Origin of the sequence: Pseudoalteromonas sp. 31A1 (assembly GCF_011378815.1) — a bacterium.
Lineage (GTDB): Bacteria > Pseudomonadota > Gammaproteobacteria > Enterobacterales > Alteromonadaceae > Pseudoalteromonas > Pseudoalteromonas arctica.
In genome coordinates this window covers 115,343-219,071 of sequence record NZ_WTKY01000006.1, presented here as the reverse complement: position 1 = coordinate 219,071, position 103,729 = coordinate 115,343, and the positions used below count along the sequence as shown (strand labels likewise).

At 37.7% G+C, this 103,729-nt stretch carries 81 protein-coding genes, 1 tRNA gene and 1 pseudogene (1 of these 83 only partly in view); 15 read left to right on the top strand and 68 right to left on the bottom strand.

Annotation, left to right across the window (positions count from 1 at the left end; translation table 11 throughout):
* Nucleotides 1-384: 384 nt before the first annotated feature.
* Together GQR52_RS08800 and GQR52_RS08795 are read left to right on the top strand one after the other, a co-directional pair.
* On the top strand, nucleotides 385-1,827 hold the full coding sequence (locus tag GQR52_RS08800; RefSeq protein ID WP_165728179.1) for a capsule assembly Wzi family protein: 1,443 nt from the start codon (nucleotides 385-387) through the stop codon (nucleotides 1,825-1,827).
* 708 nt (nucleotides 1,828-2,535) lie between these two features.
* A protein-coding gene (locus GQR52_RS08795; RefSeq protein WP_165728178.1) for an IS3 family transposase occupies nucleotides 2,536-3,716 on the top strand; the annotation gives its coding sequence in 2 pieces (ribosomal slippage) (nucleotides 2,536-2,794 and nucleotides 2,794-3,716; 1,182 coding nt in all).
* A 1-nt stretch (nucleotide 3,717) separates the two neighbouring features.
* Here the strand turns inward: GQR52_RS08795 and glmM are convergent.
* From glmM to GQR52_RS08730, 13 genes and pseudogenes are all read right to left on the bottom strand, one after another.
* Nucleotides 3,718-4,938: pseudogene (glmM, locus tag GQR52_RS08790) on the bottom strand (phosphoglucosamine mutase); the annotation flags it as partial.
* A 266-nt stretch (nucleotides 4,939-5,204) separates the two neighbouring features.
* Complete coding sequence (locus GQR52_RS08785) at nucleotides 5,205-7,151, bottom strand: nucleoside-diphosphate sugar epimerase/dehydratase (protein WP_165728177.1); 1,947 nt, start codon at nucleotides 7,149-7,151, stop codon at nucleotides 5,205-5,207.
* Between the two features lie 344 nt (nucleotides 7,152-7,495).
* Nucleotides 7,496-8,044: a sugar transferase gene (locus tag GQR52_RS08780; protein WP_165728176.1), complete on the bottom strand. Its 549-nt coding sequence runs from the start codon at nucleotides 8,042-8,044 to the stop codon at nucleotides 7,496-7,498.
* A 15-nt stretch (nucleotides 8,045-8,059) separates the two neighbouring features.
* On the bottom strand, nucleotides 8,060-8,983 hold the full coding sequence (locus GQR52_RS08775) for an NAD-dependent epimerase/dehydratase family protein (RefSeq protein ID WP_165728175.1): 924 nt from the start codon (nucleotides 8,981-8,983) through the stop codon (nucleotides 8,060-8,062).
* A complete protein-coding gene (locus GQR52_RS08770) occupies nucleotides 8,980-10,116 on the bottom strand; it encodes a glycosyltransferase family 4 protein (protein WP_165728174.1) in 1,137 nt (378 codons plus the stop codon). The genes GQR52_RS08775 and GQR52_RS08770 overlap by 4 nt, the downstream gene beginning before the upstream one ends.
* A gap of 263 nt (nucleotides 10,117-10,379) precedes the next feature.
* Nucleotides 10,380-11,468 carry a glycosyltransferase gene (locus GQR52_RS08765; protein ID WP_165728173.1) on the bottom strand — a complete coding sequence of 363 codons (1,089 nt, stop codon included), beginning with the start codon at nucleotides 11,466-11,468 and terminating at the stop codon, nucleotides 10,380-10,382.
* 17 nt (nucleotides 11,469-11,485) lie between these two features.
* Complete coding sequence (locus tag GQR52_RS08760) at nucleotides 11,486-12,700, bottom strand: hypothetical protein (RefSeq protein WP_165728172.1); 1,215 nt, start codon at nucleotides 12,698-12,700, stop codon at nucleotides 11,486-11,488.
* Nucleotides 12,697-13,887, bottom strand: a complete 1,191-nt coding sequence (locus GQR52_RS08755) for a hypothetical protein (RefSeq protein ID WP_165728171.1) — start codon at nucleotides 13,885-13,887, stop codon at nucleotides 12,697-12,699. The genes GQR52_RS08760 and GQR52_RS08755 overlap by 4 nt, the downstream gene beginning before the upstream one ends.
* 6 nt (nucleotides 13,888-13,893) lie before the next feature.
* Nucleotides 13,894-14,934: an NAD-dependent epimerase/dehydratase family protein gene (locus GQR52_RS08750; RefSeq protein WP_165728170.1), complete on the bottom strand. Its 1,041-nt coding sequence runs from the start codon at nucleotides 14,932-14,934 to the stop codon at nucleotides 13,894-13,896.
* A gap of 111 nt (nucleotides 14,935-15,045) precedes the next feature.
* Nucleotides 15,046-16,326 carry a Vi polysaccharide biosynthesis UDP-N-acetylglucosamine C-6 dehydrogenase TviB gene (gene tviB, locus GQR52_RS08745; protein WP_165728169.1) on the bottom strand — a complete coding sequence of 427 codons (1,281 nt, stop codon included), beginning with the start codon at nucleotides 16,324-16,326 and terminating at the stop codon, nucleotides 15,046-15,048.
* A 385-nt stretch (nucleotides 16,327-16,711) separates the two neighbouring features.
* Nucleotides 16,712-18,961, bottom strand: a complete 2,250-nt coding sequence (locus GQR52_RS08740; protein WP_165728168.1) for a polysaccharide biosynthesis tyrosine autokinase — start codon at nucleotides 18,959-18,961, stop codon at nucleotides 16,712-16,714.
* Nucleotides 18,962-18,976: 15 nt separating this feature from the next.
* Nucleotides 18,977-19,411, bottom strand: a complete 435-nt coding sequence (locus tag GQR52_RS08735; RefSeq protein ID WP_007582278.1) for a low molecular weight protein-tyrosine-phosphatase — start codon at nucleotides 19,409-19,411, stop codon at nucleotides 18,977-18,979.
* A 12-nt stretch (nucleotides 19,412-19,423) separates the two neighbouring features.
* Nucleotides 19,424-20,539: a polysaccharide export protein gene (locus GQR52_RS08730; RefSeq protein ID WP_165728167.1), complete on the bottom strand. Its 1,116-nt coding sequence runs from the start codon at nucleotides 20,537-20,539 to the stop codon at nucleotides 19,424-19,426.
* A gap of 258 nt (nucleotides 20,540-20,797) precedes the next feature.
* Between GQR52_RS08730 and GQR52_RS08725 the strand changes: the two genes are divergently transcribed.
* Both GQR52_RS08725 and GQR52_RS08720 read left to right on the top strand, forming a co-directional pair.
* The gene (locus GQR52_RS08725; protein ID WP_165728166.1) at nucleotides 20,798-20,998 is read left to right on the top strand and encodes a hypothetical protein; all 201 of its coding nucleotides are present in this window, start codon (nucleotides 20,798-20,800) and stop codon (nucleotides 20,996-20,998) included.
* A 50-nt stretch (nucleotides 20,999-21,048) separates the two neighbouring features.
* Nucleotides 21,049-21,243 carry a hypothetical protein gene (locus GQR52_RS08720; RefSeq protein ID WP_165728165.1) on the top strand — a complete coding sequence of 65 codons (195 nt, stop codon included), beginning with the start codon at nucleotides 21,049-21,051 and terminating at the stop codon, nucleotides 21,241-21,243.
* A gap of 573 nt (nucleotides 21,244-21,816) precedes the next feature.
* Here GQR52_RS08720 and rfaH read toward each other — a convergent pair.
* The gene (gene rfaH / locus GQR52_RS08715; RefSeq protein WP_165728164.1) at nucleotides 21,817-22,299 is read right to left on the bottom strand and encodes a transcription/translation regulatory transformer protein RfaH; all 483 of its coding nucleotides are present in this window, start codon (nucleotides 22,297-22,299) and stop codon (nucleotides 21,817-21,819) included.
* 348 nt (nucleotides 22,300-22,647) lie between these two features.
* Between rfaH and GQR52_RS08710 the strand changes: the two genes are divergently transcribed.
* The gene (locus GQR52_RS08710) at nucleotides 22,648-24,012 is read left to right on the top strand and encodes an MBL fold metallo-hydrolase (RefSeq protein WP_165728163.1); all 1,365 of its coding nucleotides are present in this window, start codon (nucleotides 22,648-22,650) and stop codon (nucleotides 24,010-24,012) included.
* Nucleotides 24,013-24,359: 347 nt separating this feature from the next.
* Here the strand turns inward: GQR52_RS08710 and GQR52_RS08705 are convergent, their stop codons facing one another.
* The 20 genes from GQR52_RS08705 to GQR52_RS08610 all read right to left on the bottom strand — a co-directional run bounded on the left by GQR52_RS08705 (nucleotide 24,360) and on the right by GQR52_RS08610 (nucleotide 45,749).
* On the bottom strand, nucleotides 24,360-25,172 hold the full coding sequence (locus GQR52_RS08705; RefSeq protein ID WP_165728162.1) for a glycosyltransferase: 813 nt from the start codon (nucleotides 25,170-25,172) through the stop codon (nucleotides 24,360-24,362).
* Complete coding sequence (locus GQR52_RS08700; protein ID WP_165728161.1) at nucleotides 25,169-26,038, bottom strand: glycosyltransferase family 2 protein; 870 nt, start codon at nucleotides 26,036-26,038, stop codon at nucleotides 25,169-25,171. The genes GQR52_RS08705 and GQR52_RS08700 overlap by 4 nt, the downstream gene beginning before the upstream one ends.
* Nucleotides 26,039-26,150: 112 nt before the next feature.
* Entirely contained in the window at nucleotides 26,151-26,993 is an 843-nt protein-coding gene (locus GQR52_RS08695; RefSeq protein WP_165728160.1) for a hypothetical protein, read from the bottom strand.
* 460 nt (nucleotides 26,994-27,453) lie between these two features.
* Nucleotides 27,454-28,413, bottom strand: coding sequence for a hypothetical protein (locus tag GQR52_RS08690; RefSeq protein WP_165728159.1), 960 nt, complete (start codon nucleotides 28,411-28,413; stop codon nucleotides 27,454-27,456).
* A gap of 19 nt (nucleotides 28,414-28,432) precedes the next feature.
* On the bottom strand, nucleotides 28,433-29,248 hold the full coding sequence (locus tag GQR52_RS08685; RefSeq protein ID WP_165728158.1) for an SDR family oxidoreductase: 816 nt from the start codon (nucleotides 29,246-29,248) through the stop codon (nucleotides 28,433-28,435).
* Nucleotides 29,249-29,291: 43 nt separating this feature from the next.
* On the bottom strand, nucleotides 29,292-29,942 hold the full coding sequence (locus tag GQR52_RS08680) for an acyltransferase (protein ID WP_165728157.1): 651 nt from the start codon (nucleotides 29,940-29,942) through the stop codon (nucleotides 29,292-29,294).
* Nucleotides 29,926-31,155 carry a hypothetical protein gene (locus GQR52_RS08675; RefSeq protein WP_165728156.1) on the bottom strand — a complete coding sequence of 410 codons (1,230 nt, stop codon included), beginning with the start codon at nucleotides 31,153-31,155 and terminating at the stop codon, nucleotides 29,926-29,928. Before GQR52_RS08675 ends, GQR52_RS08680 begins: the two co-directional genes overlap by 17 nt.
* The gene (locus tag GQR52_RS08670) at nucleotides 31,152-32,582 is read right to left on the bottom strand and encodes an oligosaccharide flippase family protein (protein ID WP_096792421.1); all 1,431 of its coding nucleotides are present in this window, start codon (nucleotides 32,580-32,582) and stop codon (nucleotides 31,152-31,154) included. The genes GQR52_RS08675 and GQR52_RS08670 overlap by 4 nt, the downstream gene beginning before the upstream one ends.
* A 9-nt stretch (nucleotides 32,583-32,591) precedes the next feature.
* Complete coding sequence (gene kdsB / locus GQR52_RS08665; protein ID WP_165728155.1) at nucleotides 32,592-33,335, bottom strand: 3-deoxy-manno-octulosonate cytidylyltransferase; 744 nt, start codon at nucleotides 33,333-33,335, stop codon at nucleotides 32,592-32,594.
* A 1-nt stretch (nucleotide 33,336) separates the two neighbouring features.
* A complete protein-coding gene (locus GQR52_RS08660) occupies nucleotides 33,337-33,990 on the bottom strand; it encodes an HAD-IA family hydrolase (RefSeq protein WP_096792419.1) in 654 nt (217 codons plus the stop codon).
* Complete coding sequence (locus GQR52_RS08655; protein WP_165728154.1) at nucleotides 33,977-35,587, bottom strand: aldolase catalytic domain-containing protein; 1,611 nt, start codon at nucleotides 35,585-35,587, stop codon at nucleotides 33,977-33,979. The genes GQR52_RS08660 and GQR52_RS08655 overlap by 14 nt, the downstream gene beginning before the upstream one ends.
* A 71-nt stretch (nucleotides 35,588-35,658) precedes the next feature.
* Nucleotides 35,659-36,195, bottom strand: coding sequence for a dTDP-4-dehydrorhamnose 3,5-epimerase (rfbC, locus tag GQR52_RS08650; protein WP_096792417.1), 537 nt, complete (start codon nucleotides 36,193-36,195; stop codon nucleotides 35,659-35,661).
* An 11-nt stretch (nucleotides 36,196-36,206) separates the two neighbouring features.
* Nucleotides 36,207-37,082 (bottom strand): dTDP-4-dehydrorhamnose reductase, encoded by an 876-nt coding sequence (gene rfbD, locus GQR52_RS08645; protein ID WP_165728153.1) that lies wholly within the window; start codon nucleotides 37,080-37,082, stop codon nucleotides 36,207-36,209.
* The gene (rfbA, locus tag GQR52_RS08640) at nucleotides 37,082-37,954 is read right to left on the bottom strand and encodes a glucose-1-phosphate thymidylyltransferase RfbA (protein ID WP_165728152.1); all 873 of its coding nucleotides are present in this window, start codon (nucleotides 37,952-37,954) and stop codon (nucleotides 37,082-37,084) included. Before rfbA ends, rfbD begins: the two co-directional genes overlap by 1 nt.
* A 13-nt stretch (nucleotides 37,955-37,967) precedes the next feature.
* Nucleotides 37,968-39,038, bottom strand: a complete 1,071-nt coding sequence (gene rfbB, locus GQR52_RS08635) for a dTDP-glucose 4,6-dehydratase (RefSeq protein ID WP_096792414.1) — start codon at nucleotides 39,036-39,038, stop codon at nucleotides 37,968-37,970.
* Nucleotides 39,039-39,063: 25 nt separating this feature from the next.
* Nucleotides 39,064-40,002 carry an exopolysaccharide biosynthesis polyprenyl glycosylphosphotransferase gene (locus GQR52_RS08630; RefSeq protein WP_165728151.1) on the bottom strand — a complete coding sequence of 313 codons (939 nt, stop codon included), beginning with the start codon at nucleotides 40,000-40,002 and terminating at the stop codon, nucleotides 39,064-39,066.
* Between the two features lie 90 nt (nucleotides 40,003-40,092).
* Nucleotides 40,093-41,061, bottom strand: a complete 969-nt coding sequence (locus GQR52_RS08625; RefSeq protein WP_165728150.1) for a Wzz/FepE/Etk N-terminal domain-containing protein — start codon at nucleotides 41,059-41,061, stop codon at nucleotides 40,093-40,095.
* A gap of 100 nt (nucleotides 41,062-41,161) precedes the next feature.
* Nucleotides 41,162-43,840 (bottom strand): SLBB domain-containing protein, encoded by a 2,679-nt coding sequence (locus GQR52_RS08620; RefSeq protein WP_165728149.1) that lies wholly within the window; start codon nucleotides 43,838-43,840, stop codon nucleotides 41,162-41,164.
* A gap of 122 nt (nucleotides 43,841-43,962) precedes the next feature.
* Entirely contained in the window at nucleotides 43,963-44,745 is a 783-nt protein-coding gene (locus GQR52_RS08615) for a DUF481 domain-containing protein (protein WP_101163220.1), read from the bottom strand.
* A 185-nt stretch (nucleotides 44,746-44,930) separates the two neighbouring features.
* Nucleotides 44,931-45,749 (bottom strand): mechanosensitive ion channel domain-containing protein, encoded by an 819-nt coding sequence (locus tag GQR52_RS08610; RefSeq protein ID WP_007582322.1) that lies wholly within the window; start codon nucleotides 45,747-45,749, stop codon nucleotides 44,931-44,933.
* A 285-nt stretch (nucleotides 45,750-46,034) separates the two neighbouring features.
* Between GQR52_RS08610 and GQR52_RS08605 the strand changes: the two genes are divergently transcribed.
* The 7 genes from GQR52_RS08605 (at nucleotide 46,035) to GQR52_RS08575 (ending at nucleotide 60,338) form a co-directional block, all read left to right on the top strand.
* Nucleotides 46,035-46,110 (top strand) — tRNA-His (locus GQR52_RS08605).
* 320 nt (nucleotides 46,111-46,430) lie between these two features.
* Nucleotides 46,431-47,756, top strand: coding sequence for a surface lipoprotein assembly modifier (locus tag GQR52_RS08600; protein WP_024593751.1), 1,326 nt, complete (start codon nucleotides 46,431-46,433; stop codon nucleotides 47,754-47,756).
* 12 nt (nucleotides 47,757-47,768) lie between these two features.
* Nucleotides 47,769-48,890, top strand: coding sequence for a FecR domain-containing protein (locus tag GQR52_RS08595; protein WP_165728148.1), 1,122 nt, complete (start codon nucleotides 47,769-47,771; stop codon nucleotides 48,888-48,890).
* A 39-nt stretch (nucleotides 48,891-48,929) separates the two neighbouring features.
* The gene (locus GQR52_RS08590; RefSeq protein WP_165728147.1) at nucleotides 48,930-55,622 is read left to right on the top strand and encodes an Ig-like domain-containing protein; all 6,693 of its coding nucleotides are present in this window, start codon (nucleotides 48,930-48,932) and stop codon (nucleotides 55,620-55,622) included.
* Nucleotides 55,623-55,631: 9 nt separating this feature from the next.
* Complete coding sequence (locus GQR52_RS08585) at nucleotides 55,632-56,465, top strand: MBL fold metallo-hydrolase (protein WP_165728146.1); 834 nt, start codon at nucleotides 55,632-55,634, stop codon at nucleotides 56,463-56,465.
* A 128-nt stretch (nucleotides 56,466-56,593) separates the two neighbouring features.
* Entirely contained in the window at nucleotides 56,594-58,705 is a 2,112-nt protein-coding gene (locus GQR52_RS20685) for an adenylate/guanylate cyclase domain-containing protein (RefSeq protein WP_346774281.1), read from the top strand.
* Entirely contained in the window at nucleotides 58,677-60,338 is a 1,662-nt protein-coding gene (locus GQR52_RS08575) for an HD domain-containing phosphohydrolase (protein ID WP_007586383.1), read from the top strand. Before GQR52_RS20685 ends, GQR52_RS08575 begins: the two co-directional genes overlap by 29 nt.
* Before the next feature lie 289 nt (nucleotides 60,339-60,627).
* On the opposite strand, the gene GQR52_RS08570 is transcribed toward GQR52_RS08575, so the two are convergent.
* From GQR52_RS08570 to GQR52_RS08500, 15 genes are all read right to left on the bottom strand, one after another.
* Nucleotides 60,628-62,055, bottom strand: coding sequence for an NAD-dependent succinate-semialdehyde dehydrogenase (locus tag GQR52_RS08570; RefSeq protein ID WP_165728145.1), 1,428 nt, complete (start codon nucleotides 62,053-62,055; stop codon nucleotides 60,628-60,630).
* A 249-nt stretch (nucleotides 62,056-62,304) separates the two neighbouring features.
* Nucleotides 62,305-62,643 (bottom strand): ISC system 2Fe-2S type ferredoxin, encoded by a 339-nt coding sequence (fdx, locus tag GQR52_RS08565; protein WP_007377671.1) that lies wholly within the window; start codon nucleotides 62,641-62,643, stop codon nucleotides 62,305-62,307.
* Between the two features lie 11 nt (nucleotides 62,644-62,654).
* The gene (gene hscA / locus GQR52_RS08560; protein ID WP_165728144.1) at nucleotides 62,655-64,517 is read right to left on the bottom strand and encodes a Fe-S protein assembly chaperone HscA; all 1,863 of its coding nucleotides are present in this window, start codon (nucleotides 64,515-64,517) and stop codon (nucleotides 62,655-62,657) included.
* Between the two features lie 41 nt (nucleotides 64,518-64,558).
* Entirely contained in the window at nucleotides 64,559-65,086 is a 528-nt protein-coding gene (hscB, locus tag GQR52_RS08555) for a co-chaperone HscB (protein WP_165728143.1), read from the bottom strand.
* A 95-nt stretch (nucleotides 65,087-65,181) separates the two neighbouring features.
* The gene (gene iscA, locus GQR52_RS08550) at nucleotides 65,182-65,505 is read right to left on the bottom strand and encodes an iron-sulfur cluster assembly protein IscA (protein WP_007377674.1); all 324 of its coding nucleotides are present in this window, start codon (nucleotides 65,503-65,505) and stop codon (nucleotides 65,182-65,184) included.
* A 12-nt stretch (nucleotides 65,506-65,517) separates the two neighbouring features.
* Nucleotides 65,518-65,901 (bottom strand): Fe-S cluster assembly scaffold IscU, encoded by a 384-nt coding sequence (iscU, locus tag GQR52_RS08545; protein ID WP_007377675.1) that lies wholly within the window; start codon nucleotides 65,899-65,901, stop codon nucleotides 65,518-65,520.
* A gap of 41 nt (nucleotides 65,902-65,942) precedes the next feature.
* Entirely contained in the window at nucleotides 65,943-67,160 is a 1,218-nt protein-coding gene (locus GQR52_RS08540; protein ID WP_002958425.1) for an IscS subfamily cysteine desulfurase, read from the bottom strand.
* A gap of 24 nt (nucleotides 67,161-67,184) precedes the next feature.
* Nucleotides 67,185-67,676: a Fe-S cluster assembly transcriptional regulator IscR gene (gene iscR, locus GQR52_RS08535; protein ID WP_165728142.1), complete on the bottom strand. Its 492-nt coding sequence runs from the start codon at nucleotides 67,674-67,676 to the stop codon at nucleotides 67,185-67,187.
* Nucleotides 67,677-67,912: 236 nt separating this feature from the next.
* Entirely contained in the window at nucleotides 67,913-68,638 is a 726-nt protein-coding gene (trmJ, locus tag GQR52_RS08530; protein ID WP_024589846.1) for a tRNA (cytosine(32)/uridine(32)-2'-O)-methyltransferase TrmJ, read from the bottom strand.
* Nucleotides 68,639-69,085: 447 nt separating this feature from the next.
* Complete coding sequence (locus GQR52_RS08525; protein ID WP_165728141.1) at nucleotides 69,086-69,811, bottom strand: class I SAM-dependent methyltransferase; 726 nt, start codon at nucleotides 69,809-69,811, stop codon at nucleotides 69,086-69,088.
* The gene (locus GQR52_RS08520) at nucleotides 69,811-71,190 is read right to left on the bottom strand and encodes a hypothetical protein (RefSeq protein ID WP_165728140.1); all 1,380 of its coding nucleotides are present in this window, start codon (nucleotides 71,188-71,190) and stop codon (nucleotides 69,811-69,813) included. Before GQR52_RS08520 ends, GQR52_RS08525 begins: the two co-directional genes overlap by 1 nt.
* A 262-nt stretch (nucleotides 71,191-71,452) precedes the next feature.
* Complete coding sequence (locus GQR52_RS08515; RefSeq protein ID WP_024605444.1) at nucleotides 71,453-72,208, bottom strand: class I SAM-dependent methyltransferase; 756 nt, start codon at nucleotides 72,206-72,208, stop codon at nucleotides 71,453-71,455.
* A gap of 57 nt (nucleotides 72,209-72,265) precedes the next feature.
* Nucleotides 72,266-73,444: a response regulator gene (locus GQR52_RS08510; RefSeq protein WP_165728139.1), complete on the bottom strand. Its 1,179-nt coding sequence runs from the start codon at nucleotides 73,442-73,444 to the stop codon at nucleotides 72,266-72,268.
* Between the two features lie 138 nt (nucleotides 73,445-73,582).
* The gene (gene prlC, locus GQR52_RS08505) at nucleotides 73,583-75,622 is read right to left on the bottom strand and encodes an oligopeptidase A (RefSeq protein ID WP_165728138.1); all 2,040 of its coding nucleotides are present in this window, start codon (nucleotides 75,620-75,622) and stop codon (nucleotides 73,583-73,585) included.
* 86 nt (nucleotides 75,623-75,708) lie between these two features.
* On the bottom strand, nucleotides 75,709-76,383 hold the full coding sequence (locus GQR52_RS08500; protein ID WP_165728137.1) for a DUF2461 domain-containing protein: 675 nt from the start codon (nucleotides 76,381-76,383) through the stop codon (nucleotides 75,709-75,711).
* Nucleotides 76,384-76,461: 78 nt separating this feature from the next.
* Here GQR52_RS08500 and gorA point away from each other — a divergent pair, with 78 nt between their 5' ends.
* The 3 genes from gorA to GQR52_RS08485 all read left to right on the top strand — a co-directional run bounded on the left by gorA (nucleotide 76,462) and on the right by GQR52_RS08485 (nucleotide 79,664).
* Nucleotides 76,462-77,823, top strand: coding sequence for a glutathione-disulfide reductase (gorA, locus tag GQR52_RS08495; protein ID WP_165728136.1), 1,362 nt, complete (start codon nucleotides 76,462-76,464; stop codon nucleotides 77,821-77,823).
* 264 nt (nucleotides 77,824-78,087) lie between these two features.
* A complete protein-coding gene (locus GQR52_RS08490) occupies nucleotides 78,088-78,720 on the top strand; it encodes a hypothetical protein (protein ID WP_010553761.1) in 633 nt (210 codons plus the stop codon).
* 107 nt (nucleotides 78,721-78,827) lie between these two features.
* Nucleotides 78,828-79,664 carry a mechanosensitive ion channel family protein gene (locus tag GQR52_RS08485; protein ID WP_165728135.1) on the top strand — a complete coding sequence of 279 codons (837 nt, stop codon included), beginning with the start codon at nucleotides 78,828-78,830 and terminating at the stop codon, nucleotides 79,662-79,664.
* Nucleotides 79,665-79,715: 51 nt separating this feature from the next.
* On the opposite strand, the gene tldD is transcribed toward GQR52_RS08485, so the two are convergent.
* From tldD to GQR52_RS08390, 19 genes are all read right to left on the bottom strand, one after another.
* Nucleotides 79,716-81,155 (bottom strand): metalloprotease TldD, encoded by a 1,440-nt coding sequence (tldD, locus tag GQR52_RS08480; protein ID WP_165728134.1) that lies wholly within the window; start codon nucleotides 81,153-81,155, stop codon nucleotides 79,716-79,718.
* Nucleotides 81,152-81,991 (bottom strand): carbon-nitrogen hydrolase family protein, encoded by an 840-nt coding sequence (locus GQR52_RS08475; RefSeq protein ID WP_165728133.1) that lies wholly within the window; start codon nucleotides 81,989-81,991, stop codon nucleotides 81,152-81,154. The genes tldD and GQR52_RS08475 overlap by 4 nt, the downstream gene beginning before the upstream one ends.
* Nucleotides 81,988-85,845 (bottom strand): YhdP family protein, encoded by a 3,858-nt coding sequence (locus tag GQR52_RS08470; RefSeq protein WP_165728132.1) that lies wholly within the window; start codon nucleotides 85,843-85,845, stop codon nucleotides 81,988-81,990. Before GQR52_RS08470 ends, GQR52_RS08475 begins: the two co-directional genes overlap by 4 nt.
* Entirely contained in the window at nucleotides 85,845-87,317 is a 1,473-nt protein-coding gene (rng, locus tag GQR52_RS08465) for a ribonuclease G (RefSeq protein WP_007586345.1), read from the bottom strand. The genes GQR52_RS08470 and rng overlap by 1 nt, the downstream gene beginning before the upstream one ends.
* Before the next feature lies 1 nt (nucleotide 87,318).
* Nucleotides 87,319-87,888, bottom strand: coding sequence for a Maf family protein (locus GQR52_RS08460; protein ID WP_165728131.1), 570 nt, complete (start codon nucleotides 87,886-87,888; stop codon nucleotides 87,319-87,321).
* Nucleotides 87,888-88,367: a rod shape-determining protein MreD gene (mreD, locus tag GQR52_RS08455; protein ID WP_007586341.1), complete on the bottom strand. Its 480-nt coding sequence runs from the start codon at nucleotides 88,365-88,367 to the stop codon at nucleotides 87,888-87,890. The genes GQR52_RS08460 and mreD overlap by 1 nt, the downstream gene beginning before the upstream one ends.
* Nucleotides 88,360-89,202, bottom strand: coding sequence for a rod shape-determining protein MreC (mreC, locus tag GQR52_RS08450; RefSeq protein WP_193371825.1), 843 nt, complete (start codon nucleotides 89,200-89,202; stop codon nucleotides 88,360-88,362). The genes mreD and mreC overlap by 8 nt, the downstream gene beginning before the upstream one ends.
* Entirely contained in the window at nucleotides 89,202-90,245 is a 1,044-nt protein-coding gene (locus GQR52_RS08445; protein ID WP_007586338.1) for a rod shape-determining protein, read from the bottom strand. The genes mreC and GQR52_RS08445 overlap by 1 nt, the downstream gene beginning before the upstream one ends.
* A 134-nt stretch (nucleotides 90,246-90,379) precedes the next feature.
* Nucleotides 90,380-92,428 carry a formylglycine-generating enzyme family protein gene (locus GQR52_RS08440; protein ID WP_007586336.1) on the bottom strand — a complete coding sequence of 683 codons (2,049 nt, stop codon included), beginning with the start codon at nucleotides 92,426-92,428 and terminating at the stop codon, nucleotides 90,380-90,382.
* 121 nt (nucleotides 92,429-92,549) lie between these two features.
* Nucleotides 92,550-96,290 carry an H-type lectin domain-containing protein gene (locus GQR52_RS08435; RefSeq protein WP_165728130.1) on the bottom strand — a complete coding sequence of 1,247 codons (3,741 nt, stop codon included), beginning with the start codon at nucleotides 96,288-96,290 and terminating at the stop codon, nucleotides 92,550-92,552.
* Nucleotides 96,287-96,778, bottom strand: coding sequence for an agglutinin biogenesis protein MshP (locus GQR52_RS08430; RefSeq protein WP_165728129.1), 492 nt, complete (start codon nucleotides 96,776-96,778; stop codon nucleotides 96,287-96,289). The genes GQR52_RS08435 and GQR52_RS08430 overlap by 4 nt, the downstream gene beginning before the upstream one ends.
* A complete protein-coding gene (locus GQR52_RS08425; RefSeq protein ID WP_165728128.1) occupies nucleotides 96,768-97,607 on the bottom strand; it encodes a type II secretion system protein in 840 nt (279 codons plus the stop codon). The genes GQR52_RS08430 and GQR52_RS08425 overlap by 11 nt, the downstream gene beginning before the upstream one ends.
* A complete protein-coding gene (locus GQR52_RS08420) occupies nucleotides 97,607-98,143 on the bottom strand; it encodes a type II secretion system protein (RefSeq protein ID WP_165728127.1) in 537 nt (178 codons plus the stop codon). Before GQR52_RS08420 ends, GQR52_RS08425 begins: the two co-directional genes overlap by 1 nt.
* On the bottom strand, nucleotides 98,130-98,621 hold the full coding sequence (locus GQR52_RS08415) for a type II secretion system protein (RefSeq protein WP_165728126.1): 492 nt from the start codon (nucleotides 98,619-98,621) through the stop codon (nucleotides 98,130-98,132). The genes GQR52_RS08420 and GQR52_RS08415 overlap by 14 nt, the downstream gene beginning before the upstream one ends.
* Nucleotides 98,622-98,631: 10 nt before the next feature.
* The gene (locus GQR52_RS08410; protein ID WP_010553772.1) at nucleotides 98,632-99,159 is read right to left on the bottom strand and encodes a prepilin-type N-terminal cleavage/methylation domain-containing protein; all 528 of its coding nucleotides are present in this window, start codon (nucleotides 99,157-99,159) and stop codon (nucleotides 98,632-98,634) included.
* A gap of 22 nt (nucleotides 99,160-99,181) precedes the next feature.
* Nucleotides 99,182-99,766, bottom strand: a complete 585-nt coding sequence (locus GQR52_RS08405) for a prepilin-type N-terminal cleavage/methylation domain-containing protein (RefSeq protein WP_165728125.1) — start codon at nucleotides 99,764-99,766, stop codon at nucleotides 99,182-99,184.
* Between the two features lies 1 nt (nucleotide 99,767).
* Nucleotides 99,768-100,988 carry a type II secretion system F family protein gene (locus GQR52_RS08400; RefSeq protein WP_165728124.1) on the bottom strand — a complete coding sequence of 407 codons (1,221 nt, stop codon included), beginning with the start codon at nucleotides 100,986-100,988 and terminating at the stop codon, nucleotides 99,768-99,770.
* The gene (locus tag GQR52_RS08395; protein WP_024589866.1) at nucleotides 100,975-102,702 is read right to left on the bottom strand and encodes a GspE/PulE family protein; all 1,728 of its coding nucleotides are present in this window, start codon (nucleotides 102,700-102,702) and stop codon (nucleotides 100,975-100,977) included. Before GQR52_RS08395 ends, GQR52_RS08400 begins: the two co-directional genes overlap by 14 nt.
* Nucleotides 102,699-103,729, bottom strand: partial view of a tetratricopeptide repeat protein gene (locus GQR52_RS08390; protein WP_165728123.1) — the 3' portion only. Its footprint extends 112 nt past the window's final position; the window shows 1,031 of its 1,143 coding nt (coding positions 113-1,143); the start codon falls outside the window, past its right edge; the stop codon is at nucleotides 102,699-102,701. Before GQR52_RS08390 ends, GQR52_RS08395 begins: the two co-directional genes overlap by 4 nt.

The following is a 103,729-nucleotide window of genomic DNA, read 5'->3' as shown; positions in this document are numbered from 1 at the left end:
ATGAAGTAAATTTAAATCCAGAGAAAAAAGAAGCAATGCGGGCGGCATAAAATTTAATTTGATGCGACAACTAACTTGAAAAACTCCGCTACCTACTTTTGCCTTCACTAAAGCGCAGCGCCCTCTTAACCTCTTTGTGAATAAATTACTTATAAATCTATTTTTTGTAGGTATAACTTATTAAATGCGTTCACCACCTGCTTTATAGCAAAACACTACATGCAAAAGCGCGCTCGAATTTAACGCAGCGTCAATCCCTGCGAATGATAGCTTACTCCTATATATCCCCACTAATATATCGCTTTTTTCTTCCTTACTTAGGCGTTTATTGCTAACCTCGCGTTAACGTTTTTACTTAAACAAATTTTTGCTAACGGAATAATTATGCTCAAAAAAATATCACTGTTTATCGGGATGGCAATCAGTGCAAATGCTGTTGCTAAAGGTGGCGTGTCACCTTATTTACCTTTAAATCAAGCCCCAGAACTTGAGCACCAAGTACAACGACTTTTAGCTGTAAGTAAAAATACACATATTATGAGCAAGCCTTATAAAGCGCACGACATTTATAGAGTGCTGCAAACAGTAAGGCATACTTACCCAGAACTATATCAAACACTTTCGTACCAACTTAGCCCTTATATTCAAAGTGATGCGGGTACATTTGCAAAAGTAACACTTGCTGCTGGCACAAAAGATAAAACATTGCCTAACCAACGCGGCCAAACCACTAAAACCAACTTAATTATTGAAGGTGGTGCTTACGCTAACTTCGGACGTTACTTTGGTGTAAGTGTTGCAGGCATTGCCAACGAAGACGAAATACTACCTACACAAAGCTTTTTTTACCTTGGTAATAAATACGCGCAGTTAGATGTAGGTTACCGAGAGCATTGGTACTCACCTTTTAACGATAGTGCCATGCTATTAAGTACACAAGCTAAAACAACGCCCTCTATAACACTTAGTAATGTAGAGCCAATAACCAGTTTTAATATTCGTTACGATATGTTTATTAGTAAAATGACAGAACAACGTGGGATCCGTAAAGGTAACTACGACCCTGTAAACGGTAATGAATTTACACCCGGTAAGCCTTATTTATTTGGTTTACATACCAGTTTTGCAGCAACCGATAATTTAACAATAGGCCTAAGCCGCTTAATGCAGTTTGGTGGTGGTCCGCGTAGTGTTAAGTTAAAAGACTTTGCAGAAGGCTTTTTTACCCCTGGCAGTAAAGATAATATAACGACCTCGGAGGCAGAAGAGGTTAATACAGATTTTGAGCTTGGGGATCAGTTAGGCTCAATTACTTTTGCGTATAACAATAGTATTTATACACTTCCTTATGAGCTATACGGTGAGGTAGCACTTGAAGACACCCTAGGTGGCTCTCGCAATAATGCATATAGCTTTGGTATTTATTTACCTTTTATTGCTAACAACCACAGTTTACGCTTCGAGCACAGTAACTTACAAAAGAGCTGGTATGCAAATAGTATATATAAAGATGGTAACCGTAATTCTGGCAATGTAATTGGCCACTGGGCGGGTGATGAACACGACTACACCGACTACACTCCGGCTAAATCTATGAGCGCAAACTGGCATTGGCAATTAAGTAAAATAGAAAGTTTAAATACCACCATTCGCATGCTTGAAAATAAACGCAGTGGCTATAAAACAAGTTACGAACTGCAAACAGCATATACTCGTAAGTTGAGTAAACCAATAATGGGTGCTAAAAGTTGGGGAGCTGAGCTGTATCAAGGAAAGGATGTATACGGGGAAACGTTTGCTAGATTAGGTGTATTTGCCAATTTTTAACACCCTGTAGGTGCGAATTTACTTCGCGCTCATCTAATCCAACTTTACCAAAGCGAGTTATAAAACCTCACCTACAATATATGCCACCTGTAGGTGCGAATTTACTTCGCGCTCTTCCAATTTAACTTTACCAAAGCGAGGTATAAAACCTCACCTACAATATATGCCACCTGTAGGTGCGAATTTACTTCGCGCTCATCTAACCTAACTTTACCAAAGCGAGGTATAAAACCTCACCTACAATATATGCTTCCTGTAGGTGCGAATTTACTTCGCGATCATCTAACCTAACGTTACCAAAAGCGAGGTAATAAAACCTCACCTACAATATACACACCCTATCGATGCGAATTCACTTCGCGCTTATGTAATTTAACTCTACAAAAAGCGAGGTATAAAACCTCACCTACGATATATGCACCTTGTAGGTGCGAATTTACTTCGCGCTCATGCAGCCTAACTTTACCAAAAGCGAGGTATAAAACCTCACCTATAATATATACACCCTATCGATGCGAATTTACTTCGCGCTCATCTAACCTAACGTTACCAAAAGCGAGGTATAAAACCTCACCTACAATATGCACACCCTATCGATGCGAATTTACTTCGCGCTAATGTGATTCATCCCTGTAGTGGTACAGTGATTTTGGCCACCCATTAAGAAAGAAATGTTATGCTAATAAGCATACAAATTTGGGTGAAAAAATGACGAAATTAAAACGCGCAACGTATTCTGCAGCAATAAAATTAGAAACAGCTCAGCTTGTAGTTGACCAAAGTTATACTCAAGAAGAAGCAGCCAAAGCGATGGGGGTGGGTAAATCAACCGTCAGTAAGTGGGTTACTCAATTAAAGCAAGAGCGGAATGGCCAGACACCATCTGCTTCGCCAATGACGCCCGAACAAATTGAAATCCGCGAACTTAAAAAGCAAATCCAACGCATCGAATTAGAAAAGGATATATTAAAAAAGGCTACCGCTCTCTTGATGTCCGACTCCCTGAACAATTCTCGTTAATCGAGAAACTAAATCAACGAGAGCGTTACCCAATTAGCGTGCTGTGTAACGTATTCAATGTGCATCGTAGCAGCTATAAATATTGGGCTATACGGGATACAACGCCGACGTCAGAGCAAGTAAGGCTAGAGGCTGAAGTTAAAGCAATACATGCAATGAGCGGTGGCTCAGCTGGGGCGCGGACAATCGCGGCAATAGCAACGAACAATGATTTTGAATTGAGTCGTTATCGTGCTGCTAAGCTAATGGTTAAATTAAAGCTTGAAAGCTGCCAAGTACCTCAACATTCATATAAACGCGGCGGTAATGAACACCTTGAAATTCCAAACCTGCTTGATAGACAATTTGATGTTGTTGAGCCAGATACCGTGTGGTGCGGTGATGTGACGTATATTTGGGTAGGTAATCGCTGGGCTTATTTAGCCGTTGTTATTGATTTATTTGCACGTAAAGTAGTTGGCTGGGCCATGTCGTTGTCGCCAGATACTAATTTAACGCTAAAAGCGCTTGAACTCGCGTATGAAAGCAGAGGAAAACCGACAGGACTGATGTTTCATTCAGACCAGGGTAGTCATTATACAAGTTTAAAATATCGCCAACGTTTATGGCGCTATAAAATCAAACAAAGTATGAGTAGGCGTGGAAACTGTTGGGATAATGCACCAATGGAGCGATTTTTTAGAAGCTTTAAAACGGAATGGATGCCAAAGGTTGGATATGGAAATTTTATAGATGCTAAATATAGCGTTAGTGATTATATCAACGGATATTACAACAACGTTAGGCCGCATCATTATAATGCCGGTTTAGCGCCAAATGAATCTGAGGTTAGATATCAAGATTCTAAAACTGTGGCCAAATTTTATTGACCACTACAGTTTCAGCTTCTACTACTGCTTGCTTAACTGAATCAGTATTTAAAATCTCATTCGCATTATTTTTTGTTAAACGCACATTAAGCAGCACCTGAGGTAATTTTTGCATACCTGCCGCGTAGTCTTTTAATGATTGCTTTTGCTGAATAAGCGCTGTTAATACCAATAAAGAGGCTACAATACCATCGCCTGTGGTTGCATAATCTAAGTGTAGAATATGGCCTGAACCTTCACCACCAAGTTTCCAACCAGTATTTTTAAGCTGCTCAACAACATAGCGATCACCTACTTTAGCGCGCTTGAACGGTATATCCATTTCCTTAAGCGCTAGTTCTAACCCCAGGTTAGACATCAGTGTACCAACAACACCACCTTGCATTTTGCCTTGCAGCTTTGCTGCTTTAGCTAAAATATAAAGGATTTGGTCACCATCAATCACAGCGCCACTGTCATCAACAAGCATTAATCTGTCAGCATCACCATCAAGCGCAATACCTAAGTCTGCTTTATGTTCAAGTACAGCTGCTTGAAGGCTATCTAAATGTGTGGCACCACATTGCTCATTTATATTTAAACCATTTGGTTTATCGTTAATGCTAATAACATCGGCACCTAACTCTGCATAAACATTAGGCGCTATGTGATATGCAGCCCCGTTAGCACTGTCGATAACAATTTTTAAACCTTCAAGTGTTAACTCTTTAGCAAATATGCCTTTGCAAAACTCAATGTATCGTCCTGCTGCATCGTTAATGCGCCTCGCTTTTCCTAAGCGCTCAGAGCTTACACACTGCATAGCGTTATTATTTAATGCTTGCTCAAGTAAGGCTTCAATTTCTAGCTCTTGCTCATCGTTTAACTTCGTACCAGAATTATTAAAAAATTTAATACCATTATCATAATATGGATTATGCGATGCACTAATAACAACACCGGCATCGGCTCTAAAGGTTGATGCTAAATAAGCAACAGCAGGTGTTGGCATAGGGCCAACAAATGCTACATTAACACCTGCAGCTGAAAGGCCTGCTTCAATAGCTGACTCAAACATATAACCACTGTTACGTGTATCTTTACCTATTAGAATCTCTTTTGTACCACTAGAGGCTAAAACAGTACCCGCGGCCCAGCCCAATTTCATTGCAAAATCAGGCGTAATAGGAAAAGTTCCTACTTTGCCCCTTACTCCATCGGTACCAAAATACTTACGTGGCATAATTATTCCTTTATAAATGTTAAATGCGCAGTGCACATATAATTAATATTTGTTAGCTCTATTATCTTAAAAACAGAGCTTTATTACAAAAAGCAAAAAGCGCGAGTTAAACTCACGCTTTAAATTTCATTAAATATAAAAGCTAAATACATAGCTTTAATTTGTCAGAATATTGAATAAATTGTTATCAACAACCCTACTCGGCCTGATCGTTATTTATTACTTTAAAATACAGTGTCTCTCAACTTAGAGTGTAAAATAATAACTTAATTAATATTTACAACCTTCTGCTTATTTCCCTTTATCAGATCCTTTTTTGCATTCCACACCAAATCGCATATGCCATCGGTTGGATTAAAGCCTGTTGGTGCATCTAATAATAATTGACGAATTGTTTCGTGATCAAAGTTATGACACGCAATATCTAACGCTTCTATAAACACATTAAGCTCAGCCAAAGGCAACATTACCTCATTGGCAGTCATGATTCGTTCATGAGAGGTCTCGCCAACATTATCGCCGATCAGCAGTTCTTCATAAAGCTTTTCACCTGGGCGTAAGCCCGTACACTTAATCTCGATATCACCATGTGGATTAGTATCACTTTTAACTTCAAAACCAGAAAGGCGAACCATTTTAGTCGCAAGATCTTTAATTTTAACTGGTTCGCCCATATCAAGCACAAACACATCGCCGCCTTTACCCATAGCGCCCGCTTGTATTACTAATTGAGCAGCTTCTGGGATCGTCATAAAAAAGCGTGTTATATCAGGGTGTGTGAGCGTTATTGGGCCGCCCTCTTTTATTTGCCTGCGAAATAGCGGCACTACAGAGCCACTCGACCCCAGTACATTACCAAAGCGCACCATACAAAAACGCGTTTTATGTTTAACACCTTGCTCTTGTGCTAACCCTTGCAGCGATAGCTCAGCCATACGCTTAGTTGCGCCCATTACATTAGTCGGGCGTACCGCTTTATCTGTTGATATAAGCACAAAGGTTTCTACTTTCGCATTTACTGCTGCTTTTGCCGCGTAATAAGTACCAAACACATTATTACGTACACCTTCAACAACGTTATGCTCAACTAACGGCACATGTTTATAAGCAGCTGCGTGATAAACAGTTTGCACACCAAATACTGTCATTACAGTTTCAATTCGGTTAATACGTTGCACTGAGCCCATTATAGGTATTAGCTCGATATCAAGGTTATTATTAGTAATGTACTCACTAAGCTCCTTTTCTATTGAATATAAACCAAACTCACTAAGCTCAAATAAAACAAGTTTTGTTGGTTTTTGTTTAACTATTTGCCTACACAGTTCAGAGCCGATAGAGCCACCGGCTCCTGTTACCATAACCACTTTATTAGCAATGTTAGCGGTCATTAAGTCAGTATTCGGTTCAACAGGGTCACGACCTAGTAAATCTTCAACACCCACTTCGGCTATTTCTGCAAGCTTTGCTTTGCCCTCTACTACATCAGCCATACCGGGTATTGAAAGCACATTAATAGCTAAAGGTTCTAACTGGGCGAGTATTTCTTTACGGCGGGCACGAGTTTCGCTTGGAAGTGCTAATAAGACTTTACTTACTTTGCGTTTATTTATTAGCTCGTAAATACCTTTAAAACATAAAACGGGTATACCCTGAATAATTGAACCGTGCTTAGTTACATCATCATCAATGAACGCTCTAACAAAATATTCTGGGCCAGCACCTAATGCCGTCGCTAATTGGCGTCCGGCAGAACCCGCTCCATAAATAATTACAGGTTCTTTTTTGCTTGTCGTCATTCTGCCAATCATCGCGCGTACCAATACGCGAGAACCACCCACAGTTAATAAACACAACCAAGCAAATATAAATGGCATCGTTCGCGGTATATCTATACCTATAAAAAAGGCGATTAAAACCAAACTGATCGTTGTTATTACAGTGCCTAGTACAATTGCCCAAATAGCTTGTGAGTTCATGTATCTAAGTACAGCACGATACAAGCCTAAACTTATAAATGTATATAAGCTAACCGGTATTAACACTGCTAATAAAAGCCAATTATCTAAACGCTGCAGCGACTCAAAGCTATCAAGCCTTACAATAAGCGCTAACCAAAAAGCCAACATAATAAATAACGAATCAATGCACAATGTAATAATGCGTTTTTTGGCACGCGATGCGTTAAAAATAGAGCGAATGAAACTATCCAAGACACGTTCCTTTGTGATGTAAATACAGGGCCAACCCAGTATCGCATTTAAAATTAACAATATGGTAACTATAACAAAAAATAGGCTAATGTAATTAGCTTTTGATGTAGTTTATTGCTCAGTAAATAGTAATAAATTACAATATTAGAGCCCGATAGGGGCGGTTGATAATTTCAGATATGTCACTATTGTTGTAATAAATGATGGTGAAATGTGTCTCAGAAATATTTCATCTTGAGACACATTTCAAAATAACTGCTTTTAGATTAGTGAGTTAAAGAATCGAAAAAAACATCCCCAATAAATATACGATTGAGCCTAGGTACTATTATAAACATTAAGCACTATTTAACCCTATCACCACTACCACTACCAGTAACCGTCATTAGTATATATTTAAAATAGTTACCAATTGTTAGTGTATCAATCATTTCACGGTCTGTTTTAGCAAGTAGTTCAGGGGTAGACATATCAATTTCGTTAACTTGCGCTAAACCAGTAATCCCAGGGCGAACTGCAAACACATTTTTAGTTTCACGTGCTTGAGTCAACTCTTCTTGGTTAAACAAACCAGGGCGAGGGCCAACTAAGCTCATTTCACCTTTTAATACATTCCATAGTTGCGGTAGCTCATCTAACTTTGTTTTACGTAAAAAACCACCAAAGGGTGTTATTGATGCAGTACTTGCTAAATGACTTGCGACCGATGCTGTATCAACAGTCATGGTTCTAAACTTAACTAAGGTGAATGGTTTTTTATTACGACCAACACGCTCCTGAATAAATATAGGTGAGCCAGTATCAAATAAGCCAATAATGTATAAAATCACTAAAAATGGCATTGCAAATAACAATCCACAAAGTGAAAACAAAAAATCGAGTAAACGTATCATTTATAAATCCATTAATTACTTTATTGAAGGCTTTTTAGCTGCTAATTTAAAACCATGCTCAACGGAGTATGGAGGCACCCAGTTAAGTGTATTTTTTGTATGAGTAATATCTAGCTGAAGTGAGCCTATAAGCCTATCTACCACATCATTTTTATTAAGTAATTTCCCTGCTAATTTAAAACACCACACAGGTACTGGTAAAGCTAAGTTTTTTTTATGCTGTACTTTAGCCATTAACGCCACCATTTCAGACGTTGATAAATCATTATCGTCACTTGCTAAAAACACCTGATTAGCTGCTTTTGGATGCTCAATACATACCTTTATTAAATCAACCAAATTATAAACAGAAATTAAACTACGCTTATTTTTTTTTATACATCTAAAAGGTAAAGGCAATCCTTTGGCAACAAATCTCATCAATGATGCAAAATTTGCTTTAACGTTTTCACCATATATCAAAGGACTTCTGATTATTACAGAATCAATAAAACCTTTATCAGATTTAGACATAATATAATTTTCCGCCAACAACTTATTATAATTAGTATTCAGTAAATTACTACTAACGTCGCTCGTAATATGAATTATACTTACTTGTTCTTGATAAATATTTGCAGTGCTAAGAAAAATAAATTTAGGTATTTTAAGATTTATACACTTATCGATAACTTTTTTTGTTAAAATAAAATTTGTATTTCTTGCTTCTTCATCTGAAAAAGTACGATGAGCTGCACCTGCTAAATGAATTACGACATCAAAGTTATTATTAAACGCCGGTGAAAAAAATTGTTCGAAAGTGAATTTTTTATCTTGATTAAAATAGTCAGTTGAGTTGGAAATACGATAAACTGTAACACCGTTACTAATGAGTTCATTAAATAAATGCTGACCAACGAAGCCGTCGCTCCCTGTTATTAAAACTTTTAAATGATTCAAAACTGACCTATCACGTCCAAAATTACACCATTAACTTTATTAACATCGTACTTTGCAACTGCCAATGTCCTACTTTCGACCCCCATACTTGTAATTAGCTCTCTATTTTCAATAAATTTTATCATTGCATTACCCAATGCAAAATAATTACCTTTTTCAACTAAAAAACCATTCAAACCATCTACTACTGTTTCCCTACAGCCCGGTGCATCAGTGGTAATGATCGGCATAGACATAGACATGGCTTCTAAAGTTGAACGAGGTGTACCTTCTCTATAGGATGGCAAAACAAAAACATCAGATTCTTCATAAGCCTCTAGAATATCACTTACATTCCCTAAATAATTTATTAGACCACTTTTAATGTACTCATCCATGTCTGAACTTTTAATAGATGCAGGATTCGAATCATAGGGACCTGCAATGTAAAAAACGGCTTCTTTTGGATACATTTCTGAAATAGATTTTGCAGCTTCTATAAATTCAAATATTCCTTTATCTCTCAGTAAACGGCCTACGAATAAAAATTTAATTGGCCCTTCCACATACTCTTTACTTGAACTAAATTTAACTGTATTGACACCAGAGCCATTAATCAATACAGTTTTAGATCTTTGAAGTAGCTTGTATTTTTCAAATATAGATAAATCATCTGTATTTTGAAAGAAAATTTTCTTATTATACTTTAAGGCAATTTTATATTGGAAGCGAACTAGTACAGATAGGATTTTTGCTTTAAAAGTGGTACCAGTAAAAATAAACCCCAAGCCAGTTATATTCGAGTAAACATGCTCAATACCTAGCCAACCGGCTGCTATAGAAGCATATATTGTGGGCTTGATAGTGTAATTTAAAACTGCATCAGGAGAGATAGCACTAATTAAACGATAGATACTCAGAAACAGGAGTAATTCTGAGAAAGGATTCAAACTTGATCTACCCAACACAATATTATGAAATAAAACTCCTTTAGATTTTAGGTAACTTAAGTAGTTACTATCTTCAACTAAATTACAGCTACTTGGACAAATAACGTGAACTTCGTGACCAAGAGCTAAAAGCTCTAAGATAAGCTCTTTTCTAAAATTCACAACTGTAAAAGGGGAATTCGCAACTATTAAAAAACGTTTCAACTACTGCTCCTCAGAAAAAATGGTTGTTTGTCATACGAACCTTCAAATATAAAAAATTGCTTTTAAATAAACATACACTTTAATACTAGAAACACAGCCAGTGCAGCTTCACTTTTTATATACTCAGTATTGTTATGATTCTCAAAACTCATATAAACCTACCTGGCTCAATTAATATAACAATAATACGAAACATCCTTTATTATTGGCGGCTTTCCTGTGTATTAAAAAAACAGTATCTCTATGTTAATTTATTATAATAATTATTTTATTTCATTTAGAAAGCTTGAATTTATTTCACTCCAATAACTTGCAATATCTCTAGATTTAGAAAACTCTTTATAGCTTTGAGAGTAACATTCTGGTTTCTTAAGCTTTCTACTAATAATATTTTGCATTTCTTTAATTGAAAACCCTTCTAAAACAGTGATGTCTGGAATTAACTCTAAATCTCCCGTACATGGAGTTATTATTATATCTTTCGTACCTGAAACCATCATTTCAATAAGTACATTGGGAAAGCCTTCTGAAAAAGAAGAAATGATCCCTAAATCTGCATTTGCCATATATTTATATGGATTTTTAACATTTCCAACAAAACGAATTTCTTCTAACAAATTACTTGTTCTGCATAATTCATACAACTCGTTTTTGAGCTCTCCATCTCCAACAATGTAAAGCCTAAATTTGTGTTTAATTTGTGAAAGTGCTTGAATAACAAGTTTATGATTCTTGATTTGAACAAGCCTACCCACCATAACTATATTAAAGGCTGTACCTGAATTCATATTAACTTCTAATTCAGATAATGGTTTGATTAATTTTAAATTTATGGGGTTATGAATTACTTTAGAGTTAGTAGAAATTCTCAGCCCTCTGTAAGATATTAACTTTTCTTTCATCAGGTTAGTTTGACATATTAGCAAATCCTGATTTCCATAGGGCTGATACATTATATTTATTAAAAAACCTTTTAACCCATTAAAGCGTGAACTTAATATTGAAGATTCTCTCAAAATTAAAAATCTGCATGAGAGTATTCTTAATCTTCTAAAAAGGCAAAGCATAGAGTTAGTATGAGCTTGGGTAGAGTAAACATAATCAAAGCTCCTTCCATATAAAAAAGTTGAAAGTTTAAATATAGACTTAGCAACCCGAGTAGAGTTTTGATGAATTATATCAACATTGTCTAATTCATTAAAAAATGCCCATGAATTAGAATTATTTTTTGTTAGAAAATAAATAGTTACATGTATATGATTCTTACCAGTTAGATATTCAACAAGGTTCATTGCTACTCTCTCAGCTCCACCTATTCTATCTGTTGGTAATACAACAAGCATGTTAATCATTAAGTAAATCCTATAACTTATTTCTTAAAAAATTTATAAAAGGCTTTGATTATATATGCCATTATGATAATTAAAATTGCAGTGATTATGACTCTTTTTTCTAAATTTATTTGATAAGATAGATCATTCCGATGAATATAAAAACCCCAGTAGGTAGCTATAACTGTCAAGATTATCAAATAAGTACCATCTAGTTTCTTGTATAAACTTGAGAACGCATATAATGTAAAACAATAAATAAAACAAAAAGTAAATAACCCAATCCAACCAGTTAATGCAAAGACATTAGCCCAGACACTACTTCCTGCTCCCCAATGCACGCCAGGAAAATAACGGGGTTGAATAATATCATTAAAAGTATCGAGATCAGGAAAAAGGGAGCCAAATAAACCAAAAGATAAAAAGATATTGTAAATTTGTTCTTTTGGAGCCTGTAGCTCCTCACTCAGTACCTCCGACATGATATAACTAATAATTGAAGGCTCAGCGTCTAGAAAGGAGTCAATGTAATACTGATAATCACTTAATCTTGTAAAAACAAGCTCATAGTTATCGAATTTTATGGCAGTATAAATTCCTTTATATATAAAGAAAAAGCAAACAACAAATAAAAATAAAAATACATGTTGTAACTTTATTTTATTTATTGATAATTTATACTCTTTAGACATTAATAAAAATATAGATATAATAGCAATCGCGGCCGTACTTCTGAATCCTATGTAAATCGTTATACAAATAAATGAAAATGATAATAAAGTAAAAAATTTATTCTTTATTGAGTAAAATCCCAAAAAAGCTAAAATAGAAGAAAAAGACCATATAATAAAGCCATACCCTAAATATCCTGACATTTCAGACTTAGAGTCTAAAAATATCTTTCCAGAACTACTATATATAATGTAAAGAAATGACAGGGAAGCTAGTAATAGAGCTGCTATTGAAAAAAACTTAATATCAACAACCGGCTTTATTTCAATCCTTTTATCATTCAATTTTAAAAAGGAAAAAAACACCATACATATCATTAGAAAAATTGAAATATATACTATTTCTTCCTTTAAGCACCCATAAGGTGTGCACTGCCCAAAAAGCTGAAATAATATAGGCATAAAGTATATTTGTAGCGATAAAAAACCGAGAGATATAAAATCAAAAACACGACCTTTTCTAAATATAGCAAAGGAAGAAAAGAACGTTATAACTGCATATATAAAAAGGATTATAGTCATTTCTTACACCTAGTATTAAATAATGCAATATGAAGAAAAAATGTAATCAAACCGGAAAGCAAAATAGCATAAACAATAGTATTTAGATCACCAACAAGGAATACACTTATAAATATTAATATTATTTTTATAAATAAAGAAAAAACATCAAGTTTCGCCACTTTAACCATTTCTATAAAGTGCATATTATAAGACTGATAAGATAATGTGGTAAAATTTAAAACTATAAATAATAGATATATTTTAATTACTACTAAAGCCTCTTCCCATTTCGTATTAACTATATTGTCATTAAAATAATCTATAAAAGTATAACCTAATAAAAATATAAATAATGACAATATAAAAAGTATAATAGATGACTTATAAATTAACTTTATATCGTTTCTCTTTTTATATTCAGAAGCAATTATACTTCTAAGGTTATTTGATACCACGTTTATGGGTGCTCTTATAACTTTTTCAGCAAGGAAAAAAATACCAGCCTCCTTTACTCCGATGAAGCTGGATATTAAAATTATAGGTAGTGCATTTGAGACGGTACTACCTAACGCTTGAACCCCGCCGGCAATAGCTTCATGACGATTAGAAGCATTTCTAAAGTAGTTTAGAATACTTATTTTGGTCCCAGTACTTATAGGTTTCACTTTTAAATAAAGGTAAGTAATAACCATCCCACCAATACTACCAATTACAACCGCATAATCTCCGTCAATTATAAAAAAAAATGAAATTTGGAAGACGAATACGATTATGACTCGAAATATCGAGGCTAGACTAATGATTTTATAGCTTATTAAGTAACTTTGAAAAACGGTATTAACAGTTATATAACAGCTAAATATACCACCGATAAATATTAGTGGCAAAAAACATAAGTCTAAAGTTACATATTTAAAAAACATAAGAAAGGCAATTAGTATGCATATTACAATCGCAATTATAGGAACTGTTTTATTAACTATCGATTGAATAACACCAAACTCACTCCCATTTAAGAATACTTTACGTTCAATTCTCAATGAGGATACTCCGGCGACTATACTTACTAATGAAGTAAAAACCCCCAAAACCCCAATATTTTCAGGGGAATAAAAATAAAGCAAAATAGGAAAGAGACTAATTGAAATTAATTGAGATATAGCCGATGCAATAACGACAGTAGAGGCCCCTTTAAAAAGTGACATATTAACTTAGTTTTTCATTGATAAGTTTATGTACCAAGGCATCGCTTTGCTTATTCCTTCTAATATTCTGAATTCTGGAGCGTAACCTAAGCTATTAACCGCTTTCTTTACATCAGCTTGAGAGTGACGCACATCACCAGCTCTGAAATCACGGTATATTGGCTCTTGTGTAACTTCAACATTACATTCTTTTAAAGCTAATTGAATTGATTTGTACAGATCGTTAAGTGTAGTCCGGTCGCCCACAGCTACGTTATATACGGTGTCTTTCGCATTATCTTCCGCCGTTGCTGCAAGTATATTCATTTGAACTGTGTTTTCGATAAAACAAAAATCTCGACTTGTTTCCCCATCACCATTTATAAATATATCATCGCCTTTGATCATATCGGCAGTCCACTTAGGAATTACTGCAGCATAAGCACCATTAGGATCTTGACGTTGACCAAATACATTAAAGTAGCGTAAGCCAATCGATTTGAATCCATACGTTTTTGCGTAAACGCCTGCGTAAAGTTCATTTACGTATTTAGTTACAGCATAAGGGGAAAGTGGATTACCAATGTTTTCTTCTACTTTAGGTAGCGCTGGGTGGTCGCCATAAGTAGAGCTACTTGCAGCATAGGTAAAACTTTTAACGCTTGCCTCTTTCGCCGCTTGTAACATATTTAAAAAACCAGTGATATTAGCTGAATTGGTTGTTACCGGATCAGCGATTGAGCGTGGTACTGAACCTAACGCTGCTTGGTGTAATACATAATCCACACCTCCACCGTTATTAGCTAATGCTGTTTCGCAATCTTGATAATTGCGAATATCACCTTCTATAAAGTTAAAGCATTGCCACTGCTCTGCAGTTACTAATCCTTTCACTTCATCAAGATTATGCTGATGGCCCGTTGCAAAATTATCGAGCCCTACTACTTTTTGATTTAGTTTTAATAAATGCTCTAAAAGGTTTGAGCCAATAAAACCAGCAACACCTGTCACTAACCAAGTTTTAGGCGATGAAAGTAGCTCGTTTTTAATTTGTTCGTAGCGCGTCATGAGTGTCTCTATAAAATCTTTGGATATTGAACTAACAACGTTTAAGTTATTAATTGTGGGTGGTGTATGCTATCTAATTTAAAAGCGCGGGGTAAACCCGCGCCTACAACGTTATAAACGCATATCTACACTCTGTTTTGGTAGTACGTACTTTAAGTCGTAAAGTACATGTTCTGCTTTACCTAGTTCACGAATTTGCTCTGCGCCCATTTCTTTAAATTCGTTATGGCCTACTGCAAGAATAATTGCATCGTAATTATTTTGTTTATGCTCTGCTGTTAGAGTTAATCCGTACTCGTGTTGTGCTTCTTCGTTAGAGCACCATGGGTCTACTATATCAACATTAATGTTATATTCTTTAAGCTCACTAACTATATCGACCACTTTTGTATTACGTAGGTCTGGGCAGTTTTCTTTAAAGGTTAAACCCATTATCAGCACATTTGCGCCATCTACATGGATGCGCTTTTTAAGCATATTTTTAACTAGTTCAGATACTACATGTTTGCCCATACCATCGTTTAAACGACGGCCGGCTAAAATCATCTCAGGGTGGTAACCTACGCTTTGTGCTTTGTGCGTTAAATAATACGGATCAACACCAATACAGTGCCCACCAACTAATCCTGGACGAAATGGCAGGAAGTTCCATTTAGTTCCGGCTGCTTCTAACACTTCAAGCGTGTCGATACCTAATTTATTAAAAATAATAGATAGCTCATTAATTAGTGCAATATTTACATCACGCTGCGTATTCTCAATTACCTTTGCAGCTTCGGCTACTCTAATAGAACTCGCTTTATGTGTACCGGCTGTAATTATTGATTTATAAAGTTGATCAACTTTTTCAGCTATTTCAGGGTTTGAGCCTGACGTTACTTTTAATATGTTAGTTACGCGGTGCTCTTTATCACCTGGATTTATACGCTCTGGTGAGTAGCCGGCAAAAAAGTCTTTGTTAAATACTAGGCCTGATACACGCTCAACTACTGGCAAACATGCCTCTTCAGTAGCACCTGGGTATACTGTTGACTCATAAATTATTATGTCGCCTTTTTTAACTACTTTACCTAGCATTTCACTGGCTTTAATAAGCGGGGTTAAATCAGGTTGCTTATGCTCATCAATAGGAGTTGGAACGGTAACAATATATATATTACAGCTTTCAAGATCTGACACTGTATAAGAAAAATTAAGTTGTGGAGACTCTTTAAGCTCTTCATCACTTACTTCAAGTGTAGAGTCGTGGCCGGCTTGTAACTGCGCAATTCGACCTTGGTTAATATCGAAACCTGTTACTGGGAATTTTTTACCAAACTCAACTGCTAATGGGAGGCCTACATAGCCTAAACCTATAATGCCAATTTTTAGGTCCGTTAATGAATCGTGCATAGTTGTACTCTCTTTGCTTGGTTATTGAGCTTCGAGCTTTAGGCTTCGAGCTTCGTAAAGTTAAAGTTAAATTTAAAAACTTTTTTCAAGTTAAAACGTGCAATAAAAACGAATATTCAAGGGTATACTCGTGGGTGAAGCGCATGTTTTATAATCTTTTTTGGGTGGGTAACCATTCATTTTTAACAACGAAAACATTCTGCATTTACTAAATCAGTACGCAATGGCTCACCACTAAACTGCATTTTAGCAATTTGGTATCTCAGTAATTATTTAACCTACTGAGACACTTTTTTCTAAATTGAGACAGTCAATTTAGACTATCTCTTTGTAATTACTTGATTTCATGGTTTTTCTAAAAAGTGCCCAATAGGCCCTTTATAAATTATTTATCACTTTTGTATTCGTAGTTGTAATATCCATAATACCCATACGCATTACTCGCTTTTTTAACTACACCGTTAAATACAACGCCTTTTACGTCTATGCCATTTTGCTCAAAACGATTTCGAGTTAGCTCTATTTCACGTACATGGTTTTGACCAAAACGGGTGACAAGTAATGTAGTGCCTGTATGCGCACTTACAATTGCGGGGTCAGTTACTGCAAGTATTGGAGGAGTATCGATAATTATAATGTCGTAAGCGGCACTTACCTCTTCAACCAACTTACTAAAGTTTGAGTGCATTAATAGCTCAGAAGGATTTGGCGGTATTTGTCCGCGCGTAATAACACTTAAGCCTTCAACCTTGGTTGGTTTAGTAACTTGCTCTAAGTTTAAACGGCCCGATAGATAATCACTTAAGCCATCGTCCCACTTTAAACCAAACTGGGTTTGTAAGTAGCCTTTACGCATATCGGCATCAATAATCAGTACTTTTTTACCGCTTTGAGCGAGTACAGAGGCTAAGTTAACCGATATAAACGATTTACCTACGCTTGGGCTTGGGCCCGATATAGCAATAATATTGTTTTTAGCTTCCATCATCGCAAAGTGCAGGCTAGTACGTAAGCTACGTAGTGCTTCTATTGCTAGGTCGGCTGGGTTATCTAGCGCTAATATACTTTTAGGTTTATTAACTTTGTTTTTGCGGGCTCGCTCAGCAAAGCCACTTAGTTTATCCTGATAATCTGAGTGCGGTACACTTGCGTATACAGGCAGGCCTAGTGCTTCAATTTCTGCTGGGTCTTCAACCCCTTTGTGCATTGCCTTTTGTATAAGCACAATAGCCACGGCTAACATGCCACCAAGCATAGTGGCCATTACCACGATTAATGCTTTTTTAGGTTTAACTGGCTTGCTGGTATTTACCTCAGCGTAATCAATAATACGTACATTACCTACAGTACCTGCGCGTACTATATCAAGCTCTTGTGTTTTACTAAGTAACAATGTGTAAATTTGGTTACTTACTTCAACATCGCGTTTTAAGCGTAGTAGCTCTTGTTGAGTTTCTGGCAGGTTACCTACCTCACCTACAAGCTCTTGTTTTTGTTTATTTACAGCTTCTATTTGCTCAAGCATACCTTGGTATGTTGGGTGGTCTTTTTTAAATTTACGGCCAAGCTCTAAACGTTTTAGGTTTAGCTCTTGTAACTTGGTTTCAAGCTTTACAACTTGCTCAAGCACGCCTTGTGTTTCTAGCGTTATGTTTATTGACTGGCGTTTTATTTGGTAGTCGTTAAAGCGTTGCTCTGCGTATTCAAGCTGTTTTTTAATTTCAGGTAATTGTACTTCTAAAAATTCAAGCGACTTTTGCGCCTCTGCGCTGTTGCGCTCAACGTTACGGCGTACATAAATAGCGGCCACTTTATCAAGCACTTTTTCAGCGTAACTCGGTTTAGTACTTTGTAAGCTTAAGTTAATTATGCCTGAGTCTTTACCTTTTTCGCTTGCGCCAATTGCAGTTTGCAAATCTAAAATAGTATTTAAGCGATCTTTGCGGGTAATTGTAAACTCTGTACCAGGGCGTGCATTTAAAGTACGAATGGTTAAGTTAAACTTACCGTTTGTAAGCTCCTCGCCTACTTTACCCGATAATATTTTCTCGCCGTCACCATTTAAAAGTGTAAGGCTATTATTAGCCTGTGCAACCAATGTAAATGCTTGATTTACTGCAGTGCGTGGTACATCAAACCTAAATACATTTATGCTTTCACCACCCCATGCGTAGCTATTAGCGCCAAAGCTTGGCTCGGCTAAGTCGCCATCTTCCATTGGGGTAAAAGTGCGGTAAGCTCGGCTACCTATAAACGGAAATAGCTTAGGCTCTGCTATTACATCAAGCTTTAAAGTGTCTACTGCCTCGCCTATTATACTGCGCGACTTTAGTAGCTCTATTTCGGTTACCGCAGCCGATGTACTTTCGAACATGCCTGCCATATCGTCAAAACCAGGGACTGATGCGCCGCCGTCTTCAACTTGTATCATGGCTGTTGCTTGGTAAACAGGGGTACTTAATACTGCATAAATAACACCTACAAACATAAACAGTGCGGTTACCGCTACTATAAAATATTTGCGATCGAGCAATGCGCCTAATAACGCCATTAAATCAATTTCTTGCGTTGGTTGTGTATTATTAGTGTTTTTATTATTAGCGCTACTTGAGCTGTTGTTCGGCTGGGTATTCATTAAATTAGCCATTCCTTATAAATACTTTTGCCAAGCGCTACACGCGCTGTCGATTAATGTGTAAACGTGTTCAAAAGCCTCTTGGCTTTGACGGTACGGATCGGGTATTTCAGCGTTATTAATCCATTTACCGAGTAAAAACGTTTTACCGCGCGCCTCTGGGTAACGAGCATGTACGTCGTTTAAATGGCGTTCTTCCATTACTAGTATTACGCTGTTTTGCGCTACTAAGCTTGATGTAAGCTGCTGGCCTTGGTGAGCATCCATATTAACACCATGTGCGAGTGCTATTTGTTTTGCTTTTGCATCTGCTGGTTTGCCTTCAAGTGCTGTTAAGCCAGCAGACGATACTTTAATATTTTTGCCTTCAAGCTTTTGCTTTAAAACATACTCACCTGTTGGGCTGCGGCAAATATTGCCAGCACACACCACTAAAACTGAATCAAACATTTTTAAAAACCCTTAGTTTGATGAAATATCGTCTAGGCTATCAACCGATGCTACCGACGGTAATAATAAGCTAATTACACGGTTCCAACGGGCAAGTGGTGCCGATGTTACATATACAATGTCGCGCGGTTGTAGCTCAAACTGCTCAGCTAATACCATTGCTGCTATATTTTTAGCGTGTAACTGGTATACGTTTGCAATAACGCCGGTTTGCTCCAGGTCACTTTTACGCAGTACAAATACGCCGTTAGCGTCTGCTGTTGCTTCGTTTAAGCCGCCCGAGTCGCTTAGCGCTTCGGCTAAGTTTAAACCATAACGGTTAAGCGTTACTGAACCTGCTTTTTTAACATCACCTAATACAAATATTTTTTGTGCATCGTTACGATTTACATGCACTATGTCGCCATGTTGTAATAAACGGTTTTGCGAAATGTCACCATGGGCATAAAAGTCATCAAGTTTAATAACTTCTGTTTTATCGCCACGGGTAAATGTAACTGTGCGCCAATCGGCAGCTTCTGTTAAGCCGCCTGCTTGGTTTAAGGCATCAATTAAGGTAAGTGGGATTTCGGTAACTGGGTATACACCAGGTTGTTTTACTTCACCGGTAACGTAGGTTTTTTGGCTTCTAAAGCCAACTACTTTTACATCTACTTGTGGGTCTTCTATTACTCGGCTTAGGCGTTTTACAAGCTCATTACGTACTTGGCTTATTGTTTTACCTGCGGCGGGTATATTTGGTGCGTAAGCGTAAGTAATGGTGCCGTCTCGTTGTACTCTAAAGCCGTCAAATTCTGCGGTACGTTGTACTGCTGCAGGTATTGTTAGCTCTGGGTGATCCCATACGCCTATTGTTAGTACGTCGCCAACACCTAGTTTGTATTCGTAGTTACTTACGTTTAAACCATCGGTGCTTGAAATTGGTTTAGCTGCTATACGCGCTTGATTTTGTTTATTTATTAGTAGCGAGTCGATTATTTGAATGTTTACTTTTTCGAGATCTTGTTCGAGGTTTTGTGTTTGCTCGCCTGAGTCTATACCTTCAAAGTGGCTGCCTGGTACTATTGTACAGCCGGTCATGCTTAGTATTGCGAGTATTGATGCGAGTGATTTACAGCTTAACGCCATTGTAGAATCCCAAAATTATTTTAATATTGCACTTACTCACCAACCTTGGTGAGCACTTGTATTTTAGCCGACTAATTAAAGCATGTGCACTATTGTGAAGCAATAGCCTTTGCTTTGTAAAAGCTTTGTTACTAAGTTTTTAATTAGCACTGAAATTATATCAGTATTTTCATAAGGTCTTTATGAATAAATTTAATTGATAGCCGTTTTTAGCAAAACACTTAACGCGTTCATCACCAATTGCACAAAGAGAAGTGAATGAGGAGCCATTTAAACAAGTACTTTATGGCTGCTTACTTCTTTAAAGCGCAGTGTGCTCTTAACCTCTTTGTGAATAGACCTTATTACGAGCTTTGCTCGTCACGCCAACAAGCTGCGCGTCTACAAGTGAACTTAGCCACGGTGTTAAACTTTGCCGTTGGGCTTTCACTTAAAAGCGCAGCGCCCTCGACCTCTTAAGATTAACCACTTAAAGCTTTATTGCACAAAGAGAAGCGAATGAGGAGTAAATGAGAAGACATTTAAACAAGTACTTTATGGCTGCTTACTTCTCTAAAGCTCAGTGTGCTCTTAACCTCTTTGTGAATAGACCTTATTACGAGCTTTGCTCGTCACGCCAGCAAGCTGTGCGTCTACAAGTGAACTTAACCACGGTGTTAAACTTTGCCGCTGGGCTTTCACTTAAAAGCGCAGCGCCCTCTTAACCTCTTTGTGCATAAATCACTTAAAGCCTTATTGCACAAAGAGAAGCGAATGAGGAGTAAATGAGAAGCCATTTAAACAAGTACTTTATGGCTGACAAGTGAACTTAACCACGGTGTTAAACTTTGCCGTTGGGCTTTCACGTAAAAGTGCAGCGCCCTCTTAACCTCTTTGTGCATAAATCACTTAAAGCCTTATTGCACAAAGAGAAGCGAATGAGGAGTAAAGAGAAACCATTTAAACAAGTACTTTATGGCTGTTTACTTCTCTAAAGCGCAGCGCCCTCTTAACCTCTTTGTGAATAGACCTTATTACGAGCTTTGCTCGTCACGCCAGCAAGCTGCGCGTCTACAAGTGAACTTAACCGCGTAGCTTTAAGTGCTTTAGGCACGCTTCCGCCCTTAGGTCACAGTTCCTACTTACTGATATAGAGCTATTTTTTCGCGGCATAAAGCCGCTGCTACGTTTTTAATTTACGCGGCATAAAGCCGCTGCTACGTTTTAATTTACGCGGCATAAAACCACTGCTACGATTTAATTTACGCAGCTTAAAGCCGCGGCTACGCTTTTAGTTATTATTGCTTAATATCTTTATTATCTACACTTACTTCAATTTTTTGATTAAGTAAGTTAATTAGTAGAATGCTGCGCAAGTCGCCATCGGGCTCTTTGTATATTGCTTGTATATTACTAAATGAATCGTTATTCACACTTACTACATCACCTGTTTTTGGTATTTGTGATTCAGTAGTGTGTGAACGTTCATTTTTTAACTGGTCAATTATGTGCTTTGAAACCAACTGATAATTTGCTCCATAAGAAACAAAACCGCCTATTCCACGGGTGTTTTTTACAGCAGAAAAATTACCATTTTTTGATTCAAGGCATACAAATAAATAATTAGGGAATAAAGCAGTGTGTTTGACGGTCCGACGACCTTTAACCAGCATCTCGGTGGTTAATTGGGGGTAAAACGCTTCAATCCCTTGATTTTGCAAGTTAGTTTTGGCTCTCTCTTCTTGCTTAGGTTTACATACGACTAAATACCAACATTCCATAGTAGCCCTTAATACATAACTAAATTGCAAAAAATACAATTCCAAACTAAACAGCGGCGACATTATAGCCAACATAGAGTGCCTATGTAAATACGCCTTAGTGGTTAATAGCCACTCACTTTAATAAATATTGTTATTGAGTTTAAAGGGAGTAAAGGCTTTAACGCTAGTTTAGTACCTATAAAGCTATGTTTAGATTGGGCTAAACAAAAGTTTAGCCGCGAAAATTTATTAAAAAATTTAATTAATATTTTTTAATAAATATACAAGTAAGAGCGCGAAGTAAATTCGCACCTACAGGTGATATGTTGAAGGTGAGGTTATTAATTTAGCTCAAGCGTTAGAACCTTGAATAATTATGGCGTTACTGGTTCGTGCCACGAGCTGGTAGTTAATGAGCAAACAAGTGTGCTTATTGATTGCGGATTATTTCAAGGCGAAGACTCTAAAGCCGATTTATCAATTGAGTTTAATATTACCCATGTTACTGCCCTTATTGTTACCCATTGCCATATTGACCATGTTGGCCGAATTCCTTACTTATTAGCAGCTGGTTTTAAAGGCCCTATTTTTACAAGTATTGCATCGGCCAGTTTATTACCTTTGGTAATTGAAGATGCTTTAAAAGTAGGTGTAACCCGCGACCCTAAAATTATAGCTGCCTGCTTAAGCTTATTAAATAAACGTATAGTTGCTGTAGATTATAAAACGTGGTTTGAACTACCTTGCAAAGGGCTCAATAAAGCTAAAGCGAGATTTCAGCGTGCGGGCCATATATTAGGTTCTGCATACGTAGAAATTGATGTTACAAATAATGATAACAACAAGCATCGTGTTGTGTTTTCAGGAGACTTAGGCGCACCGTATACCCCGCTACTCCCTTCGCCTAAGCCGCCCTATAAAGCCGATACCCTAGTTATTGAATCAACCTACGGTGATAAAAACCATCAAGGCCGTAAAGAGCGTACAAAAACGCTAAAAAGCATTATTGAACGCGCCGTAGCCGACAATGGCGTTGTTTTAGTACCTGCTTTTAGTATTGGCCGCACACAAGAGCTGCTATATGAGCTTGAGCAACTCATACATAGTTCATCTAAAAAGTCTAAGTGGCGAGACATTCACGTAATACTCGACTCCCCTATGGCAGCCAATTTTACTGAGCAATACAAAAAGTTTAAGCACTTATGGGATAGCGAGGCCAAACGCAAAGTTGCAAATGGTAGGCACCCGCTCGATTTTAAAAATCTAACTACGGTTGATTCACACAAAGAGCACATGGCTATTATTAACTATTTAAGTTCGCGGCAAACACCCGCCATAATATTAGCAGCAAGCGGTATGTGCACTGGTGGCCGAATAGTTAATTATCTTGAGCGGTTTTTAAGTGACAAAACCACCGATGTATTGTTTGTAGGTTACCAAGGGCGAGGCACACTAGGGCGCGATATTCAAAAATATGGCCCACGTAATGGGTATGTTTTTATAAATGATGCTCGCATTACTATAAACGCAAAAGTACATACAATTAGCGGGTACAGCGCCCATGCCGATCAAAACGGATTAATTAAGTTTGTAACGGGTATGCATAAAAAGCCAAGCCATATAAAAATTGTACATGGCGATGATGATGCAAAAAACGCGTTAGCCGCAAAGTACAAAGAGGTTTTAGACGAACAGGTATTTATAGAAATCGGAAATAATACTTATAAATAAAAAAGTTAATGCCGTATTTATCACAACTTAGTCTATAGAATACAAACTAGAATATATTTATTTTCCCAAGTTAGGATACAACAGAACATTCAACTTCGAGGCTAAACGATTTCTAACAATGATGTAACAAACGGATAAATACAAAGCATTTAATGCCCTTAGATTCTTTTATTAAGGGCAATTCAATTATTCTACCTAAGCTGATGAGCTTAACGAGCGTGAGTAATAAGCTGAAGTTTATTCTATTTTTAATTACTTACTTTTCCTGTAACACAGTAATTAAACTAACATAGAAGCCTCGACAAAACTCAATATGCTACAAAGCTTACTTAAAAAAGGGATTACTCCTAGGTTTTTCTATTTCTAATCAATGTATAAATTTTCGCGATAATAACCTTAGGTAGAAGCCTTATAGGCATTCTTAATGCTAAGCTTTTTAGTATATGACCTGCAGGTAATAATTTATTTTTATAGCAACACTTATAAAAATACAGCTCTCTCTTGAAGTATAAATAACCACTTCGCCTAGATAATTGATTAAAACCAGCTCTCATATGCACTAACGCTGCAGGTATATTGTAAAAAACAAACCCCGCTTTAATTAAATTCAACCATAAGAAATAATCTTCAAAATACAACACATTCTGATAGCCACCACTTTGCTCTACCACCCTTTTTTTGAACATAACTGATGGATGATTGATTGGATTTTTTGACTTAGAGAATTTAACTATATCGCAATGTTTTTCGGGAACCTCTCTTATTGATAAGATGATACTTGGATCATCGTCAAATTCGCTGATCCACGAGCCACAAACATCAACGTTTAAAGATGTCAAAATAGAAAGCTGCTGCTCAAAGCGTTCTTCAAGGGCAATATCGTCCGTATCCATTCTGGCTACAAAATCGTAACGACAATATTTCAAACCTTCATTTAGAGCCGCCCCCAAACCAACATTATCTTTCATTAAAACATCGACTATGTTTAATTTAGATTTCCAGCTCTCAATAACAGCATATAGCTCTCTGGAGAGAGGTCCGTCTTGAACGAGTACAACCTCAGTAGGTTTTATAGTTTGATTGTAAATACTTCTTAGCGCTTCATCCAAGAATAGTGCACTTTCTTTGCAATATACTGACATTAGTACAGAAAAATTCATGTAACTATACCTACTCGCCCCATCAAACTATCTTTAATCCCCTTTAACATGTATTTAAAACGTACATACCCGTTTGGCAATGTAAATGGATAAATAAATAGTTTAAAAAGTAGCTTTGCTAAACTAGATATTTTCCAATAGATAGGTACGTAACCACGTTTCATCAAAAGTAGAGTATTTCTAAATTGGTAATAATGTCGAATAGGACTACAAACACCTACATTAATAAAAAGCAGTATTTTCTTATTTCCATCGCCTAATTTATGAGCAAGCTTTGCTTTGTTATTTTTTATAACTAAATAGCCGGCAGCTTTGATTCTCCAGCAGTATTCAAAATCAACTGCATCGATAAATAAATCGTCATCCATCCCTCCAACCTGCAAATATACTTCTTTTGGTATTAGGCTACCTGAGCTTAAAACACTAGACACGGAGATATACTCTGAACAATAAACACTTTGCCCTTTAGAAACCTTGGCCTCATTAACTTCTAACGTATCTTTATCATAATCCTGACAACCGACTAAACCTACAGAATAATTATTTTGTGTTAATTCATGATAGCACTCTAGTAATTTACTAGGTAGATTTCTATCAGGCTCACTGTCTTGATCCATCTGCAATACAAAGTCAGCACCATTATTAAAAGCCCAATCCATTCCTAATGACTGAGCTTTTGCAATTCCTAAATTTTCCCTAAAATTAAATACTTTTACACAATCGCTTATATTTATTTCAACATCATATTTTGAATTATTACAGACAACCACTTGTGTACCCAACTCAACCAATCTATTAACAGCGACTTCAGCTTCAGTTTGGGTTGCATTATATAAGACTAATACAGAAAAAACTTTTTCATTCATAATTATAACTCAATCACATTTATATAAATAAACACTTGCCTTAGTAAACATCTAAGAAAAAACCAGTTAATTTCCCACTTTAATTTTTTCTATTTATAAACACTAAAACTACTTAATATACATTCCTACTGAATTTTCCAGTCACTAACATATTGGCTCTGATTAACCTACTTAATAAACAGAGTGTTATAATTACAATTATATGATTAGTATCCAAAATGTACGGATTTGATATAGCATAACCAACATAGGATAAATAAATTAAACCTAAATGGTTAAAATATATAAATTTACTATAGAGATAAAACAAAGCTAATATATATAATGCTAAAAAGATAAAGCCTAATTGATTTAAAAAATAGACGCCTTGTAGTTCAAAATAAATATTACCAGTATAATCTCTCGCACTTGTCGTAACATCGAGCGTGTTGCCCAGCCCCTTACCAGCTAGTACAGTAAATACATCATCGCTCATATCAGAAAGCAATACTTCAGCCTGATCTATACGGGTGCCTATAGATGAGACTTGTCCTGTGGACTTTTTTTCAATCACATTCGCAGCAGAGGTAACCGCTATCGGTATAATTAAAATAGATGCAAACAATAACGTTATATTCTTCAACCCCCTAACCTTACTTAAATAGTTAGTTTGCATCAAGAAAGTACAAATGTAATAAAAGCCGCAACCAATTAGGTACATAAAGTTGCCAGCAAAGAGTGTTGCAAGCAATAGGAAGGCTTCACTAAATCGATACTTTTTTTGTTGTGTTTTCAAATATAAAAAATTAGATACCATGGCAAAAAAAGGAATAAGAGCATTCCCTTTAATTTGAACTCGGAAGAAGCCGTTTCCATATGTATACACATCACCAAAACCGTTATTTAAAAACCAATGCCTAATTGGTAAATAACTTGATACTTCCCAAGTCGAATAAAGGTACAAAGATATAGCCATAATAACAATACCTTGAAGAATATGCAGTCCAATCACGATATTTAATGATTTTAAGCTATTAAATGGAATGAAATGTACACATAGTAAAGACAGTAAAATTATATAAAACCGCATAATAAGTAACGGATCATTTTCTAAAAAAAATAAGCTATATGAAGCGAGAAATGTAATCAGTAAAAAAGCTAAACCGATATATTTGTCTCTTTTTTTGAACCAATGAAGAAAGCCAATTATGACAAGGCACAAGACGCAAAAGTTAGCGATAGGTGCAAGGGTAGAAAAAGGTAGATTTCTAGTGACGACAAAGGTGATGATTACAAAAAGGAAAGAATTTATCACTGGTAGCTACTTATAAATTATTTTAATAGAAAAAAGATGAATTTTTTAAAACCCACCTTTTGTATGGCATGGCTCTCAGCGACAGAGCCCACCCTACAACATTAGATCCAACAGCGACGTGCTAAAAGGAAAATATTTTATCAAGCCATGCATCCATCGAGTATTGATATAAAATAGACTCAGGAACAGGCGAGAAATCCTCATTAATAAAGTTAATAAGGCTCTGTATTTCTACATCATCATCTAAAATAAATACATTTTTAAATTCATAAAAATCGTAATGCCTGATATCTGAATTCGTCGTAATAATTTTTCTATTTGCACCTAATGCTTCAATTGTTCGCATTGTAAGTCCATCTTGCTTTGGATGATGGAAATCTAAAATCGCATTAGAATTACTCACAATTTCCGAATATTCACTATAAGCTAATGTTTTCCTGTGGATAAATGTTATTCTTTTTAGAATATTTAACCTAAACCAGTTTATTGGATTCGTAAACAAGTAAAACTTATAGCTCTTGTTTACAACATCCATTTTTAATGCAATATCTTTTAGCAAGTCTAAACGGTTAAAGTGCAACCAGCCCACAAAAGAAATGTCATATTTATAAGTAGCTTTCCGTTCAATTCTATTTCTATAGAAAAGGGGTATAAAATCAAATGAATATTTATTGCAGTCCAAACGATCAAAGCTACATACTCTATCAAATAAGCTCGCAATTTTTGCCCCCCCTTCAACCCTTCTGATACTATCCCAATGATATAAGATAAAAGTAGCACTTGGGTTGTTTTTTTTCAACATATCAATATGTTGGGAGCAAAGCCTATCCCCTTTAATTACGAAGATATAATCATAGTTTGTTTGATTATCTAGCTGAAGAAATAGATGCTTTTCTGAGTGTTTTTTTTCTATATGGCTCGCAGATTTAAACTTAGCAAATTGGTTCATTACTCTATTACGATGAGATTGGCAGATATAATTAACTACCGCTCCTTTGTTCTTTAATTTTTCAACAATTAATTTGTCATAATCATAAAAGCCAATACCTATAAATAATATTTTGCGACCTTGAAAATCCATTTTAATACCTTCGAAATACCTAAATTAATTTATCTTTAAAATCATCAATCATAATTTTCATATCATCTAATACATTTCGAGGATTAAATGTTATTTCTTTTTTTAGGCGAGAGATATCATTAACTGGAAAATACTCATCTACACAGCCATTTATCCAATTGATATTGCAACCAGTTTCACTTTCCAGAACGTTAGCTATATCTTTAGCTTTTGTATTTATACCCGACGCAATATTATAAACTGTTTCACTTAGATTATCTTTTTCAGCAAGTTGATAAATAGCATCAACAAGATCAGTGATAGAAATATAATCTTTTGCATATTCTGGTGTAACGTACATATCAACATGTTTATTATTTATTGCGTTACGAGTAATTGCAGGTAAGAAAAGAGGGCTATTTAATGCCAAGCCATAAACATTTGAGGGACGAATAATAACAACCTTTTTAGAGCTTAACAAACAGAGCTCTTCAGAAATTAACTTAGATAAATTAAATAAACGCCTTTCATCTCCATGAGAAACAACTAAATTTGCATTTTCTTGGGTATTGTCCTGCCCCATATAAAGGCGAGTAGATGAAATATAAATCAGTTTATCGAATGACGCTTTCTCTAATATTTCAGCTAACAATAATGAATTTGACTTAAAAACCTGCAAGGGTGCATTTTTACAATCACCAGCCCCTGCACAAAAAATTACAGTGCCTAATGGCTTAGAAAACAAATCAATATCGTTTCTTTCTGGAATATATATAGAATGGTTATTTTCAAGTAACTTTTTTGAGACTTCATTACCAATAAAGCCACGCCCACCAATAACTGTATAATTTAACACCACACCACCATTTACCTTTAAGTATTTTGTTTCAACCGAGGACCTAAACAAAGTCCCCTAAAGAGTTTGTTTTTTGCCACGCTTGCGTAGCTAAATTATATCTTTTTACAATCTTTGCAGGTATTCCAACAATAACGCAATAGTCAGGGAAATCACCACGAACCACCGCATTAGCACCCACAACACAATGTTTTCCAAGTGTAGTCCCTGCACTTATTTTCGCACCACTGCCAATAAAACAACTCTCACCAATTATAGTTTTGTTCACTATCAGAGGCTGCTGACTAACCGGGAGTTCAATATTTTGATACTCATGATCGGTATCTTGAATCATAACATCGAATGATATTAACGAGTTTTTGCCAATAACTAGCTGGCCTGCAGCGGTAATATGACAGCGCTGCTCAATGCGTACACCGCTTTCAATTAAAATAGAAGGAGTATATTTTCTTTCGAGCCAGCTATCTATTGCTTCTATTCGGGCATGCTCTCCTATTGATACGTTTTCACCAAGTTTTACTGCCTCATAGCTTATAAACAAAGGTTTGTATACAATACTTCCTTTACCATAATGACTAAATATAAAGCGATAAATTAACGCACCTTTGGCCAATAGCCACAAATGCGCTATATAACTCTTTTTAAGAGACACAGGCAACAATAACAACTTTTTAAATTTAAGAAAAACTTTCATAATTGTTGATCCTATAGCCTAATATATATGTAAGGTTTTTTTCAATTTCCGTCCAAACCTTTTCGTCACTTTGTGCAGTAAGCACTAAGTTAATTTTACTTTCAAATTCAGAGACTGAAGTAAAGCTATCATCAAGCACGCTAATAGCATTATCTGCATCAGCATCTCGATACCTTAAGCAGATACAGTTATTTATGTAACTATCATAGTAAGCTGTAGAATTATAAGAAATAGAACAGTCATAGCGGTTTAAATTTAATAACTCTTGTACTGTACCTGTAGGCGCAAAATTAAAGCTTTCAGACTTAAGTTGATCTGAATACTTCTCTACTATCAATGCTGGATGAAGCTTAAATTCAAACTCTATATTCAAGGTCGACTGAGAAAGCAAGGAGATTAAGTTGAGATTATTTTCATCAAATTGACTCCTAGCCAGCAACACGAGCACTCTTAATTTTTTTTGGCTTTTTTTAGGTAAAATCAATGGAGTTGTTTTTTTTGGGTAACCTGCAACTACAAGCCTGCGCTCGTCCATACCATATTTTATAAATTCATCACGGGTATACTCTCCCCAACAAAGTAACTTATCAGCAACAACATTCTCATAAGCAATAGCGTCTATCGGCGGGATATCGTAAATAAACCACAACCCATGCTGTAAAGAATAGGTAGGTATATTGTTTTTTTGGAAAAAGTAATTGAGTACAGCTTCTTCATTAAGGTTACTGCAAAATGCACAAAAAAGCTTAATGTTAGTCGGTGTTTGTTTTTCTAAAAAATCAATATTATTAAGGTTATGCGTTATTGAAGCTGCCAAGGTTATTTTCGATAAAAAATTTAACTCAAGCTTTCTGAAAAAGACAATCCTAAATGCTGTAAATATATTAGACAGCGAGAATGTAAGACTTCGTTTAGAATTCGATAAATCAACAAGCTCACTTTCATTTTGGTAGCTTGTCATAACATGCCTTAAAAGCTCATAATAATCTTTGCGATTATAATCACCTATTGAAAAAAGTGTTTCTTTCTCCGTCGGTATTTTAATTTTACGAACCGCAAAAAAATAAACCAAACTTCGACGAATATTGAACTTTTCTCTTTTATAAATCAAAGAAATCAATTCAAGTGATACTATATTCTCAATTGGATAACCTTTATGGTCATAGGCCAATTGTTTTTTCACTGTTTTATACTTATCAAATAGCTTCTTCAAATCATTTCCTTTAACTGAAGTAATGACACTTTTTTATAAAAAACTTTCATTTGGATAATAATCATTAATATATAAAAAACAATCGCGATAATACCTAGAGAAAATATATTAACTTCAAAAAGTAAATTATAAGATTTTAATAAGAATGCCAATCCAACAGACAATAAAGTTGAAGTTATATATATTTTGGTTGGGAAATAAGAGGAAAATTTAACCTTAAGCCTTTTATTTATTGGTTTTATAAGTAAGTAAGCACCAAAAAAGTTTAGAAATGTTGTCGCGAAAGCGGCCCCAATAACGCCATATTTTGAAATTAAAAAATAATTCAATACCACATTTAATGTAGTTGTTACTAGCGTATTTTTAAACAGTGCTTTTTCTAACCCTATAGCTCCCATTACACCACCAAAAATAACAACAGCCCTCAACCATTGAAACATATAGACCTGAAAAACAATAACTGAGTTTTCGTACTTTTCGCCAAATAAAGTTAAAATTATTTCATTACTGTAAATTAAACAAAATATAACGATGGGCACCAGCAATACTGTCGCTTTTTCTATCGACTCCTTCCACACAGCAATAACGCCGTTAGTGTCATTTGAGCGTATTAATTTAGAAATAACAGGTATCATCGCAGTCAATAATGAGCCTGTAATAATACTAATAAATGGGATTTGAAAAGCTCCTACTTTTAAAGTAGCAAAGCTACTCGCGTCCATCAAAAAAGACACCATTAGTTGGTCAATATAACCATTTAAAACAGCAACTAGAGAGACGGATCCCATCGCTATTATATATTTAATCTCAACAGAAGAAACGAACCCCCTGTTAACCCTCAATAAAAAACTATTTTTATTTACATATAGTAAAAATAAAAATAAAAGTAGATTACTAAAAGCCGAAAAAAATAGTACATAAGCTAAATTATCTAAGAATATAACAATAAATATATTTATAAGTACGGTAATTAGCTGTATTGATGTTGTTAAATATAAATACCCTTTTAAACCTCCTGTTATTACACTCAAATTTTTAAAATATTCAAATGTCGCTGTAGTCACAAAAAGTACTAATATAATGACGATGAATTTTTCAATCAAAGGATTATTAATAAGTTCAGCTAAAGGTTTTGCAAATAAAGCTAATAAAATAGCGCCCAAGCAGAGCAAAAGGAGTTGGAAAATAAAAAAACGTTTAAATATTTGCTGTCGCTGCGAGTACTTAGCGTATTGCCCATAAAAGTAAGTTAATGATACTGGTACACCTGCACTAAATAAAATAGAAGCTAAACTAACAACCAATAATACTTGTTGGTAAGTACCGAACTCCTCTTCTGAAAAGTTTCTCACTAAGAAAATAAACAAGACAATAGTTAATACTTTTTTTAAAGCATCTTGTAGCATAAGATATTTTGTATTTTTCATCTCTGTAAATTAGCCTAGTTTTTTATTGGCTTTAATTTTGGAAATGACCTTATTTACATCTTCTGGGATATCTACAGCAATACTTGAACTGGCTACTTCAACCATTTGTACGCTTATATCACTCTCTATAAACCTTAGTATTTCAATATCCTCTACTTCCTCTACTTTAGACTTTTCAGCATGAGCCATAAAAAACCTTAAGTGCTCTTTAGAAAAAGCATAAATACACACCTGTTTATAGCCAAAAGCAAACCCACCTGTCTTTGTTATAGGTACTGGTGAGCGACTCATATACATTAATCTATTTGAGCTACTCACAACTACTTTAGGGATGTTAGGTGATCTAAATTCATCCTCATCCTCAATTAATGACATAGCATTAATGACTCTATTTGGCAGTCTGGTGTATTCATTTATTACTGTTACTATGTCTTTAGGATCGATTAAAGGCTCGTCTCCTTGTACATTAATTATGAAATCACAATTTAGTACTTCATTAGCCTCTGCAAGTCGATCTGTGCCCGTTAAACACTGTGAGGAAGTCATGATAAACTTGCCTCCAAACTCTGTTACTGCATTGGCAATTTTAATATTATCAGTAGCTATGTACACTAATTCTTTGTCAACAGCACGACAACAGCGCTCCCATACATGTTGTATCATCGGTTTGCCATCAATAATAGTTAATGGTTTACCCGGGAAGCGGCTAGACTCGTAGCGAGCTGGAATAACGATTGCGTAACTAAGTGACATGTTAACCCTTAAAACTATGTATAACTTTAAAGTCATGTTTTTGACTTAACTCAAGCATACTTTGTTTAACATTTGATAATGGTGCATAGAAGATAAAATCTATATTGTTTTTCTTAGCCGCTTCATAGTCAGCAAGAGCATCACCGACCATCACAGCACTAATATGGCTCACACTATTTAAAATATTTTTAATATTCTGAGACTTTGATACTGGACTGCCTAGAACTTCAATAAAATAATTAGAAAAATTCCTTTTTTCTAACACTGTTCTTAGCTGCTCCTGTTCCGACCCTGAAGCCACGTACATAAGCTTACCTTTTAGCGAGGAAAGTGTACTTTTTATTCCTAAAGCTTCAGGTACTTCTAAATAGAATTTATCAACTTGCTCTGCATACGCTAATAAAAGCATCTCTTCTAACTTTTGTTTTTCGGCGCCATCAATATCTAATGTTTCTGTAAAACTAGCAACATGATGGTAACGACTCATGCCAAAGTTCTCTTTGAATTGTGACGTTAATGCTTCCACTTGTGTGTCTGAAAAGTAATTTGAAAGAGACAAGGCCGCTCTCATAGCAGCCACTTTCATATTATTAGAATCAAGAAGAACACCATCACAGTCAAATATAATTAGATCGTATGGCTCAAATATAAGCATATACGCTTCCCTTTTTAATAGGGTAAGTTGTTGGAGTTATTGATATAAACCCAAGGTGATCTTGTAGATCATTTTCAATAGTATCGAAGAACTCAATCATCTCTAAGTGTCTTGAATCATTTGAATTATAACCATCAACTCCAGCAAAGGTAACTTTATTAGCACCTGCGGCTATCGAAAATGCTAAGCCATAAGCTATTGTTAGTTCAGACGGGATTAGGCAAGATGTTTTTTCAACTTTAAAGGTATTATCAGCGATATCAACACCGTAATTGATGTTTCCATTATCGGCTAAAAGCTTAACATCTTGGGCTGGGAAACGATGAGCAGGATAAATAATTGGCTTACTTAAATTAGAGTAATTCTCTTTTTCAGTTAAAAATTTAAGGTTATGTGTGATTGCAATATAATCTACAAAACTATCATCTAGCACTTTGTTTATGTTCAATGAGATCACAATTGGTTTATTATTTTTAATGTACAACTCAAGAGCTTTTTTATGCTTAGCTACAGAATTCGCATTAGTGATTAATAGAACTTCTCTACCATCAAGTAAGCCACTGACATCATCTCCTGTAACTTCTGAAGTATTCTTGTTAAGACTCAACGCAGCTTCTAATACAGAACCGTCATACTTACTAGTGCCGTTTAGTTGGAGTAAGTATTGTAAAGCACCAACAACTTCATCTTTCCCTATATGTGTGTTTGATAACAGGTTTTGTATATAGGTGGGGTGAACACTCTGCTGTGCACCTAAAAAATATAATAAGTTAGTTCCCCAGCCATATTGTTTTTGCATTGACTCAAAATAACGAATGACTAACTCATAGATCTTATTTGGCTTCAGTTCTACATATTTTTCAGCTAATACGGCCATTAAATTTTCTGTTTGAGTATTACCTGCACCTCGTCCCATACCTGTAACAGTAGAGTCAAGCCATTCAACTCCAGCTTCAAGTGCGGTTAAGCTATTTGCAAGACCACGCCCCATGTTATCATGAGTATGTATTCCCATTTCACCAAGCCAATGCTTTTGGATTAGCCTAACGATTCGTTGAACTTCGTTGGCATCCATATTCCCTAGTGAATCAGCAAAATAAAGAGCATCCACACTTCCCCATTGGCTAATTTCTTTAGCTTTTTCTTCTATTTCTAAATCAGGCTTTCCACCCGCTTGCATAAGGTTGTAACCAACGATATAGCCTTTACTTTTTAGTTGGTTTGCTATTTCTTTAGATTCTTCGACTTCATGAAAGTGAGCAGCTATTCGCACAAGACTAACGCAGCTATTTTTCTCTTCGCAAAATAGTTCATTTACAGCAGCTTCTATACTCAATTGACTAGATAAAATAGTTTTTGCGTCAACCATTACTCCATAAGTTACCCCATCAGGTAATTCTAAAGTCTTTAAGTAATTTTCAGAGCTATATGCAAATGGACCTAAAAATTCATTTTTTGGGAAGTTACGCAAGCCAAGTTCGACATATGAGATTCCGCTTAATGCGACTGCCTCTAAGTAGCTTTGAACTAACTCTGGCTCAAAATCCCAATTATTGTAATATCCACCATCTCTTAATGTACAGTCAAGAATTTTCATTTGGGTCCTTTATATCCTAATCATATAAGTCTGTTCTTTACTTATACTTACTAATAAAAACAATTATTTAATTACAGAGAATTTATTTCTATCCCATTACTATCTTTTTCTGATAGTAATGGAGTCCCCGATATTGGCCACTTAATATCTAGAACTTTATCATTCCAAGCAATTGATACCTCTGACTCCGGGTGATAATAATTTGTGCACTTGTATACAAATTCAGCTTCTTCACTCGTAACATAAAAACCATGAGCAAACCCTTCTGGAACCCAAAGCTGGCGATTATTTTCAGCGCTTAAATAAATACCAACCCATTTCCCGAATGTCGCAGAGTCTTTACGTATATCTACTGCAACATCAAAAACTTCCCCTGAGATCACACGTACTAATTTACCTTGTGTGTTCTTTCTTTGAAAATGTAGACCTCTAAGTATGCCTTGTTTTGATTTAGAGTGATTATCTTGCACAAATTGTGTCGGTTTTTTTGTCACTAGACTTTCAAATTGCTTTTGATTCCAAGTTTCCATAAAAAAACCGCGATCATCTCCAAACTTCGTTGGTTCAATAATTTTTACATCCGCTATTTCTGTATCTATTACTTTCATAAAAAACCTATCTATTGATATTTTTTGAGTGCTTTCAATGCTGCATGCCAATCGCTTTGAATAATACTAAAGTCAGAGGCTATTTTAGAACAATCAAGTTTTGAGTTGGCAGGACGTTTGGCTGGTGTTGGGTACTCTGCAGTTGTAATCGCGTTTACTGCGATAGGAGAATTAATCATCTTATTAGCTAAAGCACTCTCGAATATCTGCACTGCAAACTCTTGCCAGCTAACATATGGATACCCTGTGTAATTATATACCCCGTAATGATGACTACCCTTTTGTAGTTGCTCGGCGATATTAATAATTGCAGCAGCTATATCACCTGCATAAGTTGGCCCGCCAAACTGGTCACCAACTACACCTAATGTTAAACGCGTTTGAGTTAAACGAAGCATTGTTTTCACAAAGTTACTGCCGTACTCACTAAAAACCCATGCAGTACGTAATATAATGTGCTCATCGCAGGCTTCTGCTACTGCTTGCTCTCCTGCAAGTTTAGTTTGCCCATAAACGCATTGCGGTTTTACTGTATCACTCTCAGTATATAAACCTTCTTTATCACCGGAAAAAACGTAATCAGTTGAAATATGAATAATTACAGCATTAATCTCTTTAGCAATTACAGCTAGGTTTTTAGGCCCTTGGCAGTTGATCGCATGAGCTATACTTTGCTCAGACTCAGCTTTATCTACTGCTGTATAGGCCGCAGCATTAATAATAACATTTGGTCTAAACTCAGTTACAATCCGATTAACCTCTTCAGAATTAGTTATATCTAACTCTTTACGGCCTAATGCTAAAAAGTCCATTGCAGGCATAGCGGTTAGTTGTGCAATCAAACTACTCCCCACCTGGCCATTTTTACCAGTAATAAGTACTTTCATTACTTTTTCTCTTTGGCCAAACGATTTAGGTATTGCCCATACTCATTTTTCAACATTGGTTTAGCTATTTTAAGTAACTGCTCTGTACTTAACCAGTTATTGCGCCATGCAATTTCTTCAAGGCATGCAACTTTTAAGCCTTGTACATTTTCGATAGTTTGTACGAATGAAGAGGCTTCATGAAGGCTCTCATGTGTGCCAGTATCTAGCCACGCAAAACCACGCCCTAATAATTCAACATTGAGCGTCCCATCATTTAAATACATTTCGTTTAGTGTTGTTATTTCAAGCTCACCACGGTGAGAAGGTTTCACTTGCTTTGCTAATTCAACTACACGATTATCGTAAAAGTATAGGCCTGTAACGGCATAGTTAGACTTTGGCTTTTCAGGCTTTTCTTCTATAGAAATAGCTTTCATATTTTCGTCAAATTCAACTACACCAAAGCGTTCAGGGTCTTTTACTTGGTAGCCAAATACAGTTGCCCCTGTATCTCGACTTGCAGCGTTTTTAAGCGTTTTACTAAAAGATTGACCATAGAAAATATTATCGCCAAGTACTAAACATACGCTATCGTCACCGATAAACTCTTTACCAATTAAAAATGCTTGAGCTAATCCGTCTGGTGACGCCTGTACTGCGTAACTTAGATTTATACCATAATCACTACCGTCACCTAATAAGCGCTTGAAGCTTTCATTATCTTCCGGCGTGGTAATTATTAATATATCGCGAATGCCTGCTAACATTAATGTTGATATTGGGTAGTAAACCATAGGCTTGTCATAGACTGGTAATAGCTGTTTTGAAACGCCACGCGTTAATGGATAAAGGCGTGTACCAGAACCCCCAGCTAAGATAATTCCTTTCATGTGTGTCTCCTAATTATTCTATTGTACCAAGGCGTTGGCGCTGGTATGAACCATCTTGCACATTTTCACACCACGAACTATTATCTAAATACCATTGGACCGTTTTACGTAAACCAGTTTCAAAGGTTTCTTCTGGCGTCCAAGCTAATTCATTTTGCATTTTTGATGAGTCGATTGCATAACGCCTATCGTGGCCAGGGCGGTCACCTACAAAAGTAATTTGTTCTGCGTATTTTGTTTTCTTAGGTACTAGATTATCTAAAATACTACAAATAGTTTGTACTACCTCAATATTTTGTTTTTCATTATGCCCGCCAATGTTATAGGTTTCGCCTATTTTACCTTCGGTTACTACTTTATAAAGAGCCCGTGCATGATCTTCTACATATAACCAATCACGAATTTGATCACCTTTACCATATATAGGCAATTTTTTACCTTCAAGAGCATTTAAAATAACTAAAGGTATTAGCTTCTCAGGAAAATGAAAGGGGCCGTAGTTATTTGAGCAATTTGTAATTATAGTAGGAAAGCCATAGGTGCGAAGCCAAGCACGCACTAAGTGGTCGCTAGATGCTTTACTCGCTGAATACGGGCTACTTGGTGAATAAGCCGTTTGCTCGGTAAATAATGGCAGCTCTCCTTCCTGCTCATCTGGATGAGGCAAATCTCCATAAACTTCATCCGTTGAAATATGGTGGAATCTAAATACTTCTTTCGCATCAATTTCTAAATTATTCCAGTAATTACGCGCGGCTTCTAATAAATTATAAGTACCTACGATATTTGTTTGGACGAACTCAGCTGGACCAGTTATAGAGCGATCCACATGGCTTTCGGCCGCTAAATGCATCACAACATTTGGCTTATACATTTTAAAAATTCGATCTAGCTCTACACGGTCACATATATCAACTTGTTCAAAAATATTACGCTTGCTATCTTTTACGGACTCAAGTGACTCTAAGTTGCCTGCGTAAGTCAATTTATCGATGTTAATAACTTCATCTTGCGTATTGTTTATAATGTGGCGAATTACCGCTGAGCCAATAAAGCCAGCTCCGCCTGTTACTAAAATTTTCATACTACCTACTTTTTTCCGTTAAAACTTAACGACCCATCCCAAACATCACGGTCTTAATTGTCAACAATAAGATTTTTATATCTAACATACTGGAATGATGCTTAATATAATGTATGTCGTACTTGTGTTTCCAAATTGCATCTTCAACCGATGCACCATACGGATAACTTACTTGTGCAAGCCCTGTAACACCGGGCTTAACTGCATGGCGAAAACGGTAGTAAGGTATTGCTTTCTCTAAATCTTTTATAAATACTTCACGCTCTGGTCTTGGCCCAACTATAGACATAGTCCCTTGCAGCACATTTATAAGTTGTGGTATTTCATCTATTCTTGTTTTGCGAATGAACTTTCCAACCTTTGTCACGCGTGCATCATTTTCACTAGCCCACTGAGCGCCATTTTTTTCAGCATCATTACGCATTGATCTAAATTTATAAACTTTAAATTCTTTGTTGTATTGACCTGTTCGCTTTTGCCTATATAAAATATCTCCAGGACTTTCTAACTTTATAAATAAGGCTGCTACAACAGAAAGTGGTAACGTTATTATTAGTAGCAATATAGCACTCATTATATCGATAGTACGCTTTGTTATTTGTGTACGTTTATTCGATAAAATGGAAAATGCCTTTTGGTGCAAGAAGTAACTACTATGTAATAATCGTACTTCAGTATACTTTAGTCTATCATCCAAATAGCTCACTAATGGTTCTACCCAGGCACCACACTCTGTCGCATTTACTAAATATTCACGTTGCTCTTTTGTCAAATGTGCTCCTCTATAATGACAAATTACTTTTTCAGTAAAATCAATTATAGAGTAGTCATTAATTACTAAATCAAATGAATGCTCATTAATTATTTCAGTAATATTACTAACACATTCATCTGGACAAAATACATAGATTATATTTTGTTTCAACGCTTCTTTTTTTGATTTAAAACTTTTCGTTAACAACATAAATTCCAATTAATCTAATCAATAACATGTATGTTATTTAAAATTTACTTTTCAGACATGCAATTAATTACATGTATAAATTCAGAGGCACTATGTTAACTTTCTTCTAGAAAAGTATATTAATAGTGTAAATACTATAGACAGTATGCCACCCAAAAACATGCCTAAGATACAAATTAAGGCTCGTTTAGGCCCTGACTTTTCTTCTGGCACTAATGCTGGATCTATAGTTTTAAATACATATTCGTCACGAACATTTGCAAACATAATAGTTTTCGTTTGCTCTTCAATTAGTTTAAATAACATTGCACGTATATCGACTATTTTTGTTTTTTCTAATTGTTTCGTTAAAAATTCAGTGCTTTTATTTGCCTCAGCAACATCACGCTTTTTCATCTCCGAATTAATATCATTTATTAACCAATTTACCCATTGCTGAGCAATGACCGGTGACTTATGCTGTATTGAGAGTCTTAGCATACCTGTCTCTTTATCTGTATTTAATGTGATGATTTCCCTAAACTCTTTATAAGCTTCTTGCATTGAGGGCTCTGGTTTTTTTGGTGCTTTTACATCACGTACCCATGTATTCGTATCAGGGTTATAAATTTCAGTATTAAAATTTAACGTATTACTTTCTAACTCCCATGAATCTACAGCGAGTAAATAAGGCAATAAATTATGTTTTTTAATAAATTCACTAGTAAACTGACGAGATTTTAATATTTCGATAGCCAGTTCACTTTTATTACTTGATATGCCACCTAAATTAACTCCAGCTAAGCTAGCTAATCCACCAAATTGACCAGCCAGCCCACCTAAACCGCCATTTTTCTCTTGCTCTGCAGGAGCCAGTAGAGCTTCAGATTTATAAATATTTGGTTGATTGATTGCATAAAATACCGATACGACAGTAAATAGGAAAGTGATAATAATAATAATCCACTTCCCTTGCCAGATCGCACTGAATAGCTCTCGTAAATCAATCTGTTCATCAGCATTTTGATAAGCGTGTCCTCGCTCATTTTTCTGCATATAATTATTTAAGTCATTTTCCATATCAATCTCATAAAATTAGCTATTCGCTGATCATAATTCTAAAAACAGCTCAAACTATTTATTCTTAAAGTTTATCTAATAAATGGAAGCCTGAATTCCACTAAAGACTACCAATCGCTGCAACTGCTACACCAAGCTGATAAAGAATCTGCGTTGCAGTACTCCAAAGCGTTAGCTTATCCATATGTCCTGCATCCATTGGTATCACTATTGTATCACCTGGCTCTAACTGATCAGCATTATTTGCTGCAAACCAGCCACCTGTGTTTGGTATTTTCACTGAACCATTGGCTTTAATAATGTAAATCCTGTCTTCAGCTGCACGCTCTTTAAGGCCACCACTCAAAGCAAGATAATCATCAACACTCACCCCAGTTTTGTATAGGTGCGATGTTGAGTAATTAACTTCACCAATTACACTAATTGAATCACGCTTGCTTGGTACATAAAGTGTATCACCATCTTGTAATACTAAGTTTTGTTGGTTATTTACAATTAAAGGTAAATCAATTACTAAACGTCCTACGGCTTCAACACTCGCGAGGTCGTTTAACAGCTTGTTCATTTCTTCATATGAAAGTGTGCTACTGCTTACAGAGTTTTGGAAGCTCTTAGAAGCTATATCACGGCGAAGCTCTGTAGATAAACGTGCTAACTGCTTTTCCTCTTGCTCTTTAATCGACGTACGGGTAAATACAGCTGCTTTTTGCTCTGCAAATTTTGAAAAACCACCCGCGCGTTCAAGTAATTCAGTTAGCGTTTCACCTCGGCGTATCGTGTAAGTACCCGGAAATTTAAGCTCACCTTTTAATTCTACTTTTACATTTTCTTGCCAATTTGGAATAGCAAAAACGTTGATGCTGTCTTTACTTTGTAATGTAATATTACTTTGAAGATCGCCCTTCATGGCGCTTTCAAGATCAAATCGTAAGTGTTCTATTTTAGAACCATCACTCGCTACTATTCGCGTAATTTCAGCTTGTTTTATGTATGCAGACTCCAGCAAGCCACCTGCTGCTGTTATTAAATCACTTACCTCACCACCAATCATTAGTGGATAAATACCAGGGAAAGTAACGTTTCCGCTAATCTCAACTAATTGCATTGCTTGCTGCACTGATGCTTGCTGCTTAAATTTAGCAATAATTGGCGCTAATAAATTATGGCGGCTAAATAACGCGTAATCTTCAGGTTTGAGTTCTTGGTCTTCTTCTTCTTTTGCTTTGCGCTTAGAAATTTCAGCAATAGTGAGTATTTTATTGTCTTCAAGAACAAGTTCTTCGTCTTCTTGATTAACGCCAATGTATTTTTCGAACTCTTTTTGCTCAAACTTATGCCACTGCTCTGCTTTTAGTTGCTGCTCTTGTTGCTCTTGACTAAGGGCCATATTTGCTAGTGCAGACAGCTCGGCTTCTTTTTCTTCAAAACGGCTAAATACAACAATTTTGTCATTAGCTTGAAGTTGTAAGTTATTTTCAGGATTTTTAATAATCGCTTGAGCAACGTCGAATTGGTGTGCTTCTATATCGCCGTTTATGTTTATTTCGCGGATTACGAGTCCGTAGCTTAAATCGGCTTGCGGTAATAAATCACCACGTACTGATTTAAGTACATCTGAAATGCGCTTGCCTTGGTGCCACTGATAATTACCTGGGCGCGCTACTGCACCAATTAAGCTAACTGAATTTTGATATTGCGAGCTAACTGAATTAAAGCGAATACGGTCGCCATCTTGTGGAATATAGTTAATTTGTGGTTTTGAAAAGTCTACCGAGAGTACTTCTTTACGATCGAAGTTAAAGCGCTCTACAATTGCGCTTTTGGCATATGCATTTGGTTTAAGGCCTCCGGCCATTGCTAATAACTGCTTAGCAGACTCACCTATTTTAAGTTCAAAGATAGCTGGGCGTTTAACCGCACCTTCAACTCTTACTTGAGCGCCAACTGATGGAATAAATACAGCATCGCCCGGCTTTAATACGATATCGTTACTGCTATCACCATTAATAAGTAAGTCGTAAAGGTCAAAATTTGCAACTACGTTGCCTGCGCGTTTAACTTGAATATTACGAAGAGAGGCAATGTCAGACACACCACCACTTACAAATAATGCGTGCGAAACAGTTGTTAATGAAGAAACACTGTAGCTACCCGGCTTATACGCTTCTCCTAGCACTAAAATACGCATGCTACGAAGTTGACCAAGCGATATAAAGGCTTTTACACCAATAACTTCCTGCTCTACTTTTACTTTTATTAGTTCTTTAATTTCAGCAAAGGTTAAACCAGCCACTTCTACAGGGCTCAGGTCAGGAATACTAATACGTCCTTCACGGTCAACTATGACTTCAAAACTGTCACTTTCTTTACCATAAAAGTTAATTTTTAATTGATCGCCGGGGCCTACAATATAAGTATCGGGTACTGCGGCATTTTCGCTTGGCATAAATGTAGTGGGCTCACCTGCAAACAACTCATAACCATATGGTTTTAATTCGTCTGCTTTTGGTTTGAAGCGTTCTTCATCTGTTAGCTTTTCTTTTTCTGGCTCTGCGCGCTCGCCAATACTGTTTTGTTGCTCTGTATTATTTTGATTATTGGATTGGTTTGTCCCGGTGATTGTTGAAACATCAACACCATACTGTTTTGCTAGGGCTTCTTGCTGAGCTTTTGGCAGCTTTTTAAATTGCTCAATTTGAGATGCTGTTGGCGTAAAAGCCAAAGTACTAAAACTACAAAGTAGAATAAAAGCACTAATAAATTGTGTAAAAACTTTCACGAGTAGGTATATCCCTAGGTCTACAACCAAAATTGGTGGCTATAATACATTAATTTTGAGCAAATAAAAAAGGGACTTTCGTCCCTTTTGTCACTTTAGTGTCATTAACTTAGTTACATCGGTTAAAAACTGTAAACAAGAGTAAATGATGTTTCTGTGTCAGTGCTTTCTTTGTCGTCAGCAACATCTGAGTTGTTAGTGACATTAAAAGCGACTTTCATTTGTAATGAGCCGTTTATTTTTGCAAGTAATGCAGTTTCTGAACGAGTTTTAGTGTTTGTATCACCGTACTCTACAGCAACTAATTGAGTAAAACGTGCACTCTCAGAAATTTGCCAGTTGTAATCTAATTTACCTAAGGCAATTACTTCGCCTTCAAACTCACCAGCAAGAGAGTTACCGTTATCATCTATTTCAGTGCTGTCATCTGGGTATTCAAAATATTTATAACCAGGACCAACTTCGGCACTTAACCACATGGTTTTTTCGTTTAATAAACGTAAACCGTAACCTGCAGAAATTACTGACTCACTTCTATATGCTCCAAAATAATCTGAAACGTGTGAACCATAAATGAATAGATGAGAATGATCTTCATTTAATTTGTAATTACCTTGCGCTGAAATCGAGTACTTTTCATTAGTGCGCTGCTTATTTTTGTCGCCATTAGCATCTTCAACTTCATCTTCTTTATAGATGCCGTCTAGTTTGTATTCGTTGTTCCAGTTTTCAAGGTTGTGCTGTACTTTAATACCACCTTTGAGTGTGGTCGTTTCTGTATTACCACTTGTGATAATAGCACCAAGTTCACTGGTAACTTCCCACGTTTTTTGATCTGCGTCTGCAGCGAATGCATTTGTTGCAGCAGATGCTGCAACTAAAACTGATAAAAGCTTTAATTTCATTAAAAAATAACCTTTGTATAAATGTATATCTATTTTATTAAAGCGTTACTTGTTAGAGCAAGCAAAACAGCTAAGTAATAATGTAAAAAATTTCATGCAGCAAATACTGCATGAAATTTTATTTCTAATAGCCGCTTTATCACTACAACAATTAAAGATAACTTTAATTAAATAACTATTTAAAATTAGTCTTGCTTGTGTAAATGAACATCCATTTGTGGAAATGGGATTGCAATATTTGCATCATCTAATGCAATTTTAATATTTTCCATTAATGACCAGTAAGTAGGCCAGTAATCAGCAGCGTTAACCCAAGGGCGAACAACAAAGTTTACGCTAGAATCACCTAGCTCAGATACAGCTACTGTATAAGCTGGGTCTTTAAGTATGCGTGTTTCTGCATCTAACACAGATTTTAATACTTCTTTTGCTTGACGTAAATCAGCATCGTAACTAACACCAATAACTAAATCGATACGGCGAGTAGACTCACGCGAGAAGTTAGTAATAGCGCCTGACATTATTTGAGAGTTTGGTACGATGATTACTTTATTATCTGGAGTACGTAGTTCAGTTGAGAATATTTCGATTTTCTTAACAGTACCCATTTTATTACCTGCTTCAACAAAGTCACCAGACTTGAATGGGCGAAGTAAAATAATAAGTACGCCTGATGCGAAGTTAGATAATGAACCTTGTAATGCTAAGCCAACAGCTAAGCCTGCAGCACCTAAAATAGCAATGAACGAAGTTGTTTCAATACCAATTTGCGAAAGTGCCATTAAAATAGTAACAGCAAATACAAGTGTGTACACAATGCTTGAAACAAACGACCCTACAGCTTTATCTACTTTCTTTTTAGCAAAACCTTTTTCAGTTAAGTTAGAACAAAACTTAGCGATACGACTACCAAGTAAAAAGATAACAAGCGCAACAACAGCTTGTATACCGTAGTGTAAGATTAGGCCTGAGTTATCGTTAAGCCAATTAAGTACTGAATCCATATTTACTCCAAATGTTTTTTATTAAGCGTTTTCCGAGCATTATTATACATTAATTTACAATTTATTCTCATAGAATAATGAATTAATACTATTAAATGTAAGTACATTCGATTTTTTAGAGGCAATTATGCGATAAAATGAAGCCTACTTTGGAAAGTTATTAACGACCAAATACTAATTATATTTGCCTGAAATAAATTATTTTAATTTATTTCACTTTTAGGCTTCACAACATTTATTATTTTATGTATTATGCGCGCCACACCAAACAAGGTGTGTGTAGTGGCGGTTGTAGCTCAGTTGGTAGAGCCCCGGATTGTGATTCCGGTTGTCGCGGGTTCAAGCCCCGTCAATCGCCCCACTTTTTCTCCTAGTAATACCCTTTATTTATATTTTAATAATCTCCCTAAATTATCTTTTTATATCCTATACAGCATATTTAACCTTTGTTATCCAAATTAATTACTATTTTAAGCTAAAGCAGTTTATCAGCAACCTCTTCTGTTTTAATAAGTTTAATTTGAAGATTTATTAAACAATTGTTTAGCCTAAATTAAATAACATTTATTTAACCAATGTGATTACATTGGCTGTACTTAAGTACAAAAAGTGCTAAATTTCTAGTACATACATCTCTTTTTATACAAAACATCAAACTTCTACTGGGATATAAAATTAAGCATGATTAAACAGGTTTTAAGAAATTTACTGTGTAGTTGTTTAGCTGTAATGAGCTTTAACTCATTGGCTCAAAGCAATGATGAATATAATAAGCTACTGATTGAACTTCAAAAATTAGTTTCTGAAAAAAAATATACTCAGGCTTATCAAAAAAGTAATAGTGAATACCAGTACCTGGGTGAACCCGTATACGATTTTTTACTAGGGGTCTCTGCGCTTAAAACAGGAAATGCGGCGCCAGCTGTATTTGCCTTTGAACGCGTGGTTGAAAACAACCCTAGATGGTATGAAGCTCGCTTGTACTTAGTTCGTGCTTATTTAACCGTTAATAATTTACCTGCTGCCGATACTCAAGCTTTAATACTGATTAACTCACCTAACACACCTAATAACATAAAGTCTTCAGCACAGTCGTTACTTGATACAACCACACTTAAAAAGCAAGAAGCGGGGCGTTCTTATAAGCAAAATATTGAGCTTGCCCTTGGCGTTGATGGCAACGTAAATGCGGGTACGGCAGAAAATACGATTATAATTCCTAATATTGGTGAGTTTTTGTTATCGCCAGAAAGTAAAAGTACGCAAGACAACTATGCGCGTCTAAATTACAGAGGAAAGTACTCTCACCCTATAGATCAAAAAAGTTTAATAACTTTGAGTGTTAATACCGGGTGGTACAAGTTTGCAGAACTCAGCCAATACGATCGTATAAATGCGCATATTAATGCTGCCTATCAATATAAACAAAATGACATAAGTTGGTTTGCACAAGTATCGACGACTCCATTAATGCTTGATGGCGATCTTTATCGTACTGAATCAGCTTTAACGGCCGGAGCTAGTTATAAGCTGAATAAACAAGTTAATTTATTTAGCTCTGCGACTGCGGGTGTTTTAAACAATAGATTTGATGAAAAGCTCGATAACTCATTTTATGCGATAAATGCGGGTGCTAGCTACGCAACTCGAAATTGGTTTCAAAGCTTAAGCATTAACGCTAAAAATGAAGAAGCCGATATTACTGAAGGTGAATTTAATAGCCGTAATATTACGAGTTTTTACTACCAAGTGAACACTCAACTAGCTCAACATTGGCAGTTGTTATCTCTTGCTGGATACCAATGGATTAATTATAAAGATGATCACCCTTTATTTTTACAAGAACGTGCCGATAACCTCTTTATGTTCTCAACTTCTGTTCGCTACTTAGTTAATCGTGATTTAGCAATACAGTTGGCTGCCAACTATCAAGATAAATCCAGTAATATTTCTTTATTCGAATATGACCGTTTAGATATCAATTTAAGCGCTTCTTACTCATTTTAATTTAAGGTATTTATGAAACATTTACTCCCTGTAATTACCACTTTACTTTGTGTAAGTTTTTATACACAAGCAAATGATCCCGCTGGTAAAACTATTTTAGCGCGAGGCTCTGTACTAGCGGTTGATGGAAGCTCTGAACAACAACGGCAGTTGCAGCGCAGAGATACCGTTTTTGGTGTAGATCGCATTACGACTGGAGAGAAAAGCAAAGCGCAATTTTCAATGTCGGATGGTGGTTTAATCGCTTTAAAAGAAAATTCAGAATTAAATATTGCTAACTACGAATTTGATGATAATACCCAACAAGGTTCTGCTTCTATTGAGTTACTTAAAGGTGGCTTACGCTCTATTTCGGGTGTGATTAAAAAAAATGGCGGCTCTTATAGTGTAAAAACCCCCGTTGGCTCTATTGGTATACGTGGAACACATTTTGAAGTTCAGCTCGTTGAAGGCAATGTGTTTTTAGCTGTATGGGATGGCGCAATAGATCTAACACTCGAAAATAATAGTGTGGTTTCTTTGGGTGATAACGAGGCATTTTCGTTTGCACAAATTACAGCCTCTGGTGAAGTATTAAAAACGACGCGTGCGGCACGTGTGTTTGATCAAAATATAGTAACGATCGACCCTAAAGATGACAACGAAGAAGAGACTGAACAAGCATCTGTAACTGAAGTTGAAGTAAATGCTTTTGAAGCAGATACAGATACTATGGATATATATTCTGAACAACAATTTCAAACAGTTAGTAGCGCATCTTTAGTCGATCAAATAGCTCAGCGCCAAGGTGTATTTAACTATGAAGCATCAAGCTTTAATGTAAATTCGAGTGTGGGTGCTGTTACTGACTTTGCTATGACTATGGCTGTTGATTTTGATAATGGCACGGTACCTGATGGCGAAATTAGTTTTAATGACGCGGGCGGAAATTGGTATGCGGCTTACAGCGGTTTAATAAATTTAAGCGAACTTGACTTAGCCGTTACATTTGCATCCCATGGCAACAATAAAGCCGAGGGCGATGTTGATGCAATATTTTTGAATGACTTAGACAATATTACTGGCAACTTTAATCTTAACGAAATAAATAATCCTGATGTAAATGCTAGCGGTTCTTTTAAATTAGAACCATAAACACATTGGATACAAAGCTTTTATTATGGAGTATTTAAAATGACAGCAAAAAATATATTTTTGCTTGGTTCTATGGTGTTTTTGTTAAGTGCCTGTGGAGGCTCAGAAGAAAGCCCTGCTCAAGAGACAATACAATCACCTACGGCTGAAGTAGTACCGCCAACGGTGACTAGCTATATAAATTTGGCTGGTGTTATAGCGAGCAATCAAACCAAGAATACAAAAGTTTTAGGTGCTGTCACTTCAAGTAGAGGAGTAGTTGGATCAAGCATAGCTAATACACGCGCTAATATTGTTTTTTCACAAACAAACGAAACTGTGCAAGGCAACGTTTCTTTTTTACTTGAAGCTTCGGATACTGATGGCATTGCTGAAGTTAATTTAGTGCTCCCTAGTGTTAATAAAAGCATATCACTGTGTTCTTCTGATTGTGGTTTTGACTACGAAAAATCAATTATAGGCCTCAGCCCTGCACTTTATGGTGTAACTCCAGGAGAGATACGCCTAGAAATATGGATAACTGACACTTTAAATAATCAAGTCCTTGCTGATGCAATTACTTTTAACTGGCAACCATATCAAATTGAAGGTGTTACAGCTCAGCGAGACGAAGATAATATAAATCTTTCGTGGCAAGCTAACCCCGAACTTAATCGTTATAACGTTTATATTGCAACTCAAGCTGGAGTTTCATCTACTAATATTAATGAATTAGAAAACGGGCAACAATTTTTAAGTATTCAAGATACTGCATTAAGCATTACCGAGTCACTTACAGATAAAAGTTATCAAGTACTTATTACCGGTATTGATGGCAGTGGTGAAAGTGGCTTTGCTAATATAATAAACATAGCACCAGTGGGTGGAGAGCTTGCATTTGCACCAGAAGCTAATGCCGATCAGTTTCAGATAAATGAAGATCAAACTCTGCAAGGCAACGTTCTAACAAATGATACGAATCAATACAGTGGCGATTTGCGTGTAAATGCAGATGCATTAATTCTACCGCAGCATGGCACCATTGATATAAATGAAAATGGGGATTTTACTTATATCCCTATTGCAAACTTTAATGGTGAAGATGCCTTTAGCTATCAAGTTGCTAACGAGCTAGGTATGACAGATACCGCAGTTGTAGAGATAACCATTTTAGCTGTTAACGACGCCCCTATTGCGCTTGATAATACTTATAACATTACAAACAATGGAACCTTAGTTGTCCTATCGCCTGGCTTACTTATTAACGATAGCGATATTGATTTAGATAACTTAACTGTTGATACAACGCCTGTTAGCGAACCGACAAGAGGACAATTAACCCTTTTTGATAATGGTAGCTTTGAATACCAAGGCGAGCAGAACATGCAAGGCCAAGACAGCTTTCAGTATAGAGTTGTTGATGCACAAGGTGCTCAGGCTATTGCAAATGTAACTATTGTAAGCTCAAACACTAACGTAGCCCCTGTAACAAAAAATGATAGCTATAGTTTAAGCGAAGATGAAACACTTGTGGTTACAGCAGCCAATGGTGTGCTTAGTAACGATACTGACCCAAATAATGACAGTTTTTCAGTTGATGAAACATTTATTGTGGCACCAACACATGGCCAACTATTATTAGCAATTGATGGCAGCTTTAGTTATGTGCCGGATGCTAATTTTAATGGTGTTGATCAATTTCGATATCAAGCTATAGACTCATTAGGTGCAACCTCTACAGCCACAGTAACTTTAGTAATAAACAGCGAACCCGATAGCCCTGTCGCACAAAATGATGCCTATCAATTTAGCAAAAATAAACTATTTGAAGTAACAGTACAAAATGGCTTATTAATTAACGATTTTAATATTGAGGCTGGCGATTTATCAGTTAACACCACGGCAATCAATGCAACTCAAAATGGCGAGCTTACATTAAAAGTTGATGGCTCATTTACCTACCAGCCAGACTTAGGTTTTATTGGTGTAGATAGCTTTACTTATTCAATTTCAAATGAGCAAGGCTTAACTGCAACAGCTCAAGTAACATTAAGTGAAAGCGGCGTTAATACTTTTCCAGAAGCCAATAACGATCAATTTACGTTAGACGAAGACAGCTCTGCATCTTTATTAGACGTGCTAGCTAACGACACTGATGCAGATGGCGATACGATTAGTATTTCGAACATAGAAGATATTGCTGGAGAAGCGACTATTGTCGCCGGAAAAATACAGTTTACTCCACCAGCAAACTTTTCAGGTGAGATAGTACTAACTTACACCATTACGGATGGCTATAGTACTGGTAATGAAGGTATAAACGACAGAACAGCAAGTGTGACGATTACCGTGACACCCGTTAATGATGCCCCTACTGCAACTACTGATTCAGCAACGATGAACGAAGATGCTCCTGCGTTATTAGTTAACGTACTAGCTAACGACTCCGACATTGATGGCGATACTCTTACAATAACAGCTGCTACTGCAGATATAGGTTCTGCATCTGTTGTTGATAATAAAATCCAATACACGCCTGCTGCTAATACAAATGGAACAGCAATTATTAACTACACAATAAGTGATGGGAACGGCGGTACTGCAACTACAAACTTATCAATAATTATTGCTCCCGTAAACGATACTCCTATTGCAAACGCAGACTCAGCGACAGTAGATGAAGATGCAGCGCCAATACTAATAAACGTATTGGCAAATGACTCTGACGTGGATGGTGATAGCCTCACTATCAGTGCTGCCTCGGCAAATACTGGTTCAGTCGCAGTGGTTGGCAATCAAATTCAATATACACCGGCAGCCAACGACAACGGCGTAGCAACAGTTACTTATACTGTAAGCGATAGCAGCGGTGGTGCCAGTACAACAACGTTAACTATCACTATTACCTCCGTAAACGATGCTCCAATAGCAAACGCCGATTCAGCTACCATGGCTGAAGATGCAGCGCCAATACTAATAAACGTATTAGCCAATGACTCAGATGTAGATGGCGACAGCCTCACAATTAGTGCAACCTCAGCTGATATTGGCTCGGTCTCAGTAGTTGGCAATCAAATTCAATATACACCGGAGGCCGACAGCAATGGCTTAGCAACAGTTACTTATACCGTTAGTGATAATAATGGCGGAACAGGTAATACCACGGTCACTATTACTATAACTGCAGTGAACGATACACCTGTTGCCAATAACGATACTGCTACTATGGCTGAAGATGCAGCGCCAATACTGATAAACGTATTAGCCAATGACTCAGATGAAGACGGCGACAGCCTGGTGATCAGTGCAGTCTCAGCTGATATTGGCTCAGCCTCAGTAGTTGGTAATCAAATTCAATACACACCGGCAGCTGATAGCAATGGCTTAGCAACAGTTACTTATACCGTTAGTGATAATAATGGTGGAACAAATACTGCCACGGTCGCTATTACGATAACTGCCGTGAATGATGTACCTGTTGCCAATAACGATACCGCTACTATGGCTGAAAATGCAGCGCCAATACTGATAAACGTATTAGAAAATGACTCAGATGTAGATGGCGACAGCCTGGCGATCAGTGCAGCATCAGCTGATATTGGCTCAGTCTCAGTAGTTGGCAATCAAATTCAATACACACCAGCAGCCGATAGCAACGGCTTAGCAACAGTTACCTATACTGTTAGTGATAATAATGGTGGAACGAATACTGCCACGCTAGCTATTACGATAACTGCCGTGAATGATGCGCCTGTTGCCAATAACGATACCGCGACCATGGCTGAAGATGCAGCACCAATACTGATAAACGTATTAGCAAATGATACTGACTCTGATGGAGACAGCTTGGTAATCTCTTCAGCCTCAGCTGATATTGGCTCGGTCTCAGTAGTTGGCAATCAAATTCAATATACGCCTGAAGCCAATACCAATGGACTTGCCACGATAACTTATACGATTAGTGATAATAATGGCGGAACCAATACAGCCACAGTGGCCATTACCGTAACTGGTGTTAACGATGCACCTGTAGCATCGGTTCAAAGTTTTAGTATTAATGAAAATGCTACCGATGGCGACATCATAGGGACTGTTAGCGCGTCAGATATTGAGAACCAGACTTTAACTTATAGTTTAACTGGCGGTAACACTGCTTTATTTAAAATTAATAGTAGCTCTGGTGTTTTATCAACCGCAGGTGAAAGCCCATTTGATTTTGAAACAACTAATCAATATATCTTAAATGTCACTATAACTGATGATGGCACACCTAATGAAAGTTCAAACGTTAACATAACCGTTAATATTACTGATGAAATTGAGCTTCTTATTCCAACTGAAGATGTGACATTTGGCCGCCCGATTACAGGTGAGCTTGATCTTTCAAACATTTTTTCTGGAGGTGAGTTTAAAGACAGTATTGAGCTTAATGGCAACCTTTATTTTGTTGGTTTTGTTGATGGCGACGATAAAGATATTATTGTTGTGTCTTACACCAACGCTGGCATAACAAATAATGCTTTTAATAGTAATGGAATAAAAATATTAGATTTAGATGATGATGAAGAAGCCACAGCTATTATTTCTGACGGTACAGATCTCTTTATTGCTTATTCTAGTTTTGACGGCACAAATACTGAAGCCTGCTTATTGGAAATGAATACTGCTGGCGTTGTAAGTACTGACTCTGGTGAGAATGATTCAGGAGTTCGCTGTACTTCACAAGCGAGTACTCTTGTTATTAATGACCTTGAAATTGATGACGATAAGATACTGGCTGTAGGTAAACGCTTTGATGGCACTCAAAACGATAGTTTATGGATACATTATAAAAAATCAGATCTAGATTTTGAGAACTCTACTCCAGCTATTGTCGATGTTAGCGGCGCTAATCGAGATGATGAAGGCTTTGCAATTAAGAACTTTGATGATTCCGATTACTTAGTGGTTGGGAGTGTTACCAATGCAGAGGGAACAAAAGACTCTCTACTTCGTTATTTAAAATCTGATGGCGATAATGACAATAACTTCAATGGTGGCGCAGCACTAACAATTGATATATCTGATAATGATAAAGACGACGAACTTTTTGCTGTAGGCGGAGTTGTTGATTCTGAATTTACTGCTTTTGCAGGTGGTTACATAACTCGTAACAGTGGTGAAAAAGAAGCCGTGGTTTTGGCTATTGATAAAACGGGTACTCTTATAACGAGTTTTGGTGATGCTGGTATAGCAATTTATGATATTGATGGTAATGGTGGAAATGGTAATGGCGGCGCTAAAATTACAGGTATTAAACACGAGCCTAGTAACAATGGCATTAGTTTGTCGGGGACGACTGGCGTATCAGCCTCAGAAAAATTATTTTCAGCACGGATTAATAATGAAGGTACTTTAGATAGTGCCTATGGCACCTCCGGCATTAATATAATTGATGGTATAAGTGGTAAGCAATTTGCCAACACTTTAGCTATCGACTCTAATGACACTCTTTGGGTAGCTGGTGTTAATGATAATTCAAATACAAAACCGTTTATTGCAGCAATAGACAGTCAAGCCACATTATTTAGTAACTTTGAAACGAATGGTTACTTTACCCTTAATAATTTAGTAGATGCGACAAACGACGAATCAATGCACGTTTTACAACTTAGCAATGACCCTCATGCCGGTAAGTATATTCTTGCATCAACGGCTAAATCGGACTCAATTACTAAGTTAGTACTAACACGCTTTACGAGTGCGGGTGATATCGATACTAGCTTTAGCGAAAGTGGCCATAAAGAAATTGCCATAGATTTGAGTAAGTCGCGCGTCGCTTTAACCGAGCAAAGCGACGGCAATTTAGTTATTACAGGCTCTAAAAATAGTGAAAATGGTGAAGCGGGCTTTGTAGCTAAAGTTGATCAGTCTGGTAATTTAGACACTTCATTTGCAACAGACGGTGTATACACAACCTCTGTCAGTGGCGCAGAATTGGTAAACCTGATAGGTATTGCACTTGATAATAGCGGTAACATTATTACCGTTGGGTCAATCGTAATAAGTGGCACTCCTAGCACAATCGTTATAATGTTGACGCCAGAAGGTACCCTTGAGCCTAACTTTGGCACTGGCGGAAGTATCATAGGCTCAGCTTTTGAGTACTATAACCGTGTACATACCGACAATGCAGATATTTTCATTGGTGGTAAGGCACTATTAAGTGGCACTTCAAAGCTAATCGCATTGAAGTTAAGCTCAAACGGTACTGAAGTCTTTAAATATGTAGGTGAACGAACCACAGATACCGACAATAAAATAGCGCAGATTTTGACTGACACAACGGGTAAGCTATATTTAATAGCAAACCTTATTGATTCGCCAAATAAAGCCAATGTTATTAGGTTGCTCGTTACGGGTGCGCTTGATACTAGCTTTGCCGTAAATGGTGTCGGTGAATATACTTTGGCGTCAAGCGGTAACACTGAGCTAAGTGGTGCAGCGATCGATAGTAGCAACCGACTTATTTTAGCCGGCAAGGCTAACAATAAAGGAATGTTAGCGCGTATCTTAACTGACGGTACTTTAGACAATACGTTTGGACCCAGTGGTGCCGGATTTTACGAAGCAAGCCAATGTATCAGTACACATATATTTACTTCAATCATCTTACAAAATGATACCCAAGTTGTTGTAAGCAGCACCTGTAATGACACTAACTCTAACAATGTTAGTATTTCTAAATTCAATTTTGTAGAAGATGGAGCTTAGCCTTAAATTATGAAAGTTGAATTTTTTGGTGTTAGAGGCTCAATGGCTTCAGCAGGAAGTAATACATACATTTTTGGGGGAAATACCTCATGTGTGTACATCGAACAAAGTAACGGTAAAGATCTTATTTTAGACTCTGGTACCGGTATTGTAGAGCTCGGTACACGTTTACTAGAAACACAAAGTCCTATCAATATTTTGCTAACACATAATCATTGGGATCATATTCAAGGGTTTCCTTTTTTTAAACCTATTTACCAACCTAACCGCGATATAACTATTACTGTGGGTAACGTTGATGATAAAAAAAGCCAAGATGCCATATTAAAGCAAATGAGTGGTTCGTACTTTCCGGTGTGTTATCAAGATTTACCTGCCAGCATTACGCTTAATACTGATTTATCGTCTCAAAAGCAATTTACACTTAATGGTTTTTTGGTTTCGACTGCTCCACTAAATCACCCTGGTGGTGGTACTGCTTATTGTATTAAAGCAGATGAAAAAAAGGTGGCTTACGTTACCGATAATGAGCTAAATCCGCCAGAAAAAGCAAACACAAGTATTAGCGAATGGGTCAACTTTATTGAAGGCGCTGATTTACTAATTCATGATGCTCAATTTATAGATGCAGACTTGCCTCTTAAACATGGTTGGGGGCATAGCACCATAGATCAGGTGGCTGAGCTTGCTATAAAAGCGAGTATTAAAAATGTGGTTATTATTAGCCACGATCCATCAAGAACCGATGAACAGTTATTGGCTATAGAAAAATATTTACACACGCAGTACGCTCAACAGGTAAAAATAGAGTGCGGCCGAGAAGGACGAGTTTTTGATTTTTAGTCTATCAAGGAGCGTTACTCATTAGCTCCTTAAAACCAATTACTTCAAAGCACTTTTTCATTGGCGCTGTTATTACATTATTAATTGCATCAATAGAGCTATTTTCAACTGGGTCGCTTGCAAAGTTAGTGAACCGCGTAGAAGGTATAATATACGACTCTCGGTTGTTACTAACACTTTCAGAGACGCCTAGGCGTATTGATGAAACCGTTGTAATAATTGATATCGATGAAAAGAGCATGCAAGAACAAGGACGCTTTCCTTGGAGTCGCTCAAAAGTAGCCGACCTTGTTACAAAGCTTACTGATGCAGGTGTTATTGTTATTGCATTCGATATATTTTTTTCTGAACAGGAAGAAAACCCTGTTACAAAAATTATGTCTGAAATTCCTGATTTATCAAAAAAGTACACCATCCCCTTTGCTGAAATTACTAAACAAGTCGATGCAGACACAAAACTAGCAAGCGCATTATCTAAAAATGATACTGTTCTTGGTTTTTTATTAATTGATGAACAACTCACTAATCAAAACCTGCCAGCTAAAAGCAGTGTTGTGTGGGCAAATGCGGATCATACTAATTCACAGATAAACCAGTTTCCTGGTGCTATTGTAAATATCCCTCAGTTACAAAATGCTACAACGGGTACCGGTTTTATCAATGCACATAGCGATGAAGATGGTTTTATACGTAAAGCAGCTCTTATAAATCGAGTTGGCAATAAGCTCTACCCTTCTTTAGCACTTGAAGTTGCTCGACTTTATACTCTTGCTGAAAACATAGAAACCCGTTCCAATATATTAGATGGTATAACATTATTCGAAGGTATAAAGTTTCAAGATAAGTGGATTCAAACTGATGAATATGGGCAAATATTAATTCCTTACAAAGGGCGTGCGCATAGCTTCCCTTATTATTCGGCTACCGATATTTTGACCAAAAAAATTGGTTTAGAGGAATTAGAAGGCACAGTAGCCTTTATTGGCACATCGGCAATTGGACTCGCTGATTTAAGATCAACACCTGTTGGTTTGCAATACCCTGGTGTGGAGGTTCATGCCAATATATTTGAAGGATTAATGCACCCAGAGCTACTGCCATCTAAACCTAATTGGTCACTGGGAGCAAGCTTACTCATCATTACATTAACGGGTAGCGTACTGTCGTTTTTTAGCCACGGTAAGAGCGCACGTTTTATTATTGTTTTGTCTCTTACAGTCACAAGTGTCGTTATATTTTTAAACGTTTATTTATGGTCAGTGCAAAAAATTAGTTTACCTTTATTAATGCCTCTTTTACTCATCATTATATTAGCGGGTTATTACATCATTGTTGGTTCTATCGCTGAAATGAAACATAGCCGAAAAATAAAATCTATGTTTGACCAATATATGCCTCCTGAGCGTATAAATCAGATGATATTACAGGGTAAAAGTTTATCTCAAAAAAGTGAGCGAAAAAATATGACGGTGTTGTTTGCCGACATTCGTAGTTTCACTTCAGTATCAGAAAGTATGTCGCCCCATCAGTTAAGTGAATACTTAAACGAATATCTTACGGCTATTACCAAAATCATATTTGATCATAACGGAACTATTGATAAGTACGTAGGCGATATGGTGATGGCATTTTGGAATGCTCCACTAATAGATGAAAACCACGCTCGCCATGGTGTTGAAGCCGCTATGGGTATGATTAACGGGTTAACGCAAGTAAATCAGTTATTTGCAGAAAACAATCAGCCTGCAATAAAAATTGGTATCGGTTTAAGTACTGGCGATATGAATGTAGGTGATATGGGTTCGGTTTACCGTAAAGCCTATACAGTTCTTGGTGATACTGTTAATTTAGGTGCTAGAGTAGAAAGCTTGACCAAATTTTATGGCGTAGCTATTCTTGTTACAGAAGAAACGATGAACGAATGCCCTCATATTTCATTTCGTTTAATAGATAAAGTACAAGTTGTCGGAAAAACAACGGCTATACAGTTGTTTGAGCCTATAAATTTTACAGATAAGCTCGATGAAGAACAGTTAAATGAAGTTAAAAAATCACAGCAGGCCATGACGCTTTTTTATAATAAAAACTGGCCACAAGCGCTTAGCTTATTTAAAGAACTACACAGCACGACCGTATTTAGCTCTGACGTTTATACCATTTTTATCGAACGTATTAAGGGCACTGATTTGCAAACACTAGCTAAGGATTGGAATGGTGCCTTCAAACATACTAAAAAGTAGTAAACATATGCGACAGCACATTAAAGACAAAACAAACCTTCAGCATTTTATCGATATTAGTATTAGGCTAACAACAGAAAAAAACTCGTCTAAGTTACTTGATGAAATACTGCAAGTTGTGATGTCGATAGCAAATTCTGATGCTGGCAGCATTTACTCTATTACCCCAAACAAACAACTCAAGTTTGAAACGGTAATAAATAAGTCATTAAATCTTTATTTAGGTGGCACTTTAGGGAGCCCTGTAGATTTTCCTAATATAGATCTTTTTATTGATGGCAAACCAAACGAAACAGCTATTGTTGCCCACTCTGCAAATTCTGGCGAAGTGATTAACATTCCTGACGTGTATGATGCCCTGCCCTTTGATATGAGCGCAGCTCGCAAAATGGACGCACGCACGGGTTATCGTTCTGAGTCCATGCTAACAATTCCTTTAAAAGATCATGAAGATGACATTATTGGTGTAATCCAGCTTATAAATGTAAAAGATGCGCAAAATAAAAACATTCCTTTTAGTGAAGAGCTTGTCACTCTAATTCGATCTTTTGCCTCTTTAGGCGCTATTTCACTAACTAACTCAACACTAATTAAGGGAATGGAAGATCTTTTTTCAACCTTTGCTGAAACAATTGCGATGGCAATAGATGAAAAGTCTCCTCATACCGGTGGCCATTGTAAACGAGTGCCAGCACTCACGTTAATGCTAGCTGATGCCGTACATGATATAAATAAAGGCCCTTTGGCTTCATTTTCGATGAGTGAGGCCGACCGGCATGAACTTGATATAGCAGGCTGGTTACATGACTGTGGGAAAATCGCGACTCCCGATCACATTATGGAAAAGTCGACAAAACTAGAAACTATTTTTGATCGAATAAAATATGTAGATGCTAAATTTGAAATAATTAGCCGAGATTTAAAAATAGCGTATCAGCAAAAAATCATCTGTGCGATGAAGCTGCAAAAACCTATCGAGGTTCAACAATTTGAACGCCTACTTGATACCGAGCTTAAACAGTTGGCATTAGACCGTGCATTATTACAGCGTGTGAATGTAGGGGGCGAGTTTTTAGGTGATGCAGAACTTGAGCACATTGAACGCATTGCAAACAAATACCAACTCGTTATAAATGATATTAATACACCATTGCTCTCAGCTGATGAAGTTGAAAACTTAACAATACGAAGAGGCACGTTAACCGAAGCCGAACGTGAAGTAATGAAACGTCATATGGATGTAACTAAAAATATTTTAGATGCCCTGCCGTTCCCTAAACACTTAAGCAATGTGACTGAATATGCTTTAGGTCATCATGAAAAACTTGACGGTACTGGTTACCCAAGAGGTTTAACCAAAGAGCAAATGTCGGTGCCTGCAAGGTTAATGGCTATTACGGATATTTTTGAAGCGCTATCTGCAGTAGACAGGCCCTACAAAAAAGCAAAACCGGTCAGTGAGTGTTTATTTATTTTAGGGTCAATGGTTGCTAAAAACCATCTTGATGCTGACATTTTTGCTATTTTTATTGAGTCGCAAGTCTATAAAAATTATATCAATGAATATGCTAACCCAGAGCAGCTAGATGAGGTAGATTTTGATAACTTACCCGGTTACACACCTATAAGTTAGCACCTATAAAGCCATGCCTTTATTCAAAATACGCTTATTACAGCCTATACCTATCCAAACAAAAAAATGCCACCTTACGGTGGCATTTACACACGGGGTTATTTCTACTTATAGAAATCCTTTTACTTTTTATTTGTTTTTTTATGTTGTTTTATTAACAAAAAATATGTTCCCAAAGGTAGCATTTAGCGCTTTGGGTAGCAACAGTAAAAGGTAAAGTTCATATATCTGCCATATTAACGTCATAAAAAAGCGCGAAGTAAATTCGCGCTCGTATACTTAACTGCCGTTATATTTTAATACACACGTATTTTTCTTCTAGGTACTCATCCAGCCCTTGATGCCCACCTTCTCGGCCCAAACCGGATTGTTTAACGCCACCGAAAGGCGCTACTGGGTTCGATATAACACCTTCGTTTACACCTACCATACCAAATTCAAGCCCTTCACTAATTCGGTAAATTTGCTTAATATTTTGGCTGTAAAAATAAGCTGCTAGACCAAATGGTACGTCGTTAGCAAGCGCAAGCACTTCACTTTCTTCATCAAAAGGAATAACCGTTAATACGGGACCAAATACCTCTTCGTGGTAAATATCCATTTCAGTGGTTACGTTATTTACAATTAACGGATTTTGAAAACTACCACCTAGGTCACTATTATCGCCAATCAACGTAGCGCCTTTATCAAGTGCGTCTTTTACTAACTGTTGTACTTTCTCTTTAGCTTTAGGATAAATGAGTGGGCCAATATCAACATCGTCCTCAAAGCCATTCGCCACTTTTAATGCTGTAACTTTGGGCGTAATTTTTGATAGTACTTCATCGAGAACATTACGCTGAATAAAAATACGGTTTGCAGCAACACATGCCTGCCCGCTGTTTCTAAATTTAGCCGCCATTAGCCCTTCAATAGCTTCATCTAAGTCTGCATTATCAAAAATGATAAAAGGCGCATTACCACCAAGTTCCATTGAGGTGCGTTTAATTGTGTCTGCACATTGCGAAAGTAACTGCTTACCTACACCGGTAGAGCCGGTAAATGTAAACTTACGCACGACTTCTGAGTCAGTCAGCATTTTACCTACTGTTTTGGCATCTTGCGAAACCAGTACATTAAATGCACCTTTAACAAAACCAGCTTGATCGGCCAGGTAGGCAAGTGCAATAGCACAAAGTGGTGTATGTTCAGAAGGTTTTAGTATAAAGCTACAGCCCGCTGCGTAAGCTGGAGCTACTTTTCGAGTAACCATAGCAACGGGGAAGTTCCAAGGTGTTATACCAGCTACAACACCGACAGGTTGCTTAAAGCTAGTTAAACGATGTGAGTTATCAGTTGGCGGAATCACGTCACCGTAACTACGCTTGGCTTCCTCAGCAAACCATTTGATAAAACCTGCACCGTAATCAATTTCGCCAAGGGATTCTTTAAGTGGCTTGCCTTGCTCTTTAGTCATCAGCTCTGCAAGTGTTTGCTTGTGCTTTATTACTAGCTCATACCAGCGCATCAAGGTTTCGCTTCGCTCAGTGGCATTCGTCGTTTTTAACTTAACAAAAGCACCCTGTGCGGCATTTATGGCGCTATTTACGCCTTGCTCGTCTATGTCACTTACATCTACAATACTTTTTTCGGTCGCGGGATCGTTAACGCTAAAGCGCGTATCCGTTTTATAAAATTCGCCGTTAATAAATGAGTCAGAAAAAATAAGATTACTCAAAATACACCTCCGAAATAGATTTTAGGGGTTAGGTTCAACCCGTAGCAGCGGGTTTATCCCGCGTTTATATAATCTGAAAATACGTGCTCATTTTTAATGCTCAGGTCTGAGATTAATAAGATTTAACTTAAAACGTTTGAGATTTAAAAAACGCGACATAAAGTCGCTGCTACATGTTTATGAATGGTTTTTTGAAACAAAAAAGCCGCTGTATCAAACAGCGGCTTTTAATATATACATCGTTAAAAACTAGTGCTCTTCATTAACGATATTGAGATTGTACTTAGGTATTTCAACCACCAAGTCTTCATCTCTTATAATTGCTTGGCAACCAAGGCGTGACTCTGGCTCTAAACCCCATGCTTTATCTAGCATGTCATCTTCTAGCTCATCACTTTCGTCAAGTGAATCAAATCCTTCACGAATCACTAAGTGACACGTGGTACACGCACACGACTTTTCGCAGGCATGCGCAATGCTAATACCATTTTTAAGCGCAGCGTCGAGTACCGTTTGGCCTGTTGGTGCTTCAATTGCAGCGCCGTCAGGACATAATTCAGGATGTGGAAGAAAAACAATTTGTGGCATTCTAATCTCTCTTAAATGTTGTCTACTGACTGCCCTGTAAGGGCCTTTTTAATTGATGCATCCATTCTGCGCGATGCAAAGTCGCTACTCGCATTATCGACTTTTTCGATAGCTGCTTTTATTTCGTTTGGCTCTTGAGCATTTTCGCGTACTTTTACCAGTTCTGCAATTTCAGCGCGTAAGTTAGCAAGTTGCATATCGTCAAGTAATGCAGCATCGGCTGCAAGTGATGCATTAAGCGCTTCTATTACGCGTAACGCTTCTACTTGTTGCTCTTTAAGCATACGTGCTTGCATGTCGCCTTTAGCGTTGCTCATTGACTCTTTTAGCATGTTAGCTACTTGGTCGTCAGATAAACCAAACGAAGGCTTAACTTGAATTTCAGCTTGTACGCCTGTTGATTTTTCCATAGCTGAAACACTTAATAGGCCATCAGCATCAACTTTAAAGGTTACACGAATATGCGCAGCACCTGCCGCCATTGGTGGAATACCTTTTAAGCTAAACTTAGCAAGCGATCGACAATCATCAACAAGCTCACGCTCACCTTGCAGCACATGTAATGACATAGCTGTTTGGCCGTCTTTAAACGTCGTAAATTCTTGTGCGCGTGCTACCGGAATCGTTGTATTGCGCGGAATGATTTTTTCAACCAAACCACCCATAGTTTCAAGGCCTAGCGATAACGGTAATACATCTAGTAATAACATGTCAGAATCTGGCTTATTGCCAATTAACACGTCAGCTTGAAGCGCGGCACCTAGAGCTACAACACGATCGGGGTCGATTGAAGTTAGTGGTTCTTTATCAAAAAAGCTTTGTACTTGGCTGCGTACCAGTGGCATACGGGTTGAACCGCCAACCATAATAACTTGCAGTACTTCGTCGTTTTCTATGCCAGCATCTTTTACAGCACGACGACACGAGCGCAGCGTTTTTTTAACGAGGGGCATAGCCATTTCGTCAAACGTTTCGCGTGTTACTTCTACGGTGTATTTTTGATCGTCAAACTCAAGACCCACGTTTACTTTAGCGTATTGGCTTAATGCTTCTTTACACGCTTTTGCTTTATTGATGAATAAACGTAAAACTGAAGGTGACAACGCTGACACACCTGTTTGCTGCTTAAAGTAATCAACAAGTAGTGAGTCAAAGTCATCGCCACCTAGGCTTGAGTCGCCACCCGTTGCCATAACTTCAAACACACCTTGGTGTAATCTAAGTACTGATATATCAAATGTACCACCGCCTAAATCGTAAACAGCAATAATACCTTCTTGCCCAGAATCTAAACCATAAGCAACGGCTGCTGCTGTTGGCTCATTTAATAAACGTAGTACGTTAATACCAGCAAGTTCTGCGGCATCTTTAGTACTTTGGCGCTGTGCGTCATCAAAGTACGCTGGTACTGTGATTACAGCCCCTAAAATTTCTTGATTGCCAAAACTTTGCTCAGCTCGTGCTTTTAATGCAGCTAAAATATGGCTTGATGCTTTAATTGGACTGATTTTACCTGCCGCAGTTTCTATTGCTAGCGCACCATTGTGCTCACAGAAGTCATAAGGTAGTTGGCCATAACTTTGCTCTATTTCAGCCTGAGTTTTACCTAAAAAACGCTTAACCGAAATAAGTGTATTAGCAGGGTCTTGCGTTGCAGCTTGTGCAGCCTCTGCGCCAACAGTAATACCGCCTGCTTGATAACGAACAACCGACGGTAACATAGCCGCGCCGAGATCATCAGTTAACGTGCGAGCTTCGCCGCTTTGTACTGTTGCAACCAATGAATTAGTTGTACCAAGGTCAATACCAATAGCTAGTTTATGTTCGTGTGGTGCCGCGCTCTGCCCCGGCTCAGCAATTTGCAATAATGCCATAATGCTCTTTAAACTCGTGTTGCTCGCTTTGCAGCAAGTAATTAATCGTCAAATAAACTGTCTTCAATGCGCTCTAGTTCGTCACGTAACTTATAAACAAATTTCAGTTTACGAATATTGTCTGCGGCAAGTTGATATTGCTGCTCATCGTTACTTGCTAGTTGTTCTGCAAGTTGTTCACTGTACTGCGCGTTTAGTTGCTTAATTTGTTTTTCAAAATTTGCAATCGCAGCATCAGGATCGCTCGACGATGTTAACTCTTCAAGCTCTTCGCGAAGTTCCATTTGTTGCATTAAGAACATTGGATCTTGCAAGGTTTGCTGCTCGGCACGAATATCAACGCCTAGCTCACTTAACATATATTCAGCACGCTTTACTGGGTGCTTTAATGTTTGTAGCGCATCGTTAATTTCGGCGGCGCTTTGCACAGCCATCAATTTATCGCGGCTGCTCGCATTGGCGTGGCGATCGGGATGCACAGTACGTTGTAATTCCAAGTAGTGCTTGTTAACTGTTACTAAATCAATATTGTAGTCAACTGGTATTGCAAATAACTCAAAATAGCGCATAACTTCAACCAATAAAATTCAGAAATTAATTTCAAAAATAACAAAGCCCTACATTTACTGGCAGGGCTTATTTATACTACAAAGATCTTTAAAGCTTAAACGGTAAAGCTTTCGCCACAACCACACTCATCTGCTTGATTAGGGTTTCTAAATTTAAACCCTTCATTTAAGCCTTCTTTAGTGTAGTCGAGCTCTGTGCCATCGATGTAAACTAAGCTTTTAGCGTCAACAATTAATGTGACGCCTTTAGCCGCAAAAGTTTCATCGTCTTCGTTTAAATCGTCAACAAACTCAAGTACATAAGCAAGACCTGAACAGCCCGTCGTTTTAATGCCAACGCGCAGGCCTAAACCTTTACCGCGGTTTGCTAAAAATGATTGTACGCGGTTTGCTGCCGCATCTGTCAATGTCACTGCCATGAGTTTCTCTTCTTACTTCGCTTGTTTGCTTTTGTAGTCTGCAATTGCTGCTTGAATTGCATCTTCGGCTAAAATTGAACAGTGAATTTTCACTGGTGGTAATTCTAGCTCTGCACTGATATCAGTGTTTTTAATTGTCGCTGCTTCGTCTAGCGTTTTGCCTTTAACCCACTCTGTTACAAGTGAAGATGAAGCAATTGCGCTACCACAACCGTAGGTTTTGAATTTTGCATCTTCAATAACGCCTTCGGCAGATACTTTAATTTGCAATTTCATTACGTCACCACATGCTGGTGCGCCTACCATACCCGTTGCCACTGACGGATCGTTCTTATCTAGAGTACCTACGTTACGTGGGTTTTCTACGTGGTCGATTACTTTATCACTATAAGCCATTATTCTATCCTCATTACCTGCTAGGGTATGTGCTCACACTATTAGTGGTGAGCCCATTCAACTGAATCTAAATCAATACCTTCTTGATGCATTTCCCATAAAGGAGACATCTCACGTAGGCGACCGATAGAGTTTTTCATTAATTCGACGGTGTAATCAATCTCTTCTTCGGTAGTAAAGCGACCAATACTAAAACGAATTGAGCTGTGTGCTAATTCGTCGTTACGGCCAAGTGCACGTAATACATAAGAAGGCTCTAAGCTTGCAGATGTACAGGCTGAACCTGACGATACTGCAATGTCTTTTACTGCCATAAGTAACGACTCACCTTCAACAAAGTTAAAGCTGATGTTTACAATGCCAGGTACTGATTGGTCTTGTGTGCCGTTAAAGTATACTTCGTCCATATCAGCCATAATGCCGTCAATTAAACGATTACGTAATGCGCTGATGTGTGCATGATCTTTTTCAAAGTCTTGCTTAGCAATTTTAAACGCAGTACCCATACCCACTAATTGGTGAGTAGCTAGAGTACCTGAACGCATACCGCGTTCATGTCCGCCACCGTGCATTTGCGCTTCAAGGCGGGCACGTGGTTTACGACGAACGTAAAGTGCACCAACACCTTTAGGGCCATACACTTTATGTGCAGAGAACGACATAAAATCAACTTTAAGCTGTTGCACGTCGATTAATACTTTACCCGCGCTTTGCGCTGCATCTACGTGGAACATAATTTTACGTTCGCGACACATTTCGCCAATAGTCGCGATATCTTGAATTACACCTAGCTCGTTATTAACGTGCATGATGCTTACAAGTACTGTGTCGTCACGCATTGTGTCGGCAAGTTTTTGCAGATCAAGTAGGCCGTTTTCTTCAACGTCCATATAAGTTACTTCAAAACCTTGGCGCTCAAGCTCACGACATGTGTCGATTACAGCTTTATGCTCAGTTTTAGCGGTAATAACGTGCTTACCTTTTTTCTTGTAAAACTGTGCTGCACCTTTAATAGCAAGGTTATTTGATTCTGTTGCACCCGATGTGAAAACAATTTCACGTGGGTCTGCATTAATTAAATCAGCAATATCTGTACGCGCTTGGTCAACAGCTTCTTCTGCTTGCCAACCAAAACGATGTGAGCGTGACGCAGGATTACCAAACTTACCGTCCATTGTTAGGCATTGCATCATTTCTTTAGCAACACGTTCGTCAACAGGCGTGGTCGCTGCGTAATCTAAATAAATCGGTAACTTCATTTCTCTCTCCGCTGCAGGTCAACCTTAAAGTTGACAGCTTACTTGAATGTTTTCCAACTGCTTAATTGCATTATTAATACTGTTATCTTGGCGCGATGCTATTTCTTTCACATCTGATTTTTTCACCAATTCAGCAAGGGTAATATTATTCAAAAATTCTTCTATGCGTGCGCTTAAGTCTGACCACAAATTATGTGTTAAACAACGCATACCACTCTGACAGCCGGTATCGGCACCTTGGCAACGTGTTGCATCGACCGATTCGTCTACGGCGCTAATAATATCGCCAACAGAGATAACGCTCGCTTCACGCCCTAGTAAATAACCACCACCAGGTCCACGAACAGAACTTACTAGGCCATTTTTACGTAAACGAGCAAATAATTGTTCAAGGTAAGACAAAGAAATTTCTTGTCTTTGTGAAATATCAGCAAGGGCTACAGGACCTACACCTGTGTGTAGTGCAACATCCAGCATAGCTGTAACGGCATATCTGCCTTTTGATGTTAACTTCATAACGCCCCCTGCACAAAAGAGTGCAAATTTTAATTACCAGAGTAAATTAGTCAAGTATTATCACTTGATAAAAATTTGATTTAGAAACTCTTACTTTTAAATTGTAGAGTTAACAAATTTTCAATACTTGACCTCTTTGGTCAAGTATTACAGCCATTGTAATTACCTGAGTAATTTAGTCAAGTATTAGCGCGTTAATTAGTCTAGGTCTTTTATAACTAATAGCTATACCTAAGTTACTTAGGGATAGCCTTATTAATTGAGGTGAGAATACCGCGTAAAATATTCATTTCAGCATCTTCAGGGTGAGCTCGGTTGAACAAACGGCGCAATTTAGTCATAACTAAACCAGGGTGTTGCTTGATGATAAAGCCTGTTTTAAACAACGTGTCTTCAAGGTGATCATAAAACAGCTCAGTTTGCTTTGAGCTCGGGTAAACTGCATCGTCTTCTTCAACCTTTTTAGGTTGTTGATTTAAAAATGCCATGCGAGTTTCGTAGCTAAGTGTTTGTACGGCCATAGCTAAATTAAGCGAGCTGTACTCTGGATTAGCAGGAATACATACATGGTAATTACAAAGCTGTAATTCTTCATTAGTTAAACCACTGTTTTCACGACCAAATACTAGCGCTACAGGACCATTTACGGCTTCAGCAACGAGCTTTTCACCACATTCACGTGGTTCAACCATTGGCCACGAAAGCGTACGAGAACGCGCACTTGTGCCAATCGTTAATGTACAGTCAGCGATAGCTTCTTCAACGGTACCTACAATAACTGCATTGCCTAAAACATCAGTTGCGCCTGCAGCTAATGCACTTGCTTGGCTGTCTATTTCGCAAGCAGGATCAACTAAATAAAGTTTTGATAAACCCATGGTTTTCATGGCGCGAGCCGCCGAACCAATATTGCCCGAATGTGACGTGTTAACTAAAACAATGCGAATATCATCTAAGATCATTACTGTGCTACTTTGCTATGCCAAAAAATTGCGCAAATTCTAACATGAAAATGTAATAAGATCCTAGATTCAAAAGGCTAGATCCAAAACTCCACTAGCTAATACAGTAAAATAAAAAGCTTCTTTGATGTGGAGGACTGCTTGAATTAGCGAAGTTATTATAAACCAGCACAACTAAATGCACACCCAGGTAGATTGCGTTATTACTAGAGAAAAACGTAAGCTACTTAGCATTATAAATTAATTAGATGACTCTGTTTTCGAAAGATGTTTAAAACACAACCCTCTAAAGTAGTATTTCACAGTTAACACTAATTTTTGAAACTTTAGGAAAAGTTAAATATATATTTACAAGCTCAGAAGTATAATATCTTTAATAGCAGCGAAAACCCCAAAAACGGATTGGGGCTTAATACACCTAAACAAAAAACTTACTATTAAGTTCAGTTATTTTGTGGCCTTGATAATTCTATGTAACTTCAAATCTTTTGTATCCGGATGTTGAAAATCAATCGTTTCTTCGTATACATTAAAGCCTATATCTTTCAATTTATTGATTATCTTTTTCGTATGAAAAGGATATTTATTATATACGTAATCATTATATATAAAGCTTCCACCATTTCTAAGCACTCGATATAGTTCTTCGAGCTGGTTATCATAAATGGTAAAATGCATTACAAAACTAGAAAGTATTGCATCAATAGAGTTACTTGGAACAGGCAATGGTTCAGAACCATCGAATACAAATGCAAAATGCTCAAACTCCTTATACTTTTTCTTAGCCGAAGCTACAGCAAAGCTTGAAATATCGAGACTAACAATTTTTTTCACTTTATTTCTGTAATCTGCAACTTCAAGAACTTCAGACAGAATTCCTCCCCCACACCCAAAATCAATGATGCTATTTATAGGTAAACCATCGACTTTATTTATCAAAGTATTAATTAGCTCTTTCGTATAAGAATAATCAATTACCTGATCATTTAACTTAATTCTAATCTCAGAAAGTGCGGCAACATCTTCCATGCTCAATTTTGAAGGTGTATTAGGTATATAAATCGTATCCATGTATCGATAATAGGTCCTATTATCGTAAGTTAGCTCTTCCGCTAAAGTGTGCTCTCCTCCAACAGGAGTTTTTACATAAATTAAGTTTTTATAAATTTCCATTACAACTCCCCTTTGAGTACTTTGATAATTTTTTTAAATTTAATTTTAAAATTACTAAGTATTTTTATTTTTTCGGATAATTTTATAGATACACCCCCAATAAGCAAAATACTAGCTATTACAATATTGGATTTATACAAAAAATGAGAAAAGGCAAGTCCAATATTGCTTACAAGTATTTCATTACCCCAAATACTCCCATTTAAAATTAAATAACTAAAAAACCATAAGGAAATTGGTGAAATAGCAATAATTTTAAACCTCAAACGCCATGTGAAATTCTTGAGAGAATAATAAAAAATCAATATACCAATGCATACTATCAGCCAATTAACATCTATAGATAGATAGTTTGAAAATGGAAAAATGTCTTTAAACCCTACATCACCTTGCCTGGTTCGATCAAATCCAAAAGACGCAAAAAGAGAAAAAATAATACTAAAAATTAATAAATTTATTTCTCTACGACGAGGAAGCTCTAAATCTTCAAGTTCAGCAGTAACAGATATAGACTTTAACCCACTCTCTTTAATTGCTTTTTCTGCAGTTGTACCAGGGCTTGCTTTAAATAAGGATGAACTATAAATGCCATGTTCAGCCCACTCTGTAAAGTATTTAATTTTGGACTGAGAGAAAACTTTAACCACTTCACCGAAGTAATCAGTTTTCTGGCCAACTACAGTAATTTTACTACTTCTTAAGTCGTATTTTTTTCCTGTTTGAATATATATTTTAAAGTCAGGCGATTTGAATTTTGATTTATTAGAAAACTCTAATCTCGATTCAATATTAAATCCACTAGGCCCCGTATTTAAATCAAGTTCAAACTCAGCTTTAAACCAATAGCCATTAGAGAGTAATTTAGGACTATCTTCTTGTTTACTTGGAAAATGACACGGTAGCTTTACTTGGCCCGTTGAAAACTCAGCTGTCGATGGATTAATTATAAAGTTTTCTATAGAATCTTTATTTTCTGAAACACCAAATACACCACTAGAACAACAAGCACTTAAAGCCTCCTGTATCTTAGTTCTTTCTTCAGATTCTAAATCTTTAGCAAAATTGTTAATTGTAGCTGAAATGTTAGCAGAGTATTCTGAACTTTTCCCCCAGAATTGCTTGAGGATATTAGTTTCTTCATAAAACTTTTTGTAGTCCATAAATTTCACGCTGGAAATTTGATCATTTTTTTGATCAAAAAATTCTATGACTAATTTACTATGATCGCCATCATTACTAAATGAAATTGCATTATATATAGACACTTTACAACGATTTCCATCCAATTTATCAATAATAATAAATTGGAAGAATTTATCTAAAGTAGTTGTAGTATCGTTATTCTGAGAGTCGAATTTTATTTTTGTTGTAAGTATCATTTTTATTTTTAAGGACTTTTAGTTAGTTTCTAATACGTAGAAGCGTAGATCATTACATCGTTAATAAAGCTAAAAACATCGTATGATTAATAGTATTCTGATGATTTAAAAGCTAATATTTTGATATCCTATTTTAGCGAATTAAGAAAAATCATTTTTTAAAATAGGTTTCTTATTTCCAAGAGTATTTATTGCAATTTTGCACTAAGTTTATATATTTTAAATAACATTTTCGCATACAAATACCAATCTATTTTAGTGTTTAAACCATTGCCGCCTTTACATAGACATCAAAACGGTTCTTTTTGGTTTTGATCTGCATACTTGGGGTTTTATCGTTTAAGAATGGGGCGTAATCAGGGCGTTTTACAACGACACGCTTACTGGCAAGTGGATAGGCAAAATCAAGTAGGTCGTCAGCGTCGTTGTCTGCACCAACAAGCTCTTGGAATACGCGCATTTCTTTTTTAACTAATGCTGATTTTTCGCGATGCGGGAACATGGGATCTAAATAAACAACATCAGGCATGCTTTCGCATTGAGAGAGCAAAGTATGGCTTGAGCCAAATATTAGGCTCATGTTTTCTTTCATCCACAAACCAATTTCAATATCGCTATAGGCTCGCTTTAAACCATCGTATAAAAGTGCAGCTACAACCGGGTGACGTTCATGTAATATAACTTTGCACCCTAGCGAGGCAAGTACAAAACCATCTCGCCCTAAACCAGCGGTAGCATCAAGTACAACAGGCGTTGCGCCTTTATTTAAACCCACCGCTTTGGCAATTGCTTGCCCTTTACCACCGCCAAACTTACGCCTATGGGCGGCAGCACCGGTTACAAAATCAACGTTAATTGCACCTAGTTTTGGCTCGTCGGTTTTAAATAGACTTAACCCTTTATCATCGTAATGTAAGCTAAAGCCACTGCAATTTTGCGCCCATTGGGCTAAACCAAAGCGTGTTTCTAATTCATTTAAATAAGGGCGTAACTCTTTAAAAGCACACTGAATAACCACAATAAACTCCGACGATAAAATACGCCTGTAGTATATCAACCGCTTTACTTTAAAGCACTAAAATAGCTCTATATCACTATGATGATTCGTATTGACCTTTGCGGCTTCCGCTTTAGTACGTAAATTGGATATAAGTTCATTGCGGCTTTCGGCAACTTGTTTAAGCTGATATTTGATAAAGGCTAAATCACTATTAGCCGATACAAATAACTGCATTGTTTGATCCAATTGAGATATATATAAAGTGAGATCCGCAGGATTTGCTTGTGTTTGTTGTAGCTTAATAGCGCAGTCAAGCTCATGTAGCTGCTCTATAAACTCTTTAGTACTTTTGTTTTGCTCTACATTTTGAGTAGTTAACTGCTTAACAATATCTTGAAGGGCTGTACTTATTTGAGCTGCCTGCTCATAACTGCTTTCGCTTCTTTCCATGGTAACAACCTTCTCGTTGGTTACTTCTAATATATGCGGGAACAGATCTTTGTAGCGCCCATACAAAGCATCGTTATCAACTGGCATATTTTTTATCAAAAGGGACACTTTGGGATAATTGATGATAGTGCTGCTACCAATATCAACAAATCGTTGAGCATTTCGATGTTGCTCAAGCAGCTCTTGCTCTAATGGGCAAACACCACTTTGCTGGCTGTAAAAAATACCTTTTCCTTGATACCAAAACACCACCACAACATCTAAATTTAAAGGAGCAAAAAAGGTAAAAAAGTATTCACTCAACGATTGAAAGTTATTAGCGTGATAACTTTGTCCAACGTAGCGCATTATTCGGCCCATATCGCCCGACTCTGTCATTGCTATTTCCGCTGTTTTATTCGCTTTTACTATATCTAGTTTTAGTTTTGCGCATTTTTGCCTATATTCGTAAAGTACCTTTATTCGCGCTATTAACTCTTCTGCGTTAAAAGGTTTAGTGATGTAATCAGATGCGCCAACACTGTAACCTTTTACCCGATCGCTTAACTCTATTTTAGATGAGAGAAACATAACGGGAATATCTTGGGTGTTTTCATTCTGTTTTATTGTTTTACATACCTCATAGCCTGACATACCTGGCATTTCAATATCGAGTAAAATAATATCTGGGTTGTATTTATTGGTTAGCCTTAATCCTTCATCGCCATCTTTTGCATGAATTATTTTACAAAATCCTGCCAAAGACTCTTCAATTATATGATGGACATATTTGTCGTCATCAATTGCCAATACCAACTTTGCCATGCCTTAGTCCATTTTAATAGATGTGTTGAAAGCATAGTACGGCAGGATAAAATTACTAAAAATTATTAGATAATAATTTTAGAATAATAAAAAAGCGCCATTAAGGCGCTTTAATTTGGTTTGTGCTGAACATTTTTTTTAAACAGCAATACCACTGTGACGCAGTAATGCATCAACATTAGGCTCTCGCCCACGGAATTTTTTAAATAACTCCATTGGCTCTTCGCTACCGCCTTTCTCTAAAATGTTTTGCATAAAGGCTTGCCCTGTTTCGGCGTTAAAAATACCTTCTTCTTCAAATTTAGAAAATGCATCTGCCGAAAGTACTTCAGCCCATTTATATGAGTAGTAACCTGCACTATAACCGCCCGCAAAAATGTGGCTAAAACCATTTTGAAAACGGTTAAACTCTGGCGGTTTAACAATTGATGTACGGCTACGTACGTCGTTTAGTATCGCTTGAATTTGACAAGGTTTATCTGCTACATAATCATTATGAATTTTGAAGTCGAATAGCGAGAACTCAATTTGACGCAGCATTTGTACGCCTGAATTGTAATTTTTAGCGGCAAGTAACTTATCAAGTAACTCTTTAGGTAATGGCTCACCCGTTTCATAATGGCCCGAAATAAAGCTCAGGGCTTCTTCGTCATAACACCAGTTTTCTAAAAACTGACTTGGTAGCTCTACCGCATCCCACGCTACACCATTAATGCCTGCCACTGGCGCGGCATCAACTTGTGTAAGCATGTGGTGAATACCATGACCAAACTCATGAAATAAAGTAGTTACTTCATCATGAGTAAACAGCGCTGGTTTATCTCCAACGGCTTTATTAAAATTACATACTAAATAAGCCACTGGAGTTTGTAGCTCGCCGTTAGCACGTACTTTACGACCCATACAGTCGTCCATCCACGCACCACCACGTTTGTGGTCGCGTGCATATAAATCAAGATAAAAGCGACCACGTAACGTGCCACTGCTATCTACAATTTCAAAAAAGCGTACATCTTTGTGATAAGTGTCAAAATCGGTCACTTCTTTTACGCTAATACCAAATAAGCGATTAACCGTTTCGAATAAGCCGCTTAGTACTTTATTTGCTGGGAAGTAAGGACGTAGTACTTCATCTGAAATTGCATACTTTTCTTGCTTAAGCTTTTCGCTGTAGTAACCAAAATCCCACGCTTCTAATTCAGAAATACCGTGTTTTTTCTCAGCATACGCTTTTAGCTCTGCGACTTCTTGCTCAGCTTGTGGTTTTGATTTAGCTGCTAAGTCTTCTAAAAATGAGAATACTTGTTCTGGTGTTTCGGCCATTTTAGTCGCTAGTGACTTTTCAGCGTAGCTGTTAAATCCTAGTAACTGCGCAAGTTCATGACGAAGCGCAAGCTCCTCACTCATAATTGCTGAGTTATCAAACTCACCGGCGTTAGGGCCTTGATCTGATGCGCGCGTAGAAAACGCAGTGTAGGTTTCTCTGCGTAGTTCGCGGTTATCTGCGTAAGCCATTATTGGTAAATATGATGGAAAATCGAGTGTAAATAACCAGCCATCTAATTCTTTACTTTTTGCTGTGTCGGCTGCAAGTGCAAGAGCTGATTCTGGCAAGCCTGCTAAATCACTCTCATCAGTAATGTGTTTGTGCCAAGCAAGTGTGGCATCCATTACGTTGTTGCCAAATTTTGAGGCAAGTTCTGATAAACGCGCGCTAATTTCGCCGTAGCGTGTTTGCTGCTTCGGCGCTAATGCAATACCCGATAATTTAAAATCACGAAGCGCATTAGTAATTGTTTTTTGTTGTGCTGTGGTCAGCGTTTTAAATTCGTCGCTGTTATAAAGCGTATTGTACGCAGTGTATAAACCTTGATGCTGACCTACAAATGTTGAATATTCAGATATTAACGGTAAGCACTGCTCGTAAGCTTCGCGTAATTCATCGTTATTCATTACTGAATTTAAATGCGATACAGGGGAGAACATGCGCGATAATTTATCGTCAGCTTCTTCAAGGGGTAATACTAAGTCATCCCACGTGTATGAGCCTTTCGCTAGCACGTCATCAATGGCTTTACGACAAAGCTCAATACCGTCTTTTAGTGCTGGTACTACGTACTCAGGCTTTATTTTTGAAAATGGTGGTAAGCCTTCAAGGCCAATTAGTGGGTTGCTCATAAATACTCTCTTTGCGTTAATGCATTACATTTTAAATTGGGTCTAAAAGTAAAAAAACAACTCAACTGCTTTTAAGTTGTGTAATTTTAATATGGTTGCTCCAGAGCAAAACACAAATAACTCATTAATGAGTCGGCCACTTTATAACGTTCTAACACCGTATCAACTAGGTTATTACTGCATATTTGCTTTTGAGTAAGTGGGCTAATGGCTATAAAGTCTTTTCGTTTGAGCTCATCTATTAAGGGGTGCTCTTTTTCAAAACCTCTTGGTGGGCGTTTTAGCGATTCTCCTGACATTTCAAATATAGATTTAAATTGCTCATCATAAATTGCTTTTTTATAGCTATTTGGGTTTTCATCTATGCAGGTTCTAATTGCGTTAAGCGCCTTTGATTCTGGTCGCCAAATACCAGCACCTACAAAACATTCGTCATTTGCTAAGTGGAAGTAAAAACCCGGGGCGTGTACGTCTTTTCCCATAAAATGGCGAAATTGAATCCCTATATTAATTTTATATGGGGTTTTATCTTTACTAAAACGCGCGTCTTTATGGATTCTCATTAAGCTACCGCCCACTTTTTTATCTGATGCAACAAAATGGCTAGAAACATCAGCAAGTGGTGCTTGCATTTGCCTAATGAAATCTAAAGCGGGCTCTCTTACGTATTCCTCATACTGTGATTTATGGTCGTTAAACCAGTCTCTATTATTGTTTTTATCAAGCTGAGCAAGAAATTCGAATGTTTTTTTACTAAACATAGGTCACCTAAACACTCTTTATTTTTAAAACTTAATGTTATGCTAATGCGCATAAAACTCAACGCCTAAGGACATAAAATGACACAACACTTTGATTATATTGCAATCGGTGGTGGCAGTGGTGGTATTGCCTCTGCAAATAGAGCGGCAATGCGTGGCGCTAAAGTAGCACTTATAGAAGCAAAACACATGGGCGGCACGTGTGTAAACGTGGGCTGTGTACCTAAAAAAGTAATGTGGCACGGTGCTCAGGTTGCCGAAGCAATTAATTTATATGCCCCAGATTACGGCTTTAATGTTGAAGTTAAAGGCTTTGATTGGAGCAAACTAGTAGAAAGCCGTGAAGCCTACATTGGCCGAATTCATAAAGGTTACGACAGTGGCCTTGCTAGCAATGGCGTTACTGTAATTAAAGGCTTTGCTAAATTTGTAGATAATAAAACAGTTGAAGTAAACGGCGAGCACTACACAGCCGATCATATATTAATTGCAGTAGGCGGCCGCCCAAGCATTCCGCATATTGAAGGCGCTGAACACGGTATCGATTCAAATGGCTTCTTTGAGCTAAAAGAGCAACCTAAGCGCGTTGCAGTTATTGGCGCAGGCTACATAGCCGTTGAGCTTGCTGGTGTATTACATGGTTTAGGTACTGAAACACATTTATTTGTACGTAAGCATGCCCCACTTCGTAGTTTTGACCCATATATTGTAGATACGCTTGTTGATGTTATGGCTGCTGAGGGCCCTACTCTTCATACTGAATCTGTACCCCATAAATTAGTTAAAGAAGATGACGGCTCTGTAACACTACATTTAGATAACGGCAAAACTCATAACGTTGATCAAGTTATTTGGGCTATTGGCCGCGAGCCAACAACTAATGCTATTAACGTTGCTGCTGCGGGCGTAGAAGTAAACAGCAGTGGTTTTGTAAAAGTTGATGAGTATCAAAATACTACAGCTAAAAACGTTTATGCAGTTGGCGATATAATCGAAAATGGTATTGAACTTACACCAGTAGCAGTAAAAGCAGGGCGTACTTTATCTGAGCGCTTATTTAATAAAGAGCTACCAGATGATTTAAAAATGGATTACAGCCTAGTTCCTACTGTTGTATTTAGTCATCCACCAATTGGGACTATTGGCTTAACTGAGCAAGAAGCTATTTCTCAGTATGGCGAAGAAAACGTTAAGATTTACCAATCTGGTTTTACGGCTATGTACACAGCGGTAACTAAACATCGCCAGCCTTGTAAAATGAAGCTTGTATGTGCCGGCCCAGACGAAAAAGTAGTTGGCCTACATGGTATTGGTTTTGCGGTTGATGAAATGATTCAAGGTTTTGCAGTTGCCATGAAAATGGGCGCAACTAAAGCTGATTTTGATGCTGTTGTTGCGATTCACCCGACTGGCTCGGAAGAATTTGTAACGATGCGCTAGGCGCTAAACTCTAAGTTCTCAATTATAAAAAGCCCTTGCTAAGTAAATAGTAAGGGCTTTTTAATGCTTGTTATATTTTGCACAACAAACTACTTAAAACGTCACATTAAAAACATCCATTCAACATTAAATAAATATCTAAGCTATTATTTTAACAGCAAAAATTTTAGACCGATAAAAATATTAAAAGTTTAAATTTTGTTTTGGCTTTAAGCCATTTTTACAATTAGAATCTCGCGCATTTATAGTTTCTCTTGGTTATTTATGTTTTTACTGCGATCTTTTATTTATTTATTATGCCTAGCGGGTGTTGCTCATTTAATTCAACTTGAAGGCTTTGAATTAAAACAGTATGCACTTTACAGTGAAGAAACTCTTACTGAACATATGCAAGATGTTTTAACTTTTTTAAGCTGTATTTTGTTTTTCTATGCTTCGCGAATTAACTTTCAACTCAAAATACCGGCAGTATTACTTGCTGCGTTATCGGCAATGATGTTTGTAAGAGAGTTTGATACCTACCTCGACTTATACTTTTTTGATGGCGCTTGGCAAAGTATCGTCTATTCAATTTTAGCTGGCGTGTTTGTTTATTTAATAACAAACAGAGGAAGTATTTTTAACTCTTTAAAAGCCTATAGCCTCACTCCTAGTTATGGAATTTGCTTATCAGGCATGGTTACTTTACTCGCATTTTCGCGAATGATGGGCAAAGGCGCATTTTGGCATTCAGTAATGGGCGATGACTACGTACGTGCAGTAAAAAACATTGTTGAAGAGGGTATAGAAACGCTTGGCTATACTCTAATCTTTATTTCAGCCATTGAGCTTGTACTCATATGCCGAAAAAGAATGGCTAAAAATCACAAACATTGCACTGATGAAGTAACTCAATAGCGTTTCTCCATTTTTATTGGTTACTTTTTTTGCACTAAATTTGCTAATTGGTTTAATAAATCAATATACTGAGCCTGTTTTTATCAACTCGCGTTTAATTGGATATTATGACTAAAGATATATTGCTGCATCCGTTTCTTCTTTCAATTGTAATGATCACAATTGCATTTGTACTAAAAGTACTTGTTGATAAGCTGGCTAAAAATCGCGCAGAAAAAAAAGAAAAAGATATTCGTTACATCGCACACAATATTAAGCACTTTATTAATTTTGTAATGATGATATCGCTGCTATTTGTATGGTCTACTGAAATTCAAAACTTTGCACTTTCTATTGCTGCTTTTGCCGTGGCGATTGTACTTGCAACGCGTGAGTTTATTCAGTGTGTAATAGGCTTTTTTTACCTCGTAACAACTCGCCCGTTTAGAGTGGGTGATTGGATACAAGTAGGTGATTACTTTGGTGAAGTAGCTGAAACGGATTGGATAAAAACAACCATGCATGAAATTGATATACATACTTATCAATTTTCTAGAAAAACCATATACATACCAAATAATAAGCTGATTACCAGCTCTATTAAAAACTTAAACTTTGTAAAACGCTTTGTTACACATCATTTTATTATTGTCCGAAGAGAGAGCTTTAACCCGTACCCTATTCACGACACATTAACTGAGCAAGCTAAGCTGTATTGCGAAGAGTTTCAAGAAGTAGCAAGCCGTTATAATTCGATGATTGAGCGTAAACTTGATGCAAAAATATCTGGCCCAGAACCAGTAATTCACTTTGGTACAACTGATTTAGGTGAGTTTAAAGCAAGCTTTACCTTGTTTTGCCCGACAGAAAAGGCGCTTGAGATAGAGCATAAATTAACAGAGTGCTTTTTTGCGTTATGGTATGCAGAGGCTGAAAAAAATAAAGTGGATGAAGGCGAGGTATAAACCCCACCTTCATTAAAAAAAAGCGCGAACTTACTTCGCGCTTGGCAATATTTAAGCTGTGCCGCCAACCGTTAATTTATCAATTTTAAGGCTTGGTTGGCCTACGCCTACCGGTACGCTTTGACCATCTTTACCACAAACACCCACACCTTTATCAAGCGCTAAGTCGTTACCAACCATAGATATTTGCTGCATTACTTCTGGGCCGTTACCAATAAGCGTTGCGCCTTTAATTGGTTGAGTAATTTTACCATTTTCAATTAAGTACGCCTCTGATGCGCTAAATACAAACTTACCTGAGGTTATATCAACTTGTCCGCCGCCAAAGTTAGGCGCAAATACACCTTTTTTAACACTACTGATAATATCGGCTTGGCTGTACTCTCCGCCTAACATGTAGGTGTTAGTCATGCGAGGCATAGGTAAATGTGCGTAAGACTCACGACGTGCGTTACCGGTAGGACTTACCCCCATTAAACGCGCGTTTAGCTTATCTTGCATATAGCCTTTTAAAATACCGTTTTCGATGAGTACGTTGTAAGCAGCTGGTGTGCCTTCATCATCCACATTAAGTGAGCCACGGCGATCGGCCATGGTGCCATCATCAACAACAGTACATAGCTCAGACGCTACTTTTTGGCCCACTTTACCACTAAACGCAGACGCGCCTTTGCGGTTAAAGTCGCCTTCAAGTCCGTGCCCTACCGCTTCGTGTAAAAGCACGCCAGGCCATCCATTGCCAAGTACAACTTCCATAGTACCTGCTGGGGCATCAATAGCCTCAAGATTTACTTTTGCTTGGCGTACCGCTTCTTCAGCAAATTCCATCCAACGTGGTTTACCATCAACAAGTTCTTTAAAGTAACCATAATCTAAACGTGCACCACCACCTGCGCCACCGCGTTCACGGCGACCATTTTTTTCAAGTAGCACTGAGCAGTTTAAACGAATAAGCGGACGAATATCGGTGGCAAATGTACCATCACTTGCCGCTATTAATACTTCTTCGTATACCGCCGACATTGAGCTAATTACTTGCTCTGCATCGGGTGCTAATTCACGAATATAGTTTTCGAGTTCGCGTAATAAGCTAACCTTGTCGGTATCGCTCATACTCGAAATTGGTTGATGCGGTGCAAACTGCTCTTTAGCTTTAACATCACTAAATACTTTAATTGCTCTATCTTCGCCAGCATCTGCAATACTACGAGCTGCTGTTGCTGCTTTATTTAATGCTTCAAGATTGATTGCATCAGAGTAAGAAAAACCTGTTTTTTCGCCGCTTACAGCACGTACACCAACGCCACGTTCAACGTTATAAGAGCCTTCTTTAACTAAGCCGTCTTCAAGCACCCACGATTCATGGTGGCTTGATTGAAAATATAAATCGGCGTAATCCACTTTATGCTGATGTATGTAAGCGAGCGTTTTTTCGAGCTCTTCTCTATTTAGTTGGCTGTCGTGTAATAAATGCTGTTCAACCGAATTCATAATAAATGCTCTCTAAATCGTTGATGAGACTGCACGGGCATATCTCGTCTAATTTTTTGTAACTGGTCTAAATCTGCGTTGCAGCTTATAAAACCGGTGCCTGTTGGCAATTCACTCAGGATACTTCCCCAAGGTGAAATAATAATACTGTGGCCATATGTTTGTCGGCCATTTTTATGTGTACCGTGTTGAGCCGCTGCAACCACATAACATTGAGTTTCTATGGCCCGAGCAGCTAGTAATGGCTGCCAATGCGCTTGCCCTGTGACGACTGTAAATGCACTCGGTACTAAAATAATCTCCGCGCCTTGGCGTACTAGTTCGTTAAATAAGCCACTAAAGCGCAGATCATAACATACTGTTAAGCCTATTTTACCAAAGGGAGAATCAACAACAACCACATTGCTACCTGCTTGGGTAAAATCTGACTCTCGATAGCTACCTGTTTTATCATCTACGTTTACATCAAATAAATGTATTTTGTTATACGTTGCAACCAGCTCGCCTTGATTATTATATAAGTGCGACGCTGCATAATATTTATGTTCGTTAAATGGCTCAGGCATTGTGCCTGCATTTAACCAAATATTGTGCTCTTGGCATAATGTACTTAGCTGTTGTTTATAGCGTTCAATACGCTTTGCGACTTCTAAGGTATCGTGGCCATGTTTACTGAAAACTAAAAAAGCCTCAGGCAAACAAACAAGTAATGGTCTTGTTGTTGGAAGTGTTTTAAGGGCACGCTTTAAGCTTGCTATGTTGTCATCAGGGTTTACTCCTGAACACATTTGCAGGGCAACTATTATGGGTTTGCTTAGTATTTCAGTTTTGTTCATTGCGTTACTGTTACTTGTGCATCTTTAAGTTTTAAATCGACTGATGCTTGTGGCTGATTTTGCGCAGCTTGAGGTAGCGTAACTTCACGGCTTTTTCTGTCAAGTTCTTGAACAATAGGATCGTTCATTTTACCCGTCACTTTAAAATTGATCTCTGAGATCACTCTTGCAGAATGAATCACTTTATCAATTGCTAAGGCAGCAAGCCCTGTTACTGGGTTTACCATCCATGCAACTATAACAGGGATGCTTGAGGTTACCTGCGGCGCAACAGCAAGGTCATAATCTATATCTAGCGTGTTTAAATTTGCATAGCCTTTAATGGTTAAATCGGCGGGTACGCCGTCCATTTTGGTATCTTTAGTGTAAGCGATACCGTTTTCTAACTGCATAGAGCCTTGCATGCTGTTATAAAAAAAGCCTTTTGAAAATACATCTCTAAAATCAAGTTTGAGCTTGCGTACTAATGAATCAAGGCTCAGTAACGAAAATACGCGTGCTCCGCCATCGCTAACTTCAGTTAAGTGACCTTCACCTAAATCCCAATCAACCTCACCGCTTAAGGTTTTCACATCAAAATTGTAAGGGGCTGCTTGCCAAGTAAGATCATAATTTAGATCGGCTTTTGAATCTTTAATCGCGGAGGTTATATCAAACTCACCAAACAATGCGCCTATGTCATCACTTTTAAGCTCGCCACTTAGCGTTGTTAATCCATTTTGCCACTGCCCTTTAGTGCGCAGCACATGATCGCCTTTATCGACTACAAGTTCTGATATTGATAAACGCTCTCCATCACCTAATAATGACGCACTCACTTTATCAAGTTGGTAGCGGTCAATTTTGCAATCACTACATTCAAACTCAATAGCAGGTATTTTAGTAAGCCAGCTCAAGTCTTTCTCAGGAAGTACATCTGTTATTTCAAGTGCTTGCTCATTGTGCGGTGCAAAATTAAGCCTTAAGTAATCGGCATTAATTCGTATGGGCTGGCTAGGCTGTGATGTAGGGATAAAAGCCCCAGCTCTAAGTTCTTTAGCATTTAGCTTTAGGTATAAATCGTCTTTTGATGGTGCTAAACGCATTTCAAAATCATTAAAAATGATGTTACTCGCATCAAGTAAACCTATATTTGCGACCACCTCATTAAGCGGTGGCATAATCCCTTTTGATTCTTGATCTGGGTTTGCTTTACCAGCATTAATTATTTGATCAATCAGATCAAACCAAGGCACTAGTTCACTCTGTTCAAGATTTATATTTACGCTTAAGTCTTTTTGGTTTAATCCTAAATCTTGTTTTCCGAGCACAAAATGGACATTACTAAACTGTGATTTTCCATTTTCTAAAATAGCATTAAAGTAAAACAGTTGATTAGCGTTTGCTGTAATGAGATTAGAAATATCATCACCTTGTACTACCGCATCAAGCGCCCACATTTGTTCGCTATTTTTATTATAAGGTGCGGGTAAGTTACTCGTTAAGCCAAGTAGTTCTGAGTTTACCTGTGCACGGTAATTAAAGCCTTGCTCGGTAAAATTAAGTACTAAGCCAATATCAACATCACTTTGCCCGCTTAAATAATTTTTTAATATACCTTTCCCACTATCTATTAGTGTATCGGCGTCAATTTTGGCGTTTATATCTATGTTTGCTTGGTAATTTTTTTCATCACTTTTACTGCTGTAATTAATAGTTAGCGGCATGCCCAACCATTTCGCAGTCGCATTTTTAAGTGTGATATTGTCGTTTTTAAAATTAAGCTCGCCAGTTAAGTTTTTAAGCTCAATCCCTGGCGTTGCTATAAATACTGGCAAGTCATTTAAATTAACCTTGCCGCTAACACTGGCCCCGCCTTTAAACTTTGAGCCTACTAAAAGCTCAATACTGGCATCGGCTTCGCCTTTGCCCTGCACAACTTTAAAAATTTCAGCAAGAGGTTTGGCAATAGGTGTCGCTGCAAAAAAGTCATGTAACTTTTCCATTTGTGCTTTTTTATCAATTTGCACAATAAGTTCATCAGCATGCATTAAATCTGCAATGCTTACCTGTACACTATTACCAATATCTAAATTAACCAACTTACCTTGCTGGCTATATATGTCCATACGCTCATTATCAAAATGTAGCTGTACGTCGGCATTGGTGACCAAAGGCCAATCAGGATCAAACTCATAGGTTGCGTTATCTATTTGCGCTAATACACCAAACTGGCCACTACCATCGGTGAATGGAAAACCAGATAAAGGTCCTGCAAATAAGACTTGTGCTTTAGATACTTCTCCGCCTTTAATTGCACCATTTAAATAGCTAACGAGCTCAGGGCTCATAGCTTTTAATGGGAAGTAATGACCTGCAATTTTGGCATCTGGGGCGAAGGCTTCAGCGTAAAGATCTAATCGAGGATCATCTGTTAGACTAATTTGTAATTCTGCAGCAACAGTAACTTCATTATTATCAAACCATATATTGTCACTACTTATATGCCAGCCATCATCTCGCTTAGCTAAATCTAGCTCTACATTTAGCTGATTATAATTTATGTCGTTGCTAAAGCTTTCGCCTGTAACTAATGTGCCATTTTCGCCAAATAAATTTATTCGACCACTACTTTGATTAAGTAAACCATTTACTCTAAGTCCTTGTGCTGCAGGTACCGACCTTAATTCTTGCCAGCCAATATTGTCAGCCTCAAACCATAATTGCCATTGCTGTGCATTAGAGAAATTTAAATAAGCTTGATCTATTTGCCCACTAGGTTGGCGCTCTAAAAATGGTTCAAGTGCATTAAAATTACTTAGCCCTGCTAGGTTACTCAGTAATTCAAGATCAACTTGATGGAGCCACACTTCATTTTTCGCCCCTAGTTGAGCTTCAAACTCTAAACTTGGCCATGCTTTATCGTTACTATTAAATGTTAAACCTGTGCTTTTTAAGTGCCAGCTATTTTGATCTGGGTATAAGTGAAAGCCACCTTCACTCAAACTAACTTGTTGGCTTTGCTCTTCTCGCTGCCAACGCACAAAGCTTGGTAGCCACTGCATTTTTATATCGCTTACAAAACCTTTATCTAGTTTTAGCCACGCTTGTAAATTAATATCGCTATGCAGTTGTTGCTTTTGCGTATTTATATATTGCGCTAACCAGTTAGATACATCGACTTTGTTAGCCTGCACATAAATGTCGCCCGCAACTTGCTCTAGGGTATCGCCAGTAAGTGCTATGCGCGCATCAAAATCACCGACCGAAATACCCGGCAATGCTAAGCTCCCACTACCAAGATGCTGCTCATCTTCATTTTGCCAAACAATATTTTTGAGGAGTAACTTACGCTCTTTACCGTCTTCTAGAACAAAGTTAATACTGGAATTTTCTATTGCAAAATGACCCGTTTTACCCAAAAACAGTTCTTCAATTAGCTCTTTTTGCTCAAAAGAGACTTCGTCGTTATCACCGGTTTTAAACAAGTTGGTAATATTTACACTGGTATGAAAACCATTAATAACAAAATAATTGGATTTAAATTGCAGTGCTTTTAAGCTTTCCCATAAGTTTAGCTCTAAGCTAGTTTTGGCAATGGTGAGTGATATTGGTGCAGTTTCGTTATCTTTAAACGATAAATTCTCTAATACTAATGCAGGACCACTGCCCTGCCAACTAGCTGATATTTCACCTATAGATAAGCTTATTTCAAACTTTTCGTGTAAATAGCTTTCTATATTCCCTTTGTATTCGTTTGCATACGGAAGGGTATATTTTAAAATTGAAACAATAACGGCCAGTAATACCAAAATTATGGCGCAGGTCTGCCATAATTTTCTAAAACAAAAAAAACAGACCGCTTTTGCTTTCATTACATCATTACCACATCAAACTGTTCTTGGCTGTATAAGCTCTCTGTTTGAATATTGACTTGCTTACCAATAAATAGTTCAAGCTCGGCAAGGTTATGATACTCGTCGTTTAGTAAGGCTTCACTTACAGCTGGCGCTGCATATACCATAAACTTATCGGCAGCGTATGCTCGATTAACGCGTACTATTTCACGCAGTATTTCGTAGCACACTGTTTCAACTGTTTTTTGCGATCCACGACCAGAGCACGCAGGGCATACATCACATAAAATATGCTCTAAACTTTCGCGGGTACGTTTACGCGTCATTTCAACAAGTCCAAGTGCTGAAAGCCCATTAATATTCGTTTTAGTGCGATCTTTAGCGAGTGCTGACTCAAGAGAATGCAATACGCGGCGCTTGTGATCCTCACTTACCATATCAATGAAGTCGATAATGATAATACCGCCTAAGTTGCGCAGCCTAAGCTGGCGAGCAATTGCAGAGGTTGCCTCTACGTTGGTATTAAAAATGGTTTCTTCTAAGTTACGATGTCCTACAAATGCACCGGTATTAACATCAACAGTCGTCATTGCTTCAGTTTGGTCAATAATTATATAACCGCCCGATTTTAAGGTAACTTTGCGATGTAGTGCTTTTTGAATTTCGTTTTCAACGTCAAACAAATCAAATATAGGTCGCTCACCAGGATAGTACTCAAGTACTTGAGAAAGCTGTGGGACAAACTCTTCTGTAAATAACTTTAGTTCTTCATGAGTAAGTTTAGAGTCAACGCGAATGCGCTCCATGTCTTCACCTACGTAGTCACGTAGGGTTCTAAAGGCAAGCGTTAAATCTTCGTGTAGGATACTGGCTTTACTGGTTTTTTTGCGACGAGCTGTAATTTTTTCCCACAGTTTTCTTAAAAAACCGGCATCGTGTCGTAATTCTGCTTCGCTAGCGCCTTCGGCTGCTGTACGTACAATAAAGCTGCCATTTTCATCGCCATATTCTGCGACTATTTTTTTAAGGCGTGAGCGCTCTTCTTCAGTTTCAATACGCTGACTAACCCCTACATGGGTCGCATCTGGCATAAACACTAAATAGCGAGAAGGTATCGTTATATCAGTGGTGAGTCTTGCGCCTTTAGTGCCTAGCGGATCTTTTACCACTTGCACCATAATGTATTGGCCTTGACGAACTAACTCTCTAATGTCTTGTACTTTTTTTATTGGTACGTCGTCTACGCCTTCGACAATAGAGGCGCTATTTACAATATCGGATGCATGTAAAAATGCGGCTTTTTCAAGGCCGATATCAACAAAAGCAGCCTGCATACCCGGAAGTACACGACTTATTTTTCCTAAGTAAATATTGCCTACAATACCTAGATTACCAATTCGCTCTAGCTGTATTTCTTGCAGTACACCGTTTTCTATTAGGGCAACACGGCTTTCGCTCGGTGTGACATTGATCAGTAATTCTGTACTCATGTTACCTTCTTAAGAATGTTTTTAATAATTGTTCGGTTTCATATAAAGGTAAGCCTACAACGGAGAAATAGCTACCCGCAATATGAGTTACAAAGCGACCACCTAAACCTTGGATACCATATCCGCCGGCTTTATCTTGTGGCTCACCTGTCTCCCAGTAGGCATTAATTTCTTCATCTGTTAAGGTTTTAAAAGTAACGTCAGTACTTACAACGCAGCTAATTACATCATTTTGCGTCGCAAATGCTACAGCGGTAAGTACTTGATGTGTGTTACCTGACAGGCGTTTTAATGTATTTGTAAAATCGTTTTTATCGCGTGGTTTACCCAGTGATTCGTTATCGATAACAACCACGGTATCACTACCAAGTACAGGGCGATCAGTATATCCAAGCTCTACACCACTTTGAGCTTTTAAGCGCGCTAAACGCTCAACAAGTGCTCTAGGTTGTTCATTTGGAAGTACACTTTCATCTGCATCAACACTAAACTGTGTAAATTCGACACCTAATTGGCTTAATAACTCTTTACGACGGGGAGAGGCTGATGCCAAATATACTGCGGTAGTCATTACCTGATCCTAAAATGTCTGCGATATTTACGAAGTAGTAAAAACACCCAAAACCAACTAACCATTCCGGTTGCTACTGGCCATAAATACTGTGGATTAAAGTAAACCCCTAACAAAAAGTGATTTAGCCAAAACTGCATTAAATGATACAGCGTTAAAAACAAACCAATTAATAAGCTTTGTTGCCAAAGCGAAAAGTTACGAATTTTTTGAAAGTTGCTCGCGGTTACAAATATACATATTGAAAATGTAAGCGAGTTCACACCTAGCGGTGAGCCAGATGCTAAATCTATTAATAAACCAACAACCCAAGCAGTACCAATATTTAAACGATGCGGTACTGCCAACGACCAATACATAAGTACAAGTAAAACCCAGTCAGGTCTAAATGGTTCAAACGAAAAAGGGAGCGGCATTAATGCCATTATTAACGCAAAAAAGATGCTTAGCGCAATTAACAATGAATAACGGTTAATCATCGCTGATTTGCTCCTGTTGATTACGCCATAAAATAACCAGCAAACGAATGCGATCTAATTGCGCAATAGGTTCTGCAAAAACTTGTGCAAACGGGCGGCCTTCATCACGATTTATTTCGGTTACTACAGCCACCGGGTATCCCTCTGGGAATGTGCCACCTAATCCTGATGTAACAAGTACATCGCCAATTCGCACATCTAAGCTGTGCGGAACGTGAGAGAGCTTAACGACGTTAATTTTACCTATGCCCTCAACAACCGTTCGTACATCGTTACGCAGTATACGCACAGGTGTGGCATGCGTAGTGTCGGTCATGAGTAATACGCGTGACGTAGTTGACCCTACTTTAGTTAATTGCCCTACTACACCCATCTCATCAATTACGGCTTGGCTTTCACTAAGTCCATCGGTGGTACCACGATTTATAACAACTTGATGGCTATACGGATTTGAATGCACAGAAAGTACTTGAGCAATAATTTTACGATTTGATTGTTTTGCAGATGAGCCTAATAAGGCGCGTAGTTTTTGATTTTCTCTGGCTAGAAATTGATACTGCTGAAGTTGCTCGCTTTGTAGCATTTGCTTTTTTTTCAGCGCTTCGTTTTCAGTAAGAAGTTGCTCTCGCGTATGCAGGCTTTTAGCACTTAAGCTAAATAATTCGTAGGGTAAATTAGCAACATAAATTAGTGGGCTAACTAAGGTATTGAGGCTGGTACGAACAACGGTACCACCTTGCGTATATCTGTCTCCAACAATGAGTGCGATACTCAAAAGCACTGCGACAAAAAGTCGCAGTTGCAAAGAGACTGTGCGTCCAAACATTAATTTCATTAGTCGTAACTAAAAACATCACCACCATGAACATCGATCATTTCAAGTGCTTTACCACCACCACGTGCAACACATGTAAGTGGATCATCAGCAACAACAACCGGAATACCCGTTTCTTCCATTAATAAACGGTCTAAATCTTTTAACAATGCGCCACCGCCAGTAAGTACCATACCGTGTGCAGAAATATCTGATGCCAGCTCTGGTGGTGATTGCTCAAGCGCAACCATTACTGCACTCACAATACCCATTAATGGCTCTTGTAGAGCTTCTAGGATTTCGTGTGAGTTAAGTGTGAATGAACGCGGAACACCTTCAGCAAGGTTACGACCGCGCACTTCAATTTCGATTGGCTCATCAGTTTTAAACGCAGAACCAATTTGATGCTTAATATTTTCAGCTGTCGCTTCACCAATTAAACTACCAAAGTTACGGCGTACATAATTAATGATAGCTTCGTCAAACTTATCACCACCAATACGAACAGATGATGAGTAAACAACGCCGTTAAGTGAAATAATAGCAACTTCAGTTGTACCACCACCAATATCAACAACCATAGAACCTGTTGCTTCTGATACGGGTAAGCCTGCACCAATAGCGGCTGCCATTGGTTCTTCAATTAAGTAAACTTCACGAGCACCTGCACCCATTGCAGATTCACGTATTGCACGTTTTTCTACTTGAGTAGCACCACACGGTACACAAATTAGTACACGCGGACTTGGACGCATAAAGTTATTGTTATGCACTTGTTTAATGAAGTGTTGTAACATTTTTTCTGTTACAAAAAAGTCAGCAATAACACCGTCTTTCATTGGACGAATCGCTTTTATATTACCCGGTGTACGACCTAACATAAGCTTTGCTTCTGTACCTACAGATGCAACACTTTTAGGTCCACCAGCACGCTCTTGGCGGATAGCAACAACAGAAGGTTCATTTAATACAATGCCTTCGTCTTTTACATAAATTAGGGTATTGGCTGTACCCAAGTCGATCGATAGATCGTTAGAAAAAATACCACGGAGTTTTTTAAACATGAGGCTGGATGACCTTTGAAATACGTTCTTATATTAGCTGCCTCACTTTAACATGCTCAACTATATGAGCAATATAAAGCGCAGCGCCTTTGTGAATTTGTGAAAAAAGGAAGCAAAGCTTCCTTAATTGAGTTTTATCGTTCGCGAACTAAGCGAAAACCAATGTAGTTAGATCTAAAATCAGGCGCTAAAATTAAACGCGTAGATGCACGAGCAAGGCTTGGTGCAAAGTTCCACGCTCCGCCTCTTACTGCTACATCAGACTCACCTGATTCTTTATCGGTCCATTCCCATACATTGCCTACGGTATCGTATAATCCAAATGCATTTGGAGAAAAAGAACCTACTGGTGATGCACGTCTGTTTGACCATTCACTACCACACCAACCACAGTTAGCTAGGTTTTTACCAATTTCGTTACCCCAAGGGTATTCTGTTTCAGTTCCTGCGCGTGCTGCGTATTCCCACTCAACTTCGTTAGGTAAACGAAATTGCTGTCCTGTTTGACCAGATAACCACTCAGCGTAAGCTTTTGCATCGTTATAAGTTAAACATACAGCAGGAAAGTCACTGCCTTGCTCAAAACCAGGATTACGCCAATTTAAATTTGCTTCCCATACTGGTTCGCCATTTAAATAATACGCACACCCTTTATTTTTTTCCGCTTGAGTTTTATAACCTGTATTTGCTACAAACTTTTCGTAGGCACCCACGGTTACTTCTTTACTTTGCATAGCGAAAGAATTTGCTATTACTTTTTCAATTACTGGACGTTCATTAGCTAAACCATTGCCGTTAATATCGCCCATTTTAAATTTGCCTGCAGGAATAACGACAACCGGCGTTTCAACGTTTGCATTTAATACATTAACGTTTTCACTAACCTGGCGTGTTGTTACTTCTGGTTGCTCTCGAGTATAGGTCGGTGCAGCAATCGACTTAGGCTTTTTTACTAAATTTGCATTAATTGTTTGCGCTTTATTCAAATCAACACGTGCTTGATAAGGTTTATAACCAAGTTTACGTATTTCAATGTTATGAATGCCCGGCGGTAAACGTGTAATCAAGCGTGTTGAGCCAAAGCTTACACCATCGATAAACACTTCATCGTCGTATACGTTTGATCGTAATGTTAGCTCTACTGATTGATCCTTCTTCTTATTAAGGATAGAAGGGTAATCTTTTTTCACCGATGCAGGTTTAACTGAATAATCACGTACTGGCTGCTCATTTAAACGAGAAACCGACACCGTGTTGCTATTATCCGCGCTATTACTGAATGTTAACTGACTATCGGTAAATGTATTGTTATACGCTGGTTGATAAGCAGCCGTAAGTGGCGTGCCGTACTCAGAACAATAGCGGTTATCTATGCTTAATAAGCTACATAAACGGCTGCTATTAACTTCGCCGCGCATAGTTACACTTAAGTTAACGTTGTAATTACCTTGACCGCTAAATGCACTGTTAACTACATGGCTACTTAATATTTGTACTTGAGCGCCCGCCAAATTGCGTTTTGGCTCAACAATGCGCTCTTCTGTTAGATTTGCAAAAATTTGATCAACAAAGCGTTTAGTTGCTTTTTGTAGACCCATTTGCTGACCGCGTTGCTCACATGCTGCTAGCGTTTCTGTTCGCTTACAGTTAATAGTGTGGTTAACCTCAAGCGTACCTTCACGTGTAAACTCGTTACGTAAACGCTCTACGCGGGCTGTAGTTAACTGCTCTTTTAAACTTTCTAATGTATTTAAAAGCGTATGCTTAGCAACACGAATTTGTTCTATATCTTTACGGTGGGATGCAATTGCCGCCAACTGCATAGAAATGTCATCTTTATTTTGCTTATGATCAATCACCGCTTTTTGATAGCGTGATTGAGCCGCACTAATATTAATAGTGGGATCGTCAATTAAACGACGGTACATTTCGTTCATCGCATCGAGCGCTTGGTTTTTTTCTTTATCTAGCTCTGTAGAACGAGAACGAAGTAGCTCTAATTGATTTTGTAACTGACTTTCTTCTTTAAGATGTTTTTCAAGTATTCTTGTCGAGTTATCGTATTCTGTCTGTTTAACACTAATCTCTGAGTCAATTCCAGTCACTGTAGCTGTGTCTTGTGCAAATGCACTACTAGCTAACAAACTAGCTGAAATTAACAGAGATAAAGGAGTAATTCGCATATATTCCAGTCCCAAAAAGCGGCAATTATTTGGTCGTTATTATTTTTTATAATTAAAGCCTTATGCTATGTACTTGCAGCACAAAACACAAGCTTTGTTCAATTATTATATTAGTTTACAACTATTCGCGTGTTTCACGCCAGTAAATAACCCGATCATTTCCTCTAAAGCGTCCAAATTGTAAAATAGTACGAGGATCAAGCTGTGTTCCATCGCCCTGCCAATCCCACTTTAACCAATCATAAGTATTATATTCTAAGGTAAATTCACCCAAACCATTTGGCTGTGCATAAATACCGTTATCTGGCGGATATACTCCCGCTTCTAGCTGGCCAGATACACCAGTCCCATATTTATAGGTTAATTGTGGGCTGCTAGGTGATATTTGAGTAATTTGGGTATGATCAAATACACTACAGTTATCTTCAGCGTTATTTACAAATCCACTGCCGTTGTAATACTGAGCCTGCATAGGAATAAGTAAAGGGTCGAGATCGGAGCCTGCGTTATTACCAAGCACTAAACGTCCAAACCTAAACTCTATTGGCAATGCATTTAGTCGTACGCTATTACAACCACCCGAGCATGCTGTTTGTGTATTAGGTTTATCATTTGCATCAATAAGTGTTGCTCCTTCTATGTCAGAAAGCGTTGCCATTAAGCTCACCATAGCGAACGGTCCGTCTGCTTGCCCTACACCTAATCTTTTAAGTGTCGTGTTGAGTTGGCTCATTTGCCATTGGCCGTCGCTTATATCTCCCCAGTTGTTATTTCCTAGGTTTACTAAGCGGCTAGTAAAATTAGTTGCAGGTACATAGTTACCTACTTCATTATTTTCGGCATGAACGTCTACACTCGATTTATTAAAGCCCGCTTTATAATTAGCCATTAGCTCACCATTTTGATTTTGTGCTTGTACTGTAAAGCCAAGTTCAAAAGGTTGATCAAGATAAGTTAAATTACTGCCGTATTGCGTGCATTGCGCGGCAGCTTGAACCCCAACTACCTGAAACTGCGAAGGTGCAAAACGACCAACGTTATATAGCTCACCTTTTACATCTCCGGCACCAAAATAATCGGCATCTTGAAGGCCTGCTGTTAAATCAATGATGCCAACTTGATCGTAATTATATTGCGATATAGATTCACTCAAACTACCTGTGTCATTAAAGGCAACAGTACTCATAGCTTTAAGCGTACCTTGAATGCCTGGCGTAGGCGCTTTAAGTAATGCCTCTACAAGCGGTTGCTCTGTAATAAAATGCTTAGCTATGTTGTTATTTGTAATATTGCTGTAGTTGTCTGGGAAACCATCGTTGTTAGTGTCTTGCCCTGTTTGCCACTGCACCGCATTCATTTTCAAATCAAATGCTTCGCCCGTTAATCTAAATAAACTTCCATCAGCGTCTGCTGCATAACCATCACTTGCAACCTCCATCGCTAATCCAAATGGCTTTACAACATATTCATTTGAACTACCTGTTAGATTTACTGACAGGTTAGTAATTGGATCTAAAATTAAGTTGGTTTTTACATTTAAACTCAACTTTCCTGCATCGGGATAATTTATAACAATCGGGGCTTTAGACTCACTATCAAAGTTTAGCGTGAACGATTTAGCTGCTTGCTCGACCGCAAAGGTATTATTGTTGTTACTAAGTGAAACCGTATCAGAGCAACTTGCACCAGCACTGCATGTATACGATAAATCTAAGCTTACATCGCCACCAGCAGGAAATGCAGCTTCGCATACGCCCGTAGTGGTATTTGTTTTTACCGCTTGAATAGATAGCGCTTTTGCATTAAATCCAGTATTTGAAGGCTTTGCTGATAACTGAGTAGGAATTGTAGTACTTCCATCTGTATCATTATCAAAAATAAATCCAGCATCAGAAAACGTAACTTTGCAGCCACTCAAACCAACATTATTACCACCGATATAACAACGAAGAGGTGCAGAAGGATCAGCAGTGTTATATCCAAATGTAACACTGCCTGTGGTGCGTTTAGCAAATTCGACAACCGCTGATCCTGTAAAATTAATATTCTCCCCCGTAACCCAACTTTGTTGACCACTATTATCTGGAGAAAGGTTTAAACTAGACGGCTCAGCAAATAATAAATCGCAGGCATCATTAGCGCAGGCTGTTAGTGTCATTTCTTTAGCTTCACACGTTAGACCTTTGTTATCGCTTATTGTTAAACGATAATGATCCAGTGTTTCTGGTGTATAAATACCACAAAAACCAGGGATACTTTCGGGTACTGGTAGAGCGTCAAACGTTGAGCTCCCTTCGGTAATAATTTGAGTAGCCGATGTAATTGATCCCTGATACTTTACATTTTGAGCGATTCTTACCTCACCAGTTGCAACAATATAGCCCGCAATATCTGCATCGGCTGCAATAGCAACCGCACCATCCACATAAATAGCCAAGTACGCGCCAGTTTCTACTACTATATTTGTTTTACCTATATTCAAAAATGAAGTTGATAGAAGTGAGGTTGTGTCTTTTAAAAAAATACGTGTAGGCGCTGTTACTCTGTATTGTGTTTCCAGCATACTTAACTGCAACTCATCGTAATAATAGTCGCCAGCTAAAGAAGTAGGTACGGGCCCTGTTGAGCTACCATCATTTGTAACCGTTGGCACCTGCGCCGCTTGATTAGGTTCTAAAGAGTTATAACCACCAGCAACACACGCCTGACCATTACATAAAGGAGGACTCGTCAGCACTGTAGAAATTAAATTCGTGGTTGTGACAAACTGCGCATTGCCATCTGTTATTTCTACCCCCTGAACCAACTGTACCTCTCCATTATTATAAGTAGAAATAGCGCCCGGGAATAACGTATCACAATCTAAAATATCACCATTAAATACAAAGGTACTGGTCATGGCGAGTATTGATGCTTCCTCGTTTACGTGACGGCGCTCGTTATCGCCATCACGATCTTCGTCAACAACAAGCCCTAACCTGTCGGTCCTTAGGTTACAGCTGCGTAGCCACCCGCCATCATCTTCTTGGCGTGAGTTTTTACTTGCTACAACTAACGGAGCCACACTAAAATTATTAGTAAAACTAAAGTAATTACAGCCATTGCTCCAGCCGTCAATTTCAAAGCCTGTGAAAAAAGTTTCCCAGGACACTTCAAGTCCATTATCGTCTGTAAATACGCGGTTACTTCCAGGCTCTACGGCCATATAGGCAACAGTTTCGGTTTTTATAAGCCCAAGTGCTGTTTCAGATGCTTCTAAAGCAATATTAACGCCGCTAGCAGATAAAGAATTACTTTCTACTGCAACGGTCAAAAAAGGCACTAATGCTTGAGTAGGTGGATTACTATCTATGCTGTTGAGCGTTTGTAATGAATGGAAAAAGTTCGGCCTTTGTGAAAATGGCTCAGCAAAGATTAACTGTTTATAACCTTTTGGCGTAAATGGGGAGAAGCCTGACTTAGGACCATACTGTAGCTCTAATAATAAATCGGTACTTCCTACTTCCATGATTGTTCCATCAGGAAACTCATGTACGCCATATTCAACAGCCAAATAATGAGCTCCCATCGTAACGTGCTCACCATCCTCACCCGAAGGCTCAAGAGGTAGTGCCTCAAAGCTGGTTGTGGTTATATTACGTATTCTTATTATTGCGGGGTTTCCGCCTTGGTTTGTTGAGAGCATAAAAACAGCAGGAGGTGTTATGTATTGCTGTTGAAAATTTATTTTTGTCCAAATAGGTGATGTGTATGTGTCTTGCAGCTCAATATAGCGCCCTTCAATTTTAGGCGGTACCGCGTTTGCGTAATTACAAAGCAACACGCAGCTAAAAAATATAATGACTAATGCATTTTTCATCATGGTAAAGTTTTAGCCTCCACACTGAGCGTTCTTTGTGTTTGCCAATAATCTTTTCTGCAGCTACTCCCTGCAGGGCAATCAATTGCGGCGCACGTTGCACTGCTTTGTAGATAATATATATTCACAAGTCCATTCGCCGTACTGCTATCGGGTAAGCCTATATATTCGCTACAATTCACTTCGACCTTACAGTTAGCTAAATATGCAGCTTGGAAGGTTAAATCAGTAGTAACTGATGTACAGCTTTGAACTGAGCTATTTATTGGAAATAGTTGCGTTAAACCACTTTCTAGGCCGCTTTGTGCTGCCATAAAAGCGCGAGCCCCATAGTACTCAATTGTATTTTGTTGAGATGCACCAGAAAGCACTTTAACTAATGCTAATCCTAGTGCTAATAAAGCAACAATAATTACCAAAGAAACAATTATTAAGTTCCCTTTTTGTTTACTGGCTAAGGCTTTTCCGTGAGGATTTTTTTTAAGGTACATTAGGAATATGTACCTCATGATTAAAGTTCATTACTTCAGTATCGTTAAATTGCATTTGCGCATTCACATTAAGCACAGCGTTTCTTTGTAAGGAGAGCGCATCAAGAGTAAAAAATAAATCGCTCGCTAAATTATTGGCAATGTAAATACCTAATAAATCACGTTTAACACCACTGCTTATTTGTAAGCTCACGGCATCTAATTGATTAATAGTAAAACCGTAATTGGTATATCTATATAAATACTGCCCTTCAACGCAAAAACTTACCGGTTCTGAAAGTAAATAAAGGCGTTTACTCGGCGACTCTTGGGCAAATGCTTTACTAAATTGCCACTCATCAATTTCGCTCGCTGAACTATTAAATGCTGATACTTGCAAGCGCTTACTATTATTTTCATCATATATATCAGCACTGCTTAATGGGTAAATAGTTGCCCAATCTCCAGCTTGCGGCTGCGTTAAATTATTAAGTTCAAAATCAACAGCGCTAACATTAAAAGGCGCTACGGTAGGTAGGTAATTTGTATAGTGAGTCGCTGATAAAAACGGCGTAAATTCTAAGCACTGCTGAGCACTACATGCTCCGCTAGTGCTGTTATCGCAAGAGAGCCTTAATGAGTTTGGCGTAGCGTGGCGAAGCTCTTTACTAAGTCGCGTTATTAAAAAGCGGGCCTGAGCTACTGCTTCTTGGCGTTCAATACCTTGTGAGTAAATGCTGACCCCAGCACCAATAAACGAAAATGCACTTACGGCTAAAACACCAATAATAACCATGACAAGTAATAGCTCTATAAGGGTAAATGCATTTTGGTATTTAGCTCTTTGCATTAGTAATTCCCTTTATATGCACTAAATCCGTAAACTTCGCCTAAGGGTGATGTTACTTCAATAGTAATACGCTTAAAGGTTGTGCCATCGTTGATGGTCAATTCGTTAAAGTCGCTATCGTACTGGACTGTAATAACTAAGTTAAAGTCACTGTATTCGCTTAACACCTCACCTAAGCTATTAGTAATAGGTTGGTTAGAAAGTACAATATAGTCATCTACATCGTTATAACTAGTTCGAGATTCTGAGTCGGTGCCTAAATCGCCTGCTGCTGTACAGGGCTCTGCACCCAAAGTTGTTTCGCCGCAACGCCTAAAAGGAGCGCTTCTATCACTGTGCTCATCAAACGATTTACTTTGAATTTCGTTCATTAGTGATTGACCAAATTCAGAGGCTCTTAAAGCAATAATTGGCTCTGCACTTTTTTTTGCTTGCGGGGCAATGAGCGCGGTAATAATGCTTAATGCAATAGCAAACATGACTATGCCAATAATAAGCTCAATTAAAGTGAAACCTTTTACTTTAAGGGCACGCATATATAAGCCCTTCACCACTTATGCATACGCCAGCTAATCCAACGTCTATTCGACACTGCGTAGTACAAGTTTGATTTGATTTACCTAAAGGATCAAAACTAATTTGGGTAAAAATATTCGCGTTACTATCTAAAGCGCTAAATGTTATATCACTTCTTTGCGTGTTTATTTGTACCACTAAATGAACGGTGTTGTTGGTATCTGGGCCACCGATACATGTATCAGGTGTGGGGGGAGCAATAAGTGTGGAGGTTATATAAAGCGTATGGCAACTTGTTGTCGCTGTATTTTGCATTGCACGTAACTGCACTGTTCTCAGTGCATTTAAAGTACGGTCTCGATATGAGTATGCATCTTCTGTTGAGCTGCCCAGAAATTTGGGAACTGCCGTTACCGACAGTATTCCCAATATCACTAGAGTAATAATTAACTCAATGAGTGTGAAGCCACGCAATCGTTGCTTACTACTGCTTATCATTTAATATTAATTAACATTCATCAGTAAAAATATTAATTGTAGGAGCCGTTACTACAACAGGCCCTGTAGTTGCAGTTGCTTGTATGTATTCAATTCTGCACTCATCATCAGCAATGTAACTATTAGGGTATATAATAACTGTTCCTGTTGTTGTCGCATCAATATTAAAGTCATCTGTGTCTGGTGCTGTAGATGGAGCAAAGCTAACATCTAAAAATGCTTCAAATGCAGCAAGTGTTGCTGCTGGGTAACCATAAACAGTAGGTACTGGTACACCAGTATCTACAGTAACTGTAGCCGTTGCCTTTTTGTGATCACTAGCAATAATAGACTTACCATTTACAATATTCATACCACTGCGAATCGACCCTTGTAAGCCTTCGAGTGTTGAAGCATTTGCATCACCTTGCAAGTTTAAAAAACGAGGTGCTGCAGTAACAGCTAAAATGCCCAAAATAACAATTACGATGATCAATTCAACAAGTGTAAAACCTGCTTGTTTATTCATTGGTAAACTTTTTAACGATTGCGTTTTCATAAATAAGCCTCTTTTTAATTACTTAGTTTTTAAATATTTTTACTTTGCCTGTTTTAGCAAAGTATGAAAAACCTGTTAAACCTGATATTTCACCCGTATTGGTAGGTATACTTTTAATATCAATGGTATGAGTTAAATAATAGACGCATTGCGTACTTTCTGCATTGTACCTAACTAAAAAACTTACACTTTTTATTATCGATATTTCACTACTTGAGGTACTACTTGGTGCATCTTGTAAAATTACATTTAATACTTGGCGGCATTTATGAGCATTTATAGACTCTGCACGAGTATCTTTTTTTTCTGTTTCGTCACTCGTTGGTGTACCTAACGATCCATCAACACCAACTATTACTCCTCCATAATTAACAAATGTTTTATTTGACTTACTATTTGGCCTCCCTTCTAACTCCCATTGACCTCTAACCATCCCAACAGCCGATGAAAAACTACCCGCAATAGCATCTACGCTTGCATTATGCGCTTGATTTTTAATACCTATATATTGAGGTATAGCAAAGCTCAAAATTACTGCCAGTAAAATAACAACAATAACTAACTCAAATAATGAGAAACCTTTTGAGTAAGCTGTGGTTGTGTTCACCTTAATTCCCTTTAATTGCCGACATCATGTTCCACATCGGCATAAAAATACCCAATGCTAAAATCAGCACCATAATGGCAACAAACACAGTTAAAATAGGTTCTATTTTGGCGGTTAAACTACGTAGGTCGTAATCAACTTCACGCTCATAATAATCAGCTGCTTCTTGAAGTAACTCATCAACCCGGCCTGTTTCTTCACCTACGGCGACCATCTGTAATACAAGCTGAGAAAACAGCTCAGAACTTTTTGAGGCTCTAAGTAAGCTATCGCCTTTTTCTATATCTTGGCGCATAGTTATAATCGCTTTTTCCATATAGCTATTATCTACGGCATGCGCTGTTAGCGATAACCCCGTGGTCATAGGTACGCCAGAGCGCAATACCATAGCTAGACTTTGGCTGTAGCGCGCAAGCAATGTGCGTTTTAAAATATCGCCAATAAATGGAATTTTTAATTTATATTGATCCCACTTGAAGCGCCCGGCATCTGTATTTAAATAACGCTTCCACGCAAATACCGCTCCAATACCCATTACCAACACTAACCACCAGTAATTAACAAAAAAGCTGCTAGTACCAATTAATATTTGAGTCATTAACGGCAATTCGGCATCGAATTTGGCAAACATGCTCGCAAAGGTAGGAATTACAAAAATATTTAAAATAACCATAGCTCCTACAAGAGCCAAAATAACAAAAGTAGGGTAGCGCATAGCTGCTTTTATTCGTTTGCGAGTTTCCTGTTCTTTTTCAAAGTAAATAGCGAGTTGATAAAATGCATCTTCTAATCGGCCAGAACCTTCACCAACCATTACCATTGACACGGTTAAGCGGCTAAACACCTCGTTATGAATTGCCATTGCACTGGATAAGTCGCGGCCTTGCTCAAGTTGCCTGGTAACTTCCATCAATACATTTTTAAATTCTTTATTTTGTGTTGTATCTGCCAATCCAATCATTGCTCGTATAATTGGAATACCCGCTTTTAGTAGCGAATACATTTGTCTAGAAAACATAATCATGTCGTCTAGCGTTATTTTTTCGACAAATAAATTATCAAAAATTTTAATATTATTTTTTGTTTCAACTAAAGAAATTGATATTGGTATAAATTGACGCTTCATTAAACTATCAGCTACGCCAGCTTGGTTACTCGCTTCTAATTGGCCTTTTACCAAAACACCTTTGCTGTCTTTCGCTTTATAGCTATATAGTTGCATCAATATCCCCTACTATTTCTGGGATATATTCAGCCACTTTAAATACTTCATCTAAAGAGGTAATACCTTTCTTAGCGTAATTTAATGCCATTGCTGAGAGTGGCGAAAAGTTTGCGCTATTTTTAGCGGCTTTCGCAAAACCTTGTGTGTCGTTAACTCGTAAGGCATCCATCATTGCATCATCCATTTCGAGCAACTCAAAAATACCTACACGTCCTTTATAACCAGTGTGATTACATGCTGTGCAACCTTGCCCTTTAGAAAATTGAGCATCTGTAATCTCTTCGCCTAAATATTTTAACCAACTTATTTCTTGGCGATCTGGCAAGTACGGTACTCTACAGTCATTACATACTCGCCTTACTAATCGCTGAGCAATAATCGCTCGCAGTGAACTTGCCACTAAGTAAGCTGGTGCACCCATGTCGATTAAGCGCATAGCGCTGGTAATTGCATCATTGGTATGTAACGTTGATAGTACTAGGTGGCCTGTTAAAGCGGCCCTTAATCCAATATCTACGGTTTCTTGGTCACGCATTTCGCCAACCATTATGATGTCAGGATCTTGCCTTAGAGCGGTCCGTAAAATACTGGCAAAACTTAGCCCTATTTTATTATTTATTTGTACCTGGTTAATACGGCCAATACGATACTCAACGGGATCCTCTACTGTAATAATTTTACTTTCTTGTTGGTTTAACTCACTTAATGCACCATAAAGTGTGGTTGTTTTACCCGAGCCTGTTGGCCCAGTAACTAAAACCATGCCATGTGGACGTTTTATAATGCTGCGCACACGTTTTAATATGTGTGCCGGCATGCCTGTTTCATCTAACGATAATAATCCTGCAGATTGATCAAGCAAACGCATTACAACTGATTCACCATGCTGAACCGGCATGGTAGATAGGCGCACATCAATACTATGGCTACGCACTTTTATATTAAACCGGCCATCTTGAGGGAGGCGTTTTTCAGATATATCTAATCCCGACATAAGCTTTAAACGTAGCACTAGTGCCGATGCTATTTTTACTTGGTTAAGAGTGTGCTCTTGTAATATTCCATCTACACGTTGACGAATGCGAAGCAAACCTTCATCTGGCTCAATGTGAATATCAGATGCGCGAACTTGCACAGCATCCTCAAATATTGATTGCAGTAACTTTACAACGGTTGCATCAGATGTCTCATCACCTAAAGAGTTTAAATCAAACTCTTCTACGTCTTGATATTCTTCATGGAGTTGTGCTGCAAAGTTGGTAATTTCATCTGTACGACGATATACGTTGTCAAATGCAGCCATGATTTGGCTTTCTTGTACAACAGCTAAATCTATTCGTTTAGGAGCAAGCATAGTCGCAAGTTGATCAAGCCCTCTTAAATCAGCTGGGTCGCTCATCCCGACCAAAACAGAGTCACCATTATCTTCGATTACTAGTGCTCTGTAACGACGCGCATATACCTCAGATAAAAGCTTAGACACATCGTGTGATATTTTTCGCTGTGATATATCTAAAAAAGGTACCTGTAATTGCTGCGCTAAAAAGCGTAATAATTGTGGCTCACTAATAAACTCAAGTGTAATAAGTGTCGAACCTAATTTACGGCCCGTTGCAGCTTGAACATTTAATGCTTCACTTAGTTGCGCTTCGGTGATCATGTGTTCGTGGACAAGTAAATCGCCTAAGCGCATTTTTAAACTAGGTCTCATACGGCCTCCTTTAGTGCAACTAAACGCTGTAATGCATGCTGGGTCATAGCGGTATTTAACCCACCTAAATCTAGAGCTACTTTATAAAGCTGTTTAGCATCGAGGTACTCTCCTAGTGCATCTTTTGAGGTTGCAAGTGCAAGCCACCACTTGGCTTGACTAGGCTGGAGCTGTGTAAGATGTTTAAAGCTTTCAAGTGCTTTGTGGTGCTTACTCGCACTTTGCGCAGCAGTACCTTGCAGCACCCAAAAATCAAGATTCGCCTGGGATTCAAATTCATCACTTAAAAGCAGTAATACTCCTTCATACTGTTGTTGCATAATGAGTATTTTGCTTAGCATTACACGCCATTCAAGTACGTTAGGGTTTTGGCGAATACCTGATTGCAAAACCTGCTGTGCAGAATTTATATCTTGTTGTTTAAAGTAAGTTGCAGCCAGTAAATTTCGAGCCTCAACATGTAAAGGCGATTGCGCTAAAATAATGTTTAAATCACTAATAGCTTCGTTGTATAAGCCAAACTGTATTGCCTGTTTAGCTGCTGCTAATTGCTCGACCAATAAAGCCTGTGGTGACTTAGTTTCTGCCGCGCTTTTGATCATAGTATTTTGTGGCTTAGTTTTAGTCACTGAAGTAACTTTTGGCTTGCTGACAATAACTTCGCTAGCCACTAACATATTATCTTTAGCTAGTGCAGGGCTTTGTTTAACCTCGGCAATTACAACCGGCTCAGCCGTTGGTTGAGAAACCAGTGATGTTGCTTCACTCAACTTGGATTCAGCTAAATCATTCACTTCTGGTTTTATTTGCTTAACTTGCACAGCCTTCTTCACAACTTCTTGCTCAACTAAAGGCTCTACAGTGCTTTTTTCATCTTGAGAATCAGATAAATTAGAGCTCAAAACCGCAACCATTTTTTGCTGTGGTAAAACAGACTCACGTTGAGTTTCTTTTTTGTCGGCGGTCGGTAAATACAGGTATGCTAAAAAAATGACACTTAGCATAATAAGTAAAATTGCGGCTTTAA

Coding starts and splice junctions, on each gene's coding strand:
- GQR52_RS08800 (WP_165728179.1), top strand. CDS start 385: ATGCTCAAAAAAATATCACTGTTTATCGGGATGGCAATCAGTGCAAAT.
- GQR52_RS08780 (WP_165728176.1), bottom strand. CDS start 8,044: ATGATACGTTTACTCGATTTTTTGTTTTCACTTTGTGGATTGTTATTT.
- GQR52_RS08765 (WP_165728173.1), bottom strand. CDS start 11,468: ATGATTAACATGCTTGTTGTATTACCAACAGATAGAATAGGTGGAGCT.
- GQR52_RS08760 (WP_165728172.1), bottom strand. CDS start 12,700: ATGACTATAATCCTTTTTATATATGCAGTTATAACGTTCTTTTCTTCC.
- GQR52_RS08755 (WP_165728171.1), bottom strand. CDS start 13,887: ATGTCACTTTTTAAAGGGGCCTCTACTGTCGTTATTGCATCGGCTATA.
- GQR52_RS08750 (WP_165728170.1), bottom strand. CDS start 14,934: ATGACGCGCTACGAACAAATTAAAAACGAGCTACTTTCATCGCCTAAA.
- tviB (WP_165728169.1), bottom strand. CDS start 16,326: ATGCACGATTCATTAACGGACCTAAAAATTGGCATTATAGGTTTAGGC.
- GQR52_RS08740 (WP_165728168.1), bottom strand. CDS start 18,961: ATGAATACCCAGCCGAACAACAGCTCAAGTAGCGCTAATAATAAAAAC.
- GQR52_RS08735 (WP_007582278.1), bottom strand. CDS start 19,411: ATGTTTGATTCAGTTTTAGTGGTGTGTGCTGGCAATATTTGCCGCAGC.
- GQR52_RS08730 (WP_165728167.1), bottom strand. CDS start 20,539: ATGGCGTTAAGCTGTAAATCACTCGCATCAATACTCGCAATACTAAGC.
- GQR52_RS08725 (WP_165728166.1), top strand. CDS start 20,798: ATGAGGAGCCATTTAAACAAGTACTTTATGGCTGCTTACTTCTTTAAA.
- GQR52_RS08720 (WP_165728165.1), top strand. CDS start 21,049: ATGAGAAGACATTTAAACAAGTACTTTATGGCTGCTTACTTCTCTAAA.
- rfaH (WP_165728164.1), bottom strand. CDS start 22,299: ATGGAATGTTGGTATTTAGTCGTATGTAAACCTAAGCAAGAAGAGAGA.
- GQR52_RS08705 (WP_165728162.1), bottom strand. CDS start 25,172: ATGAATTTTTCTGTACTAATGTCAGTATATTGCAAAGAAAGTGCACTA.
- GQR52_RS08700 (WP_165728161.1), bottom strand. CDS start 26,038: ATGAATGAAAAAGTTTTTTCTGTATTAGTCTTATATAATGCAACCCAA.
- GQR52_RS08695 (WP_165728160.1), bottom strand. CDS start 26,993: ATGGCTATATCTTTGTACCTTTATTCGACTTGGGAAGTATCAAGTTAT.
- GQR52_RS08690 (WP_165728159.1), bottom strand. CDS start 28,413: ATGGATTTTCAAGGTCGCAAAATATTATTTATAGGTATTGGCTTTTAT.
- GQR52_RS08680 (WP_165728157.1), bottom strand. CDS start 29,942: ATGAAAGTTTTTCTTAAATTTAAAAAGTTGTTATTGTTGCCTGTGTCT.
- GQR52_RS08670 (WP_096792421.1), bottom strand. CDS start 32,582: ATGAAAAATACAAAATATCTTATGCTACAAGATGCTTTAAAAAAAGTA.
- kdsB (WP_165728155.1), bottom strand. CDS start 33,335: ATGTCACTTAGTTACGCAATCGTTATTCCAGCTCGCTACGAGTCTAGC.
- GQR52_RS08660 (WP_096792419.1), bottom strand. CDS start 33,990: ATGCTTATATTTGAGCCATACGATCTAATTATATTTGACTGTGATGGT.
- GQR52_RS08655 (WP_165728154.1), bottom strand. CDS start 35,587: ATGAAAATTCTTGACTGTACATTAAGAGATGGTGGATATTACAATAAT.
- rfbC (WP_096792417.1), bottom strand. CDS start 36,195: ATGAAAGTAATAGATACAGAAATAGCGGATGTAAAAATTATTGAACCA.
- rfbD (WP_165728153.1), bottom strand. CDS start 37,082: ATGAAAGTACTTATTACTGGTAAAAATGGCCAGGTGGGGAGTAGTTTG.
- rfbA (WP_165728152.1), bottom strand. CDS start 37,954: ATGAAAGGAATTATCTTAGCTGGGGGTTCTGGTACACGCCTTTATCCA.
- rfbB (WP_096792414.1), bottom strand. CDS start 39,038: ATGAAAATTTTAGTAACAGGCGGAGCTGGCTTTATTGGCTCAGCGGTA.
- GQR52_RS08630 (WP_165728151.1), bottom strand. CDS start 40,002: ATGTTGTTAACGAAAAGTTTTAAATCAAAAAAAGAAGCGTTGAAACAA.
- GQR52_RS08625 (WP_165728150.1), bottom strand. CDS start 41,061: ATGGAAAATGACTTAAATAATTATATGCAGAAAAATGAGCGAGGACAC.
- GQR52_RS08615 (WP_101163220.1), bottom strand. CDS start 44,745: ATGAAATTAAAGCTTTTATCAGTTTTAGTTGCAGCATCTGCTGCAACA.
- GQR52_RS08610 (WP_007582322.1), bottom strand. CDS start 45,749: ATGGATTCAGTACTTAATTGGCTTAACGATAACTCAGGCCTAATCTTA.
- GQR52_RS08600 (WP_024593751.1), top strand. CDS start 46,431: ATGATTAAACAGGTTTTAAGAAATTTACTGTGTAGTTGTTTAGCTGTA.
- GQR52_RS08595 (WP_165728148.1), top strand. CDS start 47,769: ATGAAACATTTACTCCCTGTAATTACCACTTTACTTTGTGTAAGTTTT.
- GQR52_RS08590 (WP_165728147.1), top strand. CDS start 48,930: ATGACAGCAAAAAATATATTTTTGCTTGGTTCTATGGTGTTTTTGTTA.
- GQR52_RS08585 (WP_165728146.1), top strand. CDS start 55,632: ATGAAAGTTGAATTTTTTGGTGTTAGAGGCTCAATGGCTTCAGCAGGA.
- GQR52_RS08575 (WP_007586383.1), top strand. CDS start 58,677: ATGGTGCCTTCAAACATACTAAAAAGTAGTAAACATATGCGACAGCAC.
- fdx (WP_007377671.1), bottom strand. CDS start 62,643: ATGCCACAAATTGTTTTTCTTCCACATCCTGAATTATGTCCTGACGGC.
- hscA (WP_165728144.1), bottom strand. CDS start 64,517: ATGGCATTATTGCAAATTGCTGAGCCGGGGCAGAGCGCGGCACCACAC.
- hscB (WP_165728143.1), bottom strand. CDS start 65,086: ATGCGCTATTTTGAGTTATTTGCAATACCAGTTGACTACAATATTGAT.
- iscA (WP_007377674.1), bottom strand. CDS start 65,505: ATGGCAGTGACATTGACAGATGCGGCAGCAAACCGCGTACAATCATTT.
- iscU (WP_007377675.1), bottom strand. CDS start 65,901: ATGGCTTATAGTGATAAAGTAATCGACCACGTAGAAAACCCACGTAAC.
- GQR52_RS08540 (WP_002958425.1), bottom strand. CDS start 67,160: ATGAAGTTACCGATTTATTTAGATTACGCAGCGACCACGCCTGTTGAC.
- iscR (WP_165728142.1), bottom strand. CDS start 67,676: ATGAAGTTAACATCAAAAGGCAGATATGCCGTTACAGCTATGCTGGAT.
- trmJ (WP_024589846.1), bottom strand. CDS start 68,638: ATGATCTTAGATGATATTCGCATTGTTTTAGTTAACACGTCACATTCG.
- GQR52_RS08525 (WP_165728141.1), bottom strand. CDS start 69,811: ATGGAAATTTATAAAAACTTAATTTATGTAAAAACTCCTGTTGGAGGA.
- GQR52_RS08520 (WP_165728140.1), bottom strand. CDS start 71,190: ATGATACTTACAACAAAAATAAAATTCGACTCTCAGAATAACGATACT.
- GQR52_RS08510 (WP_165728139.1), bottom strand. CDS start 73,444: ATGGCAAAGTTGGTATTGGCAATTGATGACGACAAATATGTCCATCAT.
- prlC (WP_165728138.1), bottom strand. CDS start 75,622: ATGAGCAACCCACTAATTGGCCTTGAAGGCTTACCACCATTTTCAAAA.
- GQR52_RS08500 (WP_165728137.1), bottom strand. CDS start 76,383: ATGTTTAGTAAAAAAACATTCGAATTTCTTGCTCAGCTTGATAAAAAC.
- gorA (WP_165728136.1), top strand. CDS start 76,462: ATGACACAACACTTTGATTATATTGCAATCGGTGGTGGCAGTGGTGGT.
- GQR52_RS08490 (WP_010553761.1), top strand. CDS start 78,088: ATGTTTTTACTGCGATCTTTTATTTATTTATTATGCCTAGCGGGTGTT.
- GQR52_RS08485 (WP_165728135.1), top strand. CDS start 78,828: ATGACTAAAGATATATTGCTGCATCCGTTTCTTCTTTCAATTGTAATG.
- tldD (WP_165728134.1), bottom strand. CDS start 81,155: ATGAATTCGGTTGAACAGCATTTATTACACGACAGCCAACTAAATAGA.
- GQR52_RS08475 (WP_165728133.1), bottom strand. CDS start 81,991: ATGAACAAAACTGAAATACTAAGCAAACCCATAATAGTTGCCCTGCAA.
- GQR52_RS08470 (WP_165728132.1), bottom strand. CDS start 85,845: ATGAAAGCAAAAGCGGTCTGTTTTTTTTGTTTTAGAAAATTATGGCAG.
- rng (WP_007586345.1), bottom strand. CDS start 87,317: ATGAGTACAGAATTACTGATCAATGTCACACCGAGCGAAAGCCGTGTT.
- GQR52_RS08460 (WP_165728131.1), bottom strand. CDS start 87,888: ATGACTACCGCAGTATATTTGGCATCAGCCTCTCCCCGTCGTAAAGAG.
- mreD (WP_007586341.1), bottom strand. CDS start 88,367: ATGATTAACCGTTATTCATTGTTAATTGCGCTAAGCATCTTTTTTGCG.
- mreC (WP_193371825.1), bottom strand. CDS start 89,202: ATGAAATTAATGTTTGGACGCACAGTCTCTTTGCAACTGCGACTTTTT.
- GQR52_RS08445 (WP_007586338.1), bottom strand. CDS start 90,245: ATGTTTAAAAAACTCCGTGGTATTTTTTCTAACGATCTATCGATCGAC.
- GQR52_RS08440 (WP_007586336.1), bottom strand. CDS start 92,428: ATGCGAATTACTCCTTTATCTCTGTTAATTTCAGCTAGTTTGTTAGCT.
- GQR52_RS08435 (WP_165728130.1), bottom strand. CDS start 96,290: ATGATGAAAAATGCATTAGTCATTATATTTTTTAGCTGCGTGTTGCTT.
- GQR52_RS08430 (WP_165728129.1), bottom strand. CDS start 96,778: ATGTACCTTAAAAAAAATCCTCACGGAAAAGCCTTAGCCAGTAAACAA.
- GQR52_RS08425 (WP_165728128.1), bottom strand. CDS start 97,607: ATGCAAAGAGCTAAATACCAAAATGCATTTACCCTTATAGAGCTATTA.
- GQR52_RS08420 (WP_165728127.1), bottom strand. CDS start 98,143: ATGCGTGCCCTTAAAGTAAAAGGTTTCACTTTAATTGAGCTTATTATT.
- GQR52_RS08415 (WP_165728126.1), bottom strand. CDS start 98,621: ATGATAAGCAGTAGTAAGCAACGATTGCGTGGCTTCACACTCATTGAG.
- GQR52_RS08410 (WP_010553772.1), bottom strand. CDS start 99,159: ATGAAAACGCAATCGTTAAAAAGTTTACCAATGAATAAACAAGCAGGT.
- GQR52_RS08400 (WP_165728124.1), bottom strand. CDS start 100,988: ATGCAACTATATAGCTATAAAGCGAAAGACAGCAAAGGTGTTTTGGTA.
- GQR52_RS08395 (WP_024589866.1), bottom strand. CDS start 102,702: ATGAGACCTAGTTTAAAAATGCGCTTAGGCGATTTACTTGTCCACGAA.